104 protein-coding genes, 2 tRNA genes and 1 pseudogene (1 of these 107 only partly in view) are annotated in these 113973 nt (G+C 72.4%); 39 read left to right on the top strand and 68 right to left on the bottom strand.

Annotated features, from left to right (window positions below; genetic code table 11):
• The 6 genes from MF605_RS02995 to MF605_RS02970 all read left to right on the top strand — a co-directional run.
• A protein-coding gene (locus MF605_RS02995; RefSeq protein ID WP_041103546.1) for an acyl-CoA carboxylase subunit beta crosses the window boundary here: on the top strand, window positions 1-36 show its 3' portion. Its footprint begins 1548 nt before the window's first position; only the last 36 of its 1584 coding nucleotides appear in the window; its start codon lies beyond the left edge, outside the window; the stop codon is at window positions 34-36.
• Entirely contained in the window at window positions 33-326 is a 294-nt protein-coding gene (locus MF605_RS02990; RefSeq protein WP_233569900.1) for a hypothetical protein, read from the top strand. Before MF605_RS02995 ends, MF605_RS02990 begins: the two co-directional genes overlap by 4 nt.
• Before the next feature lie 35 nt (window positions 327-361).
• Entirely contained in the window at window positions 362-2050 is a 1689-nt protein-coding gene (locus MF605_RS02985) for a DUF885 domain-containing protein (RefSeq protein ID WP_123243884.1), read from the top strand.
• Window positions 2047-2742 carry a Maf family protein gene (locus MF605_RS02980; RefSeq protein WP_134416410.1) on the top strand — a complete coding sequence of 232 codons (696 nt, stop codon included), beginning with the start codon at window positions 2047-2049 and terminating at the stop codon, window positions 2740-2742. Before MF605_RS02985 ends, MF605_RS02980 begins: the two co-directional genes overlap by 4 nt.
• Before the next feature lie 164 nt (window positions 2743-2906).
• Window positions 2907-4763, top strand: coding sequence for an acetyl/propionyl/methylcrotonyl-CoA carboxylase subunit alpha (locus MF605_RS02975; RefSeq protein WP_123243886.1), 1857 nt, complete (start codon window positions 2907-2909; stop codon window positions 4761-4763).
• A 171-nt stretch (window positions 4764-4934) separates the two neighbouring features.
• Window positions 4935-6380 carry an MFS transporter gene (locus tag MF605_RS02970; protein ID WP_134416408.1) on the top strand — a complete coding sequence of 482 codons (1446 nt, stop codon included), beginning with the start codon at window positions 4935-4937 and terminating at the stop codon, window positions 6378-6380.
• A gap of 116 nt (window positions 6381-6496) precedes the next feature.
• Here the strand turns inward: MF605_RS02970 and MF605_RS02965 are convergent, their stop codons facing one another.
• Window positions 6497-7936, bottom strand: a complete 1440-nt coding sequence (locus tag MF605_RS02965) for an NAD(P)H-quinone dehydrogenase (protein WP_208857714.1) — start codon at window positions 7934-7936, stop codon at window positions 6497-6499.
• A 64-nt stretch (window positions 7937-8000) separates the two neighbouring features.
• Here MF605_RS02965 and MF605_RS02960 point away from each other — a divergent pair, with 64 nt between their 5' ends.
• The 6 genes from MF605_RS02960 to MF605_RS02935 all read left to right on the top strand — a co-directional run bounded on the left by MF605_RS02960 (window position 8001) and on the right by MF605_RS02935 (window position 13632).
• The gene (locus MF605_RS02960) at window positions 8001-8846 is read left to right on the top strand and encodes a purine-nucleoside phosphorylase (protein WP_044659714.1); all 846 of its coding nucleotides are present in this window, start codon (window positions 8001-8003) and stop codon (window positions 8844-8846) included.
• Entirely contained in the window at window positions 8846-10576 is a 1731-nt protein-coding gene (locus tag MF605_RS02955; protein ID WP_123243889.1) for a phospho-sugar mutase, read from the top strand. The genes MF605_RS02960 and MF605_RS02955 overlap by 1 nt, the downstream gene beginning before the upstream one ends.
• Window positions 10577-10596: 20 nt before the next feature.
• Window positions 10597-11286 (top strand): deoxyribose-phosphate aldolase, encoded by a 690-nt coding sequence (gene deoC, locus MF605_RS02950; protein WP_123243890.1) that lies wholly within the window; start codon window positions 10597-10599, stop codon window positions 11284-11286.
• A gap of 58 nt (window positions 11287-11344) precedes the next feature.
• Window positions 11345-11650, top strand: a complete 306-nt coding sequence (locus MF605_RS02945) for a hypothetical protein (protein ID WP_036317357.1) — start codon at window positions 11345-11347, stop codon at window positions 11648-11650.
• A gap of 78 nt (window positions 11651-11728) precedes the next feature.
• Window positions 11729-12796, top strand: coding sequence for an acyltransferase family protein (locus MF605_RS02940; RefSeq protein ID WP_134416404.1), 1068 nt, complete (start codon window positions 11729-11731; stop codon window positions 12794-12796).
• A complete protein-coding gene (locus MF605_RS02935) occupies window positions 12793-13632 on the top strand; it encodes an arsenate-mycothiol transferase ArsC (RefSeq protein WP_134416402.1) in 840 nt (279 codons plus the stop codon). The genes MF605_RS02940 and MF605_RS02935 overlap by 4 nt, the downstream gene beginning before the upstream one ends.
• Window positions 13633-13642: 10 nt before the next feature.
• Here MF605_RS02935 and MF605_RS02930 read toward each other — a convergent pair whose 3' ends face one another.
• Complete coding sequence (locus MF605_RS02930; RefSeq protein WP_129867207.1) at window positions 13643-14977, bottom strand: O-antigen ligase family protein; 1335 nt, start codon at window positions 14975-14977, stop codon at window positions 13643-13645.
• 126 nt (window positions 14978-15103) lie between these two features.
• Between MF605_RS02930 and MF605_RS02925 the strand changes: the two genes are divergently transcribed.
• On the top strand, window positions 15104-16495 hold the full coding sequence (locus MF605_RS02925; RefSeq protein ID WP_134416400.1) for a tyrosine-protein kinase domain-containing protein: 1392 nt from the start codon (window positions 15104-15106) through the stop codon (window positions 16493-16495).
• 108 nt (window positions 16496-16603) lie between these two features.
• Here the strand turns inward: MF605_RS02925 and MF605_RS02920 are convergent, their stop codons facing one another.
• Window positions 16604-17179 (bottom strand): hypothetical protein, encoded by a 576-nt coding sequence (locus MF605_RS02920; RefSeq protein WP_134416398.1) that lies wholly within the window; start codon window positions 17177-17179, stop codon window positions 16604-16606.
• 304 nt (window positions 17180-17483) lie between these two features.
• Between MF605_RS02920 and MF605_RS02915 the strand changes: the two genes are divergently transcribed.
• Together MF605_RS02915 and MF605_RS02910 are read left to right on the top strand one after the other, a co-directional pair.
• Window positions 17484-18371, top strand: coding sequence for a nucleotidyltransferase family protein (locus tag MF605_RS02915; RefSeq protein WP_134416396.1), 888 nt, complete (start codon window positions 17484-17486; stop codon window positions 18369-18371).
• Complete coding sequence (locus tag MF605_RS02910) at window positions 18361-18693, top strand: PqqD family protein (protein ID WP_134416394.1); 333 nt, start codon at window positions 18361-18363, stop codon at window positions 18691-18693. The genes MF605_RS02915 and MF605_RS02910 overlap by 11 nt, the downstream gene beginning before the upstream one ends.
• A gap of 6 nt (window positions 18694-18699) precedes the next feature.
• Here the strand turns inward: MF605_RS02910 and mfd are convergent, their stop codons facing one another.
• Together mfd and MF605_RS02900 are read right to left on the bottom strand one after the other, a co-directional pair.
• Complete coding sequence (gene mfd, locus MF605_RS02905; RefSeq protein ID WP_134416392.1) at window positions 18700-22356, bottom strand: transcription-repair coupling factor; 3657 nt, start codon at window positions 22354-22356, stop codon at window positions 18700-18702.
• On the bottom strand, window positions 22353-23417 hold the full coding sequence (locus MF605_RS02900) for a MauE/DoxX family redox-associated membrane protein (protein WP_134416390.1): 1065 nt from the start codon (window positions 23415-23417) through the stop codon (window positions 22353-22355). The genes mfd and MF605_RS02900 overlap by 4 nt, the downstream gene beginning before the upstream one ends.
• Window positions 23418-23601: 184 nt before the next feature.
• On the opposite strand from MF605_RS02900, the gene MF605_RS02895 reads away from it, so the two are divergent.
• A complete protein-coding gene (locus tag MF605_RS02895) occupies window positions 23602-24129 on the top strand; it encodes a DUF2505 domain-containing protein (RefSeq protein ID WP_036317366.1) in 528 nt (175 codons plus the stop codon).
• Window positions 24130-24212: 83 nt separating this feature from the next.
• Window positions 24213-24788: an arsenate-mycothiol transferase ArsC gene (locus tag MF605_RS02890; protein WP_119217478.1), complete on the top strand. Its 576-nt coding sequence runs from the start codon at window positions 24213-24215 to the stop codon at window positions 24786-24788.
• 47 nt (window positions 24789-24835) lie between these two features.
• Here MF605_RS02890 and pth read toward each other — a convergent pair whose 3' ends face one another.
• The 3 genes from pth to MF605_RS02875 form a co-directional block, all read right to left on the bottom strand.
• Window positions 24836-25411, bottom strand: a complete 576-nt coding sequence (gene pth / locus MF605_RS02885) for an aminoacyl-tRNA hydrolase (protein WP_044659563.1) — start codon at window positions 25409-25411, stop codon at window positions 24836-24838.
• Between the two features lie 7 nt (window positions 25412-25418).
• Complete coding sequence (locus MF605_RS02880; RefSeq protein ID WP_134416388.1) at window positions 25419-26042, bottom strand: 50S ribosomal protein L25/general stress protein Ctc; 624 nt, start codon at window positions 26040-26042, stop codon at window positions 25419-25421.
• A gap of 185 nt (window positions 26043-26227) precedes the next feature.
• Entirely contained in the window at window positions 26228-27538 is a 1311-nt protein-coding gene (locus MF605_RS02875) for an O-antigen ligase family protein (RefSeq protein WP_242821234.1), read from the bottom strand.
• A gap of 168 nt (window positions 27539-27706) precedes the next feature.
• Here MF605_RS02875 and MF605_RS02870 point away from each other — a divergent pair, with 168 nt between their 5' ends.
• A complete protein-coding gene (locus tag MF605_RS02870) occupies window positions 27707-29113 on the top strand; it encodes a tyrosine-protein kinase domain-containing protein (RefSeq protein WP_134416386.1) in 1407 nt (468 codons plus the stop codon).
• Between the two features lie 171 nt (window positions 29114-29284).
• Here the strand turns inward: MF605_RS02870 and MF605_RS02865 are convergent, their stop codons facing one another.
• The 3 genes from MF605_RS02865 to rfbB all read right to left on the bottom strand — a co-directional run bounded on the left by MF605_RS02865 (window position 29285) and on the right by rfbB (window position 32582).
• Window positions 29285-30043 carry a hypothetical protein gene (locus MF605_RS02865; RefSeq protein WP_134416384.1) on the bottom strand — a complete coding sequence of 253 codons (759 nt, stop codon included), beginning with the start codon at window positions 30041-30043 and terminating at the stop codon, window positions 29285-29287.
• A 96-nt stretch (window positions 30044-30139) separates the two neighbouring features.
• Complete coding sequence (locus MF605_RS02860; RefSeq protein ID WP_134416382.1) at window positions 30140-31573, bottom strand: sugar nucleotide-binding protein; 1434 nt, start codon at window positions 31571-31573, stop codon at window positions 30140-30142.
• Between the two features lie 13 nt (window positions 31574-31586).
• Entirely contained in the window at window positions 31587-32582 is a 996-nt protein-coding gene (gene rfbB / locus MF605_RS02855; RefSeq protein ID WP_134416380.1) for a dTDP-glucose 4,6-dehydratase, read from the bottom strand.
• Window positions 32583-33230: 648 nt separating this feature from the next.
• Between rfbB and MF605_RS02850 the strand changes: the two genes are divergently transcribed.
• From MF605_RS02850 to rfbA, 3 genes are read left to right on the top strand one after another with little or no spacing between them, the layout of a single operon-like run.
• Window positions 33231-33905, top strand: a complete 675-nt coding sequence (locus MF605_RS02850) for a glycosyltransferase family 4 protein (protein WP_166795253.1) — start codon at window positions 33231-33233, stop codon at window positions 33903-33905.
• Window positions 33906-33947: 42 nt separating this feature from the next.
• On the top strand, window positions 33948-34856 hold the full coding sequence (locus tag MF605_RS12105) for a glycosyltransferase family 2 protein (RefSeq protein WP_134416376.1): 909 nt from the start codon (window positions 33948-33950) through the stop codon (window positions 34854-34856).
• A 19-nt stretch (window positions 34857-34875) separates the two neighbouring features.
• Window positions 34876-35748: a glucose-1-phosphate thymidylyltransferase RfbA gene (rfbA, locus tag MF605_RS02845; protein WP_134416374.1), complete on the top strand. Its 873-nt coding sequence runs from the start codon at window positions 34876-34878 to the stop codon at window positions 35746-35748.
• Window positions 35749-35774: 26 nt separating this feature from the next.
• Here rfbA and MF605_RS11955 read toward each other — a convergent pair whose 3' ends face one another.
• The 3 genes from MF605_RS11955 to MF605_RS02835 all read right to left on the bottom strand — a co-directional run bounded on the left by MF605_RS11955 (window position 35775) and on the right by MF605_RS02835 (window position 38313).
• Window positions 35775-35900 carry a hypothetical protein gene (locus MF605_RS11955; RefSeq protein ID WP_256375200.1) on the bottom strand — a complete coding sequence of 42 codons (126 nt, stop codon included), beginning with the start codon at window positions 35898-35900 and terminating at the stop codon, window positions 35775-35777.
• A 773-nt stretch (window positions 35901-36673) separates the two neighbouring features.
• Window positions 36674-37432 carry a glycosyltransferase family 2 protein gene (locus tag MF605_RS02840; RefSeq protein ID WP_134416372.1) on the bottom strand — a complete coding sequence of 253 codons (759 nt, stop codon included), beginning with the start codon at window positions 37430-37432 and terminating at the stop codon, window positions 36674-36676.
• Complete coding sequence (locus MF605_RS02835) at window positions 37429-38313, bottom strand: glycosyltransferase family 2 protein (RefSeq protein ID WP_166795251.1); 885 nt, start codon at window positions 38311-38313, stop codon at window positions 37429-37431. Before MF605_RS02835 ends, MF605_RS02840 begins: the two co-directional genes overlap by 4 nt.
• A 196-nt stretch (window positions 38314-38509) precedes the next feature.
• Between MF605_RS02835 and MF605_RS02830 the strand changes: the two genes are divergently transcribed.
• Window positions 38510-39355 carry a glycosyltransferase family 2 protein gene (locus MF605_RS02830; RefSeq protein ID WP_141762489.1) on the top strand — a complete coding sequence of 282 codons (846 nt, stop codon included), beginning with the start codon at window positions 38510-38512 and terminating at the stop codon, window positions 39353-39355.
• Between the two features lie 36 nt (window positions 39356-39391).
• On the opposite strand, the gene MF605_RS02825 is transcribed toward MF605_RS02830, so the two are convergent.
• The 12 genes from MF605_RS02825 to MF605_RS02770 are packed head-to-tail and all read right to left on the bottom strand — an operon-like array spanning window position 39392 to window position 52440.
• Window positions 39392-40504 (bottom strand): glycosyltransferase, encoded by a 1113-nt coding sequence (locus MF605_RS02825; RefSeq protein ID WP_134416368.1) that lies wholly within the window; start codon window positions 40502-40504, stop codon window positions 39392-39394.
• 10 nt (window positions 40505-40514) lie between these two features.
• Complete coding sequence (locus tag MF605_RS02820; protein WP_134416366.1) at window positions 40515-41477, bottom strand: glycosyltransferase family 2 protein; 963 nt, start codon at window positions 41475-41477, stop codon at window positions 40515-40517.
• A 16-nt stretch (window positions 41478-41493) separates the two neighbouring features.
• Window positions 41494-42531 carry a glycosyltransferase gene (locus MF605_RS02815; protein ID WP_134416364.1) on the bottom strand — a complete coding sequence of 346 codons (1038 nt, stop codon included), beginning with the start codon at window positions 42529-42531 and terminating at the stop codon, window positions 41494-41496.
• Window positions 42528-43676: an acyltransferase family protein gene (locus MF605_RS02810; protein ID WP_134416362.1), complete on the bottom strand. Its 1149-nt coding sequence runs from the start codon at window positions 43674-43676 to the stop codon at window positions 42528-42530. The genes MF605_RS02815 and MF605_RS02810 overlap by 4 nt, the downstream gene beginning before the upstream one ends.
• Complete coding sequence (locus MF605_RS02805) at window positions 43673-44812, bottom strand: glycosyltransferase (RefSeq protein ID WP_242821233.1); 1140 nt, start codon at window positions 44810-44812, stop codon at window positions 43673-43675. Before MF605_RS02805 ends, MF605_RS02810 begins: the two co-directional genes overlap by 4 nt.
• On the bottom strand, window positions 44803-47046 hold the full coding sequence (locus MF605_RS02800) for an N-acetylneuraminate synthase family protein (RefSeq protein ID WP_134416360.1): 2244 nt from the start codon (window positions 47044-47046) through the stop codon (window positions 44803-44805). Before MF605_RS02800 ends, MF605_RS02805 begins: the two co-directional genes overlap by 10 nt.
• A complete protein-coding gene (locus MF605_RS02795) occupies window positions 47043-47834 on the bottom strand; it encodes an acylneuraminate cytidylyltransferase family protein (protein ID WP_134416358.1) in 792 nt (263 codons plus the stop codon). Before MF605_RS02795 ends, MF605_RS02800 begins: the two co-directional genes overlap by 4 nt.
• Window positions 47831-48901: an RNA-binding protein gene (locus MF605_RS02790; protein ID WP_101967330.1), complete on the bottom strand. Its 1071-nt coding sequence runs from the start codon at window positions 48899-48901 to the stop codon at window positions 47831-47833. The genes MF605_RS02795 and MF605_RS02790 overlap by 4 nt, the downstream gene beginning before the upstream one ends.
• Window positions 48892-49878 (bottom strand): CgeB family protein, encoded by a 987-nt coding sequence (locus MF605_RS02785; RefSeq protein WP_134416356.1) that lies wholly within the window; start codon window positions 49876-49878, stop codon window positions 48892-48894. The genes MF605_RS02790 and MF605_RS02785 overlap by 10 nt, the downstream gene beginning before the upstream one ends.
• A 2-nt stretch (window positions 49879-49880) precedes the next feature.
• Window positions 49881-50942: an NAD-dependent epimerase/dehydratase family protein gene (locus MF605_RS02780; protein ID WP_134416354.1), complete on the bottom strand. Its 1062-nt coding sequence runs from the start codon at window positions 50940-50942 to the stop codon at window positions 49881-49883.
• Window positions 50939-51520, bottom strand: a complete 582-nt coding sequence (locus MF605_RS11950) for an acyltransferase (RefSeq protein WP_134416352.1) — start codon at window positions 51518-51520, stop codon at window positions 50939-50941. Before MF605_RS11950 ends, MF605_RS02780 begins: the two co-directional genes overlap by 4 nt.
• A complete protein-coding gene (locus MF605_RS02770; RefSeq protein ID WP_134416350.1) occupies window positions 51517-52440 on the bottom strand; it encodes a glycosyltransferase family 2 protein in 924 nt (307 codons plus the stop codon). Before MF605_RS02770 ends, MF605_RS11950 begins: the two co-directional genes overlap by 4 nt.
• A 200-nt stretch (window positions 52441-52640) precedes the next feature.
• On the opposite strand from MF605_RS02770, the gene MF605_RS02765 reads away from it, so the two are divergent.
• A complete protein-coding gene (locus MF605_RS02765; RefSeq protein ID WP_134416348.1) occupies window positions 52641-53738 on the top strand; it encodes a PqqD family protein in 1098 nt (365 codons plus the stop codon).
• Between the two features lie 100 nt (window positions 53739-53838).
• Here the strand turns inward: MF605_RS02765 and MF605_RS02760 are convergent, their stop codons facing one another.
• The 15 genes from MF605_RS02760 to rsmI form a co-directional block, all read right to left on the bottom strand.
• Window positions 53839-54753, bottom strand: a complete 915-nt coding sequence (locus tag MF605_RS02760) for a polysaccharide pyruvyl transferase family protein (RefSeq protein ID WP_134416346.1) — start codon at window positions 54751-54753, stop codon at window positions 53839-53841.
• A 9-nt stretch (window positions 54754-54762) separates the two neighbouring features.
• Window positions 54763-55509 carry a signal peptidase I gene (lepB, locus tag MF605_RS02755; protein ID WP_113914007.1) on the bottom strand — a complete coding sequence of 249 codons (747 nt, stop codon included), beginning with the start codon at window positions 55507-55509 and terminating at the stop codon, window positions 54763-54765.
• 2 nt (window positions 55510-55511) lie between these two features.
• Window positions 55512-56492, bottom strand: a complete 981-nt coding sequence (locus MF605_RS02750; protein WP_036340441.1) for a ribose-phosphate diphosphokinase — start codon at window positions 56490-56492, stop codon at window positions 55512-55514.
• Between the two features lie 116 nt (window positions 56493-56608).
• The gene (locus MF605_RS02745; protein WP_242821232.1) at window positions 56609-57637 is read right to left on the bottom strand and encodes a nucleotidyl transferase AbiEii/AbiGii toxin family protein; all 1029 of its coding nucleotides are present in this window, start codon (window positions 57635-57637) and stop codon (window positions 56609-56611) included.
• Complete coding sequence (locus MF605_RS02740; RefSeq protein WP_020627445.1) at window positions 57624-58193, bottom strand: type IV toxin-antitoxin system AbiEi family antitoxin domain-containing protein; 570 nt, start codon at window positions 58191-58193, stop codon at window positions 57624-57626. Before MF605_RS02740 ends, MF605_RS02745 begins: the two co-directional genes overlap by 14 nt.
• A gap of 85 nt (window positions 58194-58278) precedes the next feature.
• On the bottom strand, window positions 58279-59772 hold the full coding sequence (glmU, locus tag MF605_RS02735; protein ID WP_134416342.1) for a bifunctional UDP-N-acetylglucosamine diphosphorylase/glucosamine-1-phosphate N-acetyltransferase GlmU: 1494 nt from the start codon (window positions 59770-59772) through the stop codon (window positions 58279-58281).
• A gap of 37 nt (window positions 59773-59809) precedes the next feature.
• Window positions 59810-59881 (bottom strand) — tRNA-Gln (locus MF605_RS02730).
• A 64-nt stretch (window positions 59882-59945) separates the two neighbouring features.
• Entirely contained in the window at window positions 59946-61439 is a 1494-nt protein-coding gene (locus tag MF605_RS02725) for a sugar transferase (RefSeq protein WP_134416340.1), read from the bottom strand.
• Between the two features lie 141 nt (window positions 61440-61580).
• Window positions 61581-63422, bottom strand: a complete 1842-nt coding sequence (locus tag MF605_RS02720; RefSeq protein ID WP_134416338.1) for an ABC-F family ATP-binding cassette domain-containing protein — start codon at window positions 63420-63422, stop codon at window positions 61581-61583.
• 65 nt (window positions 63423-63487) lie between these two features.
• The gene (locus MF605_RS02715) at window positions 63488-64456 is read right to left on the bottom strand and encodes a 4-(cytidine 5'-diphospho)-2-C-methyl-D-erythritol kinase (RefSeq protein ID WP_134416336.1); all 969 of its coding nucleotides are present in this window, start codon (window positions 64454-64456) and stop codon (window positions 63488-63490) included.
• On the bottom strand, window positions 64453-65376 hold the full coding sequence (rsmA, locus tag MF605_RS02710; RefSeq protein ID WP_098093431.1) for a 16S rRNA (adenine(1518)-N(6)/adenine(1519)-N(6))-dimethyltransferase RsmA: 924 nt from the start codon (window positions 65374-65376) through the stop codon (window positions 64453-64455). The genes MF605_RS02715 and rsmA overlap by 4 nt, the downstream gene beginning before the upstream one ends.
• Window positions 65377-65436: 60 nt before the next feature.
• Window positions 65437-67257, bottom strand: a complete 1821-nt coding sequence (locus MF605_RS02705; protein ID WP_242821231.1) for an ABC transporter ATP-binding protein — start codon at window positions 67255-67257, stop codon at window positions 65437-65439.
• A gap of 24 nt (window positions 67258-67281) precedes the next feature.
• A complete protein-coding gene (locus MF605_RS02700; RefSeq protein WP_134416332.1) occupies window positions 67282-68235 on the bottom strand; it encodes a TatD family hydrolase in 954 nt (317 codons plus the stop codon).
• Window positions 68236-68354: 119 nt separating this feature from the next.
• Window positions 68355-69842: an NAD-dependent succinate-semialdehyde dehydrogenase gene (locus tag MF605_RS02695; RefSeq protein ID WP_036316357.1), complete on the bottom strand. Its 1488-nt coding sequence runs from the start codon at window positions 69840-69842 to the stop codon at window positions 68355-68357.
• A gap of 183 nt (window positions 69843-70025) precedes the next feature.
• Complete coding sequence (gene rsmI / locus MF605_RS02690; RefSeq protein ID WP_134416330.1) at window positions 70026-70883, bottom strand: 16S rRNA (cytidine(1402)-2'-O)-methyltransferase; 858 nt, start codon at window positions 70881-70883, stop codon at window positions 70026-70028.
• Between the two features lie 96 nt (window positions 70884-70979).
• On the opposite strand from rsmI, the gene MF605_RS02685 reads away from it, so the two are divergent.
• Window positions 70980-72593 carry a dolichyl-phosphate-mannose--protein mannosyltransferase gene (locus MF605_RS02685; protein WP_134416328.1) on the top strand — a complete coding sequence of 538 codons (1614 nt, stop codon included), beginning with the start codon at window positions 70980-70982 and terminating at the stop codon, window positions 72591-72593.
• 68 nt (window positions 72594-72661) lie between these two features.
• Window positions 72662-74500, top strand: coding sequence for an AMP-dependent synthetase/ligase (locus MF605_RS02680; RefSeq protein ID WP_134416326.1), 1839 nt, complete (start codon window positions 72662-72664; stop codon window positions 74498-74500).
• A gap of 77 nt (window positions 74501-74577) precedes the next feature.
• Here MF605_RS02680 and MF605_RS02675 read toward each other — a convergent pair whose 3' ends face one another.
• The 3 genes from MF605_RS02675 to MF605_RS02665 are packed head-to-tail and all read right to left on the bottom strand — an operon-like array spanning window position 74578 to window position 77753.
• Window positions 74578-75798, bottom strand: coding sequence for a TIGR01906 family membrane protein (locus tag MF605_RS02675; RefSeq protein WP_134416324.1), 1221 nt, complete (start codon window positions 75796-75798; stop codon window positions 74578-74580).
• 47 nt (window positions 75799-75845) lie between these two features.
• Window positions 75846-77405, bottom strand: a complete 1560-nt coding sequence (gene ahcY, locus MF605_RS02670) for an adenosylhomocysteinase (protein ID WP_228062984.1) — start codon at window positions 77403-77405, stop codon at window positions 75846-75848.
• Between the two features lie 45 nt (window positions 77406-77450).
• Entirely contained in the window at window positions 77451-77753 is a 303-nt protein-coding gene (locus tag MF605_RS02665; RefSeq protein ID WP_020628239.1) for a DUF3499 family protein, read from the bottom strand.
• Between the two features lie 62 nt (window positions 77754-77815).
• Between MF605_RS02665 and MF605_RS02660 the strand changes: the two genes are divergently transcribed.
• Window positions 77816-78361, top strand: coding sequence for a hypothetical protein (locus MF605_RS02660; RefSeq protein WP_227717921.1), 546 nt, complete (start codon window positions 77816-77818; stop codon window positions 78359-78361).
• Window positions 78362-78416: 55 nt separating this feature from the next.
• Here the strand turns inward: MF605_RS02660 and MF605_RS02655 are convergent, their stop codons facing one another.
• Window positions 78417-78938, bottom strand: coding sequence for a WhiB family transcriptional regulator (locus tag MF605_RS02655; RefSeq protein ID WP_080696049.1), 522 nt, complete (start codon window positions 78936-78938; stop codon window positions 78417-78419).
• Between the two features lie 170 nt (window positions 78939-79108).
• On the opposite strand from MF605_RS02655, the gene MF605_RS02650 reads away from it, so the two are divergent.
• A complete protein-coding gene (locus MF605_RS02650) occupies window positions 79109-79732 on the top strand; it encodes a hypothetical protein (protein WP_036384954.1) in 624 nt (207 codons plus the stop codon).
• 27 nt (window positions 79733-79759) lie between these two features.
• Here the strand turns inward: MF605_RS02650 and MF605_RS02645 are convergent, their stop codons facing one another.
• Entirely contained in the window at window positions 79760-80320 is a 561-nt protein-coding gene (locus MF605_RS02645) for a GtrA family protein (RefSeq protein ID WP_020628243.1), read from the bottom strand.
• Between the two features lie 162 nt (window positions 80321-80482).
• On the opposite strand from MF605_RS02645, the gene MF605_RS02640 reads away from it, so the two are divergent.
• Genes MF605_RS02640 through manA form a run of 4 tightly spaced genes read left to right on the top strand, consistent with a single transcriptional unit; the run spans window position 80483 to window position 85141 of the window.
• Window positions 80483-81688 (top strand): 5-(carboxyamino)imidazole ribonucleotide synthase, encoded by a 1206-nt coding sequence (locus tag MF605_RS02640; protein WP_036384955.1) that lies wholly within the window; start codon window positions 80483-80485, stop codon window positions 81686-81688.
• Window positions 81685-82242 (top strand): 5-(carboxyamino)imidazole ribonucleotide mutase, encoded by a 558-nt coding sequence (gene purE / locus MF605_RS02635; protein ID WP_036384956.1) that lies wholly within the window; start codon window positions 81685-81687, stop codon window positions 82240-82242. Before MF605_RS02640 ends, purE begins: the two co-directional genes overlap by 4 nt.
• Entirely contained in the window at window positions 82242-83855 is a 1614-nt protein-coding gene (locus MF605_RS02630; RefSeq protein ID WP_036384957.1) for an LCP family protein, read from the top strand. The genes purE and MF605_RS02630 overlap by 1 nt, the downstream gene beginning before the upstream one ends.
• Window positions 83856-83896: 41 nt before the next feature.
• Window positions 83897-85141, top strand: a complete 1245-nt coding sequence (gene manA / locus MF605_RS02625) for a mannose-6-phosphate isomerase, class I (RefSeq protein WP_036384958.1) — start codon at window positions 83897-83899, stop codon at window positions 85139-85141.
• Between the two features lie 23 nt (window positions 85142-85164).
• Here the strand turns inward: manA and glpX are convergent, their stop codons facing one another.
• Window positions 85165-86187, bottom strand: coding sequence for a class II fructose-bisphosphatase (gene glpX / locus MF605_RS02620; protein ID WP_134416322.1), 1023 nt, complete (start codon window positions 86185-86187; stop codon window positions 85165-85167).
• A gap of 107 nt (window positions 86188-86294) precedes the next feature.
• On the opposite strand from glpX, the gene MF605_RS02615 reads away from it, so the two are divergent.
• The 3 genes from MF605_RS02615 to MF605_RS02605 are packed head-to-tail and all read left to right on the top strand — an operon-like array spanning window position 86295 to window position 89030.
• Entirely contained in the window at window positions 86295-86885 is a 591-nt protein-coding gene (locus tag MF605_RS02615) for a DUF4245 domain-containing protein (protein WP_134416320.1), read from the top strand.
• Entirely contained in the window at window positions 86882-87553 is a 672-nt protein-coding gene (locus MF605_RS02610) for a carbonic anhydrase (RefSeq protein WP_002854504.1), read from the top strand. Before MF605_RS02615 ends, MF605_RS02610 begins: the two co-directional genes overlap by 4 nt.
• A gap of 55 nt (window positions 87554-87608) precedes the next feature.
• Complete coding sequence (locus MF605_RS02605) at window positions 87609-89030, top strand: class II fumarate hydratase (protein ID WP_134416318.1); 1422 nt, start codon at window positions 87609-87611, stop codon at window positions 89028-89030.
• A 90-nt stretch (window positions 89031-89120) separates the two neighbouring features.
• On the opposite strand, the gene MF605_RS02600 is transcribed toward MF605_RS02605, so the two are convergent.
• Together MF605_RS02600 and MF605_RS02595 are read right to left on the bottom strand one after the other, a co-directional pair.
• On the bottom strand, window positions 89121-89624 hold the full coding sequence (locus tag MF605_RS02600; protein ID WP_063189028.1) for a prepilin peptidase: 504 nt from the start codon (window positions 89622-89624) through the stop codon (window positions 89121-89123).
• Window positions 89625-89968: 344 nt separating this feature from the next.
• Complete coding sequence (locus MF605_RS02595) at window positions 89969-91423, bottom strand: RNA 5'-3' helicase PhoH2 (RefSeq protein ID WP_036384963.1); 1455 nt, start codon at window positions 91421-91423, stop codon at window positions 89969-89971.
• A gap of 221 nt (window positions 91424-91644) precedes the next feature.
• On the opposite strand from MF605_RS02595, the gene MF605_RS02590 reads away from it, so the two are divergent.
• On the top strand, window positions 91645-92292 hold the full coding sequence (locus MF605_RS02590; RefSeq protein ID WP_036384964.1) for a rhomboid family intramembrane serine protease: 648 nt from the start codon (window positions 91645-91647) through the stop codon (window positions 92290-92292).
• Here the strand turns inward: MF605_RS02590 and MF605_RS02585 are convergent.
• Window positions 92271-93044, bottom strand: a complete 774-nt coding sequence (locus tag MF605_RS02585; protein ID WP_036339992.1) for an isoprenyl transferase — start codon at window positions 93042-93044, stop codon at window positions 92271-92273. The genes MF605_RS02590 and MF605_RS02585 overlap by 22 nt on opposite strands.
• Before the next feature lie 105 nt (window positions 93045-93149).
• Here MF605_RS02585 and trhA point away from each other — a divergent pair, with 105 nt between their 5' ends.
• Window positions 93150-93869, top strand: a complete 720-nt coding sequence (trhA, locus tag MF605_RS02580) for a PAQR family membrane homeostasis protein TrhA (RefSeq protein ID WP_134416316.1) — start codon at window positions 93150-93152, stop codon at window positions 93867-93869.
• Window positions 93870-94025: 156 nt separating this feature from the next.
• Here the strand turns inward: trhA and MF605_RS02575 are convergent, their stop codons facing one another.
• A complete protein-coding gene (locus tag MF605_RS02575) occupies window positions 94026-94430 on the bottom strand; it encodes a hypothetical protein (protein ID WP_036384966.1) in 405 nt (134 codons plus the stop codon).
• A 48-nt stretch (window positions 94431-94478) separates the two neighbouring features.
• Window positions 94479-95471, bottom strand: coding sequence for a mycothiol conjugate amidase Mca (gene mca / locus MF605_RS02570; RefSeq protein ID WP_134416314.1), 993 nt, complete (start codon window positions 95469-95471; stop codon window positions 94479-94481).
• A gap of 115 nt (window positions 95472-95586) precedes the next feature.
• Between mca and MF605_RS02565 the strand changes: the two genes are divergently transcribed.
• The 3 genes from MF605_RS02565 to MF605_RS02555 all read left to right on the top strand — a co-directional run bounded on the left by MF605_RS02565 (window position 95587) and on the right by MF605_RS02555 (window position 97520).
• On the top strand, window positions 95587-96033 hold the full coding sequence (locus tag MF605_RS02565) for a DUF4307 domain-containing protein (RefSeq protein WP_002856530.1): 447 nt from the start codon (window positions 95587-95589) through the stop codon (window positions 96031-96033).
• Between the two features lie 257 nt (window positions 96034-96290).
• Window positions 96291-96785, top strand: coding sequence for a transcription elongation factor GreA (gene greA / locus MF605_RS02560; RefSeq protein ID WP_060973861.1), 495 nt, complete (start codon window positions 96291-96293; stop codon window positions 96783-96785).
• Between the two features lie 96 nt (window positions 96786-96881).
• Window positions 96882-97520: a GPP34 family phosphoprotein gene (locus tag MF605_RS02555; protein ID WP_134416312.1), complete on the top strand. Its 639-nt coding sequence runs from the start codon at window positions 96882-96884 to the stop codon at window positions 97518-97520.
• 10 nt (window positions 97521-97530) lie between these two features.
• Here the strand turns inward: MF605_RS02555 and ilvA are convergent, their stop codons facing one another.
• The 16 genes and pseudogenes from ilvA to MF605_RS02470 form a co-directional block, all read right to left on the bottom strand.
• On the bottom strand, window positions 97531-98862 hold the full coding sequence (gene ilvA, locus MF605_RS02550; RefSeq protein ID WP_134416310.1) for a threonine ammonia-lyase: 1332 nt from the start codon (window positions 98860-98862) through the stop codon (window positions 97531-97533).
• Window positions 98862-100079, bottom strand: a complete 1218-nt coding sequence (locus tag MF605_RS02545) for an AI-2E family transporter (protein ID WP_134416308.1) — start codon at window positions 100077-100079, stop codon at window positions 98862-98864. The genes ilvA and MF605_RS02545 overlap by 1 nt, the downstream gene beginning before the upstream one ends.
• Window positions 100076-101047 carry an aldose 1-epimerase family protein gene (locus MF605_RS02540; RefSeq protein WP_134416306.1) on the bottom strand — a complete coding sequence of 324 codons (972 nt, stop codon included), beginning with the start codon at window positions 101045-101047 and terminating at the stop codon, window positions 100076-100078. Before MF605_RS02540 ends, MF605_RS02545 begins: the two co-directional genes overlap by 4 nt.
• Window positions 101048-101168: 121 nt before the next feature.
• Window positions 101169-102044: a Bax inhibitor-1/YccA family protein gene (locus MF605_RS02535; RefSeq protein WP_036384970.1), complete on the bottom strand. Its 876-nt coding sequence runs from the start codon at window positions 102042-102044 to the stop codon at window positions 101169-101171.
• Between the two features lie 185 nt (window positions 102045-102229).
• Window positions 102230-102306 (bottom strand) — tRNA-Leu (locus MF605_RS02530).
• Between the two features lie 91 nt (window positions 102307-102397).
• Window positions 102398-103813, bottom strand: a complete 1416-nt coding sequence (locus tag MF605_RS02525; protein ID WP_036316342.1) for an NAD(P)/FAD-dependent oxidoreductase — start codon at window positions 103811-103813, stop codon at window positions 102398-102400.
• 53 nt (window positions 103814-103866) lie between these two features.
• The gene (locus MF605_RS11945) at window positions 103867-105465 is read right to left on the bottom strand and encodes a DUF501 domain-containing protein (protein ID WP_036384971.1); all 1599 of its coding nucleotides are present in this window, start codon (window positions 105463-105465) and stop codon (window positions 103867-103869) included.
• A 50-nt stretch (window positions 105466-105515) separates the two neighbouring features.
• The gene (locus MF605_RS02510; protein WP_134416304.1) at window positions 105516-106328 is read right to left on the bottom strand and encodes an FtsB family cell division protein; all 813 of its coding nucleotides are present in this window, start codon (window positions 106326-106328) and stop codon (window positions 105516-105518) included.
• A 137-nt stretch (window positions 106329-106465) separates the two neighbouring features.
• The gene (gene eno / locus MF605_RS02505) at window positions 106466-107743 is read right to left on the bottom strand and encodes a phosphopyruvate hydratase (protein ID WP_063189010.1); all 1278 of its coding nucleotides are present in this window, start codon (window positions 107741-107743) and stop codon (window positions 106466-106468) included.
• Between the two features lie 177 nt (window positions 107744-107920).
• Complete coding sequence (locus tag MF605_RS02500; RefSeq protein WP_134416302.1) at window positions 107921-108727, bottom strand: MazG nucleotide pyrophosphohydrolase domain-containing protein; 807 nt, start codon at window positions 108725-108727, stop codon at window positions 107921-107923.
• 7 nt (window positions 108728-108734) lie between these two features.
• A complete protein-coding gene (locus MF605_RS02495; protein ID WP_010079334.1) occupies window positions 108735-109946 on the bottom strand; it encodes an adenosine deaminase in 1212 nt (403 codons plus the stop codon).
• A 24-nt stretch (window positions 109947-109970) separates the two neighbouring features.
• Entirely contained in the window at window positions 109971-110618 is a 648-nt protein-coding gene (locus MF605_RS02490; protein WP_060974050.1) for a DedA family protein, read from the bottom strand.
• A gap of 4 nt (window positions 110619-110622) precedes the next feature.
• Window positions 110623-111957, bottom strand: coding sequence for a thymidine phosphorylase (locus MF605_RS02485; protein WP_134416300.1), 1335 nt, complete (start codon window positions 111955-111957; stop codon window positions 110623-110625).
• 74 nt (window positions 111958-112031) lie between these two features.
• Window positions 112032-112463 carry a cytidine deaminase gene (locus MF605_RS02480; protein WP_010079337.1) on the bottom strand — a complete coding sequence of 144 codons (432 nt, stop codon included), beginning with the start codon at window positions 112461-112463 and terminating at the stop codon, window positions 112032-112034.
• Between the two features lie 2 nt (window positions 112464-112465).
• The gene (locus tag MF605_RS02475; protein ID WP_095347466.1) at window positions 112466-113773 is read right to left on the bottom strand and encodes an ABC transporter permease; all 1308 of its coding nucleotides are present in this window, start codon (window positions 113771-113773) and stop codon (window positions 112466-112468) included.
• Window positions 113770-113973: pseudogene (locus MF605_RS02470) on the bottom strand (ABC transporter permease); the annotation flags it as partial. The gene MF605_RS02475 and the pseudogene MF605_RS02470, both read right to left, overlap by 4 nt.

The following is a 113973-nucleotide window of genomic DNA, read 5'->3' as shown; positions in this document are numbered from 1 at the left end:
CGCCCCGCCAAGAAGCACGGGAACATGCCGCTGTGAGCGCCCCGCTGGGTCCGGGCGCCCCGGACGAGAACGACGCGTCCACGCAGGCCACGCCGGCGTCGGCCGACCCGCTGCAGCTCAGCGGCCCGGAGTTGGAGCCGGAGGAGATGGCGGCGCTGGCCGCCGTCCTCGAGGCGGCCGCCGCGGCCCGGGCCGAAGCCGCCCGGCTCGCCGCCGCGGCCGCCGACCCCCGTCCCCTGGACCGCACGCTCCGCCGTCGCGGCGACCTGGGCCTGTGGGCACGGCCCGGCCGCGGCCAGTGGCGTCAGGGCGCGGGCCCGCAGTGAGCCGGGAGGCGGGCGCCAGCGCCTAGAGTGCCGGTATGACCCAGCACACCTCCGAGGCCGCCGCCGACGGCGCCCGCACCCCGTCCGCCATCGACGCGCTCGCCGAGCGCTACGTGACCGACCTCCTCGCCCTGCATCCGGACACCGCCACCGAGCTCGGCTTCCCCGGCCGGGAGACCGAGTACACGGACTTCTCCCCCGCCGGCGCCCGCGCCGACGACGAGCTCAACGCCCGCCTGCTCGAGGACTTGGCCGCGCTCGAGCCGCAGGACGAGACGGACCGCGTCACGAAGGCGGCCATGCAGGAGCGCATCGGCCTCGAGCGGGAGATCCACGCGACCGGCCGCACCGAGCTGAACAACATCGCCTCCCCCGCCCAGGGCATCCGCGCGGTCTTCGATCTCATGCCCACGGACACCGCGGAGCAGTGGGGCCACATCGCCGGCCGCCTCGAGAACCTGCCGGCCGCCCTGCGCGGCTACACGGAGTCCCTGCTCGCCTCCCGCGACGCCGGCCACGTGGCTGCGGTGCGCCAGGTGGACATTGTGGTGGAGCAGGCCCGCGCCCACGGCGCCGCGGGCGGGTTCTTCCCGGGCCTGGTCGAGCGGGCCGAGGCAGCCGACGTCGTGGACGACGCCCTGGCCGCCCGCATCCGCTCCGGCGCGGACGCCGCCGCGCAGGCCTACCGCGACTTCGCGGACACGCTCGAGGCCGAGCTGCGCCCGCACGCCCCGGAGGCGGACGGCGTCGGGATCGAGTACTACCGGCTGGCCTCCCGCGTCTTCCTCGGCGCCGAGATCGACCTCGAGGAGACCTACCGCTGGGGCCAGGAGGAGCTGGCCCGCATCATCGCCGCGCAGCAGGCGGACGCCGAGCGCATCCGGCCGGGCGCCACGATCGAGGAGGCGCGCGCGATCCTGGACGCGGACCCGGAGCGCACCCTGAAGGGCACCGAGGCCCTGCGCACATGGATGCAGCGGCTCTCCGACGACGCGGTCGAGGCCATGAAGGAGCACTTCGAGATCCCGGCCCCGATGGACCGGCTCGAGTGCATGATCGCCCCCACCCAGGAGGGCGGCATCTACTACACCGGCCCCTCGGACGACTTCTCCCGGCCCGGCCGCATGTGGTGGTCCGTGCCCCCGGGCGAGGACGAGTTCACCACGTGGGCGGAGACCACCACGGTCTACCACGAGGGCGTGCCGGGCCATCACCTGCAGATCGCCACCGCCATGATGAACCGGGAGAACCTCAACCTGTGGCGCCGCAGCTTCTGCTGGACGTCCGGCCACGGCGAGGGCTGGGCGCTGTACGCGGAGAAGCTCATGGAGGAGCTCGGCTTCCTCGACGACCCGGGCGACCACCTCGGCATGCTGGACATGCAGCGCATGCGCGCGGCCCGCGTGGTGTTCGACATCGGCTACCACTGCGGCTTCGACGCCCCCGAGTCCGAGGGCGGCGGCGCGTGGACCCCGGAGAAGGGCTACGCGTTCCTGACCAAGCACCTGAGGATCTCCGAGGGCCAGCGCCGCTTCGAGTTCACGCGCTACCTCGGCTGGCCGGGGCAGGCGCCGGCGTACAAGGTGGGCCAGCGCATCTGGGAGCAGATCCGCGCCGAGCACGAGCAGGCCGAGGGCGCCGACTTCGACCTCAAGGCCTTCCACACCCGGGCCCTGCGCCTGGGCGGCATGGGCCTGGACACCCTGCGGGAGGCGCTCGCGTGATCCCGCACGACGACGGCGCGGCCGACCCCGGCACGGGCCTGCGACTGGTGCTCGGCTCGGCCTCCCCCGGCCGAGCGGAGGTCCTGACCCGGGCGCGGGTGCCGTTCCGCGTCGTCGTCTCGGGGGTGGACGAGGCGGCCGTGGGCGCGGCGGCGGGCGACCCGTCGCCAGCGGAGCTGGCGGGCCTGCTGGCGGAGGCCAAGGGCCGCGACGTGGCCGCCCGGGTGGCGGCCTCCGGCGTCGAGGCCCCCACGCTCGTGCTCGGCTGCGACTCCGTGTTCGAGTTCGACGGCCGCGCCCACGGCAAGCCCTACGACCCCGAGGTCGCCGTCGAGCGCTGGCGCGCCCAGGCCGGCCGGGAGGGCGTGCTGCATTCGGGCCACTGGCTGGGCCTGGTGCTGCCGGAGCCCGGGGTCGGGTCCGGGATAGCCGCGGAGGCGGGCGTGGTGTCCGCCGTCGTGCGCTTCGGCGCCGTCACCGAGGCCGAGATCCAGGCCTACGTGGCCACGGGCGAGCCGCTGCACTGCGCGGGCGCGTTCACGGTGGACGGCGCGGGCGCGGCCCTCGTGGACGGCGTGGACGGGGACCCCAACGCGGTGATCGGGCTGTCCGTGGCGTGGCTGCGGCGGGCCGCGGCGGCCCTGGGCCAGGACTTCACCCGGTTGTGGGAACCCTCCAACGCGCAGCGCTGATCCGGCGCGTCCGGGCCCCGCGCCTCGGAGGGTTCCGCCACAACGAGTAGGGTGCTGGTCAGAGTCGGCGCCGTCCCGCGCCCTTCGCCCCAGCGGGTGAGGGGCACGACCCCGGACGTGGCGCCCGCACCCCCAGTCGTGATCGTCCGAGGAGTCCATCGCCCATGAGCATCGCCGACGCACCGCAGGCCTCGGTCGTCCCGCCCGTCGACCCCGCGGCGGAGCGCCGGTTCTCCCGGGTGCTGATCGCCAACCGCGGCGAGATCGCCGTGCGCATCATCCGGGCCTGCCAGGACGAGGGGCTGACCTCCGTGGCCGTCTACGCCGAGCCGGACCGGGACGCCCTGCACGTGACGCTCGCGGACGAGGCCGTGGCCCTCGGCGGGGAGACCGCCGCCGACTCCTATCTGGTGATCGGCAAGATCCTCGACGCCGCCGAGCGCGCGGGCGCGGACGCCGTGCACCCCGGCTACGGCTTCCTCTCCGAGAACGCGGATTTCGCGCGCGCCGTGGCCGACGCCGGCCTCGTGTGGATCGGCCCGCCCGCCGAGGCGATCGACCGGCTGGGCGACAAGGTCTCGGCCCGCCAGCTGGCCACCAAGGTCGGCGCCCCGCTGGCGCCGGGCACCACCTCCCCCGTGACCGGCACGGAGGAGGTCGTCGCGTTCGCGGACGAGTTCGGCCTGCCGGTGGCCATCAAGGCGGCCTACGGCGGCGGTGGCCGCGGCATCAAGGTGGCCCGCACGCGCGAGGAGATCCCCGAGTTCTACGAGTCCGCGGTCCGTGAGGCCGTGGCCGCGTTCGGCCGGGGCGAGTGCTTCGTGGAGCGGTTCCTGGACAAGCCGCGCCACGTGGAGACGCAGTGCCTGGCGGACGTGCACGGCGACGTCGTCGTGATCTCCACCCGCGACTGCTCGCTGCAGCGCCGCAACCAGAAGCTCGTGGAGGAGGCCCCGGCGCCGTTCCTCACGGACGAGCAGAACGCCCGCCTCGTGGAGTCCTCCAAGGCGATCCTGCAGGAGGCCGGCTACGTCGGCGCGGGCACGTGCGAGTTCCTCGTGGGCCAGGACGGCACCATCTCCTTCCTCGAGGTGAACACTCGCCTGCAGGTGGAGCACCCGGTCTCCGAGGAGATCACCGGCATCGACCTCGTGCGCGAGCAGTTCCGCCTGGCCCGCGGCGAGGCCCTCGGCTACACGGACCCGCAGCCCCGCGGCCACTCGATCGAGTTCCGCCTCAACGGCGAGGACCCGGGCCGCAACTTCCTGCCCGCCCCCGGCCGGCTCACCACGTTCCGCATGCCCAGCGGCCCCGGCGTCCGCGTGGACGCCGGCGTGGTGGAGGGCGAGACCGTCTCCGGGGCCTTCGACTCCATGGTCGCCAAGCTGATCGTCACCGGCGCGGACCGCCGCCAGGCCCTGCAGCGTGCCGCTCGCGCCCTGCGCGAGGCCGAGATCGTCGGCATGCCCTCGGTACTGCCCTTCCACCGCGCCGTGGTGCGCGACCCCGCCTTCGCCCCCGAGATCGCCGGCTCGGAGGAGCCGTTCTCGGTGCACACCCGGTGGATCGAGACGGAGTTCGCGAACCGCATCGAGCCGAGCGCCCTCACCCCGGCCGAGCCGGCCCCCCGCGAGGCGCGCCACACCGTGACCGTAGAGGTCAACGGCAAGCGCGTGGACGTCACCCTGCCCACGTGGGGCGAGGCCCTGCACACGATCTCCGGCGCCGCCCAGCGGGCCGGTGCGGGACGACGCCGACCCCGCGGCAAGCGCGGTGCACCGGTGGCCGCGGCCGTCAGCACGGACGCGCTGACCGCCCCGATGCAGGGCACCGTGGTGAAGGTCGCCGCCGAGAACGGCCAGACCGTGGCCGAGGGCGACCTGATCGTGGTCGTGGAGGCCATGAAGATGGAGCAGCCGCTCGCGGCCCACCGCGCGGGCGTCGTCAGCGGGCTCGAGGTCGAGCCGGGCCAGACGGTCACGGCCGGCACGGTGATCGCCACCATCGCCGACGCGGAGTGAGCCGCCGGCGACGACGGCGGGGAGCGCCGGCGTCGTGGGCTGGTTCCACATGGTGGACGACGGGGACATGACTCTCGCAGATCGGCGCGACGAGGCTTAACCTGACACGCATCTTCGTCTCACATCGTGGTCGTTCGCGACCCCCTGTGCCCGTCATACCAGGGAGACACCATGTCCCACTCCACCCCGCCCGCGAACCCGGGCGCCCCCACCGCCACCACCGATGTCACGTCGGACGCGGTCGCCACCGCGGAGGAGGTGCCCCGCTCGCGGGTCATCATCGCCTCGCTCGTCGGCACCTCGATCGAGTTCTACGACTTCTACATCTACGCCACGGCCGCCGTCTCGGTCTTCCCGCTGATCTTCTTCGCGGGCGGCGACGACAACACGGCCCTGCTGGCCTCCATGGCCACCTTCGGCGCGGCGTTCGTCGCCCGGCCGCTGGGCGCCGTCGTCTTCGGCCACCTGGGCGATCGCGTGGGCCGCAAGACCACGCTCATCGGCTCGCTGCTCACCATGGGCATCGCGACGTTCCTCATCGGCCTGCTGCCCACGTACTTCCAGATCGGCCTGTGGGCGCCGGCCATGCTGACGCTGCTGCGCTTCTTCCAGGGTCTGGGGCTCGGCGGCGAGTGGTCCGGCGCCGCTCTGCTGGCCACCGAGTACGCCAAGGACGGCAAGCGCGCGCAGGCAGCCATGTGGCCGCAGCTCGGCGCGCCGATCGGCTTCCTGCTGGCCAACGGCCTGTTCCTCGCACTCGTGCTCGGCTTCAGCCACGACTCGACGAGCCCGGTGCTCGACGGCCCGTTCCTCACGTGGGTGTGGCGCGTGCCGTTCCTGCTCTCGATCGTGATGGTGGCCGTGGGCCTCTACGTCCGCGTCAAGCTCGAGGAGACCCCGGTCTTCCAGCGCGCCCTCGACCGCGACCAGCGCGTGAAGGCGCCGCTGGGCGAGGTGTTCCGCCGCAACTGGTGGGAGCTGATCCTGGGCACCTTCGTCATGTACGCCACCTACGTGCTCTTCTACCTGATGACCACGTGGATCCTCTCCTACGCGATCGGCAAGCCGGCCAACGGCTTCCTGGGTGTCCCCTACGCCGAGTTCCTCGTGCTGCAGCTGGTCGGCATCCTGTTCTTCGCGGCGTTCGTGCCGGTCTCCGGCCTGCTGGCGGACCGCTTCGGCCGCCGCCCCACCCTGATCGTGATCTCGGTGCTCATGGTGCTGTTCGGCCTCTCGTTCGGCCTGTGGCTCGCGCCGGAGAACATGGGCGTGGGCGCGGAGCTGAACGTGCCGCTGATGCTGACGTTCCTGGCCACGGGCATGACGCTCATGGGTCTGACCTTCGGGCCCATGTCCGCAGTGCTGCCCGAGCTGTTCCCCACGAACACGCGCTACACCGGCTCCGGCATCGCCTACAACGTGTCCTCGATCCTCGGCGCGGCGCTGACCCCGTTCATCGCAGCCTGGCTGGTGCAGAAGTTCGATGTCGCCTACGTCGGCTACTACCTGGCCGCCGCCTCGGCGATCACCGTCATCGCACTGGCGCTCTCCCCCGAGACCCGGCACACGGACCTCGACACCGTCACCTCGGCCCGGGAGCGCCGCGCCGCACGCTGACCCCGGCCGGCTCCCCGCCCGGGGCCCCCGCCCGCACTTTCGAACGTGACATCGGGGGAATGGACGCTTTCGGTCGTGAGATAGGCCCTATCTCACGACCGAAAGTCGTCTCTGGGTCAGATGCGCACGTGCAGGCGGCGCGCCGCCTCCGCGATCGACCCGGACATGGACGGGTACACGGTGAAGGTATCCGCGAGGTCGTCCACGTGCAGCTTGTGCGTGACCGCGAGCGCGAGCGCGTAGATCAGCTCGGAGGCGCGCGGCGAGACCACCACGCCGCCGATCACGGTGCCGGAGCCCTGACGGGCGAAGATCTTCACGAACCCCTCCTCCGCGCCGGACATCTTGGCGCGGGGGTTGGTGTGGAAGTCCAGTCGCAGCACGTCCGCCTGGTACTGGCCGGAGTCCACCTGCGCCTGCGTGACGCCCACGGTGGCGATCTCCGGCGAGGTGAAGATGTTCGAGGCCAGCAGGTGCGGGCGCAGCGGCTTGAGAGCGTCGCCGAGCAGGTGGGCGACGGCGATGCGCCCCTGCATGGCCGCCACCGACGCGAGCGCGAGCTTGCCCGTGCAGTCGCCCGCCGCGTAGATGCTCGGCACGGACGTGCGGGAGACGCCGTCCACGAGCACGTGGCCGGAGTCGGCCAGCTTCACGCCCACGTCGTCGAGACCGAGGCCCGCCGTGTTCGGCACTCCGCCGACGGCCACCAGCGCGTGGGAGCCCTCGATCCACGGAGTGTCCTCGGCTCCCTCGCCGGAGAGATGGACGCGTACGCCGGTCTCGGTCCGCTCGACGGACTCGGCCCGGGAGCGGGCGATCACCCTGAGGCCGTTGTCCTCGAAGACCTTCTCGAGCAGCTCGGCGGCGTCGGCGTCCTCCCCGGGGAGCACGCGGTCGCGCGAGGAGACGAGGGTGACCTTGGCGCCGAGGCGGTTGTAGGCCGAGGCGAACTCGGCGCCGGTGACGCCGGAGCCCACGACGATCAGGTGCTCGGGCAGCTCCTTGAGGTTGTAGACCTGCTTCCAGTTGAAGATCCGCTCGCCGTCCGGGACGGCGGTGGGCAGCTCGCGGGGGCTCGCGCCGACGGCCACGAGGATCGCGTCCGAGGTGATGATCTCGGGCTCGGCGCCGGCGTCGGCGTCGTCGAGGGCGCGGACGGACACCTCGTGGGGGCCGACGACGCGGCCCACGCCGTCGATCACCCGGACGCCGACCCGCTCGAGGCCCGCGCGGATGTCCGAGGATTGCTCGTGGGCCAGGTTCAGGATGCGGTGGCCGACCCGGCCCATGTCGGCGTGGACGTCGCCCCCGCCGAGGTCGACGCCCAGGTCCACGGAGGCGCCCACGCGGCGCATCGAGTCGGCGGCGGCGATCAGCGTCTTGGAGGGGACCACGTCCGTGAGGACGGCCGCGCCGCCCAACCCCTGGCGCTCGACCAGGGTCACGCGGGCGCCCAGCTTCGCGGCCACCATGGCGGCCTCGTAGCCGCCGGGGCCGCCGCCGATGATGGTCAGGGACGGGATGAAGGTGCTGTTTTCCTCGCTCACGGGCTCCATTGTGTCCGCCACGGACGGGAAAGTCCTAGCCCGCGCTCACGGGACACCGCCTAGACTCCACGACGTGACCGACCAGACCAGCATCCCCTCCCCCGACTCCCCCTTGACCGGCGACCATCCGGGCTTCGCCGAGGCCCGCGCGGCCGCCGACACCATCGCCCGGGCGACGGGCGTGGCGGAGCACCGCGTCGCCGTCGTCCTCGGCTCCGGCTGGGGCGAGGCCGCCGGCCTGATCGGCGACGAGGTCGCCGCCGTGCCGCTGGCCGAGGTGCCCGGCTTCCACGCCCCGAAGGTGCCCGGCCACAACGCGGTGATCCGCTCGGTCCGACTGCCGGACGGCACGCACGCCCTCGTCTTCGGCTCGCGCACGCACTTCTACGAGTCCCGCGACGCCCAGGCCGTGGCGCACACCGTCCGCACCGCCGCCGCCGCCGGGGCGCGCACCGTGGTGCTGACCAACGGCTGTGGCGGGCTGGACCCGGAGATCGCCCCGGGCACCCCCGTCCTGATCGCGGACCACATCAACCTCACCGGCGCCACCCCGCTCGTCGGCGCCACGTTCGTGGACCTGACCGACCTCTACTCCCCGCGGCTGCGCGCGATCGCCCGTGAGGTGGACCCGTCCCTGCGCGAGGGCGTGTACGTCCAGTTCGCCGGCCCGCAGTACGAGACCCCCGCCGAGGTGCGGATGGCGCGCACCCTCGGCGGCGACCTCGTCGGCATGTCCACGGCACTGGACGCGATCGCGGCCCGTCACGCCGGGCTGGAGGTGTTCGGCATCTCGCTGGTGACCAACCTCGGCGCCGGCATCTCGGAGACGCCGCTGTCCCACGCCGAGGTCGTCGAGGCCGGCCAGGCCGCCGGCCCGCGCATCGCGCGTCTGCTCGCGGACATCGTGGGGCGGCTCTGATGCCCGCGCATCCCCCGCACGACGACGTCGCCGCGCTCCCGGAGGACGTCCTCGCCCGGGCTGAGCGGTGGGCGGCGGAGGACCCCGACCCCGCGCACCGGGACACCCTGCGCGCCGAGCTCGACGCGGCCGCCGGCGTCGGCCCGGAGGCCGCGGCCGCCCGGGCGGTGCTCGCCGCGCGCTTCGCCGGGCCGCTCGCCTTCGGCACCGCCGGCCTGCGCGCCGAGGAGGGCCCGGGCGAGTCCCGCATGAACCGGCTCGTGGTGCGCCGTACCGCGGCGGGTCTGGCCGCCCACCTGTGGGACGGCGTCGGACGGGACGCGGCCCCGCCGCTGGCCGTCGTCGGGTACGACGCGCGGCGCGGTTCGGCCGCCTTCGCCGCGGACACGGCCGCTGTCCTGACGGCCGCGGGCGTGCAGACCGTCCTGCTGCCGGACCCGCTGCCGACGCCGGTGCTCGCCTTCGCGGTGCGCCATCTCAGCGCGGACGCGGGCGTGATGGTCACGGCCAGCCACAACCCGCCCGCGGACAACGGCTACAAGGTCTACCTCGGCGGGCGGCTCACGGACGAGGCGGGTCGCGGGGCGCAGATCGTCTCCCCCGCGGACGCGGAGATCGCCGCCCGCATCGACCACGCGGCGTGGGCCGCGGACATCCCGCTCGCCGACGACGGCTGGACCGTGGCCGGGCCGGACCTGCTGGAGGCCTACCGCGCGGCGGCCCTCGGCGTGCTCGACGACGACCGGCACGGCCACCGCGACCTGCGCGTGGTCTACACGCCCCTGCACGGGGTGGGCGGCGCCGTGGTCCCGGGCCTGCTCGAGGACGCCGGCTTCGGCCCCGTCCACGTGGTGGCCGAGCAGGCCGCCCCGGACCCGGCCTTCCCCACGGTGGCGTTCCCCAACCCGGAGGAGCCGGGGGCGATGGACCTCGCCCTCGCCCTGGCCGCCGAGGTGGACGCGGACCTGGTGATCGCCAACGACCCCGACGCCGACCGCCTGGCCCTGGCCGCGCCCGTCACCGACGCGGACGGTGTCCGCACGTGGCGGATGCTCTCGGGCGACGCCGTCGGGACGCTGCTGGGCGCGCACGCGATGCCGGCCCTGCACGCGGCCGGCCGCAGCGCCGCGAACTCCGTGGTCTCCTCCCCGCAGCTGGCCGCCCTGGCGGAGGCGAACGGGGTGAGGCACCACGTCACGCTGACCGGCTTCAAGTGGATCTCCCGCGCCCCGGACCTCGGCTTCGGCTACGAGGAGGCCCTCGGCTACTGCGTGGACCCGGACATGGTGCGGGACAAGGACGGCATCACGGCCGCCCTCATGGCCGCGGAGCTGGCCGCCGCCCTCAAGGCGCAGGGACGCGGCCTGACGGACGCCCTGGCCGACGTCGACGCGGTCACCGGCGCCATGCCCAGCGCCCAGGTCTCGGTCCGCGTGGCGGACCTGTCCCTGATCGCCCGCACCATGGCGGCCCTGCGTCAGCAGGGGCCGGCCACGCTCGCGGGCGAGCCGGTCACCGTGCGCCGGGACCTGGCCGCCGGCGGGGACGGGCTGCCGCCGACGGACGCGCTGCTGTTCGCCACCGACTCCGGCACCCGCGTCCTCGTGCGGCCCTCCGGCACCGAGCCCAAGCTCAAGTGCTACCTCGGCACCCGGGACGCCGACCCGGCCGCGGCCGCCGAGCGACTCGAGGCGCTGCGCGCCGAGGTGACGGCCCTCGTGGGCGGCTGAGCCTCGGTAGGCTGGCGGACATGACCGTCTCCCTCACCACCGCCGAGCTGGCGAAGTACATCGACGCGACCGCCCTGAAGGCCGACACCTCGGAGGCGGACGTGCGCCGCCTCGTGGCCGAGTCCCGCGAGGCCGGGGTCAAGAGCGTCTGCATCAACCCCGTGTGGGTGCCGCTGGTGGCCGCCGAGCTCGCGGACTCGGACGTGCTGACCTGCACCGTGATCGGCTTCCCCCTCGGCGCCAACGCCTCGGAGGTCAAGGCCTTCGAGGCCCGGCAGGCGATCGACGCCGGCGCGGACGAGGTGGACATGGTCCTCGACGTCGCCGCGGCCCGTGCCGGGGACCGCGCCCGGCTCGTCTCGGACGTCCGCGCCGTGGCCGAGGCCGCGCATGCGGGCGGCCCCGCGGGCGACGGCGGGGCGCTGCTCAAGGTGATCGTGGAGACCGCCCTGCTGGACGACGACGCGATCGTCCTGGCCTGCGAGGCCGCGGTCGAGGCCGGGGCGGACTTCGTGAAGACCTCCACGGGCTTCTCCACCGCGGGCGCCACCGTCGAGCACGTCGCGCTGATGCGCCGCACCGTGGGCGAGCGCATCGGCGTGAAGGCCTCCGGCGGGGTGCGCACCCGCGCGGACGCCCTGGCGATGATCGAGGCCGGCGCCACCCGGATCGGGGCCAGCTCCGCGCTTGCTATCCTGGGATCCGACTGACTCGCATCACTTCGGCCGGGCGTCCGCCCCGGCCGGGACCGCACCGAAGGAGCATCACGTGATCCGCAACGGCAAGGCCATCGACCACTCCAACGTGGGCGGCGTCTGGGGTTCCCTGATCGCCTTCATCGTCGCCTTCGGCGCGTTCCTCGGCTGCCTCTACGCCATGGGCTTCTGGTCGCTCGAGTCGGTCTGGATCCCCGGCCTGATCGCGCTGGCCCTGGCCACCGTGGCCTTCATGATCCCCAAGGCGTTCCTGGGCCGCAGCGACACCGTGGACACCACCGCCATCCACACCCGTCCCGTCGTCGAGCACGCCGCCTCGGGCGCCCACGCCGTCGAGACCGGCGCCGCGCACCGCTGAGCCGTCCCGGAGCCGAGGATCGCTGACACCGGTCGTCCGGCCGCCGCGCGCCGAAGGGCGTCCACCCGCAACACGGGGGTGGACGCCCTTCGGCTTGTCTCCATCGCGGCGGTGGTGCTGGGTCACGCGTACCTGACGGACCTCACCTTCAGCCGGTACCTGGAGATCTGGCGGATGCCGCTGTTCTTCTTCCTCACCGGCTACTTCTGGACGCGCGGCCGCCCCTGGGCCACGGACGTGCGGGGCCGCTTCCGGAGCCTGATGGTGCCGTACCTGGTGTGGGCGGCGCTCATGTCCGTGGCCGCGTTCGCGTGGTTCGCCGACGACCCCGACCTCCTACGGCGTCTGATGCTCACCGGCTGGTACGGGGGCGCGGACCAGGAGCCCCCGTGGTGGGCGTTCTGGTTCATCTCCGTCCTGTTCTTCACCACGGTGCTGCGCCGATTCCTCGAGCGCTTCCCGTCCGCCGTCGCCTGGGCCGTGGGCCTGGCCGGGCTGGCGTGGGCCCACCTCGTGCCGGACTCCGCGATCGCCCGCACGCCTCTGGGCGTCGGGCTGGCCCTGCCGTGCCTGCTGTTCGTCCTCAGCGGCGAGACGTTCCGTCGCCGCGTCCAGCCGCACGTGCGACGCCATCGGACGCTCATCGGCCTCGGCCTGGTGCTGCTCGGGCTGGTCGCGGTCCGGCTGGGCCTGGAGCCGCCCAACATCAAGTTCGGCGGCTTCGGCACGCCGGTGCTCACCCCCGCCGTGGGCGTCCTGATGTCCGCGGGGATGGTGCTCGTGTTCGGTTCCACGGTGGAGGGGCTGCTGCGCTCCTTCGCCCGACGCACCGGGACGGGTCAGGCCCTGCGCCGCGTCATCACCGCCCTGGTCCGGACGGGCACGGTGGTGGTGCTGCTGCACGGCTGGGTGCTGATGTGGGTCACGCGCCACGGCGTGGAGGACAACGCCGTCAAGTTCGCCCTCGCGCTCGCCCTCAGCTGGCTGGCAGGCCTCGCCCTGCTCGCCACCCCCCTGTCCAAGCCGTTCACGGGGGCGCGCCGCCGCTGGCACCCGGTGCACCGCCTGCGACACGTGGAGCCCCCGCACCCCGTCACGTCCGCGCTGCCGCGCGTCACGACCGCCTCGGAGAGGACACACCCATGAGCAGGGATCATCGCCCCCCGATCCGCAATCCGTTCCTGCCGCCGACGCCGGAGGAGCCCGAGGTGTCGACCCGCGACGGCGGCCACCCGGCGGGTGACGGCGGCGACGCCGACGCCCCGGCGGCCTCCCCGGCGCGGGAGGATCGCCTCGCCGAGTTCCGGCTCGGCCCGGCGTTCCTCCCCCACCCGGCCGACCGTGTCCCCGGCCCCCTGCCGAGCGCCCGCGTCCTCGTCGTATGCACGGGCAACATCTGCCGCTCCGCCTACGTGGAGTACGCGCTGCAGGCGCAGCTCAACGCCCTGCTCGGCGACCGGGGCCGCGCGGTGGTCACGAGCGCGGGCACGGAACCGAACCAGGCGCTGACCGTCCCGGGTCCGCTGCTCGACCTCGCGCCGAGCCGCCGAGTCCGCGCCGCGTTGACGCAGCATCGACCGCAGCAGCTGACCGGGCGTTCGCTGGCGGACCAGGACCTCGTCCTGACCGCGACGGACGACCACCTGGACGAGGTGCTGCGTGAGGACCCCGCGGCGGTGCGCCGGACCTTCACGATCCTCGGCATGGGCACCCTCCTGCGCGACCACGGCGAGGAGCTCGCCGCGGCGGTCCCTCCGGGCGCGGGCGTCACCGCGCTCGTCACGGCGCTGGCGGAGCTGCGCTCCCGCCTGATCGCCCAGGGGGAGCGACCGGACGCGGATCTGCCGGACCCGTTCCGCGGCCCCGCCGAGGGCTACGCCGCCATGGCGCAGACCGCGCAGCCGATCGTCGAGCTGCTGGCGTGGGAGATCGCCCGGGCCCTCGACGGGGACCTCGTGGAGGAGGAGCCGACGGGCGCCTGACCGGCCGGCGTCAGAGATCGGGGACGGCGTGCCCGCCGGAGGACGGGGCGTGCTGCCCCCGGCGCGCCGCGGCCAGCACCCGACGGCGGCGCCGCTCGAGCACCTCGCTCTCGAGCGGGGCGTCCCGCTCGTCGAGCCAGAGGGTCACGCCGGCGGCGACGACGAGCATGCTCGGGATCGTGATGAACACCTCGCCCAGCTGCGTCGCGGAGACGAACACGACGACGGCCGCCGCCTCCACCGCCACGCGTGAGGGGGTGCGCAGCCGGGCGCTGAACAGGCGCAGCCCGAAGAACGCGTACGCGCCGAGGACGGCGAGGAGGAGCACGACGCCGCCCTCGGTGTAGAGGCCCGCGTAGGAGTTGTGGTAGTGCCACGTGGCACCGCCGAAGTCCACGTACGCCGTGGTGAGGCCCCGGCCGTACCACGGCGTCTCCGCGACGCGCACGGCCGTCTCGGCCTGGATGTTCGAGCGCAGCCAGTCCGTGCCGGTGCGGTCCGCGAAGAAGGCGATGCGGGCCAGGTTCTCCTCGGCGAACGCGACCGCCCAGGCGAGGACCGCCAGCAGGACCAGGCGCAGACCCGCCCCCATCCGCGGCGTCAGCCAGAGCCACAGGACGGCGCAGGCGAAGCCCGCCATGGAGGTGCGGGAGCCCGTGAGGACGACGCACACCGCGGCGGCGACGAGCAGGATCAGCTTCCACCGCCGCGTCCGCACGAGGGCGAGCGCCAGGACCGGCATGGCCGCGTAGTAGAGGCCCGCCACGTTCTTGTCCGCGAGGACGCCGGTCAGGAAGCTGCCGTAGGGCGCGGGCACGAGGCCGGCGTAGAAGAGGGGCACGTTCAGGGCCATGGCGGCGCCGAGCCCGACGGCGAGCGAGCGCAGGCTGAGCCGGCCGCCGGCGATGCAGCCGACGAGCCCGACGAGGGCCGCCATCCGCACCCACCGGCGCAGCCACTCCAGGTCCGGGATGCCCTGGGACACGGAGACGATCGCGAGGAACAGCAGCACGGCGGCGGCGAGCACGGCGGTCAACCCGAGGGCGGAGACATCGCGGCGGGACCGTCGGCACAGCGCCAGGGCCAGCAGCAGGAGCATGCCGGCCTCGTTCAGCGGGAGCGCCACGGGGCCGAGGGGGACGCCGAACGCCTCCATGGCCAGCAGGGCGCCGAGCAGCAGTTCGGGGATGCGCAGGGGCTCGCGGGGGACGACGGCGTCCGGGTCGGCCGACCACACGGACGTGCCGCGGGCGGCGGCGCGGGCGTGTCTCTCCCGCTCCGCCTGCAGGGCCACGTAGCGGGGGTCGGAGTGCCGCGGTCCGTGCGCATCGTGCCCCACCGTCATGACCGCCCCTCCGTCGCCCTGCCGGGGCGCGTCTCCGCCCCACGCCCAGCGTAGACGAGTGCGAAGGAATGGGCTGTCCCGCTTGTTAGAGTGAGCTGAGCCGCTGCCCTTCGATCCTGGGACCCCATGAACGTCATCGATTTCCTCCGTGTGCTGCGCGCGAACCGCCTGGTGATCCTGGGGTGCGCCGCCCTGGGCCTGGCATTGGGCCTCCTCTACTCGCTGTTGCAGCCCACGCTGTACACCGCGACCTCGACCGCGTTCGTCACGGTGGAGGGGGAGGCGAGCATCTCCGGCACCGAGACCGCCCAGACCCGGGCCCAGTCCTACATCCCGCTGATCAACAGCCGCACGGTCCGTGAGCGGATCGCGGCCGAGGGCTTGGACACCGTCGGCGCGACCATGAGCGCCGCCCTGGTGCCGAACTCGAACCTCATCACGGTGTCCGCCGTGGCCCCCGATGCGCAGCAGGCCGCCGCGCTGGCCAACGGGGCGCTCGTGGCGACCGCCGACGTGGCGAACGAGCTCGATCCGACGTCCAACGTCAAGGTCACGGCCATGGAGGACGCCCTCGCGCCGGCCGCGCCCTCGAGCCCGGACCGCGTCCGCCACCTGCTGTACGGCCTGGGCGCAGGTCTCGTCCTCGGTCTGGTCGTCGCGTTCCTGCGGCGGCTGCTGGACGTCAACGTGCGGACGACGACGGACGCCCAGGTGGCGGGCGGGGCGGGCCTGCTCGGCGCCATCCCCCTGGATCCCAGCATGAAGGCGGAACGCGCGGCGCCGATGGCGCCCCTCTCCCCCCGCGCGTCGGAGGCGGTGCGCCAGCTGCGCACCAATCTGCGGTTCGCTGCGGTGGACGACCCGCCCCGCACCATCGCGTTCACCAGCTCGAACCCCGGCGAGGGCAAGTCGACCGTGATCGGCAGCCTGGCCCTGACCGTGGCGGCCGCCGGCCAGCCGGTGATCCTCATCGACGCCGATCTGCGTCGCCCGCGCCAGGCCCTGCAGTTCGGCGTCGACGGCCGTGTGGGCCTGTCCGAGGTCCTCAACGGGGACGTCGCCCTCCAGGACGTGTTGATCCCCGTGGGCGAGGACGGGCTGCTGCTCCTGCCGGCCGGCCGCACCCCTCCTAACCCGTCCGAGCAGCTCGGCTCCGAGCGGATGAGGGATCTGCTCACCGCCCTCGCCGAGACGCACATGGTGCTCGTGGACGCCCCGCCCGTGCTGCCCGTCACGGACTCCACCCTGCTCGCCGCGGCGGTGGACGGCACCGTCCTGGTGGTCCGCCACGGCGAGACCCGCAAGGAGCACCTCGAGGTGGCCCGGGACATGCTCGCGGGCGTCAACGCCCGGGTGCTCGGCGTCGTGCTCAACGGCACCCCGGCCTCCGGTGTGGGCTCGGACTACTACGGCGGGGGCTACGGCGCGGACGGCGGCAGCTATGACGTCTACTACCAGGCGCCCCGGGACGCCGCCGACGCCGCGGCCGGGACCGCGGGCGACGCGTCGCGACGCTGACCTCGCCCGGCTGCGGGGCCAGGTCGTCGCACCGACGGCGCAGGCCCGGGGATGCAGAAGGGCCCCGCCTCTGAGGAGGCGGGACCCTTCGCGGTGGCGCTCAGAACATCAGCAGACAGCCGACGGCGGGGTGGCCGTGAAGCAGGCCTTGTCCACCGCGGCCTCGGTGCACAGGTTGGCCACGGGCTGGCTACCCTTGACCAGAGCCACGCCCAGAGTGGCGCGGATGCAGCCGGCATCGTTGGCCGAGTTGCCGGTGTTGCTCACGACGAACCAGAACGTGCGGGTGTCCCCGGCGGTCCCGGAAGGCTCGAGGATCAGCCGGTCGCTGTTGCCATTCAGCTGCACGCCGCCCAGGCACGGATCCTTGTCGAAGATCATCAGCTGTTCACCGGTGTACGTGCCCTTCTTCTCGAAGTCGATGAGCACGCTCTTCGCAGACAGTCGGATCCGGCCACGCGTCGGGTTGGTCACGGTGACGGAGAAGCCGTAGGCGTGCTTCAGCTTGCCACCTCCACCAGTCGAGTTGCCGGGGTACTTCACCGGTTCCGTGCTCGCGGTGTTGACGCACGAGGGGGAGGCGGCGGCGAACGGGGCGGCGGCGACGGCGGCGACCGCCGGAACCGACCACGCGATGCCGGCGGTCACCTTGCGACGGGAGAGGGTGGAGGTGTTCTTCTGCATGGCTTCACTCGTTTCGAGTCGAGGTGTGGCTTTCGCGCCCGAACGGGGTTACGCGAGTGGACGGAGCACCGCGGGATACTCGGTGAGTATTTGCTGTGGAACTCTCCAGCTGAGTGTAGATGGGCCGCACAGCTCATTGCCAGCCCTCTCGCACATTCCTGGCGGGCGCGCCGCGTCGTGGCTCCCGGGACCATGCGGATCTCCTGCCACCGGTCCATGAATTCACCCGAAGTTCAACCTCGCCCAACAACGTATCAAGCACAGTCGACGACGGCCCTCCTTTCGCTCGACTAAGCTCGCGGCCATGGGGGAACATGCGACGGGACAGCGACCGGCCGCCCCGCCGTCCCTGGACCTCGAGGTCCGCGTCCGCCTCGCTCACGCCCGCATCACGCATCTGCTGGACCGGGCCGGCATCCGCGGCCTGCATCTCAAGGGCTACGCCACCGAGCCCGGCGTCTACCCCGACCACCGCCGCAGTTCGGACGTGGACCTGCTGGTCCCTCCGGCCGATGCCGACGCCGTCATCGCACTCCTGGGCTCCCACGGCTGGGAACCGGTCGCCACCTTCTCTCAGGGGTCGATCTTCCAGCACGCGGCCACGCTCTGGCATGACCAGCTGGGGTACGTGGACGTGCATCGGCTCTTCCCCGGCCTCGGCGCGTCCCCCGAGGCGGCCTTCGACGCCCTGTGGAGCGAGCACATCCACCTCGTGATCGCCGGCCGGTCTGTCCCGGTGCCGAGCCCGCGCCATCAGCGGCTCGTCGTGATCGTCCACGCGGCCCGCGACCCGTTCCGCGGTGGCCTCGACGTCCGGCACATCCGGGAGTCCCTCCCCGCCGAGAGCTGGGCCGCCCTGCGCGAGGAAGCCCGCCGACTGGACGCGGGCGCGGCCTGGCACGTCGCCACGGGCGAGGCCGCCGACGGCGTCGACACCCGGCAGCTGACCCTCTTCGCGGCGCTGCACGAGAGCCAGAGCGGTCTTGAGCTGTTCCGCACCCGGTGGCGGTCGGCCGCCACGGTGCGGGAGCGGGCCGCCCTCGTGGCCCGCACGATCCCGGTGAACCGCCCCCATCTGCAGATGCGCCTGGGCCGACCCGTCACCCGCGCAGACCTGTGGCGCGAGCAGCGCGCCCGGCTCGGCGCACTCGCCGGCTGGGCCTGGACGAAGGCGGTGCGCCGTGACCGTTGAGACCACCGAGGGCTGGGCGATCTCCCCCGACATCGCGTGGGCCCGCACCGCCGGCGGCCAGGCCGCCGTCATGACGCTCGAGGCCGGTCAGCCGCTGCTGTTGGGCGCCTCGGGCGACGTGATCTGGGACGTCCTCGTGGGCGGCCGCACCCCGGAGGACGACCTGGTCGCGGATCCGCCGGTGCCGCTGTCGACGACGGACGTCACGGTCCAGGTGGCGGAGGCGTTCGGCCTCGCTCCCGCCGACGTCGCGGCCGACGTCCATGCCTTCCTCGAGATGCTCGAGGCGCACGGCGTCCTCGTCCGCGTGCGGACGGCCTGACCCGCCTCAGCCCTCCGGCGCGAAGATCGCGTCGACCACCTGCTGCGCCCACTCGAGCAGCGGGACGTCCACGAGATCCTGACCCATGACCGGCTTGGTCTTGGGACGCGGGATGAGGACGCCGTTCAGGGCCGGCTTGACCTGGGCGCCCTTGTACATGCGGGTCAGGCGCATCTGGCGGGACTCCGGCAGGTCCGCGGCGGGGCCGAACTTCACGTTCTGCCCCAGCAGCATGACCTCGGTGACGCCCGCGGCCCGCGCCCGGTTGCGGAACCGGGCGACGGCGACGAGCGCCTCCACCGGCTCCGGCAGCGGGCCGTAGCGGTCCTTGAGCTCCTCCACCACGGCGTCCACGGCGGCGTCGTCCGCGGCCTGGGCGAGGTTGCGGTACATCTCGAGGCGCAGCCGCTCCCCCGGCACGTAGTCGTGCGGCAGGTGGGCGTTGACCGGCAGCTCCACCTTCACCTCGGCGGGCGCGGTGTCCTCCTCGCCCTTGAAGTCGGCCACGGCCTCGCCCACCATCCGCAGGTAGAGGTCGAAGCCCACGCCGGCGATGTGGCCGGACTGCTCCCCGCCGAGCAGGTTGCCGGCGCCGCGGATCTCGAGGTCCTTCATGGCCAGCTGCATGCCCGCGCCGAGCTCGTTGTGGGTGGCCACGGCCTTGAGGCGTTCGAGGGCCACCTCGCCGAGGGGCTTCTGCGGGTCGTACAGGAAGTACGCGTACGCCCGCTCGCGGCCACGGCCCACGCGGCCGCGCAGCTGGTGCAGCTGGGAGAGGCCGTAGCGGTGGGCGTCCTCCACGATCAGGGTGTTGGCGTTGGCGATGTCCAGGCCGGTCTCGATGATCGTGGTGGAGACGAGCACGTCGAACTTCCGCTCCCAGAAGTCCACCATGATCTGCTCGAGCCGGGCCTCGCTCATCTTGCCGTGGGCGACGGCGATCCGGGCCTCCGGCACCAGCTCGGCGATGCGCTTGGCCACCTTGTCGATGGTGGTGACGCGGTTGTGCACGTAGAACACCTGGCCCTCACGCATCAGCTCGCGGCGGATGGCCGCGGTGACCTGCTGGTCCGAGTACGGGCCCACCGAGGTGAGCACGGGGTGGCGCTCCTCCGGGGCGGTGGCCAGCGTGGAGGTCTCGCGGATGCCGGTGAGGGACATCTCGAGGGTGCGCGGGATGGGCGTGGCGGACATGGCGAGCACGTCCACGTTGGTGCGCATCTTCTTCAGCGCCTCCTTGTGCTCGACGCCGAAGCGCTGCTCCTCGTCCACGATCACCAGGCCCAGGTCCTTGAACTGCACCTGGTCGGAGAGCAGCCGGTGGGTGCCGATCACCACGTCCACCTCGCCGTGCGCGAGCCCCTCGATGACCTCCTTGGACTCCTTGGCGGTCTGGAACCGGGAGAGCGCGGCCACCTTCACGGGGAAGCCGGCGAACCGGTCGGAGAACGTCTGGTGGTGCTGGCGGGCGAGCAGCGTCGTCGGGACGAGGACGGCCACCTGCTTGCCGTCCTGCACCGCCTTGAACGCGGCGCGCACGGCCACCTCGGTCTTGCCGAAGCCGACGTCGCCGGAGACGAGCCGGTCCATGGGAACGGCCGCCTCCATGTCCTTCTTGACGTCCTCGATGGTGGTCAGCTGGTCCGGCGTCTCGATGAACGGGAAGGCCTCCTCCAGCTCGCCCTGCCACGGGGTGTCCGGGGCGAACGCGTGGCCGCGCGAGGCCATGCGGGCCGAGTACAGGCGGATGAGCTCGCCGGCGATCTCGCGGGTGGCGCGCTTGGCCTTGGACTTGGTCTGCGCCCAGTCCGAGCCGCCCATCTTGGACAGCGACGGCGTCTCCCCGCCCACGTAGGAGGAGATCAGGTCGAGCTGGTCGGTGGGCACGAACAGCCGGTCGCCGGGGGCGCCGCGCTTCGAGGGCGCGTACTCCAGCACGAGGTACTCGCGGTAGGACTCCTCGGCGCCGGGGGCGGTGCGCGGGCCGCCGGTGACCTTGCGGCGCTGCAGCTCCACGAAGCGGGCGATGCCGTGCTGGGAGTGCACCACGTGGTCGCCGGGCTGCAGGGTCAGCGGGTCGACGGCGTTGCGCCGCTTCCGGGCCAGCCGCGCCCCGGGGGCGCGCGTGCCCGCGGTGCGGTGCCGGCCGAAGAGGTCGTGCTCCGTGATCAGGGCGATCTGCGCGTCCGGGATCGTGAAGCCGGAGCCGACGGGCGCTGTCGCGATGGAGACCCGCCCCGGGGCGAGGTCGGCGGGCAGGGGCCCGTCCACCACGGAGGCCGTGAGGCCGGCCTCCGCGTTGAGCTCGGCGAGACGGCGGGCGGAGCCGGGGCCGTCGGTGAGGACCACGGCATGCCACCCCTCCGCGAGCCGGACGCGGGTGTGCGCGACCATGGCCTCGATGTCGCCCGAGAAGGTCTGCGGGACGCCGAGGGTGGCGCGCAGGGTGGCGGCGTCGGGCAGCAGCTCATCGTCCGAGACCAGCGCGGTGACGGACCAGAACCCCTGGTCCTGCTCGAGCGCGGCCGCGCGGAGTTCGGCCACCGTGAGGAAGCCGCCCGCGGCGGACTGGTCCGCCCCGGCCACGTCCACCGGGGCGACCGCGCCCTGCGCGGCACCGGCCCACGCGGCCTGGAGGAACTCCTCGTTGGTGGCCAGCAGGTCGTCGGCGCGGCCGCGCAGGCGCTCGGGCTCCACAAGGACGGTCAGCGACCCGGCGGGCAGCATGCGCGGCAGCGACGTCATGGCCTCGGCCAGCAGCGGCGAGAGGGACTCCATGCCCTCCACGGCCACGCCCTCCGCGATCCGGTCCAGCATGTCCGCGGCGGCGGGCATGGCCGGGATCAGCTCCTTCGCGCGCCGGCGCACGTGGTCCGTGATCAGCAGCTCGCGGCACGGGGGCGCGTACAGCTCGGTGGGGTGGCCCGAGCCGTCCTCCGTGGTGTCCTCGAGGGAACGCTGGTCCGCCACGGAGAACCAGCGCATCTGCTCCACCTCGTCGCCGAAGAACTCGATGCGCACGGGGTAGTCCTCGGTGGGCGGGAACACGTCGATCAGCCCGCCGCGCACGGCGAACTCGCCGCGTCGGCTGACCATGTCCACGCGCGAGTAGGCGGCGTCCGCGAGCGCGGCCACCACGCCGTCGAAGTCCCGCTCCTCCCCCGTCCGCAGGGTCACCGGGCTCAGCTCTCCGAGCCCGGCCACGAGGGGCTGCAGCACGGCGCGCACGGGGGCGACGACGACGCGCAGCGGGCCCTCCGCGTGCTCCTCGGGGTGGGCGAGGCGGCGCAGCACGGCCAGGCGTGCGCCCACAGTGTCCGAGCGCGGGGACAGGCGCTCGTGGGGCAGCGTCTCCCAGGACGGGAACAGCGCGGCGGCACCGGCGGGGGCCCAGGCGGCCAGGTCGGTCACGAGGTCCTCGGCCTCGCGGGTGGTCGCGGTGACCACGAGGACGGCGGCGCGCTCGCCGTGGCCCTCGGCCAGCGCCTCGGCGAGGACGGTCAGCAGGGGTGCGCGGGCGCCGTCGGGCAGGCCGATCTCCAGTTCGACGCCCCGGGACTCGAGCGGCCGGGAGGCGGAGGCGGCGGCCGCCTCGAGCGCGCGTTCGGCGCGCAGGCGCGGCAGCAGCGGGGCCAGGACGGGGGTGGTCTCGGGGGCGCTCATGCGCGGACCTCCGGGGTGGCGGTGGAGCCGTCCGTGGCGGCGGGCAGTTCGGTGGTCATGATCTCCCGGATCTCTTCGAGGAAGGCGAGGACGTCGTCGGCGCCGCCCACCGGGCCGCCGGCGGTGAGCCGGTCCGTGCCGAGCAGCACCGCGGTGGGGAACGAGTGCAGGCCGACGGCCTGCGAGGCGGCGCCGGCCGGGTCGGCGAGCACGAGCGACGCGTCGACGGCGCCGCTGCGGATCGCCCCCTCGGCGCCGGGGGCGTACTGGGGCATGAGGACCCGCAGCCGGACCGGCCCGAGCGCGTCCGTGAACTCGTCCAGCCGCTCGATCACCCGCGCGCAGGAGCCGCACCCCGTGGACAGGCGCAGAGCCACCACGGCCCCGTCCGCGACCAGCCGGTGCAGACCGGTGTACTCGCCGTCCGCGACCACGACGGCGTCCGGGAACGGGTGGCGTTCGGGCTCGGCGCCGTCGGCCGGGTCGACGGCGGCCGGGGCCTCGGGCGTGGGCGTCGCCGGGGCGGCGTCGGGTGCGGCCGGGACGGACTCGCGCCCGGCCAGGAACGCGGCGGTCGCGAGCAGCACGGACACGAGCAGGGCCCACGCCCACGCCCCGGCGCCGAAGGCGGTGAGCGGCTGCCAGGCCAGGCCCGCGCCGTGCACCGCCAGCGAGACGATCCCCTCGGCCAGGGCCAGGACGGCGAGGGCCAGGAAGACGACGTTGCGGACCACGGTGGTGCGGGAGATCGGGGCGGCCGAGGCCTCGCCGAAGCAGCCGCACGAGACGCCGTCGTCCTGGGCCCGGACCACGAGCGCGAGGAAGGCGGCGAAGAGGGCCACGGCCACCAGGCCGACGACGGGACGCAGCAGGGTGAAGGGCTGCAGGAGGGCGGCGGCGAGCAGCAGCTCGAGCCAGGGGAACGCGCGCGCCAGGCTGGGGGCCGCGAACGGGCGGGGCACCCTGAGTCGGGTGAACGTGGCCTGCACGTCCTCGCCGGAACGGAGCTTCGCCGTCCCGCTCAGGAGCATGATGAGGGCCACGGCCCAGAGTGCCGACATGGCGGACACACCTTCCAGGGGGTTCACGAGGGGTCGCGCGGCCGGTCCCGGCACCGTGCGCGGGACCCGGGTCGCGGAGGCCAGCATATAAGGTGAGGAACGGACGCCCATCGCCGTCGGCGAACCGGTGCCGGCCCTCTCATGGCCCGCCGGGCGCGGTCCGACTTGACCCCGAGGAGACACCGTGGCCTTTTCCGCTCAGCAGCCCATCCCGCACCCGCCGTCGGCCGTGGCAGCCGCCCTGGCGTCCGAGGACTTCCACCGTTCCGTGGTCGAGTCCTTCGGCGGCTCCCTGGTCTCGTTCTCCGTGGAGGGTTCCCCGGAGGGCCCGATGACCGTCACCGCCGTGCGCTCCCTGCCCGCGGACCGCATCCCGGACCGTGTCCCGGACATGGCCCGCAAGCTCATCGGCTCCGCCCTCCAGGTGGAGCAGGTGGAGCGGTGGGACGCGCCCGCCGCGGACGGCTCCCGCACCGGCACCACCACCATCACCGTGCCCTCCGCCAAGGCGACGGCGGACGGCTCCCTCCGCCTGACCGCCGCCGGTGAGGGCTCCCAGTTCTCCGTGGACGGCACCCTCGTCTGCCGGATCCCGCTGGTGGGCTCGAAGCTCGCGGCGAAGGCCGAGCCGATGGTCGGCAAGGTCGTCAATCGTCAGGCCCGGGCGCTGTCCTCGTGGCTCGAGCGTGACGGCGGAGCCGCGCGCAGTTGATCTCGTTCGCCCGTCGCCCGGCGCTGTCGAGCTCGGCTCCGCCTGCCCGGCGGGGGCGCCGGGCCCTTCCCTCGCCGGACGCCGTGCTCATCGTGTGCACCGGCAACGTGTGCCGCTCGGCCTATGCGAGCCGGGCCCTGCAGGGCCGGCTGGCGGTCCTGGCCCCCGGCCGGGTGGAGGTCGGCAGCGCCGGCTCCCAGCCGAACCAGGCACTGACGGTGCCGCCGCCGCTCGTGCGGCTCGGCGCCGAGGCCGGCGTCACCGGGCTGGAAGGCCACCGTCCCGCCGCGTTGCAACCGTTCATGGTGGCGGAGGCGGATCTCGTGTTGGCCGCGGCTCAGGAGCACATGCGCTTCGCACTCCAAGAAGTGCCGCAGGCCGTCGCGCGGGTGTTCACCGTGCTGGAGCTCGCGGCGCTGGTCCGCGCGATGGACCAGCGGGACGGGCGGGACTGGATCCCCGCCGGTCGCGGGGTGCGTGCGTTCGCGGCGGAGGCGGCCCGCCACCGGGCCCTCGCGCGGTCGACCGCCCAGCCCCTCGACGTCGTGGACCCGTTCCGCGGGCCGGTGGAGGGGTACGCGGAGATGATCCAGATCATGGATCCCGCACTGGAGACCATCGCGGATGCCCTGGCCCGTGCCGTGACCCCGACCCCCTGAGCCTGGGGCTGAGCCCCCGTCGAGGACGTCCGCCCGGGGCGGGAGGCTCAGTGGAACGCCTGCTGGGCGGGCGCGAGCCCGTCCGTGACGAGCTTCTCGACGGCGTCCGCCGCGCGGTCCACGTGCAGGGGCAGGACGTCCTGCTCGGGCTTGGTGAAGGGGCGCAGCACGAAGTCGGCCACGTCCATGCGGCCCGGGGGTCGGCCGATGCCGACGCGCACGCGGGCGTAGTCCTTGGTGCCGAGCGAGGCGGTGATGGACTTCAGGCCGTTGTGGCCGCCCTCTCCCCCGCCGCGCTTGAGGCGCAGGGTGTCGAACGGGATGTCCAGCTCGTCATGGACCACCACGAGGTCCTCGGGGCCGATCCCGTAGAAGGACGCCAGCGCGGAGACGGGGCGTCCGGAGACGTTCATGTAGCCGGTGGACTTCGCGAGCACGACGCGCGGTCCCCCGATGCCGAGGCGGCCCGTGGCCACCACGGCGCCGGCCCGGTGGCGGGTGAACCCGACCCCCATGCGGGAGGCGAGCTCATCCGCCACCATCTGGCCGACGTTGTGACGGGTGCGCTCGTACTCGGGCCCGGGATTGCCGAGCCCGACGATGAGCGTGGTCCCCGTCGTCATGGCGTGATCAGTCCTCGGAGCCCTCGGACTCGCCCTCAGCGGACTCGGCGGCCTGCTCCTCCTGCACGGACTCGTCGCCGAGGTCCTGCTCGACGACCTCGCTGACGGTGGCGATGACGATGTCGTCCTCGAGCTGCAGGGTGGCGCCGGCGGGGACCTGCACGTCCGTGGCGTACACGTGGTCGCCGGCCTCGCGGCCCTCAATGGAGATGGTGACGGCCTCGGGCAGATCGGTGGCCTCGGCCTCGACCGGCACGGTGACGTAGTCCAGCACGTAGTCGTTGCCGGGGGCGACCTCGCCCTCGACCTGCACGGTGACCTCGACGATGACCTTCTCGCCGCGACGGACCTCGATGAGGTCCAGGTGGTCCACGGTGTCCTTGATGGCGTGGCGCTGGATGTCCTTGGGCAGGACCAGGTGCTCCTCGCCGGCCTCGTTCACGACGGTGAGCAGGGCGTTGGGGTTGCGGACGGCCAGGGTGGTCTCCTGGGCCGGCAGCAGCAGGTGCACGGGCTCCTGGCCGTGGCCGTAGACGACGGCGGGGATCAGACCGGCGCGGCGGGCCTGGCGGGCGGCGCCCTTGCCGAAGTCGGTGCGGCGGGTGACCTTGATCTTGAGCTGGTCAGACATGATGCGTCCTCCTGTGGGGGTCTCGGCCGCGCAGCCGGGGGCGGCGCGGGATGCGGCCAGGAGGGGGCTTCAGTGCCGCAGCGGGTCAGCATGCTGACGCGCGGCGGCGGCCTCGTCGATCACGGAGCGCGCGCTCCCTCGCCTGGGCAACCTGGACAGGATAGCACCGGTGATGCTCGTGGCGCTCAGCGGCCCGCTCGTCGGGACCGCGCCACGATGCGGTCCAGCTTGCGGCGGTGGGCCCGGTCCTTCGCGGGGGCGCCATGGTCCTCCTCGTCCTCCTGGGCGCTCAGCAGGAGTCCGCAACCGAGCACGATGGCGCCGAAGATCGTGATGAACACCTCCCCCAGCTGGAGCGAGGCCACGAGGATGATGAGGGCGGCCGCTTCGACGGCGACACGGGAAGGCGAGCGGTGCGTCCGGGCGAAGGGCCGCAGGCACAGCCAGAGGTAGGCGCCGACCACCACGACCAGGAACGGCCAGCCGCCCTCGACCAGGAGACCCAGGTAGGAGTTGTGGAAGAACATGGACACGTTGTCCAGCTCCACGAAGGCCGTGGAGAGGCCCTGGCCGAAGAAGGACGTGTCCGCCACCTTCTCCGCGGACGCCTCCTGGATCTGCTCGCGGAACCAGTCGGTGCCCGTGCGGTCGCCGAAGATCCCGAGGTCGGCCAGATTCACTTCGGCCCAGCTGACGAACCAGCCCAGGACGACCCCCAGCGCGAGACGGAGGGCCCACCCCAGGTAGGGGCTCACGAGGATCCACACGACCGCGCAGAGCAGCGCGGCCATCGAGGTCCGCGAGCCGGTGAGGAAGGTCAGGGCGAAGCCGGCGCCCAGCACGAGGAGCTTCGGACCCATGCGTTGCATGGTGGCCACGAGCAGCACCGGCAGGAGCGCATAGAAGAGGCCGGAGACGTTCTTGTCCCCGAGGAAGCCGGTGAGGTAGCCCCCGTAGGTGTCCGGGGCCAGGCCCGCGTAGAAGAGGGGCACGTTGATCAGTGCTCCGGCCGTCATCCCGTAGAGGATGCCCTTGATGTCGATCCGCTCGCTGGCGATGGCGTAGATCAGCAGGATCAGGAGCGTGATCCTGGTGGCGCGCCGGGTGGGGTCAAGGTCGTTGTGCACGGTCACCGCGACGAGATACCCCACCAGGGCCAGTGCGCCGAGGGCCAGCACGCCGTAGTGGGAGAGGTCCCGGCGGGGCTGCCGGAATGAGGCGAGGAGCAGCAGAAGGATGGCGGAGAACTCCGCGAACGGGATCGGCAGGCCGGGAGCGGTGAACGCATCCATCACCAGGCCGATGGCCAGCACGGCCTCGAACAGCCGCGGTGAGGCCGGCGTGACCAAGGGGTTCCACGGGGAGCGGGTCCACGCGGCCTGACCGTCCGGGAAGAGGCCGAGTGAGGGGTGACGCCTGGCAGGCCGGGCCTCGGGTGGCGCGACGGCCCCCATGGCGCGGGCAGCCGTCCGGTCACGGGGCGTGCTCGGGCGCATGGTGCGGAACCTTTCGTGGACGCCGGGCAATACTCGGCTCAGCGTAGCGCGGTGGCGGGCCTCGTCCTCGGGGCCTCAGAGCGCACGGTGGGTGTTGGTACCGTGGACCTGTGCGTTTCCTGGCCACAACGGCCCGCGCATCCCCGTCCATGACCCCCGAGGTGCCCCGTGACGATCGTCGACTTCTTCCGCCTCCTGCGCGCCAACCTCCTGCTGCTCCTGGCAGCAGCCCTCGTGGGGGGTCTGTTGGGTTGGGGCTACTCCGCACTGCAGCCCCGGATCTACGCGTCCGAATCTCAGGGGTTCCTCGCCGCCCGGGCTGCAGATCAGAGCCTCATCACCAGCAACCTGCCCGCCGAGAGCCGGGCTCAGGCCTACGTCGCCCTGATCAACAGCGAGGCCGTGCGTGAACGCGTGGCACAGGACACGGGGCAGGACGGCGACGGCTCGCTCTCCGCGGTGCTCGTCCCCGAGTCCAGCATGATCAAGGTGACCGCCACCTCGACCGATCCCGAGACCGCCGCGCAGCTGGCGAACAGTGCACTGCAGGCGACGGCGGACGTGGCGGCGGACGTGGACAAGAACAGCCCGCTGGAGGTCGTGCCGCTGTCCGATGCCCGCGTGCCCTCTGCCCCCGTGAGCCCTGACACCCGGCGCAACGTCCTCTTGGGCGCGGTGGCCGGACTGGGTGCGGGACTCGCCATCGCCGTGCTCCGTCGTCTCCTGGACGTGAAGGTGCGCAGCCGCGCCGACGTGAAGGAGATCACCGGCGCCGGCGTCATCGGGGCCGTCCCGGAGAACGCGTCCCTGACCCGCACGGGCGAGGAGGCCGTGGACCTCGACCCCCGGGCCGGCGAGGCCATCCGGGCGCTGCGCACCAATCTCAAGTTCGTCTCCGTCGACGAGCCGCCCCGCGTCGTCTCGTTCACGAGCGCGGACCCCTCCGAGGGCAAGTCGACCGTCGCATCGAACCTGGCCCGCGCCCTGGCCCTGGCCGGCGAACGGGTGCTCGTGGTGGACGCCGACCTGCGGCGGCCCCGGCAGCACGACCTCTTCCAGGTGGCGGGCGACGTGGGCCTGTCCGAGGTGCTGGCCGGTGAGGTGCAGCCAGACGACGCCCTCGCGGCGACCGGCATCCCGAACCTCACGCTGCTTCCCGCCGGCCGGACGCCCCCGAACCCGTCGGAGCTGCTGGGCTCGAAGCGCATGCGGGCCCTGCTGAAGCTGGCATCGGAGGACTTCTTCGTCATCGTCGACTCCCCTCCCCTGCTGCCCGTCACGGACGGCTCCCTCCTGGCCACGGCCGTGGACGGGACTGTGCTCGTGGTGCGTCAGGGGCGGACCCGCAAGGACCACCTGGAGGCGGCTGTGGAGAATCTCGCCGCGGTGGACGCGCATCTGCTGGGCGTGGTCATGAACGGCGTCGCGCGCTCCCAGCGCGGCGGCGGCTACTCCTATGGCTACGGGTACGAGAGCACGTACCACAAGTCCCATGACAAGTACCTGCAGGGAACCGGCACGGCCGGCAAGGGCGGAAAGAAGTCCCGTCGGGCCGCACGCGCGAAGAAGGGCTGACGCCAGTCCCCTCCACGCGCTGGGGCCCCGCACCTTCCGGTGCGGGGCCCCACTACGTCTGTGCGAGCCGGCCAGTGCTGGCTGCGGCCTCGTCGATCACGGAGCGCGCGCTCCCTCGCCTGGGCAACCCCGACAGGACACCACCCGCACGACGGGGGCGGGTGGCCCGGTTCAGCTGCTCAGCTGCTGCAGATTTGCTGTGGCTTCGGCGTCCGGCGTGACCGCCATGCGCCCCTGAGCGCCGGGAACGTAGGGTCCGCTCGGCCCGTTGCGGCGTTCGAAGCTGAGTGTCATCGGCTGCTGCGGCCCGGTGGGCCCGTCCGGGTCCACGACGATCTCCCGGTACGTCCAGTAGTCCAGGGGTAGGCACTGGCCATTTTCGGACATGGAGAAGTTGGTGGCCTGCACATGGAAGGTCTCGAGGTAGAGCCGCCCGTCACTACGGACGTTCGCCGGGTTGATGGTGCCGGTGTACGTCCAGGTGTAGGGGGTGTACTTGAAACCGTCAGCCTTGGTCTGCGCGGCACCCCGCACGGGGCCTGACCACTTCGTTGAATGCCCGGTGGCCGCCTGCCAGGTGATCGGGTTCTGCGTCGCAGTATGGGTGCCACGCACCCAGTAGACGAGCTTGGCGCCGCTGTAGCTGGCGTCCTTCGAGACGTCATAGAGGTAGAGCCCCCAGGGCGCGCCATCGGGAGTGGCACCCCCACGAGTGGGCGCCGAGTTCACCTCGAGAGAATAGCGGCAACCGCCATGATTAGTTGTCGTGTTCAGCACCCAGCCGTTGATGCCGGGATCCTTGCGCAGCGAAGCGGCGAAGGACGGTGCCGCCGAGACCATGGCGACGGCGGGGACAGACCAGGCCAGACCGGTGGCGACGGCGCGTCGACTTGGGCCTGACGCGGTGGTGTGAGCAGAGCGAGCGTTCATGACGGGGCCTTTCAGGGAGACTACATGTGCCCGATTCAGGAGGACTACGTGTGCCTGATGTATTTCTGCTGTGCAGACACGTCCAAGGGAAGAGTATCAGCAGGTGCCAGCCTTGAACTCCGTCAGATGGTCTCGCAGGCGTTCGCGCTGGTCCGGGGCGGTGTAGCCGACGGCGGCCAGGGGCCCGAGGTCGAGGGCGCTGTTGGTCGGCCGCGGGGCCACGCCCTCCTTGCCGGCCAGGTACGCCGCGGTGGTCGTGGCGGAGACGCGCGCGGCGTCGTGGCCGGTGTCCTCGAAGACCCACCGGGCGACGTCGTGCCACGTGACCACGTCGCCGCTGTTGGTCATGTGGAACGTGCCCGTGGGCGCGTCCGTGGTGACCAGGTGCAGCAGGGCGTCGGCGAGGTCGTCGGCGAAGGTGAGGCGGCCGTGCTGGTCGGCGACGACGGCCGGGTCGATCCCGCGCTCGGCGAGGGAGGCCATCGTGGCCACGAAGTTCTTCCCCTCCCCGATCACCCAGGAGGTGCGCACGATCCAGTGCCGCGGCACGGTGCGCACCGCGGCCTCGCCGGCGGCCTTCGATTGGCCGTAGACGCCCAGCGGCGCAAGCGGGTGGTCCACCGGGTGCTCCTGCCCCACGGGGAGGGCGCCGTCGAACACGTAGTCGGTCGAGACGTGGGCCAGGGGGACGCCGGCCTCGGCGCAGCGGCGGGCGAGCTCGGCGACGGCGGTGGCGTTGACGGCCCAGGCCTGGGCCCGGCCCTCGGGCGTCTCGGCGGCGTCCACCGCGGTCATGGCGGACGCGTTGACCACGGCGCGCAGGCCGCGGAAGTGCTCCTGCGGCCACGAGGCCGGATCGGTCATGTCCCACGTGTCCCGGCCGTGGGCCTCGACCGGGATCCCCGCGGCCTCGGCGCGGGCCACGAGGGCGCGGCCGAGCTGGCCGCCGGCGCCGAGCACGAGGATCGGGGCGGGCGGCATGGGGGTGACGTCCGCGAGCATCGGGTGGGCGCGGTCCTTGTCCGAGAGCTCGGCGTCCTCGAGCGGGATGGGCCAGGTGATGGCCGCCGTCGGGTCCGCGAGGTTGAGGAACGTGTACCGGCCCTGCGCGTCGGCGGACCAGTGGTCGTTCACCAGGTAGGTGTAGGCGGTGTCCGGCTCGAGCGTCTGGTAGGAGTTGCCCACCCCGCGCGGCACGAAGACGGCCTTCTCCGGGCCGAGCTCCACGGTGGCGACGGCGCCGAAGGACGGCCCCTCCCGCAGGTCCACCCAGGCGCCGAAGATCCGGCCGTGGGCGACGGCCACGTACTTGTCCCAGGGCTCGGCGTGGATGCCGCGGGTGGTGCCGACGGCGTCGTTGAAGGAGATGTTGTTCTGCACCGGGGCGAGCGAGGCCAAGCGGGGGTGCTCGGCGGCGAGGGCGCGGATCTTCTCCCGCTGCCAGTTCTCCTTGAACCAGCCGCGGTTGTCCCCGTGGACGTCGAGGTCGAGGACGAGCAGGCCGGGGATGGCGGTCTCGGTGATGCGCATCAGCGGTGCCTCCTCACTGACCCTGGGCGCGGTACGTGGCCTCGACGGCGGCCTTGGCCGGACGCCACCAGGCCTCGTTCTCGCGGTACCAGCGGACCGTGTCCGCCAGACCGGCGCGGATGTCCGTGAACTGCGGCTCCCAGCCGAGCTCGGTGCGCAGGGCGGTGTTGTCGATCGCGTAGCGCAGGTCGTGGCCGGGGCGGTCGGCCACGAGGTCGTAGTCGTCCGCGGGGCGGTCGAAGAGCTCGAGGAGGATCTCCACGATCTCCCTGTTGTTCCTCTCGCCGTCCGAGCCGATCAGGTACGTGCGGCCGATCTCGCCGCGTTCGAGGATGCGCAGCACGGCCGAGGAGTGGTCCTCCGTGTGGATCCAGTCGCGGACGTTGACGCCCTGGCCGTAGAGGCGGGGGCGGACGCCGTCGATCAGGTTGGTGATCTGGCGCGGGATGAACTTCTCGATGTGCTGGTACGGGCCGTAGTTGTTGGAGCAGTTGCTCAGCGTGGCCTGCACGCCGAAGGAGCGGACCCACGCGCGCACCAGGTGGTCCGAGCCGGCCTTCGAGGCCGAGTAGGGACTGGAGGGGTTGTACGGGGTGGTCTCGGTGAACTTCGCCGGATCGTCCAGCGCGAGGTCGCCGTAGACCTCGTCCGTGGACACGTGGTGGAAGCGCTTGCCGTGCTTCCGGACGGCCTCGAGCAGCGTGAAGGTGCCGATGATGTTCGTCTGGATGAACGGCGAGGGGTCGTTCAGCGAGTTGTCGTTGTGGGACTCGGCCGCGTAGTGCACGACGGCGTCCGACTCGGCGACCAGGCGGTCCACCAGGGCCGCGTCGCAGATGTCCCCCACCTCGAGGCGGACGCGGCCCTCGGGCAGGCCGGCGAGGTTTTCCCGGTTGCCGGCGTAGGTCAGCTTGTCCAGGACGACGACGTCGTGCCCGGTCTCGCGGACGACGTGGTGGACGAAGTTCGAGCCGATGAACCCGGCGCCGCCGGTGACGAGGAGGTGCATGGGGCCACACTATCGAGGCGGTGCCCAAACGGGGCGCGGTCCCGCCAAGATCCCTGTGGGCCTTCTACACGGCTACCGTTTCATACGATGAAAGCTCCGCACTCAAGCTCACCCGCTAAACACGCCCCGGGGCGGACGGCAGTGATGATCTCCCCGATTGTCCCTTCCGAGACCGCTCACGAGTCCGCTGGTGAGCAGCTCGCCGCCGCCATGCTCTCCGTCCTTTCGTCCACTGCGTGCACCACGGTGGTCTCAACCATCACAGCAGCGAATACCAGGTCGTTGGAACGAGGCACGTCCGTCGAACACGTACTTCTCCCGGTTGCGAACGCGCCGCAAAGGAATCGTGTTCTGCGCGCGCTAACGGTAGAACCACCAGCTCACCCCGTTGCCCTCAATGCCCATCGTTCACTGCTGGCGTCAGCAGACATCTTCGACCTCCAATGGCAGGAATCGGGGGCCCTCATCCCTTACCTTCGGTCAGTAAATCCGAGGGCCCAGATTGTCGTCACGTTGCATGACGTTCTCTCTCAGAGATTCGCACGGGAGAGAGCAAAAGCTCCGACCTCTAAAAAGAAACTTCTAGCTCGGGCGCGCTGGGGGGCGGCAAAGCGGCTTGAACGCAAGATCGCCCGTCAGGCAGATGACGTGCTCGTGTTGAGCGAGAAAGACGGGGCCCTTCTGCCTACATGGCGCAGCGGTGCACGGCTCCATGTTCTTCGACCGCCGATTCACGGTGCTCTCCGTGAACAACGAGTTGAGGATACGGTCGGCTCTCCCAAACTCCTTTTTGTGGGATATATGCGACGTGAAGAGAACATCGACGCACTTTTGTGGTTCAGTTCGGAGGTCCTTCCCGCCATCCGTGAGCGTTTCCCCGACGTGCGCGTGGTTGTTGCCGGGGGTGGAACGCCCCGGGACATCGGCATCCGTCTCAGCCAGGCGGGCGTCGACGTCCTGGGATACGTCCAGGACTTAGAACCTCTCTATACGGACTGCACAGCAGTCATCGCTCCGCTTCGCCTCGGAGCCGGGGTCAAATTCAAGGTGGTGGAGGCCCTTACCCGAGGCATTCCTGTGATCACCACGTCGGTGGGCGCTGAGGGGATACCGCCTTCGCCCGCCATGCTCGTCGGCGACGACGCGTCCTCTTTCGGAGGTCAAGTGACGGCGGTCCTCGATCGCACCGAGGAGTTCGATTCGCTGGCCCGGGCTCATGCGGAAACTGCAACCAGAGACTTCGGGCTGGATGATTTCCGGAAGCGTCTTCAACTTGTGTACTCCCAGGGGCCCCTACACCGCGGGTCGCGACACTTCCATTGACGATCGGAGCTTAGGATCGCCAGTGACTGAGGAGATGCTGATATGAACTCATCCAACGACGCCGTGAGTGTCGTGATCCCCTGCTTCAATGTGGCTGGCGTTCTACAACGGCAACTGGACGCACTAGTACCACAGCTGCGTGGGGATGACGAAGTCCTCCTAGTTGACAACCGCTCTACCGACTCCACCCTAGAACTCATCCGCACTCTCACCCAGAACCGCCCACGCATCCGAGGCGTGGAGGCACTTGAACGCCGTGGGGCAAACCACGCCCGCAACGTCGGAGTGCTCGCGGCCCGCCACTGTCGCGTCCTCCTATGCGATGCTGACGATGAGGTACTTCCCGGATGGGTCCAGGCGTTCCGCCGAGCCCTCGATGACAAGGCCGTGGTGGGCGGCGCCGCCATACCAGTGGATGCAGCTGGGCATCAGGTCGGCGAGCAACGAGCACTTATGCGGATCTTCGATGACAGACCATATGCTCTCAGTGGTTGTGTGGCGTTCCGGCGGGACCACTTCTTACGAATCGGCGGTTTCGACGAGTCTTTTGCTGGTGGTCATGACGAGGCCGACTTTGGCTGGCGGTCGGCTGCTGCCGGGGTCCCGGTTGGCCAGGCCCTCGATGCCCGCATCCTTTATGTGCAGCGAGAAACACCGAGGCTCTCATATCGGCAGTATCGAGCTTACGGTCGCACAGCCATCCAACTCTGGGCGAGGCATCAAGACTCAATGCGCCCCGGCTCTATCAGCTTTAAGGGCGCCCTGCGGAGTCTCGGCCGAAAAATCCCCGCTGGCCTTAAGGTCGCTCTCCGTCGAGCCGATCGCAGCCAAGCCGAGGCTTGGGGATGGGCAGTCGGGACCGTCGAGGGTCACTTACGATACCGCTTCTTCGGGTCACCGCCAGACCCGATTCTCCTCGTCCAGACTGTCCCCGATTCGACACCGAAATGACTCATGAGAGGGCTGACGCATGAAGGGCATCATCCTCGCCGGCGGCACCGGCTCCCGACTGCACCCCATCACCCACGGCATCTCGAAGCAGCTCGTGCCGGTGTATGACAAGCCGATGATCTACTACCCGCTCTCCACGCTGATCTTGGCGGGGATCAGCGACATCCTGGTGATCACCACCCCGCACGACGCGCAGCAGTTCCAGCGGCTCCTGGGCGACGGTTCCCAGTTCGGAATCTCGCTGGGCTACGTCCAGCAGCCCTCCCCGGACGGCCTCGCACAGGCCTTCCTCCTGGGCGAGAAACACATCGGGGGCGACCACGTGGCGCTCGTCCTGGGGGACAACATCTTCTACGGCCCCGGCATGGGCCAGCAGCTGCGCCGGCACACCCAGGTCGACGGAGCCACCGTGTTCGGCTACTGGGTGGCGGACCCCAGCGCCTACGGCGTGGTGGAGTTCGACGACGCCGGCAAGGCCATCTCACTTGAGGAAAAGCCTAAAGAGCCCAAGAGCAACTATGCGGTGCCAGGCCTCTACTTCTACGACAACGACGTCGTCGAGATCGCGAAAAGCCTCAAGCCGTCGGCTCGCGGTGAACTCGAGATCACCGACGTGAACCGCACCTACCTGGAACGCGGCACCCTGAACGTAGAGGTCCTCCCCCGCGGCACCGCATGGCTGGACACCGGCACCTTCCATGACCTGAACGACGCGTCCAACTTCATCCGCACCATCGAGTCCCGTCAGGGCCTCAAGGTCGGCTCGCCCGAGGAGGTCGCCTGGCGCCAGGGCCTGCTCACCGACGACGAGCTGCGCGAGCGCGCAGAGCCGCTGGTGAAGTCAGGGTACGGCGCGTACCTGATCGACTTGCTCCGCTCTGGTCAGCACTGACCTCGCGACGGGCTCGTGGCGGCAACTTACTGGTAGTTCTCGAACTCGAGGAGTAACCGATCATCGACGCGGATGTGGTCGAGGTACTTCAATTGAAGGGGCTGGAAGACCTTCCCTAAAATGTCCGTCCAGGACACCGGGTAGCCGACCACTTCTCCTCGGATGCCTCCCGGATGTTCCACTGCCTGGGGCTCGAAATAATCCAGGCGCCGTTCGACCTCCGCTAGCCACTCTGCCGTAAGAGGAGTGTGAGACCGCACGAGGAACGCGCTCGTTCCCACTAAGCTTCGGTGGTTGAGGGCCAGGTCCAGCCCAAGCCGTCCCGGGAGACGTGTCACTGCGGCGGACGACAATTCCCGAAATCCGGTGACCCATATCGACCGGTCCGGTTGCATGGCTCCTAAGACCGGGGCCCAAGAGTGGAGTGGCGCTTTGAGGTCGCAATATCCGCCACCATGATGATGCATCAGGTACGCGCGCAGATAATCAGATCGATGCACCAGCGAGAGATGCTCATATGCGGAGTGCAGCGGGTGGCCGTCCACGATCCATCGGTGGATTGTTTGAGGTGTCACCAGCTCCACGGGTAGTCCGATAACGCTGCGAAGCCTTTCGAAGTTGCGTATCCGGTTGGGCGTCATCGGGTTCTCTCCGGCCCAGATCACGAACACGCGGGACGGCAACTCCGAGGGGCCGCCCGGCTCGATCGCAGCCCGGTTCAAGAAGGATCGCCGGTAGCTGCTTCGGTCAAAGTCATACGATCGAGCGCGCGGGATAACAGTCGCCATTCGAGCAGCAGCGTCTAAACCTATGAACCGGGCCGCCCGAGCGGCCCGGTTACCGCGTTTTGTTAAAAGATATGCGGTGTGCTTTGCCTTCTTTAACGGTGTTAGTATCACGGATACTACCTCTCCGACTTTCGGCGTTAACGACGCGTGAGCCCAGCTAGGCGATGACGGGCCTCACGCAGGATTTCCACACCGCGCAACCACCGATGCCACCACCGAGTCCCCTCTAAATCCGGCAGGATGCGGTCAGCGACCGCTTGCTCTTCGGTGCGTAGCTGTTGCGCTTCCGGGGACTGCGTAGTGGTCCCCATTTCGGTGGCGAACGGGACACCAACGAGCGCTCCCGGAGGTTTTCTCTGCTGCAGGATCAGCCAGTCATCCCCGCCCCAGATGCGCATCTCCTCCGGAATAGGGTGGTAGTTGTCCCGCCGCATGCACATAAACGTCCCGAAGCCGAATAGCGTCGTGGACCGGCGGGCCAGTCGCAACCGTGGATGTTCCAAACGGCCCAAGGAAAAACAGGAACGATCCGGGCCCACTACACCAAACCAGCGGAGCCCGCGCGCGGCGAGATCGAAGGCTAGGTCATTGAAGCGCACGTCGTCGTTCACGATAGCCAAGAATTCCCCCCGCGCTTCCCTGGCACCGAGGTTCCATGCTGGGTTGACGTAGATGTTGCGTTCCTGCTGCAGGACGCGGACCTTCGCAGACTCCCACACAAGAGGACGCGGCGAGTTGTTGATAACCAGAACTTCAAACACCAAGGGGTGCGCGGCGCACTGTTTCACGATCGCATCGAGGTCATCGGACCGCTGAAGAGTGGGGATGACTACCGAGAATCGCCCGCTCGGGTTCTCGCTCTGGGACGGGCGATGATCGCTACCTGGGTGGCTCATCGCCGTCCGCCCACCAGGGTGCGGATTCTCGATCCCACGCAACGAGCCCGGGAAACAAGCGCCCTCGCCGGAGCCGTACGCCGGCCCCACACGGCCAGCTCGGCCTTCTGTACCTCGAGCTTCGCCTGTGCCTCGTCGAGGGCTTTGAGAGCAATGGCGAGCATCTTGGCCTCGTGTCCGTGGTTGGCCTCCACCACCGCCGCACGCGTGGCGGCCAGATGCACGATTGAACTCCGAGAATTTTCGCGGATCCTCCAGTGGAAGACGGCCGAGGGAACCCGGCGCGCGAAGCCACCGTCGCGGAGCATGCGGGTCCAGAATTCCCAGTCCTCCTGAGCGGCAGGGTCGCCCGTATAGAACCCCCCGATCTCCTCCCAGCGAGACTTCCGGAACGCTGACGGGGGGAAGATGCCCGACCCCCGCAAGGCATCGACCGCATCTACTTCAGGCGCGGTCGGCTGCTCTCCAGCCACGGCACCAAAAGTGACGCAGAATGGGAATGCCACCACTGTGCCCGTCTGCCCCAAAGTGCGGACCGCCTCAGCGACGTAGTGAGGGTCGATCCGATCGTCAGCGTCCAAGCAGACGATGATGTCCCCCGATGCCGCGGCGATTCCCGTGTTCCTCGCCGACCCGACACCTCCGTTGGGCTGGCGAATTACGCGGACCTCGGCCGGCAGTTGTGCCAGGGCTCCCCTGGTGTCCTCGCGCGTGGATCCATCGTCGACGACTATGACCTCCAGGTTGCCCCATGTCTGAACCACCGCTGAATCCACCGAAGTTCGAAGATGCTCCGGGTCGTCGTTAAAAGTCGGGATGACGATGGTGACTCGGTCCACGCCCTCGGGGGGCGACTCACGAGACGGGGCTGATTCGCTCACGGAGCACTCCTGCCTACGGGATTGGCTGGGTTCCAGCCACTTAGCTTTCGCGAGTGGCATCTGACGGGGCTTTTCTACCGCTGTCATGAGTCTACGTTGTAATTGGCACTGCCCCTCAGATTCACATCTGAATCGACTGCACCTGGATACGCCTCGCACGCGCCACGGGTCGTGTCGAGTCACTAGACTCGTGGTCATGGTGACGTCCCCCTGTGACAGCGGCACGATAGAGCAGCGAGTCGGCATCGTGATTCCAGTCTTTAACACAGGTGGACTGGTGTTGAAGGCGGCCCGTAGCGCGTACGTCGCCCTTGGATCCCGCGGTTCGATCATCGTCGTGGACGACGGCAGCACGAACAGTGCCACACGCACCGCACTGGACGAGCTCCGGCGCGAAGGGTTCACAGTCCACCGCCAGCCGAATGGAGGGGTAAGCGCCGCGAGGAACTCCGGGATTGCGCTCTTGTCAACCCCCTACGTCATCGCCCTGGATAGCGACGACGAGGTTTTGCCGTGGGCACCGCGGAGGATGGCCGATGTTATGGATACGGATGACACCGTCGCCATCGTCACGGGGGCCGCGTATGAAGAATGCGGCGGTGTGGAGACCCTCCAGCCAGCCCCTGAAGAGACTGTCACTCGAGAATCCATGCGTGATTACTCCTTGTTGGCCACGGCATCACTGTTTCGTCGGTCAGCCTGGGAGATGGCCAGAGGGTTCCCGGAGGGGTTGAGCATGGGGGAGGACTGGGTCTTCTGGATGCGCATCCTTCGACTCGGAGGCGTCGTTAAAATCCTGGATGAACCGACCGTGCGACGGCATTTGGGCGACCATCAAGTCACAGCGGGGCGCATCGACGTCCGGCAAAGTACGCGGGCGAAAGCACTAGTCCGATCGGAGAACTCTGACCTCTACACGGGGGAAGAGGTATCTCTCATCGAGCAGTTGAACGCGGCCGAGACGCAGTTGGCGTACTACCGCCATTCCTACCGCCATGTCGACCGCGCGAAGAGGACGTTCAAACGTTGGATCCGTCGGTAGGGCGCCATTCGCGGCTCACCACCAGTAGGGCCGTGTTCAGCAGCCCCCGGCTAAATCACGCATACACCGAGCGAACGCGCCCTCGGAGAACCGTTCGGCGTGCGCCTGCATCGCTGCCCGGTCCCAGTCATGCGCCAGCAGACGTTCCATCCCGCCGGCCACCGCATCCACCGTCGGTTCTTCCACGAATACCCCGTTGACGCCTTCCACGATGGTGTCCAGGTAACCGCCGGCCCGCAGCGCCACGGTGGGCACGCCCCACGCGCTCGCCTCGAGCGGCGTGATGCCGAAGTCCTCGTGGCTCGCGGCGATCAGTGCCGTCGCGTGCGCGTACGCCCAGCGCAGCTGCGCGTCGGTGAGGTCCTGGCCGAACACCACGTCCTCCCCCGCCATCGCGCGCAGCCGGGCCTCCTCCGGACCCTTGCCGATCACCACGAGCGGCCGCCCCGCGCGGGCCGCGGCCTCGATCGCCACGTCCACGTGCTTGTACGGCATGAGCCGCGCGACCGACAGCAGGAAACCGTCCTCCGCCAGCCGCTCGGCTCCGGGGATCGGCTCCTGCGGGCCATCCGTGCTCACGGAGTGCGGCGGGAACACGAGGTCCACGCCCTCGAGCCCGTAGACGTCTTCGATCCTCTTCTTCACCACCGTGGAGTTGGCCACATAGCGTGATCGGCGCCGGACGGCCGCGCGGTCCCACATCTGCAGGCCCGGCCGCAGCACGCGGGCGATCCGGCCCTTGATGCTGTCCCAACCGCCCTCGCCCAGGTAGTCGTCCAGCAGGTACACCCAGCGCGCCGGGGTGTGGCAGTAGACGAGCGTGGCGCCGCCGTAGCGGAATCCGTGCGCCCACCCGGACGTCGAGACGACGGCGACCGGCTCCTTCACGTGCATCAACGAGGAGGCCAGGGGCAGCAGCGGCAGTGCTCTCCGCGGGTCCTTCCGCAGCAGCCCCACCCGGTTCAGGGGTGAGGTGATGATGTGCGCGTCCTTGAACTCCGGGAAGGTTCCCTCGGGGTCGTAGAACGTCGTGTAGATGGGCGCATCCGGCCACATCCGGTGCAGGGCGAGCACCACCCGCTCCGCCCCGCCCTTCTGGGTGAGGTAGTCGTGGGCGATGGCGATCTGGCCGTGCGTCGTGTCGGTCATGGTGCTCCCCTCAGAACTGTCGGCGGGCACGCCCCGGCCGGGTGCGTCCGGTCTCCGCGGCGGCTTCGACCTGCAACGCGATCAGCTTTCGTGCGATCGGGGCTGGCAACACGGCAGCGGCACGCTCGACGACGGCGGAGCTGTACTTGATCGTGCGCTCCGTGCTCAGAGCAGCCACCGCCCGCACAGCGGCGCCCCACGGCCCGCCCGGGGCACGGTCCCCGCCGAGTGCGTCCGCCCCGTGCTTGGCGATGAAGATCTGCCGGGCGGACCCCGAATGCAGGGCCCGGCGGGCCTTGGTGTAGGTGGTGACCGCCGCCGCGTGGTGACGGGTCTCCAGCTCCGGCCGGATTTCCACCGGGTACCCGGCGGCATGGAGCCGGTAGCCGAAGTCCACATCCTCCCAGCCATAGCGGCGGTAGTCGGGGTCGTAACCGTCGAGCTCCTCGTGGAGGGCGCGGGGGACGGACACGTTGCCGGCCCAGTGCCGCCACTGCTGATCCGCCGGCAGCGCATACGCGTGCTCGCGGTGCAGGACGTCCTGGGCATCACCGTAGACGCGCTGGTAGGCGGAGTCTGGGAGGACGTTGGCCGTCAATCCGATCACGCCGCCAGGCCCGCCCGAGTGCGCGGCCACGTGGTCCCGGATGTAGTGAGGCCCGGGTTCCAGGTCGTCGTCCGCGCGGATGAGGATGCGACCGGACGTCGCGTCGGCACCTGCGTTGAGCGCGGCGACCCGTCCGCGGTTCTCGCCGAAGACGGCCCAGCTCAGGTCCAGGCCCGGATATTCCGCGGCCAACTGCGCGAGCATCCCTTCGGACCCGTCCACATCCCCGTCCACGACCACGTGGACCTCGAACGGCGGGGCGTCCTCCTGCGCGGCGAGGGCGCCGATCAGGCGCGGCAACCGCTGAGCGCCGCCCCGGCTGGGGACGATCACACTGGCCTCGGGCGTCAGGGGGTTCTCGGTCATGAGTCCTCCGCAGGTGTCATAGGGACAAGTCATCCAGGAGCCCGGCGACGGCGGCGCGGCCGGCCTCGGGTGAGAACAGCGACGCCCAGCGGCGCTGCTGTGTGTCGGCGACAGTGCTGAGGTCCGACCTTCGGGCGGCGGCCAGGGTCGACGCCAGCGCCGGGGCGTCACCCTGGGGGAACACGTACGGATGGACCGGGCCCACGACCTCCGGTAGTGCGCCCGCCTCCGACACCGCCACGGGCACCCCAGAGGCCATCGCCTCGGCCGCCACGAGGCCGAATGACTCCGCCACATGAGACGGAACGGCCAGCACGTCCACGGAAGCCAGGAACTCGGCGGTGTCCTGCCAGCCGAGCACCTGGACGTCCTCACCCGCCGCCTTCAGGGCGGTGGCAAGCCGCTCGGCCTCGTCATCCGCCACGAACCGACTCTCCCCCGCGACGCGGAACACGAAAGCACCCGGGTCGGTCTTCCGCAGCAGCGCGGCGGCCTCCAGCAGGGTCAGAATGCCCTTGTCCTCGGACAGTCGGCCGAGGAAGCCCACGGTCAGCGGCTCATCGGCATCGCGGGCCCGCCCCGCCTGCGGTGCCGTCGGGGCCGGGACCCAGTTGTGGAGCACGCGGGCCCCGCGGATGCGGTCCGCCGCGAATCGGGAGGGCGCGAGGACCGCGAGTGCGCCGGGACGCGCCAGGGCGGAGAACACGCGCAGAAGCGGCTTCTCGGGCACCTGGTGCAGGTGCACGATCCGGCGCGGCCGGCCAGCCAGGGCCGTGGCCGGCAGCAGCCCGTTGCACCAGGCGACGTCGTCGTCGCCGCGGCCACGGTCCCAGGCCCGGAGAGCGCGCATATACCCCAGTCGTCCGGATCCACCCATGCGGACCACGTCGAAGCCGTCCGCGGCCAGGCGATCGGCAGTCTCGGCCGGGTGGGCCGGAGCCACGACGCCCACGTCCCGCCCCAGCTCGCGCAAGGAGGTGGCGAGATGGCGCAGCATCACCTCGCCGCCGCCCACCTCGCCCTGGTTCGCCAGGATCCAGATGCGACCGGTCATCCCAGGGCCTTCCCAGGGGATCGAGGACCTCCGGTCCGCGCGTCCACCACGGAGCGGACGCGGGTCAGCCCCCGCTTGGCCGCGCGGCCGAGGTGCTCCTCGCCGTACTTCTGCAGGGCCCAGGCGAGAACGGAGACCACGGCCAAGGCCACGAGCATGGCCATGTTTCGGCCTACGTACGGCCAGAGCGCGTGGATGACCAGATAACCGGGAATGACGTGGATGATGTACAGGGAGTAGCTGATTCGGCCGTAGAGCTGGAAGGGCGGCGTTGTGAGGAGCCACGTCCTTCGTCGGAGGGCCACAGCAGTGAACAGGGTCGCTGCTGCCAGCACCCAGAGCCCAAGGGTCATGTCGCGCAAGACGAAGGGGCTCACGACAGCCGATGCATAGGCTGCGGCCACCGCTCGTTGGTGGCGACCCGTCTCCCGTGCCAGGAACACCACCATGCCCAGGACAAACATGGGCGCATACTCGGCAACAGTGATGTTGTTGACGAGTTTGACCCACGTGGGGTCCCCCGCTGGGCGTGGCGCCGCGGCCTGTGACGTCACAGCCACCACCGTCCAGGACAACACAGACCAACCCAGGCATGCCCACAGGACGAGACGGTCCGACAGGCGACACCGGCTGAGGATGAGGAGGGTCAAGACAAGTGCGTAGAACTGCATCTCGACCGCCAGGGTCCAGTAGACGTCGACCACATCGTCGACCAGCAACCATCGTTGGACCATCGTGAGGTTGACGATGATCTGCCCCGGACTCAGCGAGTACCCCGGCACCTGAACGAGGGCGAGGATCACCACGGCGAATGCAAGCGAGAGCCAGTACGGCGGGTACAGCCGGGCGGCTCGGGAGATGACGAAATCGCTGGGACGCGAGGCCCGGCGCGCGGTCATGAGGATCACGAAACCGCTGATCATGAAGAACAGCTGGACCCCCGTGCCACCCCAGACGAAGTCATGAAAAGCGGGGGGATCGTCGCGGTAGTGGAAATTGTGCGTACCGCCGAAGTGCGAGAACACCACGGCCAGCGCCGCGATCCCCCGAAGCCCGTCCAGCTCGCGGAACCGGGGACCCGGCACTCGCTTCTCGGCCGGGGCTACCGAGGCCGCCCCCGGCTCGTTCGGGCTTGCCGCGGTCATCGGGTACCCGCCTTCCCCACCCGGCGCCCGAGCACCTCGAGGGTCGCCTCGGCGGTGGCCCGTGCCATCGTCTCCACGTCGCCCACGCGCACCTCACCCGGGCCGTCGGCGGCGGCACGCACGACGGCGTCGGCGATGGCCGCCGGCGTGGTCTCGCGGACCAGGCGCTCGGGGGGCAGGATCTCCCTGTTGCCGCCCACGTCCGTGGCGACGGCGGGCAGGCCCGCGGCCGCAGCGTCGAGCAGGGTGTAGCTGAGGTTCTCCCACGCGGAGAGCTGCACCAGCACGTCGTGCTCGGCCATGGTCTCCCACGGCTCCACGAAGCCGGGAAGGTCGACCGCCTCCGCGACACCGAGCGCCTCGGCCTGAGCGCGCAGCTGCCCCTCCAGGGGACCCGAGCCGGCCAGCGTCAACCGCGTCCCGGGGTCGCGCTCCAGCAGGGCGGGCAGCACGGCGATCAGCCGGTCCAGGTTCTTCTCGGGGGCCAGCCGGGACAGGGACAGGATCCGCAGCCCCTCCCCCGGTGCGTGCCGCTGCCCCGCGGCCGCGGCGCGCACCGCGGGCACGTCCACGCCGTTGCGCACCACGGTGAGGGGCGCCTCCGCACCCCATTTGCGCCGGAGCACGTCCGCGGTGGACTGCGCCACGGCGATCACGAGGTCCGTGCCGCGCAGCCGGGTGCGGTGCGCGGCGTTCTTCACCCGGGCCGCGGCGGCGCGGTTGTACAGCCCGTCGTCCGGGGCGATCCCGTGCTCGGTGCTGAGCAGCGCCGGCGCACCGGCCCGCCGCACGGCCCGCCCCGCGCCCAGCGCCGTGAAGGCCGCGAGGTCGGCGTAGGCCAGGTGCGTGTGGACCGCGGCCGGGCGCAGGGTGCGCACCGCCGTGCGGAGCGTGCGCACCGAGGCGGCCAGGCCGGCGTCGGGCCCGACGTCCCCGGTGAACACCGCCGCGCCCTGCTCGCGGAGGCGCTCGGCGAGCGGCCCCTCGGGGCAGAGCACCGCCAGACGCAGGCCGGGCAGGCCCACGCGCGCGACGTCGAGGACGTGCCGGGCCACGCCGCCGAGGTCGGCGACGGGCACCACCCAGAGCGTCAGCGGGGCCGGAGTGGTCCTCGCGGCCTCGGGGATCACAGCCACTGCTCCAGGCGGTCCAGGGCCGTCCAGAAGCCCTCGCCGTTGTTGATGTGGCCCTGCCAGATCTCCGGGATGAAGCTCACCCCGGGGGCCAGGCGGTCCAGTTGCTCGCACAGCACGGGCCAGTCGACGTCGCCCTCGCCGATCTGCGGCCCCTCCCCGTCCACACCGGTGGCGTCCACGAGGTGCAGGTGGATGGTGTGCGGGGCCAGCTTCTCCACCATCTCCGAGAAGGGGATCCCCAGGAACGTAGCCGAGAGCTTGGAGTGGGAGATGTCCAGGCACAGCGGCACCCCCGTGGCCTCCACGAACGCCACGGTGTCGTCCGGGTCCATGAAGAGGTTGTGGTACTGCTGACCGCCCATCAGCCACGGGAACGGCGGCAGCGTCTGCGCGGCGATCCGGATGCCGGAGGTGTCCAGGCGCTGCACGGCCTCGGCGATGCGCTCGTACTTCGGCAGCCGCTCCTCCGGGCGGATGTGCCGGTCCAGGGTGAACCCGCCCATGGTGATGACCATGATGGGCTCCTCCTCGTTCGGGAACCAGCGCTTCAGGTCCCGGGTGATGTCGATCGTGCGCTGCACCTCGGCGATCGAGCGCTCCCACACGGCGTCGTCGTCGCTGGCCAGATCCACGAGGAAGTCACCGGAGAAGATGTCCGGCAGGTGCGTGGTGAAGCCCATCGGCATGGGCTCGCTGAACACCGAGTCGATGTCGATCTCGAGGTCCTTGTAGGAGAAGTGGAACTCCAGGAAGTCCGGGGTGCAGTCCTTCGTCAGCGCCTCGACGTCGTGGTAGCGCACCGGCAGGCCCCAGGGGCGCCGGAACTGGAACTGGCGCCCGGTGGGCACCGTGTCGGTGAGGTCGCCGGCGAAGAAGAAGTCGCCCTCGGCCATCTCGCGGTGCAGCGTGCGGCCGACCAGGCGCGGCAGCTCGTTGGGCTGCAGGCCGCGGCCCGGGGACTTCACGGTCACGTCGTCGGCGGTGATCGTGACGCCGGCCTGCAGCGGACGGGCCGCCACCAGGGACTTGGCCAGGTTGATGCGGTTCATCGCCTCGCCCGTGGAGACCACGCGCTCGGTCCCGACGCCGATCGACTCCTCGATGTCCCGGGTCTGCCGGACCATCTGCGCGAACTCCTCCGGCAGCAGGGAGACCTTGTGGTCGTTGCCCTCGAGCCCCCGGTCCACGGTGAAGTGCTTCTCGATGATCGCGGCACCCCGGGCCACCGCGGCCAGCGCCACGTGGAAGCCGCGCTCGTGGCCCGAGTAGCCCACCGGCGTCTGGGCGATCTCCGCGAGCCGGTCCAGGTAGGCCAGATTCACGTCCTTGTAGGGGGCGGGGTACGTCGACTGGGCGTGCAGCATCGCGAAGGGGACGCCGAAGGAGCGCACGAGGGCCACCGACTCGCGGATCTCCTCCTCCCGGGACATGCCGGTGGAGAGCACCATCGGCAGGCCGGAGGCGGCCGCGTCCCGCAGCAGACCGTGGTTCGTCAGATCCGCCGAGGCGATCTTCACGCCGTCCACCGGGTACTCCCGCAGCACCCGCATGGACGGGGCGTCCCACGGGGTGCACATCAGGGCGACGCCGGCGTCCCGGACGTGGTCGAACACCCGCACCATGTCCTCGGCGGAGAGCGAGAACTTGGCCAGCTCGTCCAGGGTGCGCTGGGCCCCCAGGTCCTCGCCGGCGGTGGCCGCACCGGACTGCCGGTACAGGGCGTCCATGTCCCGCAGCTGGAACTTCACGGCGTCCGCGCCCGCCTCGACGGCCAGGTCCACGAGACGGCGGGCCAGGTCCACGTCGCCCTGGTGGTTGTTGCCGATCTCCGCGATCAGGAACGCCGGGTGGCCCTCCCCGATCCGGTGCCCGCCGATCCGCAGCTCCGCCTCCCGATTGATCGCCAGGGCCGTCAGGCGGCCGCGCTCGTCCAGCAGCGGCAGGTGCAGCGCCCCGGCGGGCAGGGCCTCGCGCATCTCGGCCGGGGAGGCGCCCAGGGGCGCCGTCGCCGGGTCGCGATGGGCGACGTCGGCCGCGGCCACGTCCAGCGACGCCTCCGGATGCGCCACGAGCCAGCGGCGCACGTCCCCGTCCGTCAGGGAGCCGACGAGGAACCCGTGGGAGTTCACCACGAACACGGTGCGCTCGCGGTTGTCGGTCATCTTCTGCAGGGCGGCCAGGAGCGAGTCCTCGGGGAAGACGAGATAGGGGGTGAGCCTGCGTTCGATGATCACTGCGTGCCTCCGGGGGTGCGGTTCGGGCCGGTGGTGGGGGTCTCGGCGGTGCGCGGGGCACCGAGGTCGGGGCGGTGCTGGAGCACCTTCTGGACCGCCAGGTACTGGTCCATCTGCTGCTCGGCCAGGGCGAAGTCCAGCTCGGTGTCGATGTCCACGCCCTCGAGGTCGTCGAGCTCCAGCATGCCGATCCGGCCGCCGAGCCGGTTGTGCAGCCGGTCATAGACCCAGGGGCGCGTCACATACAGCGAGCCGTTCTCGCGGAACCGCAGGTCGGCGCGCGACATGTCCTGCCGGCGCTTGCGCGCCGTGACGTCGAAGTCCGGGATCGGCTCCCCGTCGGGATCCTCGGCGTGGCGCCACAGGAACGGGGACACCGGGACGACGCCGACCAGCGAGTCCACCCCCGTATCCCGGAACTGCCGCACGGCGCGGTCCAGGGTGCCGGGCAGGCGCAGCGGGCTGGTGGCCTGGAGCAGCATCACGCCCTCGGGTTCGACGCCGGCCGCGCGCTCGGCCGCGAGCACGTGCTCGATCACGGGCTCGGTGGGGGTCGAGTCCTGGGCCAGGTGGGCCGGACGCAGGCCCGGCACGTCCGCGCCGTAGCGGAGGGCGACCTCGGCGATCTCGGCCGAGTCCGTGGAGACCACCACGTGCAGGTCCTCCTCCGCCTCGAGGGCGGCCTGGATGGTCCAGGCCACGAGCGGGTGGCCGCCCAGGAGGCGGATGTTCTTGCCGGGCAGCCCCCGGGACCCGCCGCGCACGGGGATGACGCACAGGATGCTCACGCGGACTCCTCTCCAAAGATGTCACGGGCGATGGCCCGCGCAGGCTCGATCACTGGGCGGACAGGAGCGGGAGTGCGCTTGGGCTGGTCGGCGGCCGAACGCCCTAGCACCCACGGCGCCATGCCGTAGCGCTCCCAGAACTCGCTGAGCCAGGCGGGAGGGGCGGAGTGGTGCACCCAGCCACCGCGTCCCTGGGCTGCCGCTTCGAGGACACCCGTCGAGAACAGTGCGACGACGTCGGCTCCCATCTCAGGCAGAGGGCGTCCGCTGGTCTCGAAGCGGGTGCCGCCGCGTTGCATGAGGTGGTGGGTGGCTCGGCTCAGCATGTCCCGTTCCGAAGGGTGCGGACGGTAGAGCACGTGCGGCTCGGCACGGAGGAACGCCAGCGTCTGCTGCGTGGCGGACCACCGACCCAGCTCTCGCCCGTGGAGCTGTCCCAGGAAGACCGTCGGACCCGGTTGGGCGGCCGGCGACTGGGGGTCCGAGGCTTCCCACAGGATCTGCGATCCCACCATCCGGACGGTCCGCCCCGGGCGGCCACCGGTCCAGAAGGCCCCGTCCTCGTGCGAGAACGCGTACAGCGTCACCTCGTCAGGCAGAGGCGGCGTGAACGGTGTGAGCAGGCCGTGTTGCACGACGATGTACTCCACGCCCCGTGCCGCGGCCCAATCCTGGGCCAGCTCCCCGGCCCGTAGGAAGTGGCCGAGGGACAGCACGGCACGGACCGTACCGTCGAGAACGGACAATTCATCGGCAAAGGTGATCGAACGGTCTTCGACGGGGTCTCCGAGCATGGCCTGGACCGCAGGGACCAGGTGCGGAGGGCACAGGACCGCCACGTTGGCACGCGGCCCCAACGCCACCGGACGCAACCCGGCCGCGATGCCGGAGAGCGTCGCGGAGTCGAGGGCAGCGAGCACCGTCGGCGCCGTTCCGTAGAGAAGGAGACGCAAGGCCGGGTCGACGAGACGGCCGCGGCCGCGCACTGCAACGACAGCGCGCCGGAGCGCGGAGGGCCGTGCCCACCGACGCCAGTCCTCGAGGGAATCGGGATGGTTCAGGCCCACAGCGCTTCCACCTCTCGCATCCGGTGCACGAGGGTGTGTTCGGCCAGGGCCCGGCGTCGCCCTGCTTCGGCGATGCCGCGGGCCCACGCCGGTTCGCGGATCACCCGCTCCGCGTGCTCGGCCAATTCGTCGCCATCGGTGAACACCAGGACTTCTCTGCCCGGCTCGAAGTGCACGTCGACGTCCGCGCGGTCCACCAACTGGAGGGCGCCCACTCCACACGCTTCGAAGGTGCGCATCGTGAAGCCGTCCTGGTGACCGTGAATATTGAGAGTGGCCTCGCTGCCGGCCATCACCCCGTATGCCTCGTCACGCGCCAAGGTGCGTCCCGCAGGAACACCCGAAGGTCGCCAGTGACGCGACGCGAGCACATCCGCGGGATGCCTGGACCAATCCCGCCCATAGGCGCGCACAGGCATGCCGGCGGCGACGAGACCGGCCAGCAGGGCTTCGCGTTGCGGGTATCGGGCCCCGATGAATGTCACAGCGCCGGTCGGGCGCCGGTGGAACGCCAGCAGCGAGTCGTGGCCCAGCGGCAGGTGACGCACCGTATCCGCCGTCCCCGCCAGCGACGCCGCGTCGGCCGCACTGTAGGTGGCGACGACGGGCATCGCGGCGAGCTGTTCGCGGGTATAGGCCATGCGGTCGATCTCGTCATAGAGCCAAGTCACCCGCGGGCCGTTCCACCGGTCAACGGCAGCCCACCAATCGTCCCCCAGACGATCGCCCTTCACCACCAGGAGGGCATCCGGGCGTTCACGATCCAGGACCGCCGCCGCACGCCGGCCCTCCCAGTCCGCCCAGCGTGCGGTCCACTTCCCCGGCAGGTCGTGCAGAGCCTTGTTGCGGACGCGCTCGGCCAGAGTGTCTGCCGCGTCGTACGCGTGCACGGAGACGCCATGGCCCAGGTGTTCCAGGGCGGCCCCCATGGCGGCCAGATAGCCGTGGAAACGAGGCCCGATGATGAGGACGCGCATGCTCAACTCTCCGCGAGCCCGCGCTCGGTCAGCTCTTCCAGTGCACGGTCCCACAGCCGCGGATCAGCGGCCTCCAAGTCCCACGAATGGGAGATGAAATCTGCGATGGCCTCCTGGGAGGTCAGACGCGGGCGCGGCATGCCCAGGCTCCATGCGTGTGTCATGTCCGCGCAGGCATGGTCGATGTCACCGGCGCGGTGGACCTCCACATGGGTGATCTCGACCTCTGGGCCGCGGCCCGCAGCTCGCGCGGTCTCGGCCAGCTCGTCCAGATCCATACGGACCCCTGTGCCGACGTTGGCGATCACGGGCTCTCCGCGGCGGGGGGCTTCTAGCGCCCAGACGATGGCCGCGGCGACGTCCGACACATGCACGAAGTCCCGCGTCGCCGTGCCGTCCCCGTAGACGGTGAGCGGCAGCCCCGCCTTGAGGCGGGCTAGGAACGCCGCCAGCACACCGGTGTAGGGGTTGTGAAGCGCCTGCCCCAAACCAACGACGTTCTGCGGGCGCAGAATGGCGAGGCGGCCGTCCGCGAGGGCGGTGCGGGCAATCTCCTCGGCCTCGGACTTGGTCTCGCCGTACACGGAGAGGGGCACGTGCGGCTGGTCTTCGCCCGAGGGCACGAACAGGCCGTCCGGGCCGAAATCCCTGCCGTCCGAGGACGCCAGCGGCGACGTGGCCACGAGGCCCTCGCCGTACACGGCGCGAGAGCTCAAGAACACGAGAGGAAGTCCTCGCGAGGCGGCGAACTCGGCCGCGAGCCGCGTTCCCTCCACATTGACGCGTCGGTAGCGGTCCTGCTCGTACATCGACTGAGCCGTCCCGGTCTCCGCCGCCAGGTGGATGACACCTCCGACCTCCGGCAGATCTGCCCAGGACGCCGGATCGCTCACGTCGCGGCGCAGGACGTCCCCGGGGAACCGCGCGGCCGCCCCTTCAGGATCGGCGTGCACCTGCTGCTCGAGTGTGTCAAGCGCGACCACCTCGTGGCCGCGTCGCGTCAGCGCCCGCGCCACGTACTGACCGATGAAGCCGGCCCCACCGGTGATGAGGTAGTTCGTCATGACTGCTGCTCTTCTCTGATCGCTGGGGTGTGCTTGACACCGTTCTTGAGGATCTCCGCAGGGACACCCGCGACGACCGCTCCGGCAGGGACATCCTTCGTGACGACGGAGCCGGCGCCCACGACCGCGCCGTCGCCGATCGTGACGCCGCCGAGGACGATGGCGTACTGACCCACAAACACGTCCCGTCCGATCATGATCGGCCCCCCGTTGGTGACGGCCATCCTTGCCGCGGGGTTATGGCCCCCCGCGCCCACGAACACCCCGTCCGCGAGCATCGTCCTGGCACCCACGACGACCCGATCGACGCCGTGGATGTGAACACCGTGGCCGCAGTAGACGCCATCACTGATCTCGACGGATCCGTCGCCCTCCGCCTCGAGCCAGATCCCACCGTAGAGGGCACACTCCGATCCGACCGAGATCCGGTCGGTCCCTCTGACCTTCAACGGCGCAACTATCACGCTGCCCCGGCCCCAGTCGCGGAACGCTCGGCGGTACAGCGTCGCAGACAGCACCTGGCCGCGTTTCCACGCGAGCCGGGGTGGCAACTCCACGAGGCGAGAGGCAAATGTCATCGGTGGTTCCCCTTCCAGACCAGCGCGTGCTCGTCCCGGAGCACGGCGCGGGCGTCCACGTCCACACCCCGGGCCTGCCGGAGCACGTTCACGGCGAAGTTCGCCCCGGTGGCCGCGGTGAGCGCGGCCTTGAGGACCCGGGGGTGACCGAACTTCCGGGCGTAGCGGTACCGGGAGTCCACCAGCCAGCCGCGCCGGCGCAGCGGATCGGAGGATCCGCCGGATGCGTGCGGCACACGGACGGCCGGGACCACGATCGACGGCACGCCGCGCTCGCGCAGGCGCCGCTGCAGATCGACCTCCTCGGAATTCATGAAGTACTCCTCGTCGAACCCGCCGACGGCGCGGACCTGCGCCATCGGCAGGAGCAGCACGGCGCCCATCACCCAGTCGACCGCCACGGGCGAGGCGGACCGGGCCGCCGCGACGTCGTGCCCCACGGCCTCGTGGAGCACGTCCAGGTGACGGAAGCGGGCCAGCGGCGTCAGCCACTCGACGGTCTGGTGCAGGACCGTGGGGAAGTGCCGCCCGGACCACTGCGGCGTGCCGTCCTCGTTGACGACCTGCGGGCTGACCACGGCCGGCTGATACGGAGCGGCAGCGGCCACCAGCGCGTCGATCTGCGCCCCCGTGATCTCGGCGTCCGAGTTGAGGACCAGGGCCAGCTCGGTGGTGACCGCGGCCAGGCCGGTGTTCACGTTCGCCCCGAAGCCGCCGTTGCGCTCGCGGCGCACCACGGTCAGACGCGGATCGTGCGCCTCGGGGTACGGGGTGGGCGAGGCGTCGTCCGAGACCACGACGGCGGCCAGCGCGTCTCCGGGATCGCTCAGCAGGCGGTCGACGAGGGCGAGGGTGGGGGCCGGATCGCCGTAGTGCGGGATCACCACGGTCACCGCCGCCGTGGGCGACTGGGCTGCCATGCGGGCTCCTCCCTCAGCTCGGATGGACGGCGCACTCAGCGCCCGAGAACCTGTGTCGAGTATAGGGAGGCTCTGGCGAAGACCCGTGCCAGCCAGTGGGGCGGCGCCATGGCCGCCCGCACGGCTCTCAGTACACTGACCGGACAGCCACGGGATGGAAAGGGTGAGCCATGCCCGGCGCCCAGGGGGAGGACGAAGCCATGAGCGAGACCACCGCGTTGCGCATCGGCACCGGTCTCGATGCCGTGACGGTGAGCGGCCTCACAGGAGACGAGCGCGCGGAGGTCATCGCGTCCTGGGCCCGGTGCGGTGTGGAGGCCGTGGAGTCGCCCGCCGACGCGGATGCGCACCGGGGCGCCGGCGCCGCGCGTCCGTGGCTCCAGTGGCACGAGGACCTGGTGTTCCTGGCGACCTCACGGGCGATCGAGTCCGCCCGCGGCACCCACCTGCTGTTCCATGCCGCGTGCCTCGCCGCACCGGACACCGGGGCGGCGATGGTCCTGGTGGCGGCGTCCGGGACGGGCAAGACGACGGCCACGCGCCGGCTGGGACCCCATTTCGCCTACCTCACCGACGAGACGGCGATCATCGCACCGGACGGCCTGACCGTCACGCCCTACCCCAAGCCGCTGTCCCTGCTGGGGTCACGGGGGGTGCGCCCGAAGACCCAGCGAGGCCCGGACGACCTGGGTCTCGGTCCGACCCTCCCCGACGCCCGGCTGGCCCGGATCGCCGTGCTGGACCGCGTGCGGGATCCGGCAGGCCCGGTGACGCCGCGGGCGGAGGCCATAGAGCTCGTGGCTGCGCTGGGGGCGCTCGTCCCCCAGACGTCCTCCCTCTCCTTGCTCCCCCGCGGTCTCGTGACGCTCTGCCGCGTCCTCGACGCGGTCGGCGGCGCCCAACGCCTGGTCTACGCCGAAGCGGAGGACCTGCGGGATGTCGTCGACGGCCTCCTGGCGGCCCCGCCCACGCCCGTCACCCCCGCCTGGGGGGCGCTCACCGAGGAAGAGCTGCGGGCCTCGGTCGGTGCGGCGGTCCCGGGCGCGGTGTCCCGCTGCGCCGTCGACGACGGCATCCTGACCGACAGCGGCCGCCTGGTCCTGCTCGCCTCGGACCGCCTGGTCGTGCTCGAAGGTCTGGGCCCGTCCGTCTGGCTCCTGCTGGACGAGCCGCGGACGGCCGCCGACGTGGTGGCCTGCCTCCGCACCGAAGGACCCGTGCCCGAGGACGCCGAGGCCCGGGTGGCCGCCGCCCTGACCGCACTGGCCGAGCACGGGCTCGTCGACGTCGCTCTCTGACCCGGGCCGCCCCACAGCCCGCTCCGACGACGCCCCTGTACTACGCGTTCCGCGGGATGCCGCTGGATAAGGGCGGGTACAGATCCCCGGGCAACGCGTCTTACTCTCTCCGCTCTGTGGACAATTCTTGATGAAGTCCACGCAGCCCCTCTTCAAGGAGGTCCTGGACCACGACGATCTTCGAATCGTCTGGCGTCAAAGCACGGTCGAGGGCGTCGTCCACGGTGGTTGTTTCCAGATCCACGAACCGGTCGCTAGGATCCAGGCCAATGGCGGTGTGATGGTCGCGGAACTTGTGATCAGATCCCAGGAGAATCGGCGTGGGGAGCCCCCATACCGCTGGAACACCGTAGGCGTCCGCAACGATAAGGCCGTGCAGGGAAGACGTGATGATCGCCATGCAGGCACCGATTTGGCGGCACACTGTGTGGGGCGAACGGCGAACGTCGATGACCTCGATCCGGTTGTCGGCGCGCAAGCGCTCGACCCACTCGCTACCCCGATGGGAGAGGTGCGGAATCAAACCGATGCGTGGGACGCGGGCTGGTGTGCCGAACACCCGCGGAGCAAGCAGACCCAGGTCTCCCAGAGGAGTGTCGAGTGGTGCCCCCGCGCCGACACGCGTCAGCTCCCCCCGCACGGCAGTGAAACGCGCGTTGCAGAGGGGCTTCTCCAATGTCTCCAACGAGCCTGAGCCGAGCACATACCCGTTGAAGCTCGAATCCTGCCAGCCAAGAACTGACCCAACACCGACGGCTTGAGTGGGTTTCCTGCCGGGACGACGGGGAAGAATCCCGTAGGCCGGCAGAATCCATTGAGTCAGGCGATCTCCGAAGTTCGGGTGAAGGTCAAACCAGTAGGTTTCCAACCACTGTCCGTGCCCCCTTAACCGTACGGCTTCAGCCGCCACATGGGCGTCGTCGATGAGCCTCGCCAACCTCTGGCGCGGTTTCGTCATGCCCCTCAACCGATGAAGATCCACTATATCGGCGCCCTTTCGCTGGATTTCAACCACTTGCGCGTGTCAGTGCCCGCCCCAGTGCGTGGGCGGCCACACCGTCACGAAGACCTCGCCCACGATGTCCTCGCGGGTGACGAAGCGCGCGCAGTCCCCGGCCTGGTCGGCGGGGATGCCGCGGCACGCGATCACGGAGTCGGCCGAGTTGGAGCGGTGGTCGCCGAGCACGAGCATCGAGTCCTCCGGCACGGTGACCGGGCCGAAGCAGCGCGCGGAGATCACCTCGGACTCGCAGTCCAGCTCGTCCCGGAGGAACGGCAGGTCGTTGTGGATGTACGGCTCGTCCAGGGGCTCCCCGTCCACCGTCACCGCGCCCTCGGCGGTGCAGCACTCCACGGTCTGCCCCGCGGTGCCGACCACGCGCTTGACCAACGCCTGCTCGTGCGAGCGGCCGATGCCGGTGAGGTCGCCGAACGTGCGGACGACGTTCTCCACGGCCCCCTCCGGTGGCATGGGGTGTGCCCAGTCCTCGTTGGCCGTGAAGACCACCACGTCCTGGGAGTCGGCCATCCCGTCCGGGTAGGCGGTGCGGTTGACCAGCATGCGGTCCCCCACCTCGAGGGTGTTCTCCATCGAGCCGGACGGCACCGAGTACACCTTCACCCACAGGGCCTGCACCACGGCGACGACCGCGAGGGCCACCACCACGTTCAGCAGCAGGGAGGCCCAGAACGGCAGGCGCGGACGGTGAGGCTGCGGCGCGGCCACCGCGCCGCCGTCGTCCCCGTGGGCCGGCTCGACGCGCTCGGCCATGGTCAGGCGACGCCGTCGAAGAGGCTGGTGACCGAGCCGTCCTCGAAGACCTCGCGGATCGCGCGGGCGATCAGCGGGGCGATCGAGAGCACGGTGAGGGTCTCGAAGCGCTTCTCCTCCGGGATGGGCAGGGTGTTGGTCACCACGACCTCACGGGCGCCGCACTCGCCGAGACGCTGGGCGGCCGGGTCCGAGAACACCGGGTGCGTGGCGGCGATGATGACGTCCTTGGCGCCGGCGTCCTTGAGGATCTGCACGGCGCCGGCGATGGTGCCGCCGGTGTCGATCATGTCGTCGATCAGCACGCAGACGCGGCCCTCGACGTCCCCGACCACGGTCTTGGACTCGGCCTTGTTCGGAACGGTGAGGTCCCGGCTCTTGTGCACGAAGCCCAGCGGCACGCCGCCCAGGCGGTCCGCCCACTGCTCCGCCACGCGCACGCGACCGGTGTCCGGGGAGACCACCGTGACCTCCTCGCCCTCCACGCTGGAGCGGATGTGGTCCGCCAGCAGCGGGATGGCGAACAGGTGGTCCACCGGGCCGTCGAAGAAGCCCTGGATCTGGGCGGTATGCAGGTCCACGCTCATCACGCGGGAGGCGCCGGCGGTCTTGTACAGGTCCGCCACGAGGCGGGCCGAGATCGGCTCGCGGCCGCGGCCCTTCTTGTCCTGGCGGGCGTACGGGTAGAACGGCGAGACCACTGTGATGCGGCGGGCGGAGGCGCGCTTCATGGAGTCCACCATGATCAGCTGCTCCATGAGGTGGTTGTTCAGCGGCGCCGGGTGCGACTGGATGATGAACACGTCCTTGCCGCGCACCGACTCGCCCGAGCGCACGTAGATCTCGCCGTTTGCGAAGTCGTAGGCGCTCATGGGGAGCAGCTCGGTGCCCAGCTCCTCGGCGATCTCCTGCGCGAGCTCGGGGTGGGCGCGGCCCGTGGCCAGCACCAGTCGCTTGTCCTCGCTGCGGCTCAGCTCCGTCATGACGTCCTCATCATCCTTCGTGGTTGCACGTTCCATGCCCGGCGGCGGCGCGCGGCCGACGTCCAGCGGGCCGCCTGAGGGGCCCGGTCCTCGCACCCATCCTAGGGCGCGCGGGGTCAGCCCTGAGCGCCGGAGCCCTCGGCGCCGGCGGCCCGCGCGATCCTTGTGATCAACGACTCCAGCCAATCCGCCGCGTCGGACACGCGCGGCTGCAGGAGCCTGGCCTGTCCCTCCGCACCCACTCGTGTCTCCTCCAGCGCATCCAGGTACCCCTGCTCGAGAGTCCGGACGTGAGCGACCGGAGGCGGCCACTCATGCGGTGTGTGTCCTGCCGCAGTCCGGCCGGGTGACCGAAACATGAAAGTACGGCTGACGAGATCTGCGAGCAACGGGATGTCGACACCACCCTCGGCCTCCGCCCCATGCCAGAGCAACTGGATGTCCACGAGATCGTGGCCTCGCGTCTGATGTGGATCCGTGACGGCATGGATCTTCTGTGCGAGCTGCTGCTCGACAGCCATCACGGCCACAGACCGCGGTGTTCCACATCCCAACGCGGTGACCGCCTCCGCGACCTGGGGTGCCACGACCTCGACTGGCTGCGCCAGCGTGCTGCCCTCGAGTTCGTCGCGCCCGATCTCGATCGGGACCGACACCCAACTTGTCCTCGCGGAGAGAAAATGCAGGGTCACCTTCGCTCGTGACAGGACGTAGGGATCGGGCACTCCGAGAGGCTCCGCAGGATCGTCCTCATGCACCGTGCCGAAGAAGGCCACCCGGGTCGCAGCCGGGTCGGCCTTGAGTTCTCTCTTGCTCCCGGGCGCGGCCCCCCATCCCCGGTCGACGAACCCGGTCAAGTCCTTCAGCGCCTGCTGGGGATCGCGAGCCAGTAGATCGAGATCCCGGGTCGCCCGCGTCCCGGTGGCTCCATGTCGGAGTCGAACGCCATTTCCACCCTTGACTACGACGCCTTCCGGCAACATCTGCGCCACGATCACTGCTCCCAGCAACCGGCGCGCCCGGTCCACCGGAACGCCCATCGCGTCAGCGATCGCCTCCAGTCGACGGTTGAGTTGGCCTTCGCTCCTGGGCGCACCTCGAGCTCCCAGATCGCCCAGGCCCACGACCACGTCATCGACCGCCACGATGTCCACCGTTCTGCCGCGCCTCCAGGTCCTTCTTCAAGCTCCTCGCCTCGCCCACCGTGAGCAGCCCGCGCGCGCGGGCCTCCTCGATCGCAGCGGCGACGCGCTCGAGAGGGATGCGGTCGAGTGCCTCACGAAGGGCTTGGTTGATCGTGAGGCCTCGCACGCCGCCGTGAAAGGTGAGGTCCTCGTCGCCCGGCGGGGGACGGCGTCGTGTCACTCGTACATGCGCGCGCGGCGAGCCGCGGTACCGCCTCGTCACGCCCACCCGTACGACGGAGGGATCGACCAGGGCGAGGTCGTACAGTGACAGCACTGCGTCCCAGTCCAGGAATGCATCTTCACCGCCCGTGGCCACGGCCTCCGCCGCGTCCGTGAACCGGTCGCGGGGAACCTGGCGATGGAGGTACACCCCGTGGGCCAGCCTCCGCAGAACGCCGCGCTGGGCGAGCTTGCGGACCTCGACGGCGGGCACGCCCGCCTCCTCCGCTTCCGTAGTGGTGATGACCCCGTGGTTCCCCGCAGCCACGTCCCACAGATCGTCACGATACGTCACGGGATCACCACCTCATCTCTGGTGTCACAACCGTACCGGAATCGGTACGGTTGTGACACGCCGACCTCTTGTCGGGCGCGCGGGGTCAGCCCTGAGCGCCGGGGCCCTCCGCGCCGGCGGCCCGCGCGGCCTCGGCCGAGGAGGTGCCCGGGCGCTTGGCGGGCACCCAGCCCTCGATGGTGCGCTGCGCCACGGCGTTCAGGGCCAGGGCGCCGGCTGGGACGTCGTCGCGGACCACCGCGCCGGCACCGGTGTAGGCGCCGTCGCCCACCGAGACCGGGGCCGTGAACACCGTGTTCGAGCCGGTGCGTACGTGCGCGCCGATCACGGTGCGGTGCTTGGCGACGCCGTCGTAGTTGGCGGTGATGTTGCCGCAGCCGATGTTGGTGTACTCGCCGATCTCGGCGTCCCCGGCGTAGCCCAGGTGGGAGAGCTTGGCGCCGCGGCCCACGGTCACGTTCTTGGTCTCGTAGAACGCGCCGATCTTGCCATCCTCCCCCAGCACCGTGCCCGGGCGCAGGTAGGTGAACGGGCCGACGGTCGCACCCGCGCCGATCACGGCCTCCGTGGCGTCGGTGCGCTTCACCACGGCGCCCTCCCCCACCTGCGTGTCCGTGAGGGTGGAGTCCGGGCCGACGACGGCGCCCGTGGCCACCGACGTCGCCCCATGCAGCTGGGTGCCGGGCTTGAGCGTGACGTCCGAGGCGAGGGAGACGGTGACGTCCACCCACGTGGAGGACGGGTCGACGACCGTGACGCCCTCCTTCATCCAGCCGCGCAGCACGCGGTCGTTGAGCTGGCGGCCCAGGTCGGAGAGCTGCCGGCGGTCGTTGGCGCCCTCGACCTCCCACACGTCGTCTGTGCCCACGGAGGCGACGCGGCCGCCCTCGGCGCGGGCCATGCCGAGCACGTCCGTGAGGTACTTCTCGCCCTGCACGTTGTCCGTGGAGATCTCCGGCAGGGTGCGGCGCAGCAGGGCGGCGTCGAAGGCGTAGATGCCGGAGTTGACCTCGCGGATCGCCACGAAGGAGTCGTCCCCCGTGGACTCGGCGTGGGCGAGGGCGTCCTTGTGCTCCATGATCCGCTCCACGAGGCCCTCGGCGTCGCGGACGATGCGGCCGTAGCCGGTGGCGTCCTCGAGGGTGGCGGTGAGCACGGTGACGGCGTTGCCGTCCGCCTCGTGGTCCGCGACGAGGCGGGCGAGCGTCTCCGGGGTCAGCAGCGGGACGTCGCCGTAGGTCACCACGACGGTGCCCTCGATGTCCGCGGGCAGGGCGGCCAGGCCCAGCTCGACGGCGCGGCCGGTGCCCGGCACGTCGTCCTGGTCGGCGATCGCCAGCGCGTCGATGCCCAGCTGGGCCGCCACCGTCTCGAGGTGCTCGGCCACGCGGGCCCGCTCGTGCCGGACCACGGCCACGAGGTGCTCCGGCGCGAGCGACCAGGCCGCCGCGAGCGCGTGGCCCACGAGGGAGCGCCCCCCGATCGCATGCATGATCTTCGGCGTCGTCGACTTCATGCGGGTGCCCTGGCCCGCGGCCAGGACGATCACGGCGGAGGGACGGGCGGACGGCTGGGACATGGGGGCTCCTGCACCGGTGGGGGTCAGCGGACGGGGGTTCCGCCCCTAGGATTCGAACCTAGACCGCACGGCTCCAAAGGCCGGCGTGCTGCCATTACACCAGGGCGGAGCGCCGGACCCCAGGGGGCGGCGACGACGGCCCATTCTTCCACACGGGTCGCGCGGATCCGGGGTCAATAGGCGCCGTCGGCGGCGATCACGGCCTTGACGGTCCGCCCCAGGATCACGAGGTCGCCCAGGATGGACCAGTTCTCCACGTAGTAGAGGTCCAGGCGGACCGCCTCCTCCCACGGGAGGTCGGACCGGCCGGAGACCTGCCACAGCCCCGTGATGCCGGGCTGCACCAGGAAGCGGCGGTGCACGTACTGCTCGTAGGCCTCGACCTCGTGCGGCAGGTGGGGCCGCGGGCCCACGAGGGACATGTCCCCCCGCAGCACGTTCACGAGCTGGGGCAGCTCGTCGATGCTGGTGCGGCGGATGAGCTTGCCGACCCGGGTGATGCGCGGGTCGTCCTTCATCTTGAACAGCACGTCCGCATCCCCGCCGTCCGAGACGAGCCGCTGCCGGATCTCCTCGGCATCCACCACCATGGAACGGAACTTGAGCATGGTGAACGGCCTGCCGCCGAGACCGATGCGCTCCTGCCGGAACAGCACCGGCCCGCCGTCCGTGGCCTTGACCGCGATCGCAACGGCGACCAGCAGCGGCGAGATGGCGATCAGGCCCAGACCCGACGCGACGACGTCGAACGCCCGCTTGGCGAACGCCTTGCCCTCGGAGAGGCGCGGGGTGGAGAGGTGGATGAGCGGCAGACCCGCGAGGGGCTGCGTGTGGAGGCGGGGTCCGGCGACGTCCACGAGGGCGGGTGCCATGATCAGGGAGACGCCGCGCTCCTGCAGCTCCCAGCCCAGTCGGCGGACGTCCGAGGGGACGAACGGGTGGCCCGAGGTGATCACCACGGCTTCGACGTCGCGCTCCTCCACGTGGGCGACCACGTCCTCCACGGTGTCCAGGTCCGTGGAGACCGGTATCGGGAGGTAGTCCTCCTGCCGGGTCTTGTATCCGGGGAGGGCCGCCGCCACGGGGGCGTATCCGGCGCCGGCCTCGGAGTCGAGGGCCTCGAAGATGTGCCGGACGGCCTTCGGGCCGCCGACGAGCAGGAGCCGTCGCCGGAACCTGCCGCGGTGTCGCTGCCGCGCCACCCACCCGCGCACGAGGAACCGGCCCAGCAGGAGCAGGAGCACGCCCAGCGGCAGAGCCAGGCCCACGTAGCCGCGCGCCACTTCGAGACCTGCCGCATAGGCGAGGATCGCGACGGTGCCGAAGAGGTACAGGGTGGCCTGCAGGACCCGCTTGTACTCCTCGGTGCCCACCCCCAAGATCCGGATGTCCCGGGAGCCTTGGATGGTCAGCGCGAGCACCCAGGCCGCGCTCAGCGCGAGGCTGATGACGCTGTAGTCGACGAGTGCGGCGCCCGGGAGGGTGGTGCGCCGCGGTCCGCCGAAGCGGAGCTGGGCCGACACGAAGGTGGCGAGCAGGACCGCGACCACGTCCACGACCAGGACGAGTCGCGGAAGGCCTCGCTCCCAGGGCCGGCCCAGGACACGACCGCGGGCGGTCGAGCCCATGCGGAGCGCGGTCGACTCGTCACCGGGGCTCGCGAACACGCTCTGCTCCTCCGTCCTGACGCGGGGGGATGGTCCACGTCATGTGGGCCGGGCAGGGTGCCGTGCCCCGGCCCCCGATTATAGGACGGAAATTGTGAATGGCTGTGACGGCCGCCGCACCCTCCTGTGCGCGCCCGCCCGTCAGTCTCCTTCGGCGAGTTCAGCGGCCTGCAGCCACTCCTCCTCCAGGACGTCCAGCTGCGCGTCGAGGTCCTTCAGGTCGGCGGAGGCCGCGGTGAGGGCGTCGAAGTCCTGCGCCTGCCCCAGCTCGGCCATCCGCGCCTCGAGGCCGGACCTCCGGTCCCGGAGCCGGGTCATCTGCTTCTCGAGCCGGGCCATCTCCTTGCGGGCCAGCCGACGCTCCGCCTCGGTGGGCCCGGTGTCCTCCTCCGGCCCGCCCATGCCCGCGCACGTCCCGACGACGTCGTTGCGGCCCCGAGCTGCGCCGGCTCCCCGGGCCGGGCCGCCGGCCTCGTCCATCGCGGCGCGCAGCTCGAGGTACTGATCCACCCCGCCGGGCAGGCCGCGGACCTTGCCGTCCCCGAGCAGGGCGACCTGGTGGTCGGTGACGCGCTCGAGCAGGTAACGGTCATGGGAGACCACCACCAGGGTCCCCGGCCACCCGTCCAGCACGTCCTCGACGGCGGCCAGGGTGTCCGTGTCCAGGTCGTTGGTCGGCTCGTCGAGCATGAGGACGTTGGGCTCGCCCACGAGCAGGCGCAGCAGCTGCAGGCGCCGGCGCTCGCCGCCCGAGAGCTCGGAGACCTGAGTCCACTGCCGGGAGGTGCCGAAGCCGAGCATCTCGAGCAGCTGGCCGGAGGACATCTCGCGGTCACCGACCTGGAAGGACGAGCCTTCGCGGGCCATGACTTCGGCGACGCGCAGGTGGGCGACGTCGTCGAGCTCCTTCACGTCCTGGGTGAGGGTGGCCGAGACCACCGTCTTGCCGCGCTTCACCCGCCCCGAGTCCGGGGCGATGCGGCCGTCGAGCAGGCGCAGCAGGGTCGACTTGCCGGCACCGTTGACGCCGACCACGCCGAGCCGCTCGCCGGGCGCCAGGCGCAGGGTGACGTCGTCGAGGATCGGCTTCTCCCCCAGCGTCAGGCTCACGTGCTCGAGGTCGAGGACGTCCTTGCCGAGCCGGGCCGTGGCCATCTTCGCCAGGGACACCGAGTCGCGCGGGGCGGGGACGTCCTCGATGATGGCGTTGGCCGCCTCGATGCGGAACTTCGGCTTGGACGTGCGCGCCGGGGCGCCACGGCGCAGCCAGGCGAGCTCCTTCTTCACCAGCTGCTGACGCTTCTGCTCCGTCACCGCCGCCTGCCGGGAGCGCTCCGCGCGCGCGAGCACCCACGCCGCGTAGCCGCCGTCGAACGGGTCCACCGTGGCGTCGTGCACCTCCCACGTGCGCGTGCAGACCTCGTCGAGGAACCACCGGTCGTGGGTGACCACCACGAGGCCGCCGTCGGTGGGGCGCCAGCGCTGCGTCAGGTGGCGGGCGAGCCACGCGACGCCCTCGACGTCCAGGTGGTTGGTGGGCTCGTCGAGGAAGAGGACGTCGTCGTCCCCGGCGAGCAGACGGGCCAGGGCCACGCGACGGCGCTGGCCGCCGGAGAGGCCCCGCACGGACTGCTCCAGGTCGAAGCCGTCGAGGAGACCGCCCAGGACGTCCCGGGCCTTGGGGTCCGAGGCCCACACGTGGTCGTCCACGTCCCCGACCACGGCCTGACGCACGGTGTGCTCCGGGTCGAGCCGGTCCTGCTGGTCCAGCACGCCCACGCGGACGCCGCCGCGACGGGTGACGCGGCCCGTGTCGGGTTCCTGGAGGCCGGCGAGGATGCGCATGAGGGTGGACTTGCCGTCGCCGTTGCGGCCCACGAGTCCGATCCGGTCCCCCTCATCCACGCCGAGGGAGAGGCCCTCGAGGACGGTGCGGGTTCCGAAGGCGATGCCGATGTTCTCGGCGCCGAGCAGGTGGGCCATGGAGGGAGTGGTCCTTTCCGGACGGAGGAGGGGTGGTCAGGGGCGGCGGGGTGCGCCGCCGGGCGTCACAGCACGTGGGCGCCGGGCACGGGGCCGTGGACGGGGAGGGCGCGCACGCCCGTGCGCTCCTCGATGGCCGAGGCCAGCCGCAGCGCGGAGGCCTCGTCCTGCGCCACGAAGAGCAGGGTGGGGCCGGAGCCGGAGACCATGCCGCGCAGCGCGCCTTCGTCCAGACCGAGGTCGAGGACGTCCGAGAGTTCGGGGAACAGGACGACGGCCGGGGTCTGCAGGTCGTTGTCCATGGCGGTGGCGAGTTCGAGCGGGTCGGCCGCGGTGAGGGCCCGCAGGACGGCCTCGTTCACCTCCGGGCGCGTCGGCCCGTCGGTCAGGTGGCCCTCCCGGCGCAGCTCGTCCAGGGTCTGGAACACCACGGGGGTGGACAGCCCGGCGTCCGCCGGGACGAGGACGAGGTGCACCGGGGTGCGGGCCGCGACGGGGGTCAGCTCGGCCCCGGTCCCGAGCCCGACGGCGGCGCCGCCCAGCACGCTGAAGGGCACGTCCGCGCCCAGCGGGGCGGCCAGCTCGGCGAGCTCGGCGCGGGTGTGCCCGGTCTCCCACAGGACGCTGCACGCGAGCAGCGCGGCGGCTGCGTCGGCGGAGCCGCCGCCCATGCCGCCCGCGACCGGGACCTGCTTGGCGACCTCGAGGTGGACGCCGTGGCTGTCAGGATCGAGTCCGAGGGTGTGCCTCAGGTGTGCGGCGGCGCGGTGCGCGAGGTTGCGCTCGTCCCAGGGCACGTCCTCGGTGTCCACCAGACTGATGTGGCGGCCCGACGGGCCGACGGTGATCCTCCCGTCCGCGCGCGCGATCGCCGTGACGGTCTCCCGCAGGCTGACGGCCAGGTACACGGTGGCCACGGGGTGGTAGCCGTCCGCGCCGGGGGGTCCCACCCGCAGGGACAGGTTCACCTTGCCGGGGGCGCTGACCGTGACGTGCCGGGCCGTGGGGTCGAGGCCGAGGTCCTCCGTCGTCATGCGCTCACCTCCTCCGCCGCACGCCGCGGGCCGTGCTCGGCGATCCGCGCGAAGGCCGCGATGTCCAGGGCCTCGCCGCGGGCGCGCGGGTCCACGCCGGCGGCCACCAGGGCGTCCTCCGCCGCCTGCGGCGACCCCGCCCAGGAGGCGAGCGCGGCGCGCAGGGTCTTGCGGCGCTGGGCGAAGGCGGCGTCCACCACGGCGAAGACCTCCCGGCGGGACGTGCTGCCCGCCGGCGGCTCGCGCCGGGTGAAGGCGACCAGCCCGGAGTGGATGCGCGGAGCGGGCCAGAACACCTGGGTGCCGATGGTGCCCGCCTTGCGCACGTCCGCATACCACGCCGCCTTGGCGGACGGGACGCCGTAGACCTTGGAGCCGGGCCCGGCCGCGAGACGGTCCGCGACCTCCTCCTGCACCATCACCAGGCCGTGCCGCAGCCCCGGCAGGACCGCGAGCGCGTGCAGCAGCACGGGCACGGCCACGTTGTAGGGCAGGTTCGCCACGAGCGCGGTGGGGCCGCCGGCGGCGGCAGCGGGCCGGACCTCGGCCAGTGCCTGCTCGCTCAGCGTCATGGCGTCCGCGTGCAGCACCGCGAGGGCGTCCTCGGCCCCGGGGCGGAACTCGGCGGCGGTGCGCGGCAGGCGGGCGGCGGTGACCGGGTCGATCTCGACGGCGGTGACGGCGGCGGCCGCGTCCAGCAGGCCGAGGGTGAGCGAGCCCAGTCCGGGGCCGATCTCCAGCACGTGCTCGTCCGCGGTCACGTCCGCGGCCTGCACGATGCGCCGGATCGTGTTCGGGTCGATCACGAAGTTCTGGCCCCACTGCTTGGTGGGACGCAGGTCCAGCTCGGCGGCGATGCGCCGCACGTCCGCGGCGCTCAGCAGCGGGGCGGGGGCGGGGTGCGGGGAGGGCTGGACCATGCCCGCGAGTCTATCGGGGCGCCGGACGGGGTAGCCGGGACGCAGCGGCGCGGGGTCCGCTCAGGTGGAGAGGTCACCGAGCCGGACGAGCTCGCGGAACTCGGGGCTCGTCTCCTGCAGCCCGGCGAACGTGCCCTGGCCGATGATCCGACCGTGGTCCATCAGCACGATCTGATCGCAGCGCTTGACCGTGGAGAGACGGTGGGCGACCACGATGACCGTGATCCGGCCGCGCAGCGACTCGATCACCTCGGTCACCCGGCGTTCCGTGAGGTTGTCGAGGGCCGACGTCGCCTCGTCGAGCACGAGGAGGCGGGGGCGCCGGAAGAGCGCGCGCGCGATGCCCAGGCGCTGGCGCTGGCCGCCGGAGACGCCCACGGCCCCTTCGCCGATCACGGTGTCCAGGCCGTCGGGGAGCTCGTCCAGCCACTGGCCCAGCTGGGCTTCGCGCAGCACGCGCTCCACCTCGGCCCGGTCCGCCGTCTGGGCGGCCTCGACGTCCAGGAGCACGTTGTGCAGCACCGTCCCGTTGACCACGGTGACGGACTGCGGGACGAACGCCACGTTGTCCCACCAGCCGCGCGGGTTGGCCTCGAGCTCCACCCCGTCCACGTAGACCCCGCCGCGCTGGGCGTGGTGGAAGCCGATGACCAGGTCCACCAGGGTGGTCTTGCCGGCACCGCTGCCGCCCACGAAGGCGTACGAGGAGCCGAAGGGGATGCGCAGGTCGATGTCGCGCAGGACCGGCTCGGTCTTGCCGGGGTAGGTGAAGGACGCGTCCCGCACCTCGATGGCCTCCTCGAACGTGATGCGTTCGTAGGGCCGGTCCGCCGCGTGCAGGACCGGCTGCGCGGCGGCGAGCTCCGCCGTCGTGCGCTCGAAGGCCGGCCAGGACGTGCGGATCTCGTTGGTGGTGGCCATGAGCGCCGCCATGGACGGCAGCACGCGGAAGCCGGCCATCGCGAGCAGGGCGAGCGAGCCGAACGCCTCCCCGCCGCGGCCCTGGATGAAGGCCACGGCCACGAGCGCCGCGATGGCGGCCACGAAGGCGACCTCGAGCACGTAGCGCGGCATCATCGTGAGGATCATCTTGAGCCGCGTGGCTTCGGCGCTCTCCATGCGGGCCGCGCGGTACTCCTCCATGAAGGCCGAGTCGTTGCCGCGGATCTTCACGTCCTTGTAGTTCTCCAGGCCCTGCAGCGCCGCCGTGTTGGCCCGCTCCCCCGCGGTCACCAGGGTCCAGCCCAAGCGGGAGGCCGGGCGGCGGATCACGGTCTTGATCACCCAGGCGACGGCGAGGAAGTACAGGGCCATCCCGAGCCCCGTCAGCGGCATGGAGACGCCCACCACGACCGCCACCGCGACGAGCGTCACGGCCTCCGTGAGGAACGTGACGGACGCGTTCACCACGCCCGTGTACGCCATGCTGGAGGTGCCGGTGACATTGTTGACCAGGGTGCCCACAGTGCGCGTCAGGTGCAGGCCGTAGTCGGCCCGCAGGTAGTAGCGCAGCAGCGTGGCGGACGTGCGGATCAGGTTCTGGTTGGTGAACCCCATGGTCCACCAGCGGAACGCGAGCACCAGGATCGCCTTGAGCAGGAAGGCCAGCACGATCACGACGGCGAAGGCCACCGTCTGCTCCGGCACCGTCACGGCCCCGAACCGGGCCAGCAGCCCTTCGAGCGCCGGGGAGCCCAGCTCCCCCGAGGTCAGCAGGCTGACCAGCGGGAGGATCGAGGCGAGCGCCACCATCTCGAGGCCGGCCACGAGGAGGGACCCGAGGACCACGAACACGAGGCGGATCCGCATGGGGCGGTCCACCAGGTACTGCGTTCCCTCGGGCAGCCGGGCTTTGAGGAGTCGGGTCAGCACGTCGTCCATCCTAGGGGCCGGGTCTGGATCGGCTTAGAACGAGCCGTACACCCGGGCGGTGTTCTCACTCACCGCGCGGGCGAGGGCGTCCACGTCGTCGCCGCGCGTCTCCGCCATGCCCCGCAGGGTCAGCGGGATCAGGTAGGGCGCGTTGGGGCGACCCCGATGCGGATGCGGCGTGAGGAAGGGCGCGTCCGTCTCCACGAGCAGCAGCTCGGCCGGGGCGATCCGCAGCGCCTCGCGCAGCTCGTCGTTGGCCTTGAAGGTGACGGGACCGGCGAAGGACATGTGCCAGCCGTGCTCGGCGCACGTGCGGGCCAGATCGGGCCCGCCGGAGAAGCAGTGGAACACCACGTGCGGGGGCAGCCCGCCGTCGGCCGCCTCCTCGAGCAGGATCCGGACGACGTCGTCGTGCGCGTCCCGGTCGTGGATCTGCAGGGCCGTGCCGAGTTCGCGGGCGAGCCGGATGTGCCGGCGGAAGGACTCCTGCTGCGCCGCGTGGCCGGCCTCGTCCTGCGTCCGGAAGTAGTCGAGGCCCGTCTCGCCCACCGCACGCACGCGGGGGTGGCGGGCGAGCTCGGCGATCTCCGCGAACGCGTCCTCGAACTCGTCGCGCTCGGCCAGGCGGGCCGCGTCGTTGGGGTGCAGCGCCACGGCGCCGAGCAGGCGGGGCTCGGCCTCGATCGCCGCGATCGTGAACCGGGCCGAGGCGACGTCGCAGCCCACCTGGACCGCCCCGGTCACGCCCACGGCCTCCGCCGCGTCCATCGCCTGGTGGACGTCCACGCGGACCAGGCCGTCGCGGAAGTCGAGGTGCGTGTGGTTGTCCACGACGGGCACCGGCAGCGGCTCCGGTGCGGGCGGGTACTCGAGACGACGCTTGCGGCCCGACTTCTCCTCGCGGGCGTCCCGGCGCGGGCCGCCGTCGTCGTCCGGATGCGGGGCGGGGGCGCGGTAGGCGAGGGGGGTCTCGGATGCGTGGGCCATGCACCCCACTCTAGGGAGCCGAACCCGGGCTCCCGACACGCCTCGGGGGCGGTATCGGGTGGTATCCACGTCGGATACCACCCGATACCGCCCCCGGAGGACACGGCGCGGCGAAGAGGTCAGGCCTTCGTGGCCGCCCACGGGTCGGCGATGCCGATGTACTGCACCGAGGTGTACTCCTCGATGCCCTCGGCGCCGCCCTCGCGGCCCAGGCCCGACTGCTTCACGCCGCCGAACGGCGCGGCCGGGTTGGAGATGACGCCCACGTTGTAGCCCATGAGGCCGAACTCGATGCTCTCGGCCACGCGGTACATCCGGGCCTGATCCTTCGTGAACACGTAGGAGGCGAGGCCGTACTCGGTGTCGTTGGCCATCTCGATGGCCTCCTCCTCGGAGGAGAAGGTCACGATCGGGGCCACCGGGCCGAAGATCTCCTGCTGGAGGATCGGGTTGCCCTTCTCCACCTTGATCGCGGTCGGCGCGTAGAAGTAGCCGTCGCCCTCGATCTTGTGGCCGCCGGTGAGCACCTCGCCGCCGGCCGCCACGGCGTCCTGGACGAGCTGGTCGATGTCGTCGCGCGCGCCCTCGTCCACGATCGGGCCGAGGGTGGACTCCGGGTCGGTGCCGCGCAGGGGCTTGAGCGCCTCGAGCTTGGCCACGAACTTCTGCGTGAACTCCTCGGCCACGTCCTCGTGCACGAGGAAGCGGTTGGCGGCGGTGCAGGCCTCGCCCATGTTGCGCATCTTCGCGGCGAAGGCGCCCTCGACGGCGGCGTCCAGGTCCGCATCCTCGAAGACGATGAGCGGGGCGTTGCCGCCGAGCTCCATGGAGGTGCGCAGCACGTTGTCCGCCGCGTCCTTCATGAGGCGCACACCGACCGGGGTGGAACCGGTGAAGGACACCTTGCGCAGGCGCCGGTCCTGCAGGATCGGGCTGGAGATCGACGAGGCGGAGGAGCCCGCCACGACGTTGAGCACGCCCTTGGGCAGGCCGGCCTCCTGCATCACCTGCGCGAACAGCTGGGTGGTCAGCGGGGTCAGCTTGGCGGCCTTGAGGACCATGGTGCAGCCAGCGGCGACGGCGGGGCCCACCTTGCGGGTGGCCATGGCCAGCGGGAAGTTCCACGGGGTGATCAGCAGGCACGGGCCCACCGGGCGGTGGTGCACCTGCATGCGCAGCGTGCCCTCGGGCACGGTCAGGGTGCGGCCGTAGTGGCGGCCGGCCTCCTCCGAGAACCAGCGCAGGAAGCCGTTGCCGTACGTGACCTCGCCGCGGGCCTCGGCGAGCGGCTTGCCCATCTCGAGGGTCATCAGCAGCGCGAAGTCCTCGGCGCGCTCGTTGATCAGATCGTAGGCGCGGCGCAGGATGTCGGCGCGCTCCTTGGCCGGGGTGCGGGCCCAGTCGGCCTGCGCGGCGCAGGCGGCGTCGAAGGCGGCCATGGCGTCGTCGGAGTTCGCGTCCTGCAGGCTCGCGATGACCTTGCCGGTGGCCGGGTCCTTCACGTCGAAGGTCTTGCCGGAGGAGGCATCTCGCCACTCGCCGTCGATCAGCAGGCCGGTGGGGACGGACTCCAGCAGCGCCTTCTCGCGCTCAGCGGTCACGGTCATGATGCACCTCTTTCGGGGTCGGTGGTCGGAGGCGGCGCGCCCCGCGTCCCTCAGGGGAACGGGTGGACGGGCACGGGTATTCCGACGCCGTCCGGCGGCGGTCGGCAACGGCTCCACGGCTGATCCTAGCCAGGCCCCGGGGCCGCGCCATCGCGCATGAGCATCTGTGTAGCCGGGGACGTGTCAGCCCCGGGCCGCGAGCACCGCCTGGTAGAGCTCCCGGCTCCGCATCCCGTGGGCTCCGGCCACCGCGGCCACGGCCTCCTTCAGCCGGGTGCCGGACTCCACCAGCACCGCCACCTCGGCGACGGCGCCCGCCTCGGACGCCTCGCCCTCGGCGCCGGGCGCGGGCGGCCCGATCACCAGCACGATCTCCCCGCGGATCCCCTCCCCCGCGTGCCGCTCCGCAGCCCAGGCATGCACCTCGACCGCGGTGCCGCGCACCACCTCCTCGTGCAGCTTGGTGAGCTCGCGGGCCACGCACACCGGCCGCTCCGCACCGAGGACCTCCACGACGACGGCCAGCGCGTCCGCCAGACGCTGCGGCGACTCGAAGGCGACCACGGTGCGGGCCTCGGTCAGCAGGGAGGTGAGCCATCGCCGTCGTTCCCCGTCCTTGCGGGGGACGAAGCCGTCGAAGGCGAACCGGTCCGTCGGCAGGCCGGACAGGGCGAGCGCGGTGGTCACGGCGGAGGGGCCGGGCGCGCAGGTCACGGGCAGCCCTGCGGACACCGCGGCCGCCACGAGCCGGTACCCCGGGTCCGAGACCGTGGGCATGCCCGCGTCCGAGACCACCGCCACCGTGGCACCGCCCCGCACCTGGTCCAGCAGCCCCTGGGTGGAGGCCGCCTCATTGTGCTCGTGATGGGCCACCACCCTGCCCGTCGGGGTGACGCCCAGTCCGGCGCACAGGCGCCGCGCGGTCCGGGTGTCCTCGGCGGCGATCACGTCCGCCTCCGCCAGCAGCTCACGCAGGCGCGCGGACGCGTCCCCGAGGTTGCCGATGGGGGTGGCGGCCAGGACGATGCGGCCCTCGGGCATGGGACGACCTTTCGACGGACGGACGGCTGCCCCGAGCCTACGGCCCCGGTCACCGTGCACGTCTCGCCGTCCACCTGTCCCCCTAGCATGGAACCCGTGCCCGCCACCGCCCTCGCCCCCCGCCCCGCCGCCGTCGCGGTCGACGACGGCCCCTTCGGCGTCGCCGCCCTGCGCGCCCGCCTCGGGGTGAGCGCGGCGCCCCTGACGCGGTGGCACTGGATCCTGCCGCTGCTGGTCACGGTGATCGCCGGCGTGCTGCGGTTCACGAACCTGGCCCACCCGGACCAGCTGATCTTCGACGAGACCTACTACCCCAAGGACGCCTACTCCCTCCTGGAGTCCGGCTACGAGCGGCGGTGGGACGAGGACGTCAACGACGCGTTCGCGCGCGGCGAGGCAGAGCCGCTCGAGGGAGCCGCCTACGTGGTGCACCCGCCGCTGGGCAAGTGGCTGATCGGCCTGGGCATGCTCGCGTTCGGCCCGGACAACGGGGTGGGCTGGCGGTTCAGCGCCGCGGTGGCCGGCACGCTGTCCGTCCTGCTGGTCGCCCTCGCCACGCAGCACCTGCTGCGCTCGGTGTCCCTGGGCGCGGTCGCCGGGCTGCTGCTGGCCGTGGAGGGCCACCACCTGGTGATGTCCCGCATCGGGCTGCTGGACATCTTCCTCTCGTTCTTCGTGCTCGCGGCCTTCGCCGCGCTGCTGGCCGACCGCGTCCACGGGCGGCGGCTGCTCGCGGAGCGGATCGCCCACGACGTCGCCCGGTTAGGACGCGACGCCCTGGCCAGCGGGCCGTGGCTCGGCTGGCGCCCGTGGCGACTGCTCGCAGGCGTGCTGCTGGGCGCCGGCTGCGCCGTGAAGCTCTCCGGGCTGGCGTTCATGGCGGCCTTCGGCCTGCTCACGGTCCTGTGGGACATGTCCGCGCGCCGGACCGCCGGGGTGCGGCACTGGGCGTGGGCCGGCGTCGAGAAGGACGGCCTGTACGCGTTCGGGGCCGTGGTGGGCGGCGGCCTGGTCGCCTACCTGGCCTCGTGGACCGGCTGGTTCGTCACGGAGGGCGGCTACTACCGGGACTGGCACCGGGACAACCCGCCGGAGGGCCTGCTCGCCGGGCTGGTCCCCGGTCCGCTGCGCTCCCTGTGGCACTACCACGTGGAGTCCACGACCTTCCACCAGGGCCTCACCAGCCCCCATGACTACGCCGCCAACCCGTGGACCTGGCCGTTCATGGGCCGGCCCGTGAGCTACTACTACGAGGGCGCAGAGCCCGGCGAGGGGATCTGCCCGGCGGACGCCGCGGGCGCGTGCTCGGCGGCCATCACGGACATCGCCAACCCGTTCGTGTGGTGGACGGGCCTGGCCGCCGTCCTCGTGTGCGTGTGGCTGCTGGTGCGCCACCGGGACTGGCGGGCCGGCGCCCTGCTCTGCGCCTACGTGGCCGGGCAGCTGGTGTGGTTCCTGTGGCCCGAGCGGACCATGTTCTTCTTCTACACGATCGCCTACGAGCCCTTCCTCGTGATGATGATCGCCCTGGCGCTCTCGCTGCTGCTGCGGCCGGGTCGCCGGCCCGGGCCCCGCTGGGGCTCGGCCCTGGTGCTGGCGTACGTGACGATCGCCGTCGCCGTGTCCCTGTTCTTCCTGCCCGTGTGGATCGGCGACGTCATCTCGTACGACCAGTGGCGCTGGCGGATGTGGTTCAGCAGCTGGATCTGACGGCCGCGTCGCGGGCGCGGGTGTGCCCGAATGCGCGCCGCACGTCCGAAAATGGATACGCTCGGACCGTGCAGAACCAGAGCCCCGTCCATGAGTCCGCCACCGAGCTCGTCGGCATGCCGCCGGCGGACTCCAACATCACGGACCTGATCGTCGCCTCCTGTGCCGATCGGCCGGACGCCCCCGTGTACGCCCAGCGCAACGGCGCGGGCGGCTGGGTGGACGTCCACTTCACCGCGTTCCTGACCCAGGTGCGCGCCGTGGCGGCCGGCCTCATCGCCCACGGCGTCCAGCCCGGGGACCGGGTGGGCCTGTTCTCCCCCACCTCCTACGCGTGGGCCGTCCTCGACCAGGCCGTGTGGTTCGCCGGCGCCGTCTCCGTGCCGATCTACGAGACCTCCTCCGCCCACCAGGTGGAGCACATCGTCACGGACTCGGGGCTGCGGGTGGTCGCCGTCGGCAGCGAGGAGCTCGGCGAGCGCGTCGCCGAGGCCGCCGGGCACGCGGGCGTGGACGTGGCGACGTTCCCGCTGACGGACGCCGGACTGGCGGAGCTGGCCGAGGCCGGCGCGTTCGTGTCGGACGACGCCGTCGAGCACGCCCGCTCGCTGGCGACCCTCGCCAGCCCCGCCTCGATCGTCTACACCTCCGGCACCACCGGCCGCCCGAAGGGCGCCGTGATCACGCACGGCAACTTCGTGGGCGCGGCCATCAACGTGCTGCACTTCGCGCGCGAGGTGGTCCAGTGGTCCCCGGAGACGACGACGTCGCGCACCCTGCTCTTCCTCCCGCTGGCCCACGTGCTCGCCCACGCCGTCCAGGTCATCTGCCTGTACGCCCGCATCCAGGTGGCCCACTCCGGCTCCCCGGCCACGCTGCTCGACGACCTCGCCTCCTTCCACCCCACGTGGCTGCTGGCCGTGCCGCGCGTGTTCGAGAAGGTCGAGGCCGGCATCGAGGCCAAGGCCCAGAAGGGCGGCACCGGGCGGATCTACGCGGCCGCCAAGCGCACCGCCATCGAGTGGTCCACGGCCGTGGACGAGGCCGAGTTCGGGGACGGCCCCGGGCCTTCGGTCCTGCTGCGCGCCCGGCGTGCGCTGTTCGACCGGCTGGTCTACCGCAAGATCCGGGAGGCCCTCGGCGGCGAGGTGATCTCGTGCGTGTCCGGCGCGTCCGCCCTCTCCCCGGAGCTGGTGCACTTCTTCCGCGGCGCCGGCATTCCGATCGTGGAGGGCTACGGCCTCACGGAGACCACCGCGCCGGCCACCGTGAACATCCCCGGCGCGCACCGCGTGGGCACTGTGGGCCTGCCCGTGGCCGGGGTGACGGTGAAGATCGCCGAGGACGGCGAGATCCTCATCCGCGGCCCCGTGGTGTTCGACGGCTACCACGGCATGCCGAAGGCGTCGGCGGAGGCGATGGAGGACGACTTCTTCCGCACCGGGGACATCGGTGCGCTGGACGAGCACGGCTTCCTGCGGATCACCGGCCGCAAGAAGGACGTGATCATCACCGCCGGCGGCAAGAACGTGTACCCCACGCCCATGGAGGAGGCGCTGCGCCAGCACCGGCTCATCGAGCACGTCGTGGTGGTCGGGGAGAACCGCCCGTTCGTGGGCGCCCTCATCACCCTGGACACCGAGGCCTTCACCCAGTGGGCCCTGGACCGCGAGCTCAGCCTCACGCCGGCCGAGGCCGCGACGGACCCCACCGTGCTGGCCTCGATCCAGGAGGCGGTGGACCAGGTCAACGCGGGCGTCTCCCGCGCCGAGTCCATCCGCCGCTTCCGCATCCTGGACCACCCGTTCACCGAGGACTCCGGGCACGTCACCCAGTCCCAGAAGCTCAAGCGGGCCCAGGTGATCGAGGACCACGCCGAGGACGTCGAGGCCCTCTACCGCCGCTGACCCCGCGCCCCCGGACGACGACGGGCCGGGAGGACGCCTCGTCCTCCCGGCCCGTTCCCGGTGCCGTCCGGCGGCGGTCAGCGCACCACGGCGTCGTCCTCCCGGGCCCACCGCAGGCGGGTCCGCAGCAGCTGCTCGCGGCGGTCCGCGCTCAGCTCACGACGGCGGCGCGTGGGCCACGTGAGCACGAGCGTCACGAGGGACGCCAGCAGGGTCACCAGCCCGACCACCACGGCCGCGTCCACCCAGAACTGCTCGGGGTAGAGGCGGATGAGGGCGTCCCGCACGGAGAACGTCCACGTGCCGTCCGCGAAGAACAGCGAGTGGAACCCGGCGAAGAACGTCTCCCAGCCCAGCACCGCCAGGACCGCGAGCGCGATCACCGCGAGCGGCAGCCACACGGCGCCGGCGAACAGGGCGCGGCGCACCCCGCCGGGGCTGGTGCGCAGCAGGGACGCGATGAGCAGGGCGCACACCACCAGGAGCACCACGAGCGCCGCGGCGGCGATCCACAGCACGGTCTTCACGTCCGTCATGTGGTCGACCTCGACCTCGGTGAACAGCGGCGCGCCCTGGTGCGTGAGGCTGCTGAGGTACCGCGGCCCGGCCAGGTTGGTCACGTAGTCCAGCCCGGCGGAGCCGTAGTGCATGCGGTCGGCGAGGGTGAAGCCGAACCGGTCCGCGGGGAACCCGGGCCGGTGGTACTCCAGCCACAGGAACACCGGGCTCGCCACGAGGCGGACGGCGGCCAGCAGCAGGGCGAGCGGGGCGAGGATCGCCAGCAGCACCTGCGCCAGGCGCGGGCCCGCCTTGGGCAGGCGCGCGCGCTCCTCCGGCGTGGGGCCCTGCAGGGCCGCCGCCTGCGCCACGGGGGCGGCGGTGCCGTCCTCGGGGTAGCGGTCGACCGGGGCGGCTGCACTCGACCCCGCCGCGCGGGCCCCGACGGCGGCGCTCAGCGGGCCGAGCTCGTCGGCGCCGGGCAGCGGCCGCCGGCCGCCCTCGGGCACGGCCCGGGAGGCGACGATGTCGCGGTCGGCGTCCGCGGCCGGGCGGCCGGCGTCGCGTCGGTCCGCGGCCGCCGCGTCCCCGCCGCGCAGCGCGGCGAGGTCCTCGGGGCTGAGCGCCGAGGTGTGCTGGGCGCCGCCGTCGTCGTCCCGGCCCATGGCGGGCAGCGCCTGGGTGCGGTTCGGGTCGTCTGCGGCGTCGTCCTCGACGAACGCGCCGTAGTCCAGCCCGGAATCGAAGTCCTCCGCCCCGGCGCGCTCGTCGCGCCCGCGGCCGGCCTGATGGGAAGCCATGCTCGTGCCTCTCTCGAGTGGGTCCGTCCGCCCGCGGGCGCCGGGGATCAGTAGCGGTAGTGGTCGGCCTTGTAGGGGCCGGCCACGTCCACGCCGAGGTACTCGGCCTGGGCCTTGGTCAGCTCGGTCAGCCCGACGCCGAGGGCGTCCAGGTGCAGGCGGGCGACCTTCTCGTCCAGCACCTTGGGCAGCGTGTAGACGCGCTTCTCGTAGTGCTCGCCGGTCAGGGCGCCGGTGCCCGTGGAGCCGCCGAAGAGCTCGATCTGCGCCATCACCTGGTTGGTGAAGGACGCGCTCATCACGAACGAGGGGTGGCCGGTGGCGTTGCCGAGGTTCAGCAGGCGGCCCTCGGAGAGCACGATGATGCTGCGCTCGGCCTCCGTGCCGCCGTCCAGGGTCCACTCGTGGACCTGCGGCTTGATCTCCGTCTTCACGACGCCGGGGATGCGGGCCAGGCCGGCCATGTCGATCTCGTTGTCGAAGTGGCCGACGTTGCCCACGATGGCCTTGTCCTTCATGGCGGCCATGTGCTCGGCCATGATGATGTCCTTGCCGCCGGTGGTGGTGACGAAGATGTCGCCCTCGCCCACCACGTCCTCGAGGCGGGCCACCTGGTAGCCGTCCATCGCGGCCTGCAGCGCGCAGATCGGGTCGATCTCCGTGACGATCACGCGGGCGCCCTGGCCGCGCAGGGCCTCGGCAGCGCCCTTGCCGACGTCGCCGTAGCCGCAGACCACAGCCACCTTGCCGCCGATCAGCACGTCCGTGGCGCGCATGATGCCGTCCGGGAGGGAGTGGCGGATGCCGTACTTGTTGTCGAACTTGGACTTGGTCACGGCGTCGTTCACGTTGATCGCCGGGAAGAGCAGGCGGCCCTCCTGCGCCAGCTGGTAGAGGCGCAGCACGCCCGTGGTGGTCTCCTCGGAGACGCCGCGCAGGGTGCCGGCGGTGCGGGTCCAGTGCTGCGGGTCGCGGGCCAGCGAGCGGCGCAGCGTCTCGAGGATGATCCGGTACTCCTCGGGATCGTCCTCGGTGGCGCTGGGCACGGCGCCCGCGGCCTCGAACTCGACGCCCTTGTGCACCAGCAGGGTGGCGTCGCCGCCGTCGTCCAGGATCATGTTGGGGCCGAGCTCCGGATCCTCGTCCGCGCCCGGCCAGGTGAGGATCTGCGAGGCGGTCCACCAGTAGTCCTCGAGGGACTCGTTCTTCCAGGCGAACACCGGCACGCCCTGCGGGTCCTCGGGGGTGCCCGAGCCCACGACGACGGCGGCGGCGGCCTCGTCCTGCGTGGAGAAGATGTTGCAGGAGGCCCACCGGACCTCGGCGCCGAGGGCGATGAGGGTCTCGATGAGCACGGCGGTCTGCACGGTCATGTGCAGGGAGCCGGCGATGCGGGCGCCCTTGAGCGGCTGGGCCTCCCCGTACTCCTCGCGCAGGGACATCAGCCCCGGCATCTCGTGCTCGGCCAGGCGGATCTGGTGGCGGCCCGCCTCGGCCAGGGACAGGTCCCGGACCGTGAAGTCGAACGAGGCACCGGACACGGTGGTGCGGTTGGCGAAGGCCGGGTCGACGTCGGGGGTGCGGAACTCTGCGGAGGTCTCAGTCATGCCCTCCAGCCTAGCGAGGCCCCGGACGGCACGACACGTGCCGCGTCAGTCCCCGTCACGCACCACGCGCAGCCCGGGGCGGGCCGGCGGGACGGCCATGGGCCGGGTGGGGACCGTGCGCACGCCGCCGTCCGCGTCGACGGCCTCGTAGTGCTCGGGCAGCTCCAGCCGCAGCACCTCCCAGCCGCGCGGGGCCGTGGTGCGTCGAGCGTGCTCGCCGCAGAGGTCGTACGTGTGCGGCTCCGCCCGGCGCGACAGGGGCCCGATGACCACCTGCGAGTCCGCGTAGTTGTACGTCAGCGTGGCCAGGGCAGGGCTCTGGCATCCGGTCTTGCTGCAGCGTCGCATGGGTCCCACGCCCGCCACCCTACTCGGCGGACGGCCCGGAGCGGTGGCCTACCATGGCGCGCATGACCGCGTCCGCCTCCTCCGATCCCCTCGACCCCCTGCCGTTCCGGGCGGGCGACGCCGCGGGGGCCGAGCCGGGCGTCGAGGGCGGCCCGGCCGAGGCCGGCGTCTCCTCCCCCGCGGGGCGCGGCGGTCGGGACCGCCGTGGCCGGGGGCTGCGGCATCCGCGCCCGTTCGGTGCACGCTCGGAGCGGGGCCGGGGCGAGGCGCTGCTGACCGCCGTCGAGAAGGCGGTGGACCGGCTGGGCTCCCTGGACGCGCCCGGGCTGCGGCACGTGACCGCGCGGGTGGAGCGCATCCCGGACCGGCTCGACGAGCGACTGCGCGAGCTGCACGCCGGCCGGGAACGGGATGAGGAGGCGCTGTTCGCGCGGGCCGAGCGGCAGGGCCGGGACGGGGTGCTGATCACCCTGTTCGAGCGGCCGCTGCGGGACGCGGCCGACCCGGCCGACCTCGAGGGGGCCGTCTACGGGGTGGCGCTGAGCCGTTGCGCCGACGCGCTGGGCGTGGACCCGCAGGTGCTCGACCCCAGCTGGGGCCGCGGCTGAGCCCGGACCGGGTGGTCCGCGCCGGGCACCGCGCCCGGCGGATGAGCGCGGTGCGTCAGGCGCGGGCGCGGCGCAGGCGGCGACGCTCGCGTTCGGAGAGCCCGCCCCAGATGCCGAAGCGCTCGTCGTTCGCCATGGCGTACTCCAGGCACGCGTCCTTGACGGTGCAGGCCTCGCACACACGCTTGGCGTCCCGCGTGGAGCCGCCCTTCTCCGGGAAGAACGCCTCGGGGTCCGTCTGCGCGCACAGGGCGTCCGCCTGCCAGGCCAGCTCGCCCTCGACGGGCTCGGTGGTCACGCCCGGGATGGCGGCCCAGTCGGCGGAGACGGGCACGGCCTCGACCGGACGCGCGTCACCGGGGAAGAGGGCGGTGACGGTGGCGGCCGGGGTGCCGGTCTCGCCGTCGAGGTCGTGGGCGGTGAGGAAGGCGGTCGCCTGATCCTCGAGGCTCGCGCTGGAGACGCTGGCCTGCGGGTCGGCGGGGTCGAGGAACCAGTCGCTGGGGACGCTCCGCGGACGAGGCGCCGGCGCGGGATCGGCGCGGTGCGCGTCCTCGACTCGCTGGGTCTGCTCCATGTGTGACGCCTCTTCCCGGGATCGACGTGGCGGTGTGGGCCGGGTGACCATGCGGTCCGCGCGGGTGCCGGGCAATCCGGCGGGCCCCTCCTGGCGGGACCGTTGGCCCGGGTTCATTACATCGGTGTGATTCATGCCGAGTCAAACCGAGCGGGTGCCACACTGGGCCCATGGTCTCCCTCTCCGCACCCCGGTCCACCGGCCCCCTCGTGCTCCGCCTCGCCTCCTCCCCGCGGCCCGCGCTCGTCCAGGAGCCGGGGGCCCCGGACGAGCCCGGCGCGGTGGACCAGCGCATCGAGCTCTCGGGCCGTGTGACCGTGAACTGGGCCGCCAAGTTCGCGGGCCTGCTCGGCGCCGAGGGCATCGGCGCGGGCGACGCCGTCGCCCTGGACCTGCCCGTCCACTGGCTCTCCCACGCCCTCGCCCTCGGCGTGCTCTGCGCCGAGGCCGAGCCCGCCCTCGAGGGCGACTCCCCCGCCGCCGTCCTCACGGACCGGCCCGAGGCGTGGCCGGACCCGTCCGTGGCCGTCTTCGCCGTGGCCCTGCCGCGCGGCCTCGAGCCCGAGTTCGACGGCCCGGCCGCCGATCCGGCCGTCGTGGACGTGGCCGCCGAGATCCGCGCCCAGCCGGATGCCCTGCCCGGCCCCGTGGATCACGTGCGGCCCGCGTCGATCCCGGCCGGGGCCGACGTCGCCCCGGACGACGACGGCCCGCGCCCCCGCCTGACGTGGGCGGGAGTGCGGGCCGCGCTGGAGGCGTGGGACGCGGGCCGGGCGGTGACCGTGCGCCCCTGACGGGGCGGCGGGGTCAGGCGGGGACGCTCAGACCCCGGCGTCGGGGGCGCGGTGCCGGCCGTGCGGAGGCAGCTGGTCCTCGCGCAGCACGGGCATCTGACCGGTGATGATCGCGAGGTCGTTGGCGAAGCCGGGCTCCACGTCCAGCTTCTCCTTGAACACCCAGAACCGGTAGGCGAAGTAGCGGAACACGGTGCCGAAGAACAGGCCGATCACGTTGCCGGCGATGAACAGGCCGGTCGGGTCGGTCACGCCCAGCAGGTACTGCGCGATCGCCACGCAGCCGGCCTGGATCCCCAGCCCGATCGCGTTCATGATCAGGAACATCACGAGCTCGCGCGTCTTGTTCGAGGAGCGCTTGTCCCGGAACGTCCAGTAACGGTTGGCGACCCAGCTGAACAGGGTGGCGACGACGCCGCCCACGATCTTGGCCTTGACGTTGGACCCCTCGAGCGGGCCGGTCATCATCCACCAGAAGACGAGCGAGTCCACCACGAACGCGGCCGCACCGACGGTGCCGAACTTGGCCACCTCCCGCCACAGCAGGGAGGCCATCCCGGTCAGGCGGCCCCAGAGATCGGACAGCATGGGCGTGGACTCCTCGGTTCGGGACGGGGGTGTGCACGCGGGGCGGACCCGCGCAGGGCTGGGGAACACTGTAGCCGCGCCCCCGGCGCGCGCCCTCCTCGGATCCGGCATCGGCCACCCCTCCGTGACGGAGTTCTCAGCCGGTCCGACTACCCTGTCCGGGTGACTTCCCCTCGACTCGGTGTGATCGGTGGCGGGCAGCTGGCCCGCATGATGGCGGGCGCCGCCGCGGAGCTCGGCGTGCCCTTCCGCGTGCTCGCGGAGGCCCCGGACGCGTCAGCGGCCCAGGTCGCCCCCCACGTGGTCGGCGACCACACGGACCTGGCGGACCTGCGCGCGTTCGCGGCCACGGTGGACGTGGTCACCTTCGACCACGAGCACGTGCCCACCGAGCACCTGCGGGCCCTGCAGGAGGCCGGCGTCGCCGTGCGCCCCGGCCCCGAGGCGCTGCAGCACGCCCAGGACAAGCTGGTCATGCGCGCCGCCGTCGAGCGGCTGGGCCTGCCGAACCCGGCGTGGGCGCCGGTCGACGACCTCGAGGCCGTCCTCGCCTTCGGCGACGAGCACGGCTGGCCGATGATCCTCAAGACCGCCCGCGGCGGCTACGACGGCAAGGGCGTGCTCAAGCTCGACGACGCCGACGACGCCCGCGCCTCCGCCGCGGACGGCACCCTGGCCGCGTGGCTCGGCGCCGGCATCGCCCCGCTGCTGGCCGAGGCCCTCGTCCCCTTCTCCCGTGAGCTCTCCGCGCAGGTGGCGCGCACCCCCTCCGGTGAGGTGGCCGTCTACCCCGTCGTCGACTCGGTCCAGGTGGCCGGCGTGTGCGACCTCGTGGTCGCCCCGGCCCAGGACCTCGACCCGGCCGTCGCCGCGGCCGCGACCGCCGCGGCCGTCCGCCTCGCCGAGGAGCTGGACGTCACCGGCATGCTCGCGGTCGAGCTGTTCGAGACGCCGGGGGTCGGCCCGGGCTTCCAGGTGAACGAGCTGGCCATGCGCCCCCACAACTCCGGCCACTGGTCCATGGACGGCGCCGTCACCGGCCAGTTCGAGCAGCACGTCCGCGCCGTGCTCGACCTGCCGCTGGGCGAGACGACCCCCCGCGGGGCCGGCGTCGTGATGAAGAACGTCCTCGGCGGCGCCCGCGAGGACCTGCACGCCGGCAGCGTCGCGGCCCTCGCCGCCCACCCGCAGGCCAAGGTCCACCTCTACGGCAAGGACGTGCGCCCGGGCCGCAAGGTCGGTCACGTCAACGTCGTCGCGGACCACGGCCTCAGCCTCGAGGAGGCCGTGCGGACCGCCGAGTCCGCCGCCGCACTGCTGCGCGACGACGCCCCCACCACCGGCACCGAGACGGAGGCCCGCCCATGACCGCCACGCCCCAGTCCCCCGCCCAGCCCCTGCAGGACGACGCCCCGGTCGTCTCCGTCGTGATGGGCTCCGACTCCGACTGGCCCGTGATGAGCGCGGCCGCCGAGGCCCTGCGCGAGCTCGACGTGCCCGTCGAGGTCGGCGTGGTCTCCGCGCACCGCATGCCCCACGAGATGGTGGAGTTCGGCGCCCGCGCGCACGAGCGCGGCATCCGCGTGATCGTGGCCGGCGCGGGCGGCGCGGCGCACCTGCCCGGGATGCTCGCCGCCGTCACCCCCCTGCCCGTGATCGGCGTGCCCGTGAAGCTCAAGAGCCTGGACGGGATGGACTCCCTGCTCTCGATCGTCCAGATGCCCGCCGGTGTGCCGGTGGCCACCGTCTCCATCGACGGCGCCCGCAACGCCGGCCTGCTGGCCACCCGCATCCTCGCCTCGGCCGACACCGCGGAGGGCGACCGCCTGCGCGCCGCCCTCGCCGAGCACGCCGACGAGCTCAACGCCCAGGCCCGGGCCAAGGGGGCCCGCCTGCGCGAGCAGATGGCCGCCGACCGCTGATGTCGCCCGCCACCGGATCCGTCCCCGCCGGTCACGCGCAGCCCGACCCGCTCCGAGATCCACGCGTCGCCTCCCCCACCGAGCGCACCCGCCGGGCGCTGATCCTCACCGCCCTGACCCTGCTGGTCCCCGGCGGCGCCCAGCTCGTCGCCGGCAGCCGCCGGCTCGGCCGCGTGGCGCTGCGGGTCACCGTCACCGTGTGGGCCGTGCTGATCCTCGGGCTGCTGTGGTGGCTGGTCTCCCGCGCGAGCCTGATCTCGCTGATGGCCCGGGACGGCGTGCTGCTGGGGCTCGCGGTGGTCCTGGCGGCGTTGGCGGTGGGCTGGGCGGTGCTCTGGGTGGACACGTTCCGGCTGATCCGGCTGCACCTGCTCGCCCCCGGCGCGCGGAAGATCACGGCGGCGGTCACCGCGCTCGCGCTCGTGCTCACCAGCGGCGCCCTGCTCTACGGCGGCTGGGCCGCGAACACGAGCCGCGGCGCGCTCGGCGAGGTCTTCCGGGAGGGGCCGGCCGTCCCGGAGGCCGAGGGCCGCTACAACATCCTGGTCCTGGGCGCGGACGCCGGCGAGGGCCGCCAGGGGCTGCGCCCGGACTCCATGCACGTGGTCTCCGTGGACGCCCGCACCGGCGCCATCGTGATGTTCTCCCTGCCCCGCAACCTGCAGAACGCGCCGTTCGTCGAGGGCTCCCCGCTGTGGGACGTGTACCCGAACGGCTTCGACTGCGGCGACGAGTGCATCCTCAACGCCCTCTACACGGACGTGGAGGAGCACCACGCAGACCTCTACCCGGACGCCGAACACCCCGGTGCCGAGGCCATGAAGGACGCCGCCGGCGGCATCCTCGGGTTGGACATCTCCGGCTACGCCCTCATGGACATGGGCGGCTTCGCCCAGCTGATCGACGCCATGGGCGGGGTGGACGTCGTCAGCGGCGGCTACGTGGTCCACCGCGGCGTCCGGCCCGACGGCGCCTGGGGCAACATCTGGTGGGAGCCGGGCACCCACCACTTCAACGGCGACGACGCGCTCGCCTTCGCCCGCTCCCGGCAATGGTCCACCGACTACGCCCGCATCCGCCGGCAGCAGTGCATGCAGGCGGCCATGCTGGAGCAGTTCAGCCCCGCCACCGTGCTCACCCGCTTCGAGGGGATCCTCGCGGCGGGCCAGCAGATCGTGACCACCGACCTGCCGCAGTCCCAGCTGGGCACGTTCGTGGACCTCGCCGAGCGCTCGCGCGGCCACAAGATGCGGCGGCTGACCGTCGGCCCGCCCGACTTCGGCGACACGGGCACCCACTTCACCACCTATCCCGACTACGACCTCGTCCACCGCCGCGTGGACGAGATGCTGGCCGACGAGTCCGCAACCGCCGGGTCGGACCCGACCGGCGTCACGGCGACGCCGCTGCTCACCGCGCTGGCCGTCGTCGCGCAGGAGACGCAGACCCCCGACGTCGACGAGGATGACCCGGCCACGTGGCCGGCCCCGCCGACCCGCTCCGACGGCAAGCCCTTCACCGCCGAGGACCTGATGATGGCCGAGGACCTGGGCCAGGAGGACGTGCTGAACCACGCGTCCTCGACGAACGGGCTGTGCGTCCCCGCCCCGTGAGGCGCGACGCGCGGGCCGACGGGCTGATCTAGGCTGGGCGCATGCACGTCCTGAAGCCCGTGATCCGTGACTACGCCTGGGGCTCCCCCACGCTCCTCGCCGACCTGCAGGGACGCGAGCCCACCGGCCGCCCCGAGGCCGAGCTGTGGCTGGGCGACCATCCGGGCGCCCCGTGCGTCGCCGTCGTGGCGGACGGCGCCCACGTCGGCCTGGACGAGGTGGTGGCCGCGGACCCGGAGCGCTGTCTCGGGCCCGCCGCGCCGGAGGGCCGACTGCCCTTCCTGATGAAGCTGCTCGCCGCGGGCGCCCCGCTGTCCATCCAGGCGCACCCCACCCTGGAGCAGGCCCGCGCGGGCTTCGCCGCGGAGGAGGCCGCCGGCGTGCCGGTCGACGCCCCGGAGCGCAACTACATGGACGCGAACCACAAGCCGGAGATGCTGCTCGCGCTGACCCCCTTCGCGGCGATGTGCGGCTTCCGCTCCCCCGAGGTCTCCTCGGACAGCTTCGAGGCCCTGGCCCGCGCCCTCACGGAGCGGGCGGACGGGGACACGTCCGCCGTCGCCGTCGCCGCCGCCCGGATCAGCCAGGCCCTCGCCGCCGGGGACCTCGAGGACGCGTTCACCTCGATCCTCGACCCCGACTCCGTGTGGGGCGCCCCCGGCGCCGTCGCGCAGGTCGTGGACGTGCTGCGGGCTGCGCCGGACCTGGCCGAGCGCGACCCCTCGCTGGCCACGGCCCTCGAGGTCGCCCAGCACCACCCGGACGACCCCGGCGTGGTGGTGGCCATCCTGCTCAACCGCGTGGACCTGGCCCCGGGTCAGGCCATCCATCTGCCCGCCGGCAACGTGCACGCGTACCTGCACGGGCTGGGCGTGGAGGTCATGGCGGCCTCGGACAACGTGCTGCGCGGCGGACTCACCACGAAGCACGTGGACGTGCCCGAGCTGCGCCGCGTGGTCACCTTCGAGGCGCTGCCGGTGCCCTCCACCGAGCCCGAGCGCGTGGCCGACTCCGTGGTGGCCTTCCGCCCGCCGTTCGAGGAGTTCGAGCTGCTCCAGGCCACGCTCGAGGACGACGCCGTCCACGGACTCGACGTGCACGGGCCCGGGATCGCGGTGGTCACCCGCGGCACGGCGAGCCTGGCCCTGGCAGGCCAGGAGATCGAGCTGGGCCCGGGCGAGGCCGTGTTCCTGCCCGCCGCGGAGACGGCGTCCGGCCCGCTGGCCGTCCGCGCCGCGGCCGGCGCCCCGGCGACGGTGCACGTGGCCGGCCTGCCGCGGGGCTGAGCCCGGCAGACCGGCCCGCGGGCTCAGCGGGCGTCGCGGTCCCCCAGCCACTTGGACCACTTCTTCACGTCGTGCTCGGCGTCCACGGTGCGGACCGTGCCGGACGACGAGCGCATCACGATGGACTGCGTGTGCACGCGGCCGTCGGCGAAGCGCACACCGCGCAGCAGGTCGCCGTCGGTGATGCCGGTGGCCGCGAAGTAGCAGTGGTCGGAGGTGACCAGCTCGTTCGTGGTCAGCACCGCGTCGAGGTCGAGGCCGGCGTCGAGGGCCTTCTGCTTCTCGGCGTCGTCGGTGGGGGCCAGGCGGCCCTGGATGATGCCGCCGGTGGCCTTGATCGCGCACGCGGTGACGATGCCCTCCGGGGTGCCGCCGATGCCCATCATCATGTCCACGCCGGTGCCCGGGCGGGCGGCGGCGATGGCGCCGGCGACGTCGCCGTCCAGGATGAACTTCACGCGGGCGCCGGCCTGGCGGATCTCCTTGACCAGGCCCTCGTGGCGGGGGCGGTCCAGCACGCACACGGTCACCTGGGAAACGGGCTTGTCCAGGGCCTTGGCCACGAGGTTCACGTTCTGCATCACCGGCAGGCGCATGTCCACGAAGTCGGCGGCCTCGGGGCCCACCACGAGCTTGTCCATGTAGAACACGGCCGACGGGTCGAACATGGTGCCGCGCTCGGCCACCGCGAAGACGGAGAGCGCGTTGTTGTAGCCCATGGCGGTCAGGCGGGTGCCGTCGATCGGGTCCACGGCCACGTCCACGGCGGCGCCGGAGCCGTCGCCGACCTGCTCGCCGTTGAACAGCATGGGGGCCTCGTCCTTCTCGCCCTCGCCGATCACCACGGTGCCGTCCATGGCCACGGTGTCCATGAACGCGCGCATCGCGTCCACCGCGGCGCCGTCCGCCTTGTTCTTGTCCCCGTAGCCCACCCAGGGGCTCGCGGCGATGGCCGCCGCCTCGGTCACCCGCACCAACTCCATGGCCAGGTTGCGGTCCGGGACGTGATTCTCGTAGCCGGTCTTCTCCGAGGACGCGCTGGTCATCGCTGCTCCGATCCTTGCTCGCGGCGCTCCGTCCGCACGAGACGGGGCGTGAGGGCGGCTCTGCCCCGGTCCTCATCCTACGGGGGCGGCCTCCCGTGGGTGGCACAATGCTGACCGTGAGCTCCGCCGACCCCCACTCCCCCGCCCCCCGCCCCGTCCTGACCGCCAAGCAGGCGCAGCGGGCCCGGCAGCCGTGGATGGCCATGGTGCTCTCCCTGGTGGCTCTGCTGGCGATCGTGGCCGTGGTCCTCCTGCTCAACCCGGAGCCGCCGCAGCGGCCCCGTGAGGACCGCGTCGACGTCGCCGCCGAGGCCGCCACGATCCCCCACGACGACGGCGACCTGCCGGCCCTGGCGCCCGAGGTACCGGAGTCCTGGTACGCCAACTACGCCCGCCTGCAGAAGCTGGACGGCGTCTCCACGTGGGACGTCGGCTGGGTGGTCACGGACACGGTGTTCGCGGGCCTGCAGCAGGCCGAGGACGTCGACCCCACCTGGGTGAGCCTGCGGGTGGACCAGGTCCCGACGTCGGAGACGATCGAGATCGACGGGATCGCGTGGGACCTCCACGCCGATCCGAAGAAGCCGGAGCGACGGCTCGTGGCGGAGGTGGACGGCAGCACCGTGGTGCTGACCACCACCGGCGACCAGGCCGTCCTCGAAGACCTGGCGCACGGCGTCGCGAAGGAGACCCGATGACCCCCCACACCCGCCCCGAGACGACGCCGGCCCCCGACGTCGTCGTCCCCACCTCCGACCTGACCCCCGCCGAGGCGTGGGAGGTCCTCGCCGAGGGCAACCGCCGCTTCGTGGCGGGCGAGCCGAGCCACCCGAACCAGAACGCCGAGCGGCGCAGCGACCTGACCGCCGGTCAGGCCCCGGTCGCCGTGATCTTCGGCTGCGCCGACTCGCGCCTGGCGGCCGAGATCATCTTCGACCTCGGCCTCGGCGACGTGTTCGTGGTGCGCACGGCCGGCCACGTGATCGACGACGCCGTGCTGGGCTCCATCGAGTACGGCGTGGACGTGCTGGAGATCCCGCTCGTCATCGTCCTGGGCCACAACTCGTGCGGCGCCGTCACGGCGACGGTCGAGTCCTACATCTCCGGCACCATGCCGCGCGGGTTCGTGCGCCCCCTCGTGGAGCGCATCATCCCGTCCGTGCTGGCCGGGCGCCGCCGCGGACTGGAGGAGGTCGACGAGTTCGTGGCCGAGCACGTGGACCAGACCTGCGACCACCTCCTGGAGACCTCGCAGTCCGTCCGCGCGGCCGTCGAGTCGGGGCGCACCGCCGTCGTCGGGCTCACCTACTCGCTGTCCGAGGGCACCGCGCGACCGGGCCGCGTGCACGGCGACCTGGCGGTCTGACGACGTCGGGCGTCCGGTGCGGCACCGGGCGCCCACGCCGTCCTAGGATGTGACCATGACCGCAGAGAACACCGATCAGCAGTTCCGCATCGAGCACGACACCATGGGCGAGGTGAAGGTGCCGGTGAACGCGCTCTACCGTGCGCAGACCCAGCGCGCCGTGGAGAACTTCCCGATCTCCGGCAAGGGCCTCGAGCCCGCCCACATCCACGCCCTCGCGCAGGTCAAGAAGGCCGCGGCCAAGGCGAACGCCGAGCTGGGCATCATCTCGCAGGAGCGCGCGGACGCCATCGTCGCCGCCGCGGACCAGGTCATCGCCGGCGACCACGACGACCAGTTCCCGATCGACGTGTTCCAGACCGGCTCCGGCACCTCCTCCAACATGAACACCAACGAGGTGCTCGCCACCCTCGCCACCCGCGCACTGAAGGAGGCCGGCTCCGAGGACGAGGTGCACCCCAACGACCACGTCAACGCCTCCCAGTCCTCGAACGACGTGTTCCCGACCTCCGTGCACGTGGCCGTCACCGCCGCCCTCGTGAACGACCTCGTCCCGGCGCTGGACCACCTGGCCGTCTCCCTCGAGAAGAAGGCGAAGGCCTTCGCCGGCGTCGTGAAGTCCGGCCGCACCCACCTCATGGACGCCACTCCGGTGACCCTGGGCCAGGAGTTCGGCGGCTACGCCGCGCAGGTCCGCTACGGCATCGAGCGCATCCAGTCCGCGCTGCCGCGCGTGGCCGAGGTCCCGCTCGGCGGCACCGCCGTGGGCACCGGCATCAACACCCCGAAGGGCTTCTCCGCCCGCGTGATCGAGCTGCTCGCCGAGGAGACCGGTCTGCCGCTGACCGAGGCCCGCAACCACTTCGAGGCCCAGGCCAACCGTGACGGCCTCGTGGAGGCCTCCGGCCAGCTGCGGAACATCGCGTTCTCGCTCATGAAGATCAACAACGACCTGCGCTGGATGGGCTCCGGCCCGAACACCGGCCTCGGCGAGATCGCCATCCCGGACCTGCAGCCGGGCTCCTCGATCATGCCGGGCAAGGTCAACCCCGTGATCTGCGAGGCCGCGATCATGGTGTGCGCCCAGGTGATCGGCAACGACACCACCGTCGCCCTGTCCTCCACCAACGGCGCGTTCGAGCTCAACGTGGGCATCCCCGTGATGGCCGCCAACCTGCTCGAGTCCATCCGCCTGCTGGCCAACACGACGCGCGTCATGGCGGACAAGATGATCGACGGCATCGAGGCCAACGAGGAGCGCTGCGCCTTCCTCGCCGGCGCCTCGCCGTCCATCGTGACCCCGCTGAACAAGATGATCGGCTACGAGGCCGCCGCCAAGATCGCCAAGCACGCCGTCGCGAACAAGATGACCGTGCGCGAGGCCGTCGTGGACCTCGGCTACGTCGAGCGCGGCGAGATCACCGAGGAGCAGCTGGACAAGGCCCTGGACACCATGTCCATGACCCACCCGGAGTGATCCGGCGGATTCGGTGAGCGGCGCGACGCCGCCTCCCGGGCCACGACGCCGAGCGGCCGTCCTCCCGTGCGGAGGGCGGCCGCTCGACGTTCACGCCAGCACCAGCACTCCGGCGGCCGCCGCCACCATCGCCGGCCCGAACGGCAGCGCCGTTCGCCCCGTCGCCCGGCCCGCGAGCACCAGCAGCCCCGCCACCACTCCGCCGAGCAGGATCGCGCCCACCCCGGCGGCGAGCACCGCCGTCGGACCGAGCACCCCCGTGTACACGCCCAGCCCGCCGGCCAGCTTCACGTCGCCCATCCCGAGGCCGCCGCGGCTGAGCACGTGCAGCGCGAGCATCGCCACGGTGTAACCGAGACCGCCCAGCAGGCTGCAGAGGGTCAGGTCACCCCGGCCCGCCAGCAGCGCTCCCCCGGTCATCATCGTCAACCCGCCCAGCGCCAGCCGCAGCGTCCATCGGTTCGGCAGCCGATGTTCGCGCAGGTCCGTGCGCACGAGCACGCCCGTGCACACCGCGAACCACACCAGTCCCAGGGACCACAGCACCGCCGTCGCCGGCGCGCCGTGCGTCCACGCCCATCCCACCCCGCTCATGCGCCCAGCCTAGGTCGGGCGGCGCACACGCCGGGTCGCCGTCCACAGGGCGATCCGGCCACCTCGCGTTCACGGTCCGGCCACCCGGTGTTCTGCCCACAGCGCAACCGGAACCGCCCATTGCGACGACCCCCCCGCACGGGTCTACTCTGAAGTCACGAGCTTCCGGCCGTCTGATGGACGTACGGGGCTCACACAGACCCCATGGCCTCAATCCCGTTTCAAAGGGGCCATGGTGGCGGGCTTCCTCGGTCCCCCATCCCCCCTCCGCGGGGCCGAGCACCCCCGCCGGGGGCCGCTGCTTCGGCAGCGGCCCCTTTTTCATGCCCGGCCCCGCCGCCGGCTCAGGCCCGGCCCTCCTCCAGCAGGTCCGTGACCAGCGCGGCGATCGGCGAGCGCTCGGAACGGGTCAGCGTCACGTGCCCGAACAGCGGGTGGCCCTTGAGGCGCTCCACCACGGCCGCGATGCCGTCGTGCCGGCCCACGCGCAGGTTGTCCCGCTGGGCGACGTCGTGGGTCAGCACCACCTTCGAGTTGCGGCCCATCCGGCTCAGCACCGTGAGCAGCACGTTCCGCTCGAGCGACTGCGCCTCGTCCACGATCACCCACGCATCGTGCAGCGAGCGGCCGCGGATGTGCGTCAGCGGCAGGATCTCCAGCATCCCGCGGTCCACCACCTCGTCCACCACGGACGGGGAGACGAGCGCGCCCAGGGTGTCGAACACGGCCTGCGCCCACGGGCCCATCTTGTCGCCCTCGGAGCCGGGCAGGTAGCCCAGGTCCTGGCCGCCGACGGCGTACAGCGGGCGGAACACGACCACCCTGCGGTGCTCGCGGCGCTCCATCACGGCGTCGAGGCCCGCGCACAGCGCCAGCGCGGACTTGCCGGTGCCCGCGCGGCCGCCGAGGGAGACGATGCCCACGCTCGGATCCGTCAGCAGCTCGATGGCCAGCCGCTGCTCGGCGGAGCGGCCGTGCAGGCCGAACACGTCGCGGTCCCCGCGCACCAGGCAGGCTCGGCCGCCCTCGCCGACCCGGGCCAGAGCGGAGCCCCGGGGCGCGGTGAGCACCAGCCCCGTGTTGATCGGCAGGCGGTCCGCCTCGGCCGGGGCCTCCTCCGGCCCGGTCTCGACGCCCGTGCCGGTCAGGGTCCCCAGCGGGACGCCGGCCAGGTCGACCTCGCCGTCGTCGTAGAGGGCGTCCAGCCGCTCCTGCGCCACGCTGAGGGAGACGGTGCCGCGCCAGCCCGAGTCACGCACGAGCTCGTGGCGGTACTCGTCCGCGGCGAGGCCCATGGCCGCCGCCTTCACGCGCATCGGCAGGTCCTTGGACACGACCGTGACCGTGGCGCCCTCGTCCGCGAGCGCCTTCGCGACGGCGAGGATGCGGGAGTCGTTGTCCGTGCCGCGGATGCCCAGGGGCAGCACGTCCACGGACACGTGGTTCAGTTCGATCCGCAGCGTGCCGCCCTCGGGGGTGATCGGCACGGGCTGGTCCAGCGCGCCGTGGCGGCCGCGCAGGTCGTCGAGCAGGCGCAGGGCCGTGCGCGCGTAGTAGCCGAGGTCGGGGTCGGCGCGCTTGGCCTCGAGCTCCGAGACCACCACGAGCGGCAGGACCACCTCGTGCTCGGCGAAGTGCAGCAGGGCGCGCGGGTCCGAGAGCAGCACGGACGTGTCCACCACGTAGGTCCGCAGGCCGGTCGCCTCCGCCGGCCCCGCCTCGGCACGCGCCTGGCCCGGCCGGTTCGGCCTCGGCGGCTCCTGCCGGGTCTGCGCGTGCTCCACGAGCTCTGCCACCATGTCTGCCTCCTGTGCCGGTGAACCGTGCGTGCGGGGGTCCGCCCACGGGCCACGCTAGGAAGCGGCGTCGTCCGCCGGGTCCCGGCACGGTGAACCCGGGATGAAGTCGCGGTGACGGTCCGTCCGAGCCCCGCCACGGCCCCGACGTCCCGCGCTCCCTACACTGGAGACGCGCCGCCGACGTCCCGACGGCCGCCCGCTCCCCGTCCCCAGGAGGGCCCATGAGCATGCACCGCCCGTCCCCCGGCCTGCCCGATCGGCCGGGCGGCCCGGCCCCCGCCCCGACCCTGGCCGAGCGCGCCGGCGGCCGCCTGCTGGGCGCCGTCGCGCCCACCGCCGTGCTGATCGCGGCCATGTGGGTCGCGCAGGTCGTGCTGATCTTCCTCGGCCGGGTGATCATCCCCGGCGTGGGCCTGATCCCCCGACGCCTCGACGGTCTCGACGGGGTCCTGTTCTCCCCCGTGCTGCACGCCGGCTGGGCCCACCTGATCGGCAACACGACGGCGCTGCTCGTCCTCGGTCCGCTGGCCGCCCTGGTCTCGCGCCGACCGGTGGCCCTGCTCGTCTGCGCCTGGCTGGGCTCGGGCCTGCTGACCTGGGTGATCGGCACCCCGGGCGTGCACATCGGCGCCTCCGGGATCGTGTACGCGCTGATCGCGTTCCTGATCGTCTACGGGATCGCGGTGCGACGGATCGGGGCGGTCGTCGTCTCCGTGCTCGTCGCGCTCACGCACCTGGGCTCGAGCCTGATCGGCCTGCTGCCGGCACCCGGCATCTCGTGGACCGGCCACCTGGCCGGGGCCGTCGTCGGGGTGCTGCTGGGCCTGTGGTGGGGCCGCGCCGACCGTCAGGTGCCGAACCGGCGCTGACGGCTGCCGTAGTCGCGCAGGGCACGCAGGAAGTCGACCTTGCGGAACGCGGGCCACATGGCCTCGCAGAAGTAGAACTCCGAGTACGCGGACTGCCAGAGCAGGAACCCGGAGAGCCGCTGCTCCCCGGACGTGCGGATGACCAGGTCCGGGTCCGGCTGGCCGCGCGTGTAGAGCCGGTCCGCGATCTGCTCGACGGTGACGGACTCGGCCACCTCCGCCGCGCTGTGGCCCAGGGCGTGCTCGTCCCGCAGCAGCTCGCGCACGGCGTCGAGGATCTCCTGGCGGCCCCCGTAGCCCACGGCCACGTTCACGTGCACGCCGTCGTGGTCCTTGGTCTGTTCGGCCACCTCGGCGAGCCGTCGCGCCATGGGCTCGGGGAGCAGGTCCACCGCGCCGACCGGCTGCACGCAGACGGGGGCGCGGCCCTCGGCCGGCTGGGCGAGGCGCTCCGCCGTCGTCTGGATGATCTCCAGGAGCGGGGCGAGCTCCTCCGCCGGGCGCCGCAGGTTCTCGGTGGAGAGCATGTAGAGCGTGACCACGGGGATCCCGGCCTCGTCGCACCAGCCGATGAAGTCGAGGATGCGCTCGGCGCCGGCCTGGTGGCCCTGCTGCGTGGACGCTCCGAACGCGCGGGCCCAGCGACGGTTGCCGTCCACCAGCACGCCGATGTGCCGGGGCAGCCGCTCCGGGTCCAGGCCGCGCGTCAGCCGCCGCTCGTACAGGCGGTAGAAGGCCTCGGGTCGACCCACGGCGCGCTCCCCTCTCGGACGGTCCTGCGAGCCTCCAGGATACGCGCGCGGCACACAGCGACCATCCCGTGCCCCGGCCCCGGGTCGACCGACGACAATGGAGGCATGGACCCTGTGACACCCCTCCGCGAGACCGACGCCGCCCGTCGCCTGCGCTGGCGCATCGAGCGCATCCGCGACCCCGACCATCCGCTGTACAAGCCCCGACTGCGCGGCTGGATCCACGCGGCCATGGCGCCCCTGACGCTCGCGGCCGGCATCGTGCTCATCGTGCTCGCGCCGACCGCGACGCTGCGGTGGGCCAGCGCGGTCTACGCCGTGACGGGCCTGCTGCTGTTCGCGGTCTCGGCGACGTACCACCTGGTGCAGTGGAACGAGGTGGTCTCCCGTGTCCTCAAGCGGCTGGACCACACGAACATCATGCTGGTCATCGCCGGCACCTACACGCCGCTCTCCCTGGCCCTGCTGCCTCCGGACCGGGCGCGTGTGCTGCTCACCCTGGTGTGGGTGGGGGCCGTGGCCGGCGTCGCGTTCCGGGTGCTGTGGACGGACGCGCCGCGCTGGCTCTACACGCCGGTGTACGTGGTGCTCGGGCTGGCGGCGCTGCTGTACCTGGGCGACTTCTTCGCCGCGGATGCGGCGGCGGGGTGGCTGATCGTGGCCGGCGGCATCGCGTACATCACGGGCGCGGTCTGCTACGCGCTGCAGGCCCCCACGATCCACCGCGAGTGGTTCGGCTTCCACGAGCTGTTCCACGCCTTCACGGTGGCCGGCTTCGTGTGCCACGCCGTCGCCATCTACCGGGCGGTGCTCCTCGTCGCCTGAGCGCGGCAGGGACGGGGGTCTGCGCCCCGCCGGGCAGCGCCGAGGCCCGCAGACGCGCCGCTACGTCCATGCCGTAGCGGCGCGTCTGCGGGCCTCAAGGGTTCGGGCGTGGAGTCTCCGGCGCCGAATCTCGGGCGTGCACGGGCCCGACGACGGTCAGTCGCGTCCGGTGTCCGGGGCCTGGGGCTCCGGGGCCGGCTCCTGGAGGTAGCCGGGGTACTTCTCCTGCAGGCGGCGCAGCCGGTCCTCGGAGTCCGCGTCCAGGTGCTCGCCGCCCGCGCGGACCTCGTCCGGCAGGTGCTGCTGATGGCGCTCCACGAGCATGGCCTCGGCCTCCGGGGACCGCTGCTGGACGCGGCGCACCGAGCGGACCATGACGCGGAGGACGATGATCGCCATGACCACCATGAGCGCGGTGAACAGGAACCCCTCGATGCCGGGGGTGACCTCCGCCTCCTCGAGCCCGGGGCGCAGCGTCGGCTCCGGGACGGCGGGCACCGGCGCGGGGCTCGCGGCCGCGAGCGCGGTGAGGACGAGGGGAAGGCCAGACAGGGGTGTCACGCCGCCCCACTCTACCGGCCCCGGCTGCACGGCCCGAGCCGGGGCGGCTCAGCGCAGGCCGGCGAAGAGGTCGTGCTCCGGCAGCTCGGAGGGCACGCGCGAGTCGATCAGCGCGAAGTCCTCCCACGGCCAGGCGCGCCGCTGCAGGTCGTGGGGGGCGTCGAAGAACATGCCGTCGGGGTCGATCTGCGTGCGGTGCGCCCGCAGGGCGGCGTCGCGCTCGTCGAGGAAGCCGGTGACGTCCACCTGCGTGGTGACGTCGTGGTCCGCGGTGACCCACGGCGGGATGACCTCCGGGTCGGGCACGTCCTCCCCGGCTTCACGGCGGCGCAGCACCTCGCGCATCGCGTCCATCGCATCGAACATCATCAGGCGTCGGGCGAACGGCACGTCCTCGCCGTCGGCCTCGGCCACCGCGGCCATCGTGCGGAACTTCCGCGGGTTGAACCCGCAGTCGTAGTAGACCTTCGAGACCTCCCAGGCGGGCCCGGCCTCGGGGTACTCGTCGGCGAGGCCTGCAGCCCGGTACGCCTCCATCGTCACGGCGTGGGCCTGCAGGTGGTCCGGGTGCGGGTAGCCGCCGACCTCGTCGTAGGAGATGAGCACGTGCGGGCGGAACCGGCGCACGAGCGAGATCAGCGGGGCCGCCGCATCCTGGAGCGGGACCTCGGCGAAGCAGTTCGCCGGGAGGGCGGGCAGCGGATCCCCCTCGGGCAGGCCCGAGTCGAGGAAGCCGAGCCAGGCGTGCCGGATGCCGAGGATGCGCGCGGCCTCCGCCATCTCCTCGCGGCGCACGGCCGCGATGTCCCGGTCGGCCCGGGTGGTGTCCCCGAACGACGGGTTGAGCAGGGTGCCGGCCTCGCCGCCCGTGCACGTGACGACCATGACCTCGGCCCCGGCCGCCGCGTAGGCGGCCATCGTGCCGGCCCCCTTCGAGGACTCGTCGTCCGGGTGGGCGTGCACCGCCATGAGACGCAGCCCGGTGGAGGGCGGCAGGGCGGTGCCTGCGGCGGGCTGGGCCTGGGGGGTCTGATCGGTCACGGGGATCGCACACTCCTGTCCGGATGGCAGGGCCGCCGCGGGGGCGGCGGCGTGAGGGGTCCAGGCCGACGTCGTCATCGGCCTCCGGCGGCGGGCAGCGGCTAGGGTGGAGGGGATGTCTCACCACGCCCCCGCGGTCCGCGCGCAGGACCCCACATTAGCCAACCGGTACGGCACGGACCACACGCGTCCGGGCCGTCGTCGGCTGTGGGCGGGCCTCGGCGGTCTCGGGCTGGTCGTGGCCGTGCTGCTGTCCGTGTGGATCGGCCTGAACATGTCCGTGGGCGCCATCGAGTACAAGGACGTCGGCTTCACCATCGAGGACGACGGCCACGCGACCGTCACCTTCCAGGCCTCGGTCCCGGAGGGCGTGCAGGCCGAGTGCGATGTGCTCGTCACCGACTCCCACGCCGCCCCCGTCGGCTTCCGCACCGTCCGCCTGGAGACCCTGCCGGCCGACCGACGGGACTCCCCCTCGGACGCGCAGCAGCGCTACACCGTGGACGTGCGCACCGTGGTGCGGGGCGACTCCGGCGTTGTCGAGACCTGCCGCAAGGTCTGAGCCCTCCCGGCCGCTCCGCCCTCGGCGTAGCGGCCGCCTTTGGTGTGACGCACGCCGCCCGGATAGACTCGTCGGAGCATTCCCGCCCCGCCGGTGAGTCAGGCAGGCGTCGCACGGAGCCCTCGGGTCACGCGCGTCCTCCTGATCGGCGGGGTCTTTCGCATGCGGGCGCGTCCGCCGGACGCGGATCGCGCACCGGATGCGGTGCGCCGCGCCCCGGACTCCGCATCACCCGAGACAGAAAGGCGGAACAGAGCATGACCACCAGCCAGTCCGACGCCCCGTGGCTGACCCAGGAGGCGTACGACCGCCTCTCCAAGGAGCTCGAGTACATCTCCGGCCCCGGCCGCCAGGAGATCATCGAGCGCATCGAGGCCGCGCGCGATGAGGGCGACCTCAAGGAGAACGGCGGCTACCACGCCGCCCGCGAGGAGCAGTCCAAGAACGAGGGCCGCATCGCGGAGCTGAAGCACCTGCTCGAGACCGCCCGCGTCGGCGAGGCCGCCGAGAACGACGGCGCCGTGCACCCGGGCACCGTGGTGACCGCCGTCGTCGCCGGCGACGAGATGACGTTCCTCTTCGGCAACCGCGAGATCGCCGCGGACGACGAGTCGCTCGAGGTCTACTCCGAGCGCTCCCCGCTCGGCGAGGCCATCAACGGTGCCAAGAAGGGCGACAAGGTCTCCTACACCGCCCCGAACGGCAAGGACATCAAGGTCGAGGTCAAGGACGTCCAGCCCTACTCCGGCTGACCGACCCCGGCTCCGAGGACGGCCGCGGTCCCCTCCAGGGGCCGCGGCCGTCGTCCGTCCCGGGTCCCACCGCGCCCCCGTTGCTACTCTGGCCCCATGCTGACCGTCGAGAAGGCGCACCTGCTGCTCACCCGCGAGGACGGGCTCTCCGAGAGCCCCTCCCACCACCGCGTGGCCCTTGCGGCCGCCGCGCTGGCCGACCACCGCTCCGCCGGGATCGTGACCCTCGAGGACGTCCCCGTGGACCGGGCCCGCGTGCTCGTGACCGCGGCCGGCACCACCGGCGACCCCGTCCTGGACTCCTCCCTCGCACAGGTCGACGCCCTGGCCGGCCGACCGCTCGTGTCCACCGTGGCGGCCGGCAAGCCGGATCTGCGCAAGGCCGTCGTCGCCCATCTGACCGAGACCGGCCGCCTCACCGAGCGCAAGGCCTTCCTGGCCACCCGGCACGTCCCCCGGGGCACCGAACGCGCCGAGCTGCTCGCGCACCTGACCGCCGTGGTCCTGGACGAGGCCGAGCCCTCCGACGAGGACGTGCTCCTGCTCGGCGTGCTGCAGCACCTCAACCTGGCCCGACGCCTGCTGCCGGGCGCCCACGAGCGCTACGACCGCCGCGAGATGGTCCGCCGCATCGAGGCGCTGACGCGCGAGGACCTCCTGGTCCAGGCCGTGCGCCGCGCGGTGGGCGGGACCTGCGGCACCGTCACCGCGGCCGCCGCCGGCTCCGCGGCCTGAGCCGGCCCGGTCAGGGCAGCGGGGCCGGGCTGTAGCCGGCCGCGCGCAGCGCCTCCAGGACCTGGGCGGAGTGGTCGGCGCCGCGGGTCTCCATGTCGATCGTGATGTGCACGCCGCCCATGGACAGCTCCGGGCCGACGCGGGTGTGGTCCACGCGCACCACGTTGGCGTCCGTGTCCGCGATGATCCGTGAGATCGTGGCCAGCTCGCCCGGGCGGTCCCGCAGCGGGATGCGCACGGTCATGTAGCGCCCCGCCGCCGACAGTCCGGCCTGGATGGACTTCAGCATGAGCATCGGATCGATGTTCCCGCCGGAGAGGATCACGGCGGTGGTGCCGAGCTCGAAGCCCAGGTCCGCCGTGCGGCCCGCCAGCAGGGCGGCCACCCCGACGGCGCCCGCCGGCTCCACCACGAGCTTGGAGCGCTCGAGGAGGTGGACGAGGGCCGCGGCGATCTCGTCGTCCGTGACGGTCACGACGGCGTCCACCAGCTCGGCGGCGATCCGCAGCGGCAGGGCCCCGGGCTTGCCGACGGCGATGCCGTCCGCGATGGTGGACACGCTCTCCAGCACCTGGACGCGGCCCTCCTCGAGGGAGCCGGGGAACGCGGCGGCGGTGGCCGCCTGCACGCCGATGACGCGCACCGTGCGCCCACGACGCCGGGCGGCCTCCTTGAGGGCCACGGCCGTGCCGGCGATGAGCCCCCCGCCGCCGATGCCCATGATCACGGTGTCCACGTCCGGCAGCACGTCGAGGATCTCGAGGCCGACGGTGCCCTGGCCCGCGATGACGGCCGGGTCGTCGAACGGCGGGATGAATACGGCATCGGTCTCCGTGGCCCACCGCTGCGCCTCGGCGAGGGACTCGTCCACGGTGGAGCCGTGCAGGACGACCTCGGCGCCGTGGTCCCGGGTGGCCTGCAGCTTGGGCAGGGCCACGCCGTGCGGCATGAAGATGCGGGCGCGGATGCCGAGCTTGGCGGCCGCGAGGGCGACGCCCTGGGCGTGGTTGCCGGCCGAGGCGGCCACGACGCCGCGGCCGCGCTCCTCCTCGCTCAGCTGCGCCATCCGCACGTAGGCGCCGCGGACCTTGAACGAGCCGGCCCGCTGCAGGTTCTCGCACTTCAGGTGCACGTCCGTGCCCACGGCCCGGGAGAGCGCCCGGGAGTGCTGCAGCGGGGAGAGCTCGGCGATCCCGCGCAGCGTCTCGCGCGCCCGCTCGATCTCCTCGAGCGTGACGGGCAGCGCCGCCGGGGCCGGCGGGCCGCTGGCAGGCCGCACCCACCGGGGCGACGGCGTCGGGACGGCCCGGTCCGGGGTGTCCGTGGCCTGCGTCGCGCCCATCAGGCGTCGTCCCCGTGCCGGGTGCCCGCGTCGGCCTCGGAGGCGAGAGCGGCGTCGTCGTGCGCCGAGGGGCGGTACCGGTGGGAGCCGGCCGCCTCGTCCTCCGCGCCGCCCGGTTCGAGGGCGTGGTCCGTCCGCTCCGTGAGCTCCTCGGGGGTGTCGGCGGTGAGGGCGCGGACGAAGCTGTTCACGAAGGCCAGCACCGGGACGGCGAACACGGCGCCCGCCAGACCGAGGACGGTGGAGCCGGCGGCGACGGCCAGGAACACGGCCAGCGGATGCAGCGCGACGGCCTTGCCCATCACGAGCGGCTGCAGGACGTTCGACTCGATCTGCTGCACGAGCAGCACCACGCCCAGCATGAGCAGCGCGTTGACCAGGCCGTTGGACATCAGCGCCACGAGCACCGCCATCGCGCCGGTCAGGGTGGCGCCGATCATCGGGATGAACGAGGCCAGGAACACGAGCACGGCCAGCGGGATGGCCAGCGGCACCCCGAGGATCAGGGCGCCGATGCCGATGCCGACGGCGTCGATGAACGCCACGAAGATCTGGACCCGCACGTAGGAGCCGAGCGACTGCCAGCCCGAGCGGCCCGCGCGGCCCACGGTGGCCCGGTGCGCCTTCGGCACGAAGATCAGCAGGAAGCGCCAGATGCGGTCGCCGTCGTAGAGGAAGAAGATCAGGGAGAACAGGGCGATGAACAGGCCCGCACCGATGTTGACGGCCGTGGAGCCGAACGAGACGGCGCTGTTCATGACCGTGGCGGAGTTGTCCCGCAGCGTCTGCCACAGGCCCTCCAGCCCGGCACCGGAACGGGGGATCTCCACGCCCACGCCGGCCAGCCAGGCGATCGCGTCGTCGACGGCCTGGCCCAGCTGGTCGCCCAGTTCGGCGAAGCCCTGCACGATCTGCTGACCGGCGAGCCCCATGAGGCCCACCACGACGACGACCAGCAGCAGCACGCACAGCAGGGCGGCCGCGACGCCCGGCACCCCGATGCGCCGCATCGCCTGGAACACCGGGGCCAGCAGGGTGGCCAGCAGCGCGGCCACGAGGATCGGGATCACCACGAGGCTCACGAAGCCCAGCAGGTACACCACGACGCCGATGCCGATGACGACGGCCACCAGCCGCCAGGACCAGGCCGCGGCCACCGTCAGCCCGTAGGGCACGTCCTTGTCGATCTTGGTCTGGGCCGCCAGGGTCGAGCTCACGCGCGATCCTCCTCGTGTGGGTGGTCGGGGACATGGGGGGTCAGGCCCCACTGGGCGCTCCAGCGGGCGTGCGGGGCGAGCCGGTGCAGGCCCTCCTCCGAATTCAGGGCGTCCGCGGGAGCGGTGAGCGGCTCCACCGCGAGCGCCGTGTCACGGCCGGGCAGCCGGTCCGTGACGAAGACGTGGGTGTAGGCGAACGCGTGGTCGGACCACAGGGTCACGGCGCGGCCGTCCGCGGCGAGCAGGGTCTGGCGGTGCCGGCCGTCGGCGTCCGGGGTCAGGCCGGTGAGGCACACATCCAGGGCGGCCTCGCCCACGGCCCGGCCGCGGCGGAAGTCCAGGTCCGTGCCGTCCACCGGCAGGGTCTCCACGGGGATGAGGTCCTCCCCCGTGCGGATCCAGGCGTCCGCGGGCACGCGCAGGCTCAGCTCCGCCGTCGGGACGTCCCCGATCCGCAGGAACGGGTGGGCGCCGACCGCCACGGGCACGGTGGCGTCCGTGTGGTTCTGCACCTCGGCGGTGACGGTGAGGCCGCCGTCCGCCTCGAGCTCGTAGGTGACGCGGTGGGTGAGCCGGAACGGCCAGCCGTGCTGGGGGTGGATCTCACCGCGCAGGGTCACCGCGTGGGCGGAGAACGTCTCGGTGACGAAGTGGGTGTTGCGCAGCAGGCCGTGGCTGGCGTGGCCGCGCGCGGGTTCGGTGACGTCCAGGCGCTGCTCGACGCCGTCCAGGATCCAGCGGGCGCCGGCGACACGGTTCGGCCACGGGCTCATCTGGATGCCGTTGGCGGCGGGCGGGACCACGTCCGGGCCGTACGGCTCGGTGAGGTCCACGCCGGCCACGCGGTACCTGCGCAGGGCACCGGCCAGGCCGACGACGACGGCCTCCGCGGACCCGCGGTGCAGGCGGTGCTGGGTGCCGGTGGCGTCCGGAGCCCCGAAGGCGGGCAGGTCGCTGGTCTCGGTCACGGGACCTCCTGAGTGGCGGCGAGGGACCCCCTCAATCTACGCCCTCGCGGACGCAGACCGCCCCGGCCCTGTGCAGGACCGGGGCGGCGGTGCGGGTCTCCGTGCGGGGACGGGGCGCCGGTCAGTCGTTGCCGCGCAGGATGGCGACGATGCGCAGGATCTCGATGTACAGCCAGATCAGGGTCACGGTCAGGCCGAAGGCCACGGACCAGGAGTACTTCTGCGGGGCGCCGTTCTTCACGCCCACGGCGGCCATCTCGAAGTCCATGGTCAGCGAGTACGCGGCGAGCAGCACGGCGATCGCGCCGATGATCAGGCCCAGGCCGCCCTCACGCATGTTGCCGATGCCGGTCCAGGTGAGGACCAGGTTGACGAGCATGAAGACGAGGTAGCCGATCATGGCGCCCATGACGATCTTCGTCATGCGCGGGGTCGGGCGGAACTTGCCCGAGGTGTAGAGCGCCAGCATCACCGCGAACACGGAGAAGGTGCCGAGCACGGCCTGCACCACGATGCCCGGGTAGGCGCCCTCGAAGAACGCCGAGATGCCGCCCAGGAACAGGCCCTGCGCCACGGCGTAGGCCATGATCAGCACGGGCGAGGGCTCGCGCTTGAACGCGTTGACCAGGCCCAGCACGAGGCCGGCGATCGCGCCGATGATCATCAGGCCCGGCGAGAACCAGCCCACGGCGCCCGCCACCACGACGAGCACGAGCATCAGGCCGGTCTTGCCGACGACGTCGTTGAAGGTCATCCGGCCGGTCTGCTCCGGGCCGGCGGAGGGCGCGCGGAAGGCGTCCTCCATGGACTGCTGGTGCGCGTACTGCTGGGCCGCCTGGCCGGCGCCGAACGCCTGGGCCTGGCCGTACGGGCTCTGCTGCTGGCCGTACGGGGACTGCGCGGACTGCTGCCCGCCCTGGTACCAACCGGGCTGCGCCTGTCCGCCGCCCTGCATCTGCTGCTGGAAGTTCTGAGAGTTCATGACCGGATTCGCCACGGCTCACTCCTTCGGGTCGAGTCGGCCCGGTCGCACGCCGCCGCAGTGAGCCGCGTTCGTGCCCCGGGGTTCCCGCACCATCCTATCGGGACGCGTGCATCCGCGCGCGGGGTCGGAGCGTGGATCCGCGCCGGTTCACCGGCTGTTCACGGTGGGCGCAGAAGCGAGGCGCGCGGGGAGACGCGTGGTGCCCCCGGCGGGACTCGAACCCGCAACACGCCGATTTTAAGTCGGCCGCCTCTGCCAGTTGGGCCACGGGGGCGTGGCGGGCCCGTGGACGCGGGCCCGGGTGCGGACGACGCCGGCCCCGCCCGATGCGCTCGGACGGGGCCGGCGGCCCGCTGGCTGCGGGATCAGCCCTTCGAGGACTCGAGGGCCCGCTGCCGCTCGAAGCGGCCGGGCTCGAGCTCGACGCCCGCGGCGCGGCGGAACGGGTTGAACGGGGTGTCCAGGCCCGCCACCGAGGTGGAGTCACGGCCGAACAGGGTCTCGGCGACCCAGCCGGACAGGATGCGGAACTTCCGCTCCAGGGTGGGCATCGCGTAGCCGTGGTAGCCGCGGTGGGCCAGGAACGCCGGGATGCCGGCGATCTTGGTGCCCAGCGGGTTGCCCACGCCGCGGCCGAAGCCCAGCCCCGCCACGGTGCCCAGGGACTTGTGCACGTACTCCTGCACCTCGCCCTCGCCGTGGCGCACGGCCATGTAGTTGGCGGCCAGACGCTTGGCCTGACGGATGGCGTGCTGGGCGTTCGGGACGCAGAAGCCGCCCGGGCCGGCCCCGGTCAGGTCCGGCACGGCGGAGACGTCGCCGCAGGCCCACGCACCCTCGAGCGCGCCGGCCTCGCCGTCCTTGATCTGCAGGGTGGGGGTGGCCTCCACGCGGCCGCGGTCGTCCACCGGGAAGTCGGTGCTCTTGACCACGGAGTTGGCCACCACGCCGGCGCACCACACGAGGGTGTCCGCCGCGAAGGTCTCCGCCTCCTCCTTGGAGGGCATGGCCACGAGCTTCATGACGCCGTCCGTGGCGTCGCCCAGCGAGGTGTTGAGCAGGACCTCGATGCCGCGGTCCTTCAGGTGCTCCACCACGCCCTGGGCCTGCTCCTCGGAGACCTCGGGCATGATGCGGCCCATGGCCTCGACGAGGACGATCCGGATCTCCGACTGGGAGAGGCGCTCGTTGCGCTCCACGGCGTTGCGGATGAGGTTCTCCATCTCCGCGATGGCCTCGATCCCGGCGAAGCCGCCGCCCACCACCACGAAGGTCAGGGCACGCTTGCGCTCCTCGGCGTCCGTCATCAGGGAACCGGCGTCCAGGCGCTCCAGGATCTGGTTGCGCAGCTGGACGGCCTCCTCGACCGAGCGCAGACCGATGCCCTGCTCGCCCAGACCCGGGATGGGGAACACGCGGGTCACGGCGCCCGCGGTCATCACGATGTCCTGGTACGGGATCTCGAACTCGTCGCCGCCCTCGCCGCGCACCACGGCGGTGCGGCCGGCGTGGTCCACGGACACGACGGCGCCGCGGACGACCTCGGCGTCCTTGAGGTGCGTCTGCAGGTCCACGTTCACGTGGCGGCCCTCGATGTGGCCGCCCACGACCTCGGGCAGGAACGGGTAGTACGTCATGTACGGGCGGGGGTCGACGACGGTCACGACGCCGCCGCGCTCGGCGACCTTCTTCTGCAGCTCGCGGGCGACATGGAACCCGGCGTAGCCGCCGCCGACGATCAGCAGGCGCGGCTTGGGAGACAGTTCAGGAGTGAGAGACATACCGCCAGTCTACGCACGCACGGGCCCGGCCCCTCCACTCTCCGCCGTCGTGGTCAGGACCGCAGCGAGAGCACGATCCCGTCCAGGATGTCGTGCTCGCTCGCCCAGGCCTCGGTGACGCCCGCGACCTCGGCCACCCGCTCCAGGACGGTGCTCCACAGCAGCGCGCCCGCGCCGATCACGTCCACCCGTCCCGGGTGCATGAACCCCCGCTCGGCGCGTTCGGCCCGGGTCGCCGCCACGAGGCCCTCCGCCGCCGCGCGGAACTCGGCGATCGGCAGGCGCGCACCGTGGATGGCCTCGGGCTCGTACGTGCTGAGCCCGAGGGCCTCGGCGGTCACGGTGGTCACCGAGCCGGCCACGCCGACCACGCGCGCCACGCGTTCCAGCGGCAGGCGGGCGGCGGCGTCGTCGAGGAGGCGGCGGGCGTCCGCGCGGGCCGCGGCGACCTCGTCCGACGTCGGGGGGTCGGAGCGCAGATGACGCTCGGTGAACCGCACGCAGCCCATGTCCAGGCTGACCGCGCCCACGACCTCGCCCGCAGGCGTGCCGACGACCAGCTCGGTGGAGCCGCCGCCGAGGTCCACGACGAGCACGAGGTCCTCCGGGCCCAGGTCCGCGGTCTCGACGGCGGAGACGGCGCCCGCGAAGGACAGGGCGGCCTCCTCGGCGCCCGAGACGACCTCCGGCTCGACGCCGAGCCGCTCCCGGACGCCGTCGACGAACGCGGCCCGGTTGGAGACGTCCCGGCTGGCGGAGGTGGCCACGAACCGGACCCGGCCGGCGTGGTGGCGCTGGACCAGGCGGGCGTACTCGTCCACCGCCGCGAAGGTGCGCTCCAGCGCGGCGTCGGAGAACGCGCCGGTGGCGTCCACGCCCTCGCCCAGGCGCACCACGCGCATCTCGCGCACGACGTCGGCCAGCGGCGCCGTCGGGTCGGCCACGGCGCCGGTGGTCTCATCCGTCCCGGCCGGCCGGGAGATCAGCAGGCGGATGGAGTTCGTGCCGCAGTCCACGCCGGCCACCGTGACCTCCTTGAGCGCGGCGACGCGTTCGAGGTGCCTCACGTGCCGGGACAGGTCCTTCGTGGGCACCGCCGCGGCCTCGTCCCACGCGCCCTCGCACGCGCAGACCTCGGGCGTCCACCACGGGGCCACCAGGGCGATCGCCTCGTCACCGAGCGGGTTCACCCCCGGCCCGGCCGCGAGCGCGTGGCCCACGAGGGCGTGCAGGCACTTCACGCGCTCGGGCATGCCGCCGGCCGAGACCCCGGCGATCTCCGGGACGGGCCCCGTGCCGGCCTCGGCCCCGACCCGGTCCCGCTCGGCGATGTAGGCCTCGTGCGCCGCGCGGTGCGCGGCCGCGAGCGCGGGGTCCTGGGCGAGGCGGTCGTTCATGCGCGCCATCTCCCCGTCCGCCTCCACGCGCGAGACCGCCGCCGTCAGCACGGGGTGCGTCAGGTAGAAGGTCGTGGGGAACGGGATGCCGTTGGAGAGCCGCGGCGCGGTGGTGGCCACGAGGGGGTTGCCGCACACGCAGCGGGCACCGATCTCCACGACGTCCCGGACCGGGCGGCCGAGCTGGCGGGACAGGGTGTCCAGGTCCTGCCCGGTGACGGTGCGGTCCTGGGCGGGGCGGGGGCTGACGGTCATGGTGTCCTCGGGGGTGCGGGGGTGGTGCGGGCGGGGGCGGGACGCGGGGTTCACTCGAGCCCGGCGCGGACGGCCGAGTCCCACAGGCCCTCGGCCCACGGCAGGCGGGTGTTGACGACCTCGTCCGCGCCGGCGGCGGGCGTGTCCTCGGCCTCGGTGTCGGTCTCGGAGGGCCGCCCCGTCACGGAGTACAGGGTCTCCCCCGGCATGACCAGCTCGAGACGCTCACGCGCCTGCTGGGTCACGTAGGCGGGATCGTCCCACAGCTGGATCCGCCGTTCGTAGTCCTCGCGCTGGGCCTGCATGGTGGCGATCTCCTCGCGCGCGGCCGAGATCTCCAGCTGCTGGTTCAGGAACGCGCGCAGCGTGGGCGCCACCAGGACGGCGGCCACCAGCAGCACGGCGACGACGATGAGCGAGCGGCCCGTGATCTGCCGGGCCGGCACCGGCTCCGGCAGCGGGGCCCGACGGCGGGCGGCCGTGGCGGCGGCGGATGCGGCGCGGCGGGGGGCGGGCCGGGGCCGACGCCCGGCCGGGCGGGCCGGAGCCGTGCGGCGCGGGGGTGCCGACGGGGATGCGGGGGCGGCGGTGTCCCCGGCGGGGGCCGTGTCGGCCCGGTCCGCGTCCGGGTGCCCGTCCAGGTGTCCGGGGTGACCGGCCTGGCGGCGCTCCTGGACGCTCTGCAGGTCGATGACCTCTGCGTCCGTCGCCGCGGGCGCCGGCGTGGGGGCCGCGGGGGTCGGCGTGGGCGTGTCCGCCTTCGGGGAGGCCGTCGTCGGGGCCGCCGGGGCCGCGACGGCGGTCCGGCGCGGGGCGCCCGTCGTCGGGTCGACACGGGGCACGCGGGGGCGGCGCGGACTCATCGCGGACTCCTTCGGACGCGTGGCGGGGACCCTCCCAGCCTACTGCCCGCCCCTGGCAGGCTCCTGGCCGCCCCCGGGACGGACGCGGGCCCGCCCGGAGGGATCCGGGCGGGCCCGCGCGTCGTCGTCGGGGACGGTCAGCCGCGGAAGCGCGGGAAGGCGGAGCGGCCCGCGTAGACGGCGGCGTCGGCCAGGTCCTCCTCGATGCGCAGCAGCTGGTTGTACTTGGCCACGCGGTCCGAGCGGGCCGGGGCGCCGGTCTTGATCTGGCCGGCGTTGGTGGCCACCGCGAGGTCCGCGATGAACGTGTCCTCGGTCTCGCCCGAGCGGTGCGAGATCATGCAGTGGAACATGTGGCGCTGGGCCAGGGCGATCGCGTCGAAGGTCTCGGTCAGGGAGCCGATCTGGTTGACCTTCACGAGCAGGGCGTTGCCGGCCTTCTCGTCGATGCCGCGCTGCAGCCGCTCCACGTTGGTGACGAACAGGTCGTCGCCCACCAGCTGGACGCGATCGCCCAGCTGCGCGGTCAGGTGCTGCCAGCCGTCCCAGTCGTCCTCGTCGAGCGGGTCCTCGATGGAGACGATCGGGTAGTTGTCCACCAGCTCGGTGTAGTAGGCGGCCATCTCCTCGGCGGAGCGCTGCTGGCCCTCGAAGGTGTAGGAGCCCTTGTCGAAGAACTCGGAGGAGGCGACGTCCAGCGCCAGCGCGATGTCCTCGCCCAGGCGGTAGCCGGCCTTCGTCACGGCCTCGGCGATGAGGTCCAGGGCGGCCCGGTTGGACTCCAGGGACGGGGCGAACCCGCCCTCGTCGCCCAGGCCGGTGGACAGGCCCTTCTCCTGCAGCACGGTCTTCAGGGCGTGGTAGACCTCGGTGCCCCAGCGCAGGGCCTCGCGGAAGGACGGGGCGCCGATCGGGGCGATCATGAACTCCTGGATGTCCACGTTGGAGTCCGCGTGGGCGCCACCGTTGAGGATGTTCATCATCGGCACGGGCAGCACGTGGGCGTTCGGGCCGCCCAGGTACTTGTAGAGCATGAGGTCGGAGGCCTGCGCGGCGGCCACGGCGACGGCCATCGACACGCCCAGGATCGCGTTCGCGCCCAGCGTGCCCTTGTTGGGGGTGCCGTCCAGGTCCCGCATCGCGCGGTCCACGGCGCGCTGGTCCGCGGCGAACTCGCCCTCGAGCTCCTCCGCGATGCCCTCGACCGCGGCGACGGCGTCCAGCACGCCCTTCCCGCCGTAGCGCTTCTTGTCCCCGTCACGGCGCTCGACCGCCTCGAACTCGCCGGTGGACGCGCCCGAGGGCACGGCCGCCCGGCCCAGGGAGCCGTCGGTGAGCAGCACCTCCACCTCGACGGTGGGGTTGCCGCGCGAGTCGAGGATCTCGCGAGCGTGGATGGCGTCGATCAGGGCCATGGACGGGTCTCCTTCAATCGAAGTCGGAAGTCGTGCCCGCGGCGTGGACACGGCCTCAGCCTAGCGGGGACCTCCGGTTCCAGGCGGCCGCGCGCCGGCGACAAGACCGCCGTTCCCCCCTGCTGCGATGTCGCTGGGGCGCGGTCGGGGCTGCGGCCGGGCCGGAGCGGCGCCGCGTCAGCCGGACGGGCGCAGGGCCGACCAGTCCCCCGCACGCACCCGCGCCACCGTGGTGCGCAGGGCCCGTTCGGGGTCGAGCCCCGCCGCCCGGGCCCGGCGCACCAGCGCGAACAGCTCCGCCCCGAGCGCGGCCTCGTCGGGCCACACCGCCGCCGGGCGCTCCCCCGCCTCGGCGGCCGGCGCCGGGACGTGCGCGGCGAGCGGGTCCGGCTCCTGCCGGGCCGCGCGGTCGACCACCTTCGCGGCGGCGGCCAGCGCCGGCAGCCGGGCCGGGATGCCGCCGACGTCGAGGCCCGGGCCGGTGCCGCCGTCGCCGTGGGCCGGGGCGGCGGACGAGAGCCCCGCGGCGGCCCGCTCCCGCGCCTTGACCCGCTCCCAGGCCAGCTCGACGGCCTCGGGCGTGACGGCGGCGAGCTCCTCGGCCGGGCGCAGGCCGCCCTCGGGGGTGAGCACGAGCGGGTTGCGCCGGATCATCTTGGCGGTGAGGGCGTCGGCGGCGTCGTCCAGGCGGAACCCGGCCGTCTCCGCCGGGGCGCCCGGCGCCCGGGAGACGGCGGCGTGCAGGACCACCTGGAACAGGACGTCCCCGAGCTCGGCGGCCAGGGCGGGGTACGCGCCGTCGGCCCGACGCGCGGGCACGTCGGCCCACGCGGCGGCGTCGCGGGACTCGATCTCCGCCACCGCCTCGTACGCCTCCTCCACGAGGTACTCGGCGAGGTCGGCGTGCGTGAGCGCGGCCGTCCACGGACAGTGGTCGCGCAGTGCCTCGACCACCGCCACCAGACGGTCCACACTCGCGCTCACGGGCGGATCAGTCGTCCTCGTCCTCGTCGTCCAGCTCTTCGAGGACCGGGCCGACGGCGTCGCCGGAGATGACCTCGCCCCAGCCGGCCACGAGGATCTCGGCGAGGTCCTCGCGCTCGTCCACGGGCAGGAAGGCGGCCTCGGCGGCGTTGAGCTGCAGGTCCAGCAGCTCGGAGAGCGAGTAGCCGAAGGTCTCGGCGAGCAGGTAGAGCTCGTCGGTCAGGGACACGTCCGAGACGAGCCGGTTGTCCGTGTTCACGGTGACGCGGAAGCCGAGCTGCACGAGCAGGTCGATGGGATGGCCCGCGATGCCCGCCGCGGCGTCCACCGCGCCGGTCTGCAGGTTCGAGGACGGGCAGACCTCCAGGGCGATCTGCCGGTCCCGCACCCACGCGGCGGTCTCGCCCAGGTCCACGAGGCCGGTCAGCTCGTCCAGCTGCTCGCCGTCCTCGTCCACGCCGCCGTACTCCACCGAGATGTCCTCGGCCAGGCGCACGCCGTGGCCCAGGCGCAGCGCGCGGCCGTCCACGAGGGCCGAGCGGACGGAGTCGAGCCCGTCGCCCTCGCCCGCGTGCACGGTGACGGGCAGGTGGTGGGCGGCCAGCCACGTGAAGGTGTCGGCGAAGCGGGAGGGCGGGAACCCGGCCTCGGCGCCCGCGATGTCGAAGCCCACGACGCCGGCCTCGCGGTGGCGCACGGCCAGCTCGGCGATCTCCTGGGCCCGGTCGGCGTGCCGCATCGCGGTGACCAGCTGGCCCACGCGGATCACGTGGCCCGCGGCGTCGGCGGCCTCGACCGCCTCGTCCAGGCCGGCCTGCACGGCCTCGACCGCCTCGTCCAGGCTCAGCCCGCCGGCCAGGTGCTGCTCGGGGGCCCAGCGGATCTCGCCGTAGACGACGCCGTCGGCGACCAGGTCCTCGACGAATTCGCGGGCCACGCGGCGCAGCTGCTCGCGGGTCTGCATCACGGCGGTGGTCAGGGCGAAGACCTGCAGGTACTTCTCGAGGGACTCGCCGTTGGCGTGCTCGGCGATCCACTCGGCCAGGCCCTCGACGGTGTCCGCGGGGACCTCGACACCGGCCTCGCGGGCCAGGTCGAGGACGGTGCCCACGCGCAGGCCGCCGTCGAGGTGGTCATGGAGGGAGACCTTGGGCAGGACGGCCAGGTCGACCTCGAGCGGGGAGGGGGATGCGGTGTCCGGAAGCTGCGTCGTCGTCACGGGCGTCACTCTACGGCAGGGCGCTCAGCGCAGGGCCTCCTGCTCGGCCAGGGTGAGGCCCTTCACCCCGGCGCCCAGCCGGCGGCGCAGCAGGGCCTTGAGCAGACGGTCCAGCAGCAGGCCCACGAGCGCGGCACCCGTCACGGAGACGGCGATCTGCAGCACCGGGTTCTCCAGCCAGCCCGCGGTCAGGCGCGCGATCATGATCGAGTACGCGGCCCAGCTGGCCGTGGAGAGCAGGTCCAGCGCCACGAACCGCACCGGCGGATAGCGGGTGGCGCCGGCGGTGAAGTTCAGGGCCACGCGGCCGCCGGGGATGAACCGGGCGGTGAACAGCAGCAGCGCGCCGTGACTGTGCAGGTGGTGCCGGGCGACCTCGACCGTGGCCCGCACCCGCCGCAGCCGCATCCACCGGAACCGCTCCACGCCCACGGCACGGCCGATCGCGTACGCGGCCACGTCCCCCAGGAACGCGCCCGCGAAGCCGACCCCCCACAGCGCCCACAGGGAGAACGGATGCCCGTCGCGGACGATCGCACCGAGGGCCACCAGCACCGACTCCGACGGGAAGATCGGCACGATGCCGTCGAGCAGGCACAGCAGCAGCGTCAGCGGCAGGACCCACCACTGCGCGGAGGCGTGGAGGATCGCCCCCTCGAGCCACGCGAGCATCCGGTCAGCCGATCCGGTCCAGGATCACGGAGCGCTCGCGCAGGGTCCGGGCGGCGGCGTCGTCGAGCTCGCCGACGGCCCAGCCGCCGGCGAGCGCGGCCTTCGCCCGCTCGAAGCGCTCCGGCGTGTCCGTGTGCAGGGTCAGGACCTTCTGGCCCCGGCCCACGCGCTCGCCGGGGCGCACGTGCACCTCGACGCCGGCCGCGGCCTGGACGGCCTGGCCCTGCCGCTCCCGCCCGGCGCCGAGGCGCCACGCGGCCAGGCCCACGGCCATCGCGTCCAGTTCGGTGAGGACGCCGTCCGTCTCCGCGACGACGTCCTCGGTGTGGGCCGCCGTCGGGAGGTCCGCGCGCGGGTCGCCACCCTGGGCCTCGATCATCCGGTTCCACACGTCCATCGCCCGGCCGTTGGCCAGGTGCTCGGCCGGGTCCACGTCCGTGACCCCGGCGCCGGCGAGCATCGCGGCGGCGAGCGCCACGGTGAGCTCCACGACGTCGGCCGGGCCGCCGCCGGCGAGCACCTCCACCGACTCGCGGACCTCGAGGGCGTTGCCGGCCGTCCGGCCCAGGGGCACGGACATGTCCGTGAGCAGCGCCGAGGTGTCCACCCCGGCGTCCCGGCCGAGGTCCACCATGGTCCGGGCCAGCTCGCGGGCGGACGCCTCGTCCTTCATGAAGGCGCCCGAGCCGCACTTGACGTCCAGCACGAGGGCGCCGGTGCCCTCGGCGATCTTCTTGGACATGATCGAGGAGGCGATCAGCGGGATGGCCTCCACCGTGCCGGTGACGTCGCGCAGGGCGTACAGGCGCTTGTCCGCCGGGGCCAGGCCCGAGCCGGCGGCGCAGATCACGGCGCCCACCTCGGAGAGCTGGCGCAGCATCGCCTCGTTGCTGAGGTCGGCCCGCCACCCGGGGATCGCCTCGAGCTTGTCCAGGGTGCCGCCGGTGTGCCCGAGGCCGCGGCCGGACAGCTGCGGCACCGCCACCCCGAAGGAGGCCACGAGAGGGGCCAGCGGCAGGGTGATCTTGTCCCCCACGCCGCCGGTGGAGTGCTTGTCCGCGGTGGCCAGGGGGCGGCCGTCCGGGGTGGTGAGCCCGCCGAAGTCCATGCGCTCGCCCGAGGCGATCATCGCGTCCGTCCAGCGGGCGATCTCGGCGCGGTCCATGCCGTTGAGCAGGATCGCCATGGCCAGGGCGGACATCTGCTCGTCCGCCACCACGCCGCGGGTGTACGCGTCCACCACCCAGTCGATCTGCTCGGGGGACAGCGTCCCCCGGTCCCGCTTGGTGCGGATCACCTCGACGGCGTCGAAGGGCTCGGCCTGCGGCTGCGCGGTCATGGGGTTCTCCTCGGAGGACGGCTGCGACGGTCAGCCTCCGACTCTAGCGAGCGGGCCCGGGAGCGCGCCGCAGGTCAGGGACGGTCCGCCCGCTCCAGGTCGGCCGGGCCGAAGGCGTCCGGCAGCACCGCGTCGATCCCCCGCTCCCCCGCCGGGGTGAGCAGCACGAGCCCGGGGGCGCGGAACTCGTACAGCAGCTGGCGGCACCGCCCGCAGGGCATGGTGAGCACGCCCTCGCCGTCCACGCACACGAACGCGGCCAGTCGGCCGCCCCCGCCCATGCGCAGGTCGGCCAGCAGCGCGCACTCGGCGCACAGGGTCAGCCCGTAGGACGCGTTCTCGATGTTGCAGCCCGAGACGAGGCGGCCGTCGTCGGTGAGCGCGGCGGCGCCCACCCGGAACCCCGAGTAGGGCACGTAGGCGTGCTCCGTGGCGGCCAGGGCCGCGGCCCGCAGCCGGTCCCAGTCCACGCGCGGCGCCGTCGTCGTGTGCTGCCCGTCCGCCACGGCTACTCCTTCACGTACGGCACGCCCGAGGCGGCCGGGCCGCGCGAGCGGCCCACGAGGCCGGCCACGGCGAACACCGTGACGAGGTACGGGAGCATCGCCATGAACTGGCTCGGCACCGGGGTGCCGAGGATCGCCAGGACGTACTGCATGTTGGTGGCGAAGCCGAACAGCAGCGCCGCGAAGAACGCGCCGATCGGGTTCCAGCGGCCGAAGATCACGGCCGCGAGCGCGATGAAGCCCTGGCCCGCCGTCATCTCCTTGGTGAAGGACGACGCGGAGACGAGCGTGAAGAACGCCCCGCCCATGCCGGCCACCGCGCCGCCCAGCAGGACGGCGGCGTACCGCGTGCGGTTCACGTCGATGCCCACGGTGTCCGCGGCCTTGGGGTGCTCGCCCACGGCGCGCACGCGCAGGCCCCAGCGGGTGCGGAACAGGGCGAACCACAGCGCGATGACGAGCAGGTACATCGCGTAGCCCAGGATCGTCTGGTTGAACAGGATGGGCCCGAGCACGGGGATGTCCGCCAGGCCCGGGATCCGCAGGTTCGGGAAGTGCGGCGGCGCGTTGAGCTCGGTGTCCCCGCCGGTGAGGACGGTGGAGTACAGGAAGCTCGTCAGGCCGGCCACGAGCACGTTGAGCACGACGCCGACGATCACCTGGTTGACCAGGTACTTGATCGAGAACACGGCGAGCAGCCAGGACACGAGGACGCCGGCCACGATCGCGGCGGCCAGGCCCGCCCAGGGCGAGCCGGTGGCGGTGCCGACGACGGCGGCCGTGAACGCGCCCGCCAGCAGCTGACCCTCGATCGCGATGTTCACCACGCCCGAGCGCTCGGCCAGGATGCCGGCCATCGAGCCGAAGATCAGCGGGACGGCCAGCGCGAACGAGCCGGCGATCAGGCCGGTGAGGAACACGGTGGTGTTGTCCGCCGAGCCGATCACCCAGATGAGGAACGCGGCCACGAAGGCGACGGCGAACAGGGCCGCGGCCCAGCCGGGGGTGCGCCCCGAGCGCAGGGTCGCCAGCCAGGCCACCGCGGTCAGCACCGCCATGAGCCCGACGAGCAGCCAGCCCCCCAGCACGGGGTCGGCGGTCAGGTCCGGGAGCACGACGGCGTCGGACGCGTTCGAGAGTCGGAAGGTCGCCGCCGCCTCGGGGGCGCCGAGGGCGAAGACGGCCAGGGCCAGCAGGGTCAGGATCGTCAGGGCGATCGGGGTGGTCCAGTGCCGGACCACGACCCGGGCGGGCTCGGCGGCCTCGGGGCGGACGACGTCGGCGTGGGGCCGGGCGGCGGTCGCGCTCATCGGGCGTCCCCCTTCTGCTCGTGCGGGCGGTGGGTCGGGGCCGTGTCCGTGGGTGCAGTGGTCGGAGCCTGCGGGTCCGCGACGGCGGCGGCCGCGGCCTCCTGGACGCCCGTGGACGGGGCGGCGGCGTGGCCGCCGGCGCCGGTCAGCGCGGCGCCGGCCACGGCGGGCTGGGTCACGGGGTCGGCCGCGCGGCGGGC

Source organism: Micrococcus luteus, from assembly GCF_022664405.1.
GTDB lineage: Bacteria > Actinomycetota > Actinomycetes > Actinomycetales > Micrococcaceae > Micrococcus > Micrococcus luteus.
Note: the sequence above shows the minus strand (reverse complement) of the source record. Positions and strands in the feature narration are given on the sequence as shown.

Bases quoted from the DNA above. Each gene is read 5' to 3' on its own strand.
- MF605_RS02985 (WP_123243884.1), top strand. From the start codon at position 362: ATGACCCAGCACACCTCCGAGGCCGCCGCCGACGGCGCCCGCACCCCG.
- MF605_RS02975 (WP_123243886.1), top strand. From the start codon at position 2,907: ATGAGCATCGCCGACGCACCGCAGGCCTCGGTCGTCCCGCCCGTCGAC.
- MF605_RS02970 (WP_134416408.1), top strand. From the start codon at position 4,935: ATGTCCCACTCCACCCCGCCCGCGAACCCGGGCGCCCCCACCGCCACC.
- MF605_RS02965 (WP_208857714.1), bottom strand. From the start codon at position 7,936: ATGGAGCCCGTGAGCGAGGAAAACAGCACCTTCATCCCGTCCCTGACC.
- MF605_RS02955 (WP_123243889.1), top strand. From the start codon at position 8,846: ATGCCCGCGCATCCCCCGCACGACGACGTCGCCGCGCTCCCGGAGGAC.
- deoC (WP_123243890.1), top strand. From the start codon at position 10,597: ATGACCGTCTCCCTCACCACCGCCGAGCTGGCGAAGTACATCGACGCG.
- MF605_RS02935 (WP_134416402.1), top strand. From the start codon at position 12,793: ATGAGCAGGGATCATCGCCCCCCGATCCGCAATCCGTTCCTGCCGCCG.
- MF605_RS02930 (WP_129867207.1), bottom strand. From the start codon at position 14,977: ATGACGGTGGGGCACGATGCGCACGGACCGCGGCACTCCGACCCCCGC.
- MF605_RS02925 (WP_134416400.1), top strand. From the start codon at position 15,104: ATGAACGTCATCGATTTCCTCCGTGTGCTGCGCGCGAACCGCCTGGTG.
- MF605_RS02920 (WP_134416398.1), bottom strand. From the start codon at position 17,179: ATGCAGAAGAACACCTCCACCCTCTCCCGTCGCAAGGTGACCGCCGGC.
- MF605_RS02915 (WP_134416396.1), top strand. From the start codon at position 17,484: ATGGGGGAACATGCGACGGGACAGCGACCGGCCGCCCCGCCGTCCCTG.
- mfd (WP_134416392.1), bottom strand. From the start codon at position 22,356: ATGAGCGCCCCCGAGACCACCCCCGTCCTGGCCCCGCTGCTGCCGCGC.
- MF605_RS02900 (WP_134416390.1), bottom strand. From the start codon at position 23,417: ATGTCGGCACTCTGGGCCGTGGCCCTCATCATGCTCCTGAGCGGGACG.
- pth (WP_044659563.1), bottom strand. From the start codon at position 25,411: ATGACGACGGGGACCACGCTCATCGTCGGGCTCGGCAATCCCGGGCCC.
- MF605_RS02880 (WP_134416388.1), bottom strand. From the start codon at position 26,042: ATGTCTGACCAGCTCAAGATCAAGGTCACCCGCCGCACCGACTTCGGC.
- MF605_RS02875 (WP_242821234.1), bottom strand. From the start codon at position 27,538: ATGCGCCCGAGCACGCCCCGTGACCGGACGGCTGCCCGCGCCATGGGG.
- MF605_RS02865 (WP_134416384.1), bottom strand. From the start codon at position 30,043: ATGAACGCTCGCTCTGCTCACACCACCGCGTCAGGCCCAAGTCGACGC.
- MF605_RS02860 (WP_134416382.1), bottom strand. From the start codon at position 31,573: ATGCGCATCACCGAGACCGCCATCCCCGGCCTGCTCGTCCTCGACCTC.
- rfbB (WP_134416380.1), bottom strand. From the start codon at position 32,582: ATGCACCTCCTCGTCACCGGCGGCGCCGGGTTCATCGGCTCGAACTTC.
- MF605_RS12105 (WP_134416376.1), top strand. From the start codon at position 33,948: ATGAACTCATCCAACGACGCCGTGAGTGTCGTGATCCCCTGCTTCAAT.
- rfbA (WP_134416374.1), top strand. From the start codon at position 34,876: ATGAAGGGCATCATCCTCGCCGGCGGCACCGGCTCCCGACTGCACCCC.
- MF605_RS02840 (WP_134416372.1), bottom strand. From the start codon at position 37,432: ATGAGCCACCCAGGTAGCGATCATCGCCCGTCCCAGAGCGAGAACCCG.
- MF605_RS02830 (WP_141762489.1), top strand. From the start codon at position 38,510: ATGGTGACGTCCCCCTGTGACAGCGGCACGATAGAGCAGCGAGTCGGC.
- MF605_RS02825 (WP_134416368.1), bottom strand. From the start codon at position 40,504: ATGACCGACACGACGCACGGCCAGATCGCCATCGCCCACGACTACCTC.
- MF605_RS02820 (WP_134416366.1), bottom strand. From the start codon at position 41,477: ATGACCGAGAACCCCCTGACGCCCGAGGCCAGTGTGATCGTCCCCAGC.
- MF605_RS02815 (WP_134416364.1), bottom strand. From the start codon at position 42,531: ATGACCGGTCGCATCTGGATCCTGGCGAACCAGGGCGAGGTGGGCGGC.
- MF605_RS02810 (WP_134416362.1), bottom strand. From the start codon at position 43,676: ATGACCGCGGCAAGCCCGAACGAGCCGGGGGCGGCCTCGGTAGCCCCG.
- MF605_RS02785 (WP_134416356.1), bottom strand. From the start codon at position 49,878: ATGCGCGTCCTCATCATCGGGCCTCGTTTCCACGGCTATCTGGCCGCC.
- MF605_RS02780 (WP_134416354.1), bottom strand. From the start codon at position 50,942: ATGACGAACTACCTCATCACCGGTGGGGCCGGCTTCATCGGTCAGTAC.
- MF605_RS11950 (WP_134416352.1), bottom strand. From the start codon at position 51,520: ATGACATTTGCCTCTCGCCTCGTGGAGTTGCCACCCCGGCTCGCGTGG.
- MF605_RS02770 (WP_134416350.1), bottom strand. From the start codon at position 52,440: ATGGCAGCCCAGTCGCCCACGGCGGCGGTGACCGTGGTGATCCCGCAC.
- MF605_RS02765 (WP_134416348.1), top strand. From the start codon at position 52,641: ATGAGCGAGACCACCGCGTTGCGCATCGGCACCGGTCTCGATGCCGTG.
- lepB (WP_113914007.1), bottom strand. From the start codon at position 55,509: ATGGCCGAGCGCGTCGAGCCGGCCCACGGGGACGACGGCGGCGCGGTG.
- MF605_RS02750 (WP_036340441.1), bottom strand. From the start codon at position 56,492: ATGACGGAGCTGAGCCGCAGCGAGGACAAGCGACTGGTGCTGGCCACG.
- glmU (WP_134416342.1), bottom strand. From the start codon at position 59,772: ATGTCCCAGCCGTCCGCCCGTCCCTCCGCCGTGATCGTCCTGGCCGCG.
- MF605_RS02720 (WP_134416338.1), bottom strand. From the start codon at position 63,422: ATGGCCCACCTGCTCGGCGCCGAGAACATCGGCATCGCCTTCGGAACC.
- MF605_RS02715 (WP_134416336.1), bottom strand. From the start codon at position 64,456: ATGACGACGGAGGACCTCGGCCTCGACCCCACGGCCCGGCACGTCACG.
- rsmA (WP_098093431.1), bottom strand. From the start codon at position 65,376: ATGGTCCAGCCCTCCCCGCACCCCGCCCCCGCCCCGCTGCTGAGCGCC.
- MF605_RS02705 (WP_242821231.1), bottom strand. From the start codon at position 67,257: ATGGACGACGTGCTGACCCGACTCCTCAAAGCCCGGCTGCCCGAGGGA.
- MF605_RS02700 (WP_134416332.1), bottom strand. From the start codon at position 68,235: ATGGCCCACGCATCCGAGACCCCCCTCGCCTACCGCGCCCCCGCCCCG.
- MF605_RS02695 (WP_036316357.1), bottom strand. From the start codon at position 69,842: ATGACCGTGACCGCTGAGCGCGAGAAGGCGCTGCTGGAGTCCGTCCCC.
- rsmI (WP_134416330.1), bottom strand. From the start codon at position 70,883: ATGCCCGAGGGCCGCATCGTCCTGGCCGCCACCCCCATCGGCAACCTC.
- MF605_RS02675 (WP_134416324.1), bottom strand. From the start codon at position 75,798: ATGGCTTCCCATCAGGCCGGCCGCGGGCGCGACGAGCGCGCCGGGGCG.
- ahcY (WP_228062984.1), bottom strand. From the start codon at position 77,405: ATGACTGAGACCTCCGCAGAGTTCCGCACCCCCGACGTCGACCCGGCC.
- MF605_RS02665 (WP_020628239.1), bottom strand. From the start codon at position 77,753: ATGCGACGCTGCAGCAAGACCGGATGCCAGAGCCCTGCCCTGGCCACG.
- MF605_RS02660 (WP_227717921.1), top strand. From the start codon at position 77,816: ATGACCGCGTCCGCCTCCTCCGATCCCCTCGACCCCCTGCCGTTCCGG.
- MF605_RS02655 (WP_080696049.1), bottom strand. From the start codon at position 78,938: ATGGAGCAGACCCAGCGAGTCGAGGACGCGCACCGCGCCGATCCCGCG.
- MF605_RS02650 (WP_036384954.1), top strand. From the start codon at position 79,109: ATGGTCTCCCTCTCCGCACCCCGGTCCACCGGCCCCCTCGTGCTCCGC.
- MF605_RS02645 (WP_020628243.1), bottom strand. From the start codon at position 80,320: ATGCTGTCCGATCTCTGGGGCCGCCTGACCGGGATGGCCTCCCTGCTG.
- purE (WP_036384956.1), top strand. From the start codon at position 81,685: ATGACCGCCACGCCCCAGTCCCCCGCCCAGCCCCTGCAGGACGACGCC.
- MF605_RS02630 (WP_036384957.1), top strand. From the start codon at position 82,242: ATGTCGCCCGCCACCGGATCCGTCCCCGCCGGTCACGCGCAGCCCGAC.
- manA (WP_036384958.1), top strand. From the start codon at position 83,897: ATGCACGTCCTGAAGCCCGTGATCCGTGACTACGCCTGGGGCTCCCCC.
- glpX (WP_134416322.1), bottom strand. From the start codon at position 86,187: ATGACCAGCGCGTCCTCGGAGAAGACCGGCTACGAGAATCACGTCCCG.
- MF605_RS02615 (WP_134416320.1), top strand. From the start codon at position 86,295: ATGCTGACCGTGAGCTCCGCCGACCCCCACTCCCCCGCCCCCCGCCCC.
- MF605_RS02610 (WP_002854504.1), top strand. From the start codon at position 86,882: ATGACCCCCCACACCCGCCCCGAGACGACGCCGGCCCCCGACGTCGTC.
- MF605_RS02605 (WP_134416318.1), top strand. From the start codon at position 87,609: ATGACCGCAGAGAACACCGATCAGCAGTTCCGCATCGAGCACGACACC.
- MF605_RS02600 (WP_063189028.1), bottom strand. From the start codon at position 89,624: ATGAGCGGGGTGGGATGGGCGTGGACGCACGGCGCGCCGGCGACGGCG.
- MF605_RS02595 (WP_036384963.1), bottom strand. From the start codon at position 91,423: ATGGTGGCAGAGCTCGTGGAGCACGCGCAGACCCGGCAGGAGCCGCCG.
- MF605_RS02590 (WP_036384964.1), top strand. From the start codon at position 91,645: ATGAGCATGCACCGCCCGTCCCCCGGCCTGCCCGATCGGCCGGGCGGC.
- trhA (WP_134416316.1), top strand. From the start codon at position 93,150: ATGGACCCTGTGACACCCCTCCGCGAGACCGACGCCGCCCGTCGCCTG.
- MF605_RS02565 (WP_002856530.1), top strand. From the start codon at position 95,587: ATGTCTCACCACGCCCCCGCGGTCCGCGCGCAGGACCCCACATTAGCC.
- greA (WP_060973861.1), top strand. From the start codon at position 96,291: ATGACCACCAGCCAGTCCGACGCCCCGTGGCTGACCCAGGAGGCGTAC.
- MF605_RS02555 (WP_134416312.1), top strand. From the start codon at position 96,882: ATGCTGACCGTCGAGAAGGCGCACCTGCTGCTCACCCGCGAGGACGGG.
- ilvA (WP_134416310.1), bottom strand. From the start codon at position 98,862: ATGGGCGCGACGCAGGCCACGGACACCCCGGACCGGGCCGTCCCGACG.
- MF605_RS02525 (WP_036316342.1), bottom strand. From the start codon at position 103,813: ATGTCTCTCACTCCTGAACTGTCTCCCAAGCCGCGCCTGCTGATCGTC.
- MF605_RS11945 (WP_036384971.1), bottom strand. From the start codon at position 105,465: ATGACCGTCAGCCCCCGCCCCGCCCAGGACCGCACCGTCACCGGGCAG.
- MF605_RS02510 (WP_134416304.1), bottom strand. From the start codon at position 106,328: ATGAGTCCGCGCCGCCCCCGCGTGCCCCGTGTCGACCCGACGACGGGC.
- eno (WP_063189010.1), bottom strand. From the start codon at position 107,743: ATGGCCCTGATCGACGCCATCCACGCTCGCGAGATCCTCGACTCGCGC.
- MF605_RS02490 (WP_060974050.1), bottom strand. From the start codon at position 110,618: ATGCTCGCGTGGCTCGAGGGGGCGATCCTCCACGCCTCCGCGCAGTGG.
- MF605_RS02485 (WP_134416300.1), bottom strand. From the start codon at position 111,957: ATGACCGCGCAGCCGCAGGCCGAGCCCTTCGACGCCGTCGAGGTGATC.
- MF605_RS02475 (WP_095347466.1), bottom strand. From the start codon at position 113,773: ATGAGCGCGACCGCCGCCCGGCCCCACGCCGACGTCGTCCGCCCCGAG.